Source organism: Niastella populi (assembly GCF_002078015.1).
Taxonomy (GTDB): domain Bacteria; phylum Bacteroidota; class Bacteroidia; order Chitinophagales; family Chitinophagaceae; genus Niastella; species Niastella populi.
The window spans coordinates 57,672-173,014 of sequence record NZ_LWBP01000089.1; the positions used below are offsets into that span (position 1 = coordinate 57,672).

Here is a 115,343-nt window from a genome sequence, read left to right on the forward strand (position 1 = left end):
TACGCACCGCGCCTGCATGTGGAATAATGCCGTTATTTATATAGCGGCGAACATTGCTATAGGCCGCTTCGTCTACGTCGATGGAAAAGGTGGAAAGGGGATGCTGCGTAGCAGCAAGGAACCTGTTCTCGACAATATGATCGTAATCTTCGGTTTTAAAATCCTTTATTTTTTCTTCCAGAGTGTAAGGCTTAGGAGCCTCTTCATGCATTTCTTCGCAGTCTTTTACCATCTTTGGAACAGTGTATTCATTCGTCCATACTGTAGGCGCAGGTGATGGAAATACCAACGAGTTATCAATTGTAAGATCTTCATTTTTGTATTGGGCTGCTGCGCCGCCACTGTCAGCAGCTTGTTTTTCGGTTGTACCGCCATTCTTTCCGGAATCGTTACAGGCAATAAAGATCCATAGCAGCAATGCTGCAAGCAGTTTACATAAAAATTTCATGACTGTGTTTTTAGGTGTGCGTAGTATTTAGATGCAGGCAGAGAAAAATTACATAAATAATTGTCGGGTCCTTTAGATTTGGATCTAAGATTTGTTACGGGTACAAATTACAAATGTCCGGTTTGCAGAATGATCATGGCCGGCGGGAAGTACATTTAAAAACGAAAAAAGGTGCCACAGTTTGAACCGTAACACCGTTAAATTTATAGAAGAAAGCCGCAGCGGAAAATAGTAAGGCTGAGCAGTGTTATTTGCCGTCCCCGGTAAAGCCGGGATCTTCCGTTTGCCCTTTCACGTTTGCCGTTTCACGATTGCCGATTGCCGTTTAACGACTGCCGGCTACAGCCCAGCCAGCTCCATGATCGCCGCCCATTCATCATCGGTAACCGGCTGCACCGATAACTGGCTAATGCGTACCAGGGCCATATTGGCAAGACGTTTATCTTTTTTTATGGCGCTTAATGAAACGGGATTTTTCAGTTTCTTATAAGGCTTAAAGTCAACCGCCACCCATTTATCGTCATCGGTGGAGGGATCCTGGTAAAATTCTTTTACCACCTTGGCTATACCAACGATCTCCAGCCCTTCATTGCTATGATAATATAATACCTCTTCGCCTTTTTTCATTGCTTTCAGGTTGTTCCGCGCCGCGTAATTGCGTACGCCGTCCCAAAAGGTCTGTTTGTCTTTTTCGAATTGTTCCCAGGGATAAACGGAAGGTTCCGATTTTACCAGCCAGTATGCCATTGTTACTTTAATTAAGGGCGAAAGGTAATAAAAAACAGGCATAGAATATTTTTTTCGAAACGCTAAATCCAGCCAAAACCGGCTTCCGTATATGACCTGAACTCATTACCGGTACATGATCGATAAACAGAAAAAACATTTGTTACCTAAGTCAATATTTAAACTACTCATTTATGAAATCGGTAAAAAGTCTGGCCATGCTGGTTGCAGCTGCCTTAATAATGAACACATCATTTGCACAGGAAAAAACAGTGAATGTAGGCGGCGCGCCTATGTTCCCTTCGAAAAACATTGTTGAAAATGCCGTTAATTCCAAAGATCACACCACGCTGGTAGCCGCCATCAAAGCTGCCGGTCTTGTTGAAACACTACAAACACCTGGTCCGTTTACCGTATTCGCACCTACCAATGAAGCATTCGACATGTTGCCCAAAGGCACTGTTGAAACTTTACTGAAACCTGAAAACAAAGGAACGCTTACAAGCATTCTTACCTACCATGTAGTGGCCGGCAAACTCGATGCAAAGGAATTGTCGAAGCTAATTAAAGCCGGCGGTGGCAAAACCGAATTGAAAACCGTTGCGGGTGGTAAACTGTGGGCCTCTATGAAGGGGAATAAGATCATGTTGACAGATGAAAAAGGTGGCATGGCTACCGTTACCATCGGGAACGTTTACCAAAGCAATGGCGTTATTCACGTAATTGATCATGTGGTGTTACCCAGGAGCTAAAAGCTCTATTTAAAAGGGCCCCGATATCTATTGGGGCTCTTCTTTAATGTTATAACGCCCTCGTCTCACTTCTCCCTGCTTTTTTTGCCCTTCTCTACTCTATCCTGCTTTTTTATTTTCCTGCTCATCATTATCAATTTGTTTTATGAAACAGATTGCAAACATTCTTCGTGCTTACGCTGGTAAATAACCGAATAACCGTTTTATAAAAATATTATACTAATAAAAATCCAACAGGTTCACGCCCCCGTAAATAAAATGAATCATTACCACTTTTTTAATTTAAATGTTCAATCATGAAAAAGAAGAAAATGCTGCTCACTGTTCTGGCGGCGGCAGGTATTACAACGGCTGGTCTGGTATATGCTGCAGACCATATTGACGCTCCCGCTGTCACCAACCGGTCAACCGACATTACCGATGTGTATGTATTCAGGGGACAGGATGTAAACAACCTGGTATTTGTTGCCAATACGCAGGGATTGCTTGCCCCTTCAGCTACCGGGGCAGCCCAATGGGATGCCAACACCCTTATTGAATTCAACATCGACAACAACGAAGACAATATAGAAGATCTGGTGATACAGGGTATTTACAACAATGGCATGATGAGAGTTTATGGCCCGGTAAAACCATCAGAAACGGGCAACCGCAGTCAGCTTGAAGGCAAGGTTACCGCCGAAGTGTCCGTTACACCTTATGGCTCTGCTGCCAATATAGGCACCGGTAGCGGAATGAAAGTATTTGCCGGCCCGCGCGACGATCCATTCTTTTTTGACCTGAACCAGTATAAAAAGATCATTGCAGGAACCGCTACCAGTTTCAACAACCCGGGTACCGATGCATTCGCCGGCACCAATGTGTTAAGTTTCGTTGTAGAAGTTCCGAAAACGATGCTTAATGCAAAGAATGGCAAGCTGAACGTTTGGGTGGAAACAAAGAAAAAAGTCTAGTTATTCAGTTATTCAGTTGTTCAGTTCAGTTATGAGTAACTCATTCTTACAAAAAATCAACAAAAAATTTATGAAACTATATAGCTATTTATTGATCGCGGCCGGTTTACTAACTTTCTCCGCCTGCAACAAAGACGATGATAAAGAAAAAACTTATTATCAAACGCAGGACCAGATGGCGCGTCCCGCAATCAATACGGTATTCGTATCTGCCGCCGACAAGGATATGTTCAATACCACGACGCCTTCCATGATGAATGGGGCATTTGCCAGCAAATTCAAATCAACACTGTTGGCGCTGAACCCCGGTTATACCACCAACCTGCTGGGCTTAAACGCCGATCAGTTCACCAATGTGCTGGTAACCGATGTACTGAATGCATCCACCACCGCGCCCACTACGTTTTACGATGGCACCAATGTACTTACGGGCCGCGCACTCGCTGATGACGTAATTGACGTTGAGCTTACGCTGATCTTTGGCGGACCAACCGGCGCCTCCAACCCCGGTTTAACCAGCGATAAGGTAAGTGCAAATGACAAAGCGTTTCTGAGTTCATTCCCTTACCTGGCAACCCCACATTAGCATTACAGGAACATGAAGTAAGAAGTTCGAGACCGGCAATATCCTGGGTTTTCTTACTCTGACTTCTTACTTCATACTTCCTGCATCGCTTCCACCAACACCACATGACATGAAAAAAATATTATATTACACACTGCTGATCGTATTCGCTTCCTGTAAAGACGAACCTGTAACCAATGCCACCGACTATGCCGCCTATCTGCAACCATCGCCCAACACCCGGTTACAGCAAATTGAAGAAGAGCTTACGTTCTGGCAAAACAGGCCGCCGGGCGATATCATTGCGGAATCAAAAATTGCCTCCCTGTACGCAAAACGGTTTGCCTATACCGGCAACATTACAGAAATACACCTGGCCGACAGCCTTTACCGGCAGGTGAACACACTCAACCACACCACCAGTTCGGGCACCTTTCGCTCACTGGCTGCCAATTGCATTACCCAACACCGCTTTTTGCAGGCAAAACAATACATTGATTCGGCGCTTGCTTTAGGCGATGATAAATACCTGACCGTGCTGATGGAATTTGACGTATCGATGGAACTCGGCGACAAAGACCGTGCACGAAGGGCATTAAACAGCCTGGCCGACAAGAACAGTTTCGAATACCTGATCCGTGAAGCAAAATTTAAAGATCATGTGGACGGCGACCTGGATGCGGCGATCGTTCTTATGGAAAAAGCATATGATAAGATAAAAGACAATGCCAACCCGGCGCTTTATTGCTGGATCAAATCGAACCTCGGCGATTTCTACGGCCACGCCAACCGTTACCGCGAATCGTACAAATGCTATCTGGAAGTGCTGGCTACCGACAGGCATTATTACCATGCATTGAAAGGAATTGCCTGGCTGGCTTTTTCGCACGATAAAGATGTGGCGAACGCCCGCAAAATTGTGGCATATTTACAGCAGCGGCATCCCGTTCCTGATTATGAATTATTACTTTCGCAGCTCGCAGCCGGGGAACAGGACAGCGTTGGATATAAACGGCATTTGACCGCATTTTTAGCGGCTGCGGAAAACCCGCTTTACGGAGGGATGTATAACAAATATCTTTTCGGCATCGCGGCCGGGGAACTGAACGATCCCGCGCGGTGTTTGCAGATAGCGCAGGAAGAGGTAGCGCACAGGCCCACACCCGAAGCATACAGCTGGCTGGCCTGGGCGTATTGCCGGAACGCAGAGGTATCAAAAGCGATGGAAATAGTGCGGCGGCATGTTGCAGGCAAATGTTTTGAACCCGACGCCCTGTTCTATACAGGCAAAATATACCAGGCCGGTGGCGAAAAAAAGGAAGCCCGGAAATATTTACAGGCCGCGAAAGAAAGTGCATATGAATTAGGACCGGTGATGAGCGGCAAAATAGACGAATCACTAAAAACCCTGTAACTGATCATGAAAAAGATTTTTATAACTGCTTTCATCTGTTTGCTGGCAACAATGGCCTGGAGCCAAAGCGCTGTACGGGGTTACGTTATTGACAAAAACAGCCGGCAACCGCTGGAGCTGGCGTATGTACGCTGGAGTAATACCACAGCAGGGGTTGTTACCAATAAACAGGGTTTCTTTACATTGAATAAAAACGCCGCAGATAACAATGCCGCGCTTATAATCTCATATATTGGTTTTGCCACCAGGGAAATACAAACGGCCGGAGAATCGTCAATTGTGGTTGAAATGGATAAAGGGCCGGTGAACTTACAGGAAGTGGTGATAATGCCGCAATCGACAGCCGCTTCATTTCACACGATCAGCAAGATCGATCTGAACCTGCAACCCGTTCGGTCTGCACAGGATATCCTGCGCACAGTGCCCGGTTTGTTCATTGGTCAGCACCAGGGCGGCGGAAAGGCCGAACAGATCTTCCTGCGCGGTTTCGATATAGACCATGGAACCGATATCAATGTAACGGTTGACGGGTTACCGGTAAATATGGTGTCTCACGCGCACGGACAGGGGTATGCCGATCTGCATTTTCTTATTCCCGAACTCACCGGCAACGTTGACTATGGCAAGGGGCCCTATTACACCCAATTTGGCAACCTTGGAACCGCCGGCTATGTAAGCATGAACACGGTGAACAGTCTTGATAAAAGCACGGTAAAGCTTGAAGGCGGTCAGTTCAATACCATGCGCGCGGTGGCGATGATCGACCTGTTGAGCGATAAGCAGAAACAAAAAGGAACGAATGCATATGTAGCCGGTGAATTCCTGTACTCCGACGGTCCGTTTCAGTCAGCACAACATTTCAACCGGTTCAATATATTCGGTAAGCTGAACACGCACCTGGGCAATTCAAACAAACTCACGCTCTTTGCCTCCACATTGAACAGTGACTGGGATGCGTCGGGACAAGTGCCCGACCGCGCCGTAAAAAGCGGACTGATCGGCCGGTTTGGTTATATCGACAATACCGAGGGCGGTTATACCAACCGCACCAATGCCAGCGCACAACTTACCAGTTATTTATCGCCCAATACCACCTGGGAGAACCAGGCGTATTATTCCAATTACAATTTCAACCTGCATTCCAATTTTACTTTCTTTTTGAACGATCCGGTAAATGGCGATCAGATCCGCCAGCGGGAAGGAAGAAATATTTATGGGTATCATTCCAAATTGTCGAACGAAACCAATATCGGCACCTGGAAACTCCAATCATTATACGGCGCCGGTTTTCGCCTCGACCAAACCCGCAATACCGAATTATCGCATACCATCAACCGCAATACCGTGCTTGAATATTCCCAGCTGGGAGATATTCGCGAAACGAATGCTTTTGTTTATGCAGATGAAAGCATAGAAAAGAACAGTTGGCGGTTCAATGTAGGCGCACGGCTCGATTATTTTCATTTTCATTATAACGATAAGCTCAATGCCGGTCAATCCCCCGATCAGTCGAAAGTGATCGTAAGCCCCAAGGTGAACATACAATACACTGTCGATACAAAAACGCAGTTGTACCTGAAAACGGGAAAAGGGTTTCATTCGAACGATGCGCGGGTAGTTGTGTTCAACCGGGGTTACGACATTCTGCCTGCCGCCTATGGCGCCGACCTTGGCGTGTTGTTAAAACCAACCCGCAATTTGCTGGTGAATGTGGCCGCATGGTATTTGTACCTGCAGCAGGAGTTTGTATATGTAGGCGATGAAGGTGTGGTAGAGCCCAGCGGAAAAACACGGCGCATCGGTATCGATGTATCGGCGCGGTACCAGTTCAACAACTGGCTGTTTGCCGATGCCAACCTGAACCTTGCAAAACCCCGCAGTGTGGAAGACACGAAAGGAGAAAATTATATTCCGCTGGCGCCAACGCTTACCAGTACCGGCGGATTGAACTGGCAGTTAAAGAATGGATTGAACGGCAGTGTGCGCTACCGGTATATGCACGACCGCGCGGCGAATGAAGACAAGTCGGTTATAGCCAAAGGATATACCATAACGGATCTTTCAATAAATTATACAAAGAAGAAATACGAGGTTGGACTGGCCATAGAAAACCTGTTCAATGTAAAATGGAATGAAACGCAGTTCGATACCGAATCGAGGTTGAAAGACGAACCCGACCCCGTATCAGAGATCCACTTTACACCCGGAACGCCGTTCTTTGCACGGATGAAACTGGCGGTGTTTTTTTAGCACCCAAAACATCCCGGTTCACATTGTGGTTGCGGTAACTGTGTAAGATCTGTTACAAACACATACCCACTCGACAGACCGAAGAAAAGACACACTGCAAAAACGATCAGAGATACGATCAGGATCGTTTTTCCCTTTTTCCTGGTTTGTTCATCGTAAGTATAAACTTTACGGCCATCAGGCAACGTTTTGGTAGATTGTAACAATACCAATCCTATTAAAACGCCAAAGAAGCCACCCATAATAGCAAAAAAACGACCGGCGAAAACCCAGCCAGCCCCTTCATGTTCAGGCCTGGCCAATACTTCTATTCTATTTTTCCAAAGCGCATCCAGTTCATCGTTCGTATACACAATACCACGGCTTTCAAGTATTTTCCGCGCAATCGCAAAATCGAGCCGTCCCCATTCATCCGGCATGCGAAGAATTTCTATCAACTCAAAATCCTCAAAGCTGAAAAGATAATAATCCGGGTCTACTTCCCCGAGGTTGACCTGGATACTTTCGCGCAAGAGCCGGTTAGCTTTTACAAATTGACCCGCGGGTATTCTCACTTCAAACTGGTAACCGGGCCCGCCCCCGGCAATTACCTGGTCAACGACCTGTTTAATTGCAGCAAACTCATGCGGAATTGTATGTTCTTTAAGTACGGCCAAAACCGGCTGCGCCTGATCGGAATTGAAAAACTTTTCGTAGGTAATGAGCTGGGACATAAGGATGCGCTTGAGGGGTAAAGATACGGAGATTATAAACTATCATGGTTGGCAAACACCGGCCACACATTACGATCCTGTTGCATCTATAAAACAAAAAAGCCACCATCCTCCCCAGAGAACCGTGGCTTCAATATGTTATATAACGTTCTTATCCGATACTCAACAACTCCACCTCGAACACCAGTGTGCTGTTAGGGCCTATTTGCGCACTTACCTGTTGCTCGCCATAGCCAAGGTGCGGAGGAATGAAGAAACGCCATTTGCTGCCGGTGGGCATCAGTTGTAAACCTTCCGTCCAGCCTTTGATAACCCGGTTTAACGGGAAGGTAGCGGGCTGGCCGCGGCGCACCGAACTGTCGAACACCGTACCATCGATGAGTGTACCATGGTAATGGCAGGTTACATTGCTGGTAGCGCCCGGTTTGGCGCCGGTGCCTTCGGTAATAATTTCATATTGCAACCCGCTGGCCAGTGCCACCACACCGGGTTTCTGTTTATTGGCTTCCAGAAAGTCGTTTCCGGCTTTCAGGTTAGCTTCTGCTTTTTCTTTCCGTTGTTGAAATAAACGATCGGCAATACCCATATAATAAACTTTTTAATTAATTAAGCTGCGATAGTGTTTTTAAGTAGCCGCTGCAAGCTACACGCTGCAAGCTGCAAGCCGAAAGCAAATACATCTTTCGCAATGAATGAGGTCAGCAATTAATTGCGAGCCCCGAACAAAAGAACTATAAACCAAAAACTATAAACCATAAACTAATTTACCACCCGCTCGCCAGTACATCAGCAATATGCATCGTTTGCAAATCCATCCCTTTTTTACGGATATGCCCGTCGATATGCATCAGACACGACAAGTCGGTTGATATAATACATTCAGCCCCGGTATTCTTTGCATTGATGCTTTTCTGATCGGCCATCCCAATAGAAATAGGGTCGAACTTTACCGCAAAGGTGCCGCCAAAACCGCAGCAGGTCTCTACATCGTTCATTTCTATCAGTTCCAGCCCCCTTACATTGCTCAATAATTTCCGCGGCTCCTGTTTGATCTTGCATTCGCGTAAACCGGCGCACGAATCGTGATAAGTTGCTTTGGTATATAAACTGGCGCCCACGTTCTCTATCTTCAGCACATTTACCAGGAAATCGGTAAACTCGAACGTTCTTTCTTTCAGTTTATTTACCTCCAGGATCTGTTGGGTATTCTCAAATAACGTGGAGTAATAATTTCTTACAAAACCTACACAGGAAGCGCTGGGGGCAACCACATAATCGGTGCCTGTACCGCTGAAATCCTTTATGAATTTGGAGCAAACTTCGCGGGCATCGTCCCAGAACCCGGCATTGAAAGCGGGTTGTCCGCAACAGGTTTGATTGGTATTGTAAGTTACGGTGCACCCTGCTTTTTCCAGCACTTTAACCATATTGAAGGCCGTGTTGGGAAACAACTGGTCTACGAAGCAGGGAATAAATAATTGAACCTTCATGGCAAATCCCCTTTTAAATGAAAACAGGGTGAACGCTGTGCCGGCGGGCAAAGCATTCACCCTGCAAATCTATAAATGATTTTTAAACGACTGTGAAAGTGCGATCATTTTCAACGCAGTGATGGCGGCTTCTTCGCCCTTGTGGCCATGTTTTCCGCCGATGCGCTCCTGCGCCTGCTGATCGTTATCTACCGTTAAAATGCCGAAAATAATAGGCACGGGTAAGGTCAGGTTCAATTGGGTGATGCCGGTTGTTACCCCCTGGCATACATACTCAAAATGCGGGGTATCGCCCCGTAATACGCAGCCGAGGGCGATAAAGGCGTGCGGACGGTCGTCTTTGTATTTATTCGCATCCCAGTAACTTTTTATTCCAAAAGGAATTTCAAAAGCGCCGGGAACGGTAACCACCTTTACATCTTTAACACCTGCGCGTTCAAAGATGGTATGACAGCCTTTTTCAAGTTCATCGATTATAGCAGCATTCCATTCGGTGCGTACTATAACAACACAGGCATTCGTGTTTAGAATGCCTGTATCTATCTGTAATAACTTACTATTGCTTACTTCAGCCATGTTATTCAGTTTCCGGTTGCCGGCATCCAGTTCCCGGGTCCTGGAAACTGGTAACAGGTAACCAATTAATTCAGATCTCCTAACTTTCCTAAGTGCTTATCAACCTCAAAAGCACGCTGACTATTAGGATATTTATCCTTTATCTGGTGCAACAGATCGATGGCTTCCTTGTTCTTGCCCAGTTCCTGGCTCAGCATGGCTGCGCGGAACAGGTATTCAGGAGAATTTGCATCATCCTTATCGAACATGGTACCGGCTTTCTTATAATAATCTATGGCTTCCTGTTTTTTGCCCAACTCTGCATGCGCATCGCCCAGTAAACCGGCTGTGCGTAATTCAAATAGTACCTGATCGGTTGAGAAATCTTTCAACTGTTTGATGGCGTTATTGAAATCGCCCAGTTGCATATAGCAGGCGCCGGCATAGAATTTAGCCAGGTTACCGGCTTTTGTTCCGCCATGAGCCGAGATCACTTTCAGAAAACCGGGGCTCTTTCCATCACCGTTCAAAGCGAGTTTGAAAGAATCCTGTCTGAAATAATCTTCTGCTTTCCAGATGGCTTCGGCCGCTTTTGCTTCAGCCGGGCCTTTAAAGAAATTGTTATAGGCAAAGTAACCGCCGATAACCACAACCAGACCAACCACTGCGTAGGTAATAAGTTTGTTGTTCTTACCCCAGAAATCGCGGGCTGAATCCACCACTCTCTCTTCGGTTGATTTTTCAATCGGTTGTTCAGGCACTTGTTTTACTTCAGTGGCCATGAATGTTATTGTTTTAATTGGACAATGTTGTTTACTAAGGTCAGGTTTGCTTCGCAGTAGTAACTACTGCAAAATGAGGTTTAATCAACGATGAACGGATAATCGGGCGTCATCACGATGTCTTTCAACACCTCGTCATCAGCCGGGAATGGCGACTCTTCTGCGAATTTCACCGCAGCAGCCACTTTATCGTTAACGCGTTTCTCTATCGCTGCAATTTCGTCTTTGGTAGCGTATTTGTTCTTCGTGATGGTGTTCAATACCAGTTGAATGGGGTCACGTTGTTTGTACTCTTCCACTTCTTCCTTGGTACGGTATTTCTGCGGGTCAGAAATTGAGTGACCTTTATAGCGGTAAGTTTTGATCTCGAGTAAGGTTGGTCCACCGCCTTCGCGTGCTCTTTTCACTGCACGGCTCATGGCTTCGTGAACTGCTTCGGCACTCATGCCGTCTACTGAATCGGCGGGCATTTCATATGCATCGGCCAGTTTGAAAATATCGTGTACGTTGCTGGTACGTGTAACAGAGGTACCCATGGCGTAGTTGTTGTTCTCGCAAATGAATATGGCCGGTAATTTCCAGGTCATGGCCATATTGAATGTTTCGTGCAAAATACCCTGGCGGGCAGCGCCGTCGCCAAAGAAAGTCACTGATAAGTTATCGGTTCCTTTATATTTTTCTGCGAAGGCCAAACCGGCTCCGGTGCCTATCTGGGCGCCTACGATACCGTGACCACCGAAAAAGTATTCTTTTTTACCAAAAAAGTGCATGCTGCCACCTTTACCTTTGGCGCAACCCGTTGCTTTACCATACAGCTCGGCCATACAGCTTTCAGGGCTCATCCCTTTTGCGAGGGCCAAACCGTGATCGCGGTAAGCGGTTACAAAAGGATCTTCCTGGCGGGTAGCGGTCATAACTCCGGCGGCAATAGCTTCCTGCCCTACATAGGCGTGGAAAAAGCCACGGATCTTACCTTCCATTTTATATTTTTCTTCGGCTGCCAGTTCAAATTGACGGATTAAGAGCATTAACTCGTACCAGTACAAATACGTTTCTTTGGAGAATTTCGAAGCCACAGTATAAAAATTTGAAGTTTTAACCCTGCCAACGCCCCCAACTTTCATCGGACCAGGCTGGCAAAGGCGGGGGCAAAGATAGGGTAAGAAAGGGAAATATGGAATGCGGAATTGATATTTTAAGCCGGATTGAGGATTTGATTGCCAGTTGTTTGGGACGAAAATGGGCCTGAAAGCTAAATTTCGGGCCGAATTCCAGTAAAAATGACACAATAGCATGGTTACCAGGTACCGGTTGCCGGGTTCCCCGAGCGAGCAGAATGGTAAACAGTGACTATATTGCGCGGCGAATGGCAACTGAACAACTGAACAACTGAACAACTGAACAACTGAATAACTGAATATTGCTAACCCTGAACAACATATCGCTAACCCAATTTAAAAACTATTCAACCCGCAGTTTTCCCTTTACCGAAAGGATCGTAGGCATTTGCGGGCAGAACGGCGTGGGCAAAACCAACCTGCTCGATGCCATTTATTACTGCTGTTTTACCAAAAGTTATTTTACCCGCAGCGACAGTCAGAATATCCTGCACAACACGAACGGTTTTCGTATCGAGGGGAATTTTACCCGGCAGGGTGATCCGCTGAAAGTGGTTTGCATCCTGCGCGAAACCGGCCGCAAGGAATTTACCGCCAACGATGAGCCGTACGAAAAGCTCGCCGCCCATATCGGCCGCCTGCCCTGTGTGATCATTGCCCCCGACGATGTGCAGATCATCACCGGCGCCAGCGAAGAACGCCGCCGGATGCTCGACGCCCTGCTTTGCCAGCTCGACGCCAGCTACCTGCAACACCTGATGGATTATAATAAAGTATTGCAGCAACGCAATGGCTTTCTGAAATCCCTGGCCGATAAACGCATCACCGACCACAAACTGCTCGATGTATACGATGACCAGCTCTGCCGCTATGGCGCCTATGTATATAGTAAAAGATATGAATTTCTCGAAGGGTTCCTGCCCCTGGTAGCCGCATTTTACACCCAGATTGCCGGACAAACAGAACCTCTTGCTTTGAGCTACGAAAGCCAGTTGCACGAATGCTCTTTTGCACAGCTTTTAGAACGCACGCGGCAGAAAGACATTATTGTGCAACGCACCAGCGGTGGTATTCACCGCGATGACATCAATTGCCAGCTGAACAACCAGCCCTTCAAGACGCTGGCCTCGCAGGGACAACGAAAAAGCCTGCTGTTTGCCATGAAGCTGGCCGAATTCGACACCCTTAAACAGGCAAAAAACTTTCCACCCCTGCTCCTGCTCGACGATGTTTTTGAAAAACTCGATGCCGGCCGCATGCATAACCTGCTCGATCATGTGTGTGTGAAGAACCTGGGACAGGTGTTTATTACTGACACGCATGGAGATCGGATTAAGTTGCACTTCGATAATTTGGGAATTAGGTACCAGATCGTTTCACTGGAGAAATGACATAAGAAGCAGGATGTAAGAAGTAAGAAAGCTTCCGTTATTCATTAACAGTTCATACCTTCGTAATAGAAACAATAGACCACCATGGGTGAATATTCGTTAGGCGACGCATTAAAATATTTTCTCAAAAACAGCAAGTTGAAAGGATACATGCAGGCAATGCAAATTGAAGACGTGTGGGAAGATATTATGGGCAAAACCATCGCCAAATACACCGAAAAAATCCAGATCCAGGGTAAAACACTATATATTTCTACCAGCATGGCCCCGCTGAAACAGGAGCTCCTTTACCAGAAAGAAAATATTATCAAAAGGGTGAATGAAAAGCTGGGCGAAGACGTGATCATGGATGTAGTTATCCGGTAATTCGATCACAACCCAACTACCCCACCTCGTTTGTAGCCGACGGTTTACTGCAAAATATATGACCCTGGAATTAGAAGTCAATTAGAACCAGCAGCCGGTTCCGGTAAATCCTCCTGTAATTTCCGTATTTTGTTCTGCAAAAGGTATGCGTAACCTTCGATATACCGAAAATACCAGCCTTCAGAAATAAAACCAACATGCTAAATGAAATGGCCCATCCTGTTAATGCCGGTTTTACTAACCCTTGCCTGTGATTCAAGAAAAAAAGAAGAAGAGCTGCACAAGCGGGAAATTGCTATCAATGAAAAAGAACAACAGCTATTGCTGAAAGAAAAAACATTGCAACTAAAAGAAGAAGAACTGCTGAAAAGAGAAAATCGTGTCGATAGCACAACGGCCAGAGACAGCACACACATTATAGACCCCGGTTTAACCGGCACCTGGTTTGTAAATATGACCTGCACAGAAACCACCTGCGCGGGATCTGCTGTAGGCGATACCAAATCGGAAACATGGCAAATGGCGTATGAAAGCAGCACATTGATCGTCAGGGCAATGTCGAACAATCAGTTGATCAGGGTATATACAGGTAATTATACCGGCAATACCATCGAGCTTACAGAAGAAGAAACTAATGCTGCTGCATCGACAAAAATGGTGGTAAGGCTTACATTTGTCGATAAAACGCATCTCGAAGGGCAACGAGTGATCACCAGGCCCGATTGCAGAATTCTTTATTCACTTCAATTAGAAAAAGAAAGGGTTCAGAATTGATATGTATTTGCTGAATGAAATAAATGTTAGCCTGCCGCTGAGCAATCCGGTGATCATTTTCTCCCTGGTATTATTTATTATTCTTTTTGCGCCTATCTTATTCAATAAAATAAAGGTACCTCACATCATCGGGTTGATCCTTGCCGGCATGATCATCGGTCCGTATGGCCTGAACCTGCTTCTGCGCGACAGCAGTATTGTGCTTTTTGGAACGGTGGGGCTGTTGTATATCATGTTTACCGCGGGGCTGGAAATAGATATGGAGGAGTTTAAAAAGAACCGGATGAAGAGCCTTGTGTTCGGTTTATTTACGTTTTTCATACCCATGGGCCTGGGCAGCGTGGTGGTATATTATACCTTACAATTCTCCTGGCCTACCTCGCTGTTGCTGGCAGGCATGTTTGCATCGCATACCCTGCTGGCCTACCCGATCGCCAGCCGGTATGGAATTTCAAGAATAAGGTCGGTAACCTTAACCATTGGTGGAACTATAATTACAGATATACTCGCGTTGCTTGTGCTGGCCGGGGTTATCGGAATGACAAAAGGCGATATTACCGCCTCGTTCTGGTTCAACCTGGCATTGTATTCCCTTGGGTTCGGGGCAATTGTTTTCTTTGTTTTTCCATTGATCGCCCGCTGGTTCTTTAAAACTTTCGACGATTCGGTAGCCCAGTACATTTTCGTATTGGCCATGGTTTTTCTGGGCGCTTTTCTGGCCGAACTGGCAGGGCTGGAACATATTATCGGCGCTTTCCTGGCCGGTCTCGCCCTGAACAGGTTCATCCCGCATTCATCTCCGCTGATGAACCGTATCGAATTTGTGGGCAACGCTTTTTTCATTCCGTTCTTTTTGATCAGTGTGGGCATGTTGATCGATTTCAGCGTGCTGTTCAAAGGTTTCGGCGCTTTGAAAGTAGCCGCCATTATGACGATCATTGGCATACTTTCAAAGTTCATAGCAGCCTTTCTTACACAGAAAACGTTCCGCCTGTCGTTGCTCGAGCGCAATATGATTTTCGGCCTCAGCACGGCAAGAGTAGGCGCCACCCTGGCCATCGTATTGGTAGGTTATAATATCATAACAGGTGAAACTGCAACAGGCGAACCCATCAGGTTATTGAATGAAGACGTGTTGAACGGAACCATCATCATGATACTGGTAACATGCACCGTTAGTTCATTCATTGTTGAAAAATCATCGCGCAAACTTGCCCTGCAGGAAGAAAATGTATCATCCGGCGATGATCAAACAGAAAGGATCCTGGTTTCCCTGGCCTATCCTGAAACCGTAACCGAGCTTATCGACTTCGGGCTGATGCTGAAACCAAAGAACAGCACAATTCCCGTTTATGCCCTGAATATCGTAAGCGATGATTCTGATGAAAGCAAAACGAGATCGATGGCAAAAAAGATGATGGACAATGCGGTTCACCATGCAGCAGCAACCGAACAATCAATTATTCCCATAACCAGGTACGACATAAACATCAGCAACGGTATAATTTATACCATCAAGGAACAGAACATTACCGACCTGGTGATCGGTTTGCATCAGGATGCCAGCCAAAAGAATTTCCTCGGGCCTGTTGCCGAACGGATCCTGAGCCATACCTCCGAAACGGTATTCATTTACAAACCCGTTCAACCCTTCAATACATTAAAAAGAATATTGGTGGTTATCACTTTAAAGGCAGAACTCGAGCCCGGTTTCCCGCACTGGTTCCGTAAAGTGACCACTATTGCAAAAGAATCGGGACTGGGCATTATTTTTTACGCCGCCAGGGATACCATTAGTGAACTGAAAGACCAGCAGCATGCTCAAAAGACCGAAATAAAGATGTCGTTCCAGGAATTTTCGCAATGGGACGATTTTTTGATCTTTACCCGGGAAGCCCGAAAGAACGACCTGCTGATAATCGTTTCCTCCCGTAAAGGCCAGGTATCATATCAATCGCAGCTCGACAAGCTTTCGTATTATCTCACCAGTTATTTTACCGACAGCAGTTTTATTTTGCTGTATCCGCAACAGGTTGAACGGGGCATTAAAATGGGTGATATACAACGCATAGACAGCAGCCTGGCAGAAACTATCAGTGAAAAAGTAGCCACCATTGGAAAAGCCAATAAACTCTGGAAGCGGGACAGAAAGAACAGGAAGTAGCCGGGCATTTTTGTTCACCGGTTAACAACCCGCAGGTTCAGGCACTGCCCACTTTTAGTGTGCCGCCCCGAAATATGCCCCTTTTTAAATATTGCTTTTCGACCTATACCCGCAGCGTCCCCCGAAACCCTCTGGCCCCATAATATGAATCGGCGCCGTTATGATATATGAATACCTGCCCAAACCGGTAATCGCCAAAGATGGCGCCGCCCAACTCGCGAATTGCCTCAGGTGTTTTTAACCAACTCGAGGTTTTGGAATCGAAGTTGCCCAGCTTTTGCAATGCGCGGTATTGTTCTTCGTCCAATAGTTCTATACCCATCGATGCGGCCATTTCCATGGCGCTGTCTGCCGGTTTATGTTGCTTTCTCGATTCCAGCGCTTCTCTGTCGTAACAAACGCTTCTGCGGCCCTTAGGCGTTTCCGCAGCACAGTCGAAGAAAATGTATTCACCCGTTTTTTTATCAAAGCCAACAACATCCGGTTCACCACCGGTTTCCTCCATAATACGCAGCGACCACAGCTTGTCAGCCTTTTCCTCCAGCCTGCTTTGCACATCGGCCCAGTCGATGCCCTTATGACGGTTCTTGTTTTTCCCGAACCTGTCTTTTAATGTTTCGAGTATTTCATCGCGCTCTGCGGCTGAGAGTTTCTTTTTGGCGGTTGTGGTTTTGCTCATATGGCTGGAATTTGGGTAACGAATATACGCAGTTATTGAATGAAGGTAAACAACTCCCCCAAACCATCCTGCCAACTATCCCCTACTTTTGCATGGTAAAAAATATCATCTATGGAATACAGGGCACTCGGCCATTCAGGGCTGAAAGTTTCGACCATTACGCTTGGTACCATGACGTTCGGCGGCGCGGGAAATTTTGCAAAGGTGGGCAGTTCCGATACCAAACAGGCACGCAGCATCATCGATTGTTGCATTGAACATGGGGTTAACGTTATTGACACGGCCAATATGTACTCGGCCGGTCTTTCTGAAGAGATCATTGGCGAGGTGTTGGATGGCAAACGTCCGGGGAATGTACTGATCTCAACCAAGGCAAGGATGCCGGTTGGCGCCGGCCCCAATGAGGAAGGTTTTTCACGCTACCATTTGATAAAAGAATGTGAGAAAAGCCTGAAACGTTTAGGCACCGATGTGATCGATATCTATTACATGCACGAATGGGACGGCATTACACCGCTGGAAGAAATGCTGGAAGCGCTTGACACACTGGTAAAGCAGGGGAAGATCCGTTATTCAGGCAGTTCGAACTTCAGCGGCTGGCATACCATGAAAGCGCTTAGCACCAGCAGGGAATTCGGTTACCAGCGTTTTGTTACCCAGCAGATACACTATTCACTTGAATCGCGTGAGGCGGAATATGAATTGTTGCCTATAGGTGTTGACCAGGGTTTGGGGGCATTGATCTGGAGCCCGCTGGCCGGCGGCTTATTATCGGGCAAATACAGCCGGGAAATGCAAACACAGGGCGGAACCCGGTTTGCCGAAGGATGGAACGAACCGCCCATCCGCGACTTCGACAGGCTTTGGAATATTGTAGATGTGCTGAAAGAAATAGCAAATCAAAAAAAAGTTTCTGCCGCGCAGGTTGCCATTTCCTGGTTACTCACCCGCGCCGGTGTAAGCTCGATTGTGATCGGTGGCCGTTCGCTTGAACAGATAGAAAATAATATCAAAGCAGGCGAAGTAGTTTTAACGCAGGATGAACTGAAACGGCTGAATGAAGTAAGCAGGCCGCCACTGATCTATCCTTACTGGCACCAGGCAAGGTTTGTAAAGAACCGGATGAGTGAGGGTGATAAGGTGTTGTTGCAGGAGCATATAAAACAATAGGCAATTGGCAAGGGTTGCCGCCATTCGAATTTTTCGATCATTAGCGGGTTTTGAAATACCTGCAGTATACTGGAATGTAAAAAAAACGGGGCTCACTAAAATGGTCAGCCCCGTTTTTTGGGTGCAATTCATTCCTGATAGTTTCAATTTTTTACGATCCTGAAATGCTGCCGCCGCCCGTCCTGTAATGATGCTTCAAGAATAAGTATTCCCTGGTATTGAGGAGGCAACTGTAACTGATAGGAACCAGCCTCCGGAAGATTGCGGGTCAATAGCTGCCGGCCATCGGCGCTATAGAGCTTTATTTCACATGCGCCTTTGGCGCATATAATATTCACGTAACTGCCCGCCGGATTCGGGGATGGATGCCCGATGATAATATCCTGCCCGTCATGTTCCATATTAAATATAATAGTTTTGCTATACCTGACACTGCCATCGACATCCGCTTGTAGTATGCGGTAATAGTTGGTACCCGCAAAAGGATGTTCGTCAGTGAAATTATAGGTTTGGATGGTTTCACTGTTACCCGCCGCTTTTATGGTGCCTAAATTGCGATAGCTGCTGCCGTCGTAGCTGGCCTGTACCGTAAAATGATCACTATGCTGTTCGGTAGCGGTTTGCCATTGCAACCCTACCGTTTTTTCTTTTTTGGCTGCAGTGAACGAATACCAGGTAACCGGAAGCGGCCCGATATCGGCGGGTAACGCAAATGGTGTTACATCGTCTGTAGCCCAGTTTGCAGGATTATTGATGGCTGTTCGCAAAGCCGCAGCCGTACCGGTTAAATTGCCTCTATAAACGGCATTGTCTACCTCCGGTGTAAGCAATAGTACATGCGCAGTACTCAGGTTGGTGGGTAACGCGCCAGCGCTTGTAGACTGGGATGCGCCGGTAAGCCATGCGCCGTCCATATTGATCGCTGCAAGAAAATTGGTGGCGGTATTATCTACAGGCATTGTTCCCTGGTAAGCATATAATACATCGCCCGAGGTGGGAAAAGATAAGTCGGGGCAGCCCCCGGCTACAAATACCGTTCCTGTAGTGGCGGTAGCCATCGATGGGTTGGGACTCACCCCTCCGGGGTTGGCAATAACCACAACAGTCCCCAGCGGCAACGCCGAGGTGGCCGTCCAGTTTAAAAAAGCCTCCGTATTACAGGCGCCATACAGGGTATTGATATAAAAACCGCCCGTGCTTAGCCAAAGGTGATCGGTAAAGGTAATGGTTGTGCCTGCGGAAACGTCTTTCAGCAGCATGAATGCAAACTCATCTGCACTTGACACTTCGCTGTTGTAGCCTACGAAAGCAATATCCCCGCCTGTGAGCACTGTTTGGGAATTAGCAGTTTGCATAGCGGTTACAGCTGCGAGCAGGTATAGGCAACCGATAAAGCGTGTTACCGTTCCTGTTATAGCACTGCTACCCGTCAGACCCTTTTTGAAAATGTTGGAAATTGAGTTTCGGTTCAACTTTTTCATGGTAAAATATTTGGTTAGTGATTGATAACGTTACCAAACTTTACTAATCAGAACCCATGTTAAAAGTTGCCGGATGAGATTTTTTAAGTAAAAGAAGTGTAATATAATTAATAAATTCTATACAGCCAGCGATCATTTCCCGGCTTCGTGGTTACGCATCAGTTGTAACCACATACGTCAATGCATACACAACATTGAGTAATAAAAGCACAAAAGCCGCCCCGGTAATGCGGATAAAGTATTACCGGTAAAACAACCGGTACGATTTGGGTAGCACTTTTTTCCGCTGCTTGGCGAAGATCGATGTGCCAATGCAAAACAATTCGTTTTGCGGCAGAATTTCTTTCGGCGGCCTCGCAATGATTCGGCCCTCACAACAACGCCGCACTATTTATTGAAAAATTTGCCCGGTGGGTTATTTTGCCGCAAATTTGTCCTGAACAAGATCATTTAACCCAGGCTAACTGACCAACCATGCATTCGGGCAGACAATACACCATTTCGGAGTTTATTTATTGGACACGCAGAAAAATTTATGTTCTTATTATTCTGGCGGTGATACCAACAATTTGTTACGCATTTTTCGGCTGCACCTGGATCACCATTCCCTGGCCGCCCATCATGCTTATTGGTACGGCTTCGGCGCTGATTGCGGGTTTTCGTAACAACGCCACCTACGGCCGCAGTTGGGAAGCGCGGCAGATCTGGGGCAGAATAATCAATTCAAGCCGCGCATTTGGCATTATGGTGATGGATTTTATCCGTCATCCGCAGGCAGATGCAATGAAAGATGTTCATCAGCGCATTATTTACCGCCACCTTGCCTGGATAACGAGCCTGCGCTACCAGCTCCGCGAAAAAAGACAATGGGAAAATGCCCGCATCAATCCTCAATACATCGAATACAGTCAGCGATATAAAGTACCTGAATGGGAAACAACCATCGACGAGGAGATCGCCACATTTCTATCGATTGAGGAATGGCAAAGTGTAAAAGGGAAAAAGAATGCCGCCACCCAGATAATGGCACTTCAATCATCGGCTATCAGGGAATTATATGAGCAGGGAATGATCACGGAATTGAAGTATATCGAAATGCAACAGTTGCTGAAAGAGTTTTATGAGCACCAGGGCGGTTGCGAACGCATCAAGAATTTCCCTTACCCCCGTCAGTACTCCAGCATCAGCCGTTTCTTTTTTGCGATCCTTACGATGCTTATTCCGCTGGGCATGCTGAACGAATTCGCCAAACTGGGTCCCGGTTTCATCTGGCTGAATATTCCTTTCAGCATTATCGTTAGCTGGATGTTCGTAACCCTGGAAGATATTGGTGAAAGTACCGAAAACCCGTTCGAGGGCGCTGCCAATGATGTGCCCATCAGCACCATCAGCCGTACCATTGAAATAGACCTGCGGGAAATGCTGGGCGAAGAAAAGATCCCGCCTGCGCGTGTTGCAACCAACTTCATTCAAATGTAAGCATGCTTAACGCCTAACGGGCAACGCTTAAAGCTTGCCTCCGAATACGTTCCGCCCGAATAACAGCGTATAGCCCGAAGCTCGGGAATTAGCGTTCTGCGTTTCGCGTCCGGAGTGCGGCTTATTTGCCCTGTATATCGGTCCTGAACTTCTCAATACATTTTCTGTCCTGCAAAGTCACAAAACACGTTCTGTCGTCTTTACCACCGAACGTGATATTGCTTACATCTTTTCCTTTCAGCTCCACTTCCTGGATCTGACGGCCGCCGTCGTTGAAGATGGCAACCGTGCCTTTGCCATAACGCGTAACATACAGGTTGCCCCTGCTGTCGCATTTCATACCATCCATTCCAAAGTCGGTAAAGGTGGCAAAAGTTTTTTCGCTTTTTATATTGCCGTCGCTGTCCAGTTCATAGGCCATAACACGGCGCTGGATGCTTTCATTTACATACAGGATCTTTTCATCGGGACTTAAACAAATGCCATTGGTGGTGCCGAGGTTCTCTTTTAGCAACACCGCTTTTTTATCCTTGCCGATCTTCCATATTTGCCCGGTTTGCTTTTGCCAGTTGGGGTCAGAGGCATATACGATACCGCTTTTTTTGCTGATGCAAAGGTCATTGGGCTGGTTGAACCGGTCGTCGTGGCAATACACGCTAACTTCCTTTGTTTCGGGATCAACTTCCAGCACATTGTGCTCTACAAAATCGGCTACCAGCATATGGCCCTGTGCATTGAACCGGATGCTGTTGCCCACACTTTTACCGGGCAGGGTCAAAAACACTTCCACATTGCCATCGGGATGAACCAACCCAATGGTGCCGTCTTTCTGGTAGTTCACAACGAACAGGCGGCCATCCTTATCAACCGCAGGGCCTTCGCAGTTACGGGTGAACAGGTTCTCGGCAGTATGGTCAGAGGCCCTGAAAAGGCTTTTTCCAAACTCTTTTTGCGGACTGTGTTTTCTATGACAGGCGATCATGGCAACAAGCATAACCGCCCCTATGGTAATTTTTTTCATAAATAATTCTTACGTCAATATTAGGAAAAAGCTGTAAGTAAAAAGCCTAAAGCAAATACAAATTAGATCCTTCCGTTTGCCTTTCTCATTCTGCTTTAATCTGTATTCCTGTATTCGCGTTCAGCTGTATTCGCTTTTAGCTGTAGGCTGTATTACTGTATTCCTGTATTCGCTTACAGCTTACGGCTTGCAGCTGTATTCGCTTTCCGCTTTAGCCTTTAAGCTGTATTCCTGTATTCGCTTACAGCTTACGGCTTGCAGCTGTATTTGCTTTCCGCGTTAGGCTGTATTACTGTATTCCTGTATTCGCTTACAGCTTACGGCTTGCAGCTTGCAGCTGTATTCGCTTTCCGCTTTAGCCTTTAAGCTGTATTCCTCTCTTCCCTATTCCAGCCGCACTCTCGGATCAACTACCGCATACAACACATCGGCCAGTACATTCACAAGTATAAAAAAGAAGGAGGTGATCAGTACCGAACCCATCACTACCGGAAAATCGAGCTTCTCCAGCGCATCTACCGTCACTTTTCCAATCCCCTTCCAGCCAAAAATGTATTCTACAAAAAACGCACCTGCCAGCAGTTCAGCAAACCAGCCGGTAATAGCGGTTATCACCGGGTTCAGTGCATTGCGCAATGCATGTTTCCAAACCACTACCCTTTTCGATAACCCTTTGGCATATGCGGTTCTGATGTAATCCTGGTTCAGCACATCGAGCATGGCGCTGCGCGTGAGCTGGGTTATGATGGCGAGCGGACGAATACCCAATGTGATCGCAGGCAGCCACAGGTGTTGCAGCGACCAGTACGGTTTTCCGGTTATCTCATCCATGTCGCGCCAGCTGCCGGTCATATGTAAACCGGTATACTGGCTCCATACAAAACCAAACAGGTAGGCGATCACGATGCCCATAAAGAACGAGGGCGCTGAAATGCCAAGCACACTCGTAAAGATGGCGGTGGTATCCATCCACGTATCTTTTTTTACAGCGGCCAGCACGCCCAGGGGAATACCGAGGGCAACGGCTATGCACATGGCCGCCACCGCCAGCAGCAGCGTACCGGGCAGGGCCTCCATCAAAATTTCACCTACATTTTTCTTTGTCTGGTAAGAACGGCGCAGGTAAGGCACTTTTATAGCCAGGTTGATATCGCCGCCTATAAAAAATCCTTTCAGTTGTTTCTTTTCTATTTCGCTTTCAGTATGAATGGCAATGGGCGAAAGGTCGTTTATGAACAGCACAAACTGTTTCCATTTTGGCTGATCGAGGTACAGCTCGCGGCGGATATTCTCCTGTGTGGAGGCATCTGCCCGCTGGCCCATTACCAGCCTCGAGGGATCGGCAAAGCCCTGGAACAATAAAAACACCAGCACAATAACGCCAAACATTACCAGAATGCCGTACAATATCCGTTTTGTGAAATATTTTATCAACTGTATTGACTTTTTTTCAGTACCGGTTACCAGTTGCCGGATACCGGGGTCTTTATTGCGGTTTAAAAATTATAGTTGAACACTCATCTGCTTCGTGCGTTTTCCCCGGCCACAGGGAAACTGTTTCATTATTGTTCATTGCCATTATTGCCATTAGCATTCCCGGGCAGGTTACCAACCACTAATGCAGCCTGCTCAAGATCGGCATAGCTCCATTTATTGATGATGGTTCCTTTTTTAATTAAAAACAACGTTGGGTTGGCGCGCGCTGCGGTTTTGATGGCAACAGGATCGCAACTCAACGGAATGAACGCATAGAAAACATCGGGCGGGTTCTGGCGCAGGTTATCAATAGGCACATTGGTTACCAGATACCCGTTAATATGTTTTTTTACAGCCAGGCGCATTATGGCATCCAGCGGTTTTATCCATTCATCCTTTACTTTATAACCATCTTTTAAAAAGAGATACAACTGGTATTCATCTGTATTCATTAAGGCCAGCGTGGTATCGTTGCCATAGAAGGTTCTCAGCGAAAAATCTTTTATGGCCGGTGTGGCATTGCCTTTACGAACCAGTTTATCGTACCGCTTTACGAACTTGTAGGTTGCATCGTCAAAATCGGCGGGGAAATTATCGGCTGTAAACTCCACCTGTTTTCCGCCTTTATCATATATAAAACTAATGACGGTACTATCGGGAATAGAACCGGGCGGCGCCTGCATTTTTTCCGGGATATTGTTGCCTATCTTATAAGGCAGACAATCTTTTACCGGCAGGTGCACCAGCACGAACCATTGAAAAGCGAATGAGAATATAGTGGCAAAGAAAAGCGTTGCCAGGCTGTAAGTGACATTCAAAGAAGGCTTGATCTTATTCCGCTGCCAGAAGATAATGCCGATAAGCACCAGCAACAGCAGGTCTTTCATGAACGACTGATCGGCGGTGAGCGGGATACAGTCGCCAAAGCAACCGCATTCGCGGATCTTTCCGCTGAACAGGGCGTAACCGGTAAGAAAGGTAAAGAACACGATCAGCAGCAACAGCAGCCAGCTGAACAGGCGCATTTGCCAGCCAACCAGCACGGCTACCCCGGCAATGATCTCGAATGCGATCATAAGCACCGAAAAGGTCAGGGTATAATTATCGAGAAAGCTCCAGCCCCACACCTCAAAAAACTCCTGCATCTTATAACTAAGCCCAAGGGGGTCATTGGCCTTCACAAGTCCGGAAAAAATAAACAGCACGCCTACGATGATACGGGTTATGTTCAGTAAAATCTTCATACAAGATATTAGTATAATTATTGATCAGGGGTACCTGGTGAATGTAGTCAGATGCTGAACGCATAACGCATAACGCGCAATACTTTTAAAGTATGTCATTCGTTGTGCATTGAATACTGAGCGCCCGAAGTTCACCTGCTTTGGGTATAAGAACAGTACGCCCGGCCACTTTCCTGAAATTCCGAATTTTCCGCGTTGAGCGTTCCGCATCGATAATCAAATGTAACAAACAAATGAGTATGTTACATTTGTGAATAAAAATAACGAACAAACCATAAATGTATACGCTGAATTGTAAAGGCCGCTTACTGGTGATAGACAAACCCCTGGTAATGGGCATTATAAACACCACTCCCGACTCATTTTATGAAGGAAGCCGGTTTATGGGCGAAAGCAGGGTGTTAAACCAGGCCGAACAAATGCTGAAGGCCGGCGCCGATATACTGGATATCGGCGGACAAAGCACCCGGCCCAACAGCTCCGCCATTTCAGCGGAAGAGGAACTGCAGCGGGTTACCGGCGCCATTGAATCGTTGCATTACAATTTTCCGGAAGCTGTTATTTCAATAGATACGTATTATGCGCGGGTGGCCGCAGAAGCGGTTGCGGCCGGCGCCTCCATTATAAACGATATCAGCGCTGCACTGGTTGACCCGGCCATTCTTTCCACCGCCGGTGCATTGAAAGTGCCCTATGTGTGCTCGCATATAAAAGGCACGCCGGCTACCATGCAACAACACGCAACCTATGAAAATGTGACCCGCGAAGTACTCGATTTCTTTATTCAAAAAATTGCCGACTGCCATCAGGCAGGCATTACCGATATCATTATCGATCCCGGGTTTGGCTTTGCCAAAACACCCGCGCATAATTTTACGCTGCTTAAAGAACTGGCAACGCTTAAAATGCCCGGTAAACCCATACTCGTTGGGCTTTCCCGCAAATCGACCGTTTATAAAACGCTGGGCATAACCGCCGCCGAAGCCCTGAACGGCACCACAGTGTTAAATACGATAGCCCTGCTAAACGGAGCCAACATAATAAGGGTGCATGATGTGAAAGAAGCGAAAGAGACGATAACGCTTGTTTGTGGTTTGTAGTTATCCTTATTTCAGCAGCCGCTGCTAATGGCCGGCCTCAAATAAGAAAAAGGCATGCTATCATTGAGATAACATGCCTTTTGTATTTTCAGAATTTCTGACTGCTGAATTTAGCAAGGCTTCCCGAAACGCGGTAGCAACAACAAACCACAAACCATAAACCACAAACCCCTGTCGCGGTAGCAACCACAAACAACAAACCATAAACCACAAACCATTAATGGTTATGTCCGTCACCGGCGCCATGCTGCTGTCCTTGTGGCGGTGGGGGCATTGGCATTTGCTGTTGTTTGGGAGCAGAATCGCTTACGCTCACTACTTCAACATCGAATACCAGGTTCTCGAACGGTTTGCCGCCGGGGCCTGGTTGTGCGCCATATGCATTGAAGAATGGAATGTACAGCGTACCCTTGCCACCCTGTTTGAAATATTTCAAACCTTCATCCCAACCGGGGATAACGGCGTGTGTTCCTACAACTACGCCGAAGGGCTCTTTGCCGCCTTCCATATTGCTTTCGAACACTTTCATTGAAGGGAATGATTTACCGGTATAACGGATAGCGCAGTATTTACCGCTGTCAACCTGCGGACCAGTACCTGGCTCTTTCACTTCAACGAAAGTACCGAGGGGCGCTTTCTGTGTAACGATGTTCTTCTCTTTCAGGTAATCTTCAATTTCTTTTACTTTAGGGCCTCTCAGGCTGGCCTGTTTTTCCTGCTGGCGTTGCTGCGCCTTTTGCATTTCTGCCATACGGTCGACCTGTGCAATGCTGTCTGAAGTGAATACTTCAACCACTTTGAACTTCAATACGAGTTTATCTTTTGGTTTGATGAACTCAGGCAGCATCCCCTGTTTTTTAGCCAGGCTGTCGGCCAAACTAATTACAACAGCGCTATCGCCTTTGTGCAACATGGGGAAGATCTCTCTTGGATCGTATAATGGTCCTACGCTGTCGACCTTTGCATAAAAGGGAATTTGCTCTTCGGAGCTGCTCAGCACAGAATCCCTTAAAGTATATGTAAATGAAAGCTTCACTACATCACCCTGTTTAACTTTGGCACCGTTGCCGGTAGAGATGATCTTGTAAAGCAGTCCGCTCTTTGTTTTTTTGAAACCGCTGTTCTTACAGGCGGTACCGAATGCCAGGATTGATAAGGCACTTAGTATTAACGTTGTTTTTTTCATCTGATTCTGAATAGAGTGTTTTATTGTAATTGCAATGCATTCTTGCGCATGGCTTCAATGAAATGCTGAACTGTTACATCGAGCGGATCGCTGCTGCGCCCGCCGGCTGCATTGTAGTGCCCGCCGCCTTCGAAATAGTTGCGTGCAAAGGTATTTACATCGAAATCGCCTTTACTGCGGAAGCTCCATTTGCGCTCTTCGTCCCGGTCAATTACCAGGGCGGCGAGTTTGATACCCTGAATACTCAGGGGATAATTCACCAGGCCTTCCGTATCGCCGGTCTTCACCTCGTAACGCAACAGGTCTTTTTTGGGAATGGAGATCAACGCCGTATTGTACTCATAGAACAGGTCCATCCGGTGCAGCAGGATGTGCCCGATAAAGCGAAGCCTGTTCTCGAGGAAATTATCGTAAATATTCTCGTGTACGATGGTATGCCTTAAACCCCGTTCTTTCAGGTCGCCCACCATCCGGTGCACGGCGGCGCTGGCTGAAGGAAAGCGGAACGACCCGGTATCGGTCATAACCCCCGCATACAGGCAGTCGGCCATAGCGGGCGTAATGCGGTCGCCATAACCCGATCCTATGATAAAATCATACACCATTTCGCAGGTGCTGCTTTTACCGGTATCGCTGATGCCCCAGGTGAAAACCCCGATTTCGGGTTGCTGGTGGTGGTCGATCAGAATGCGGTCGTAAGCTCCCGCACGAAGCGTGTTGGCCATGTGTTTTGTACGTATAAGCACGTTAAAATCGAGGCAAAACACCCATTGCGCCTGTTTTAAGGCGGCTTCGCCCCGGTCGCGCTGCAATTCGTAATCGATCACATTGGCCGCACCAGGCATCCAGTCGAGCCATTTTGCCCAGTTGGTAGGTGATACTACGGTTACCGAATGGCCGAAAGAGGTTAAGAAATGGTACATCGCCAGGGAACTGCCCATGGCATCCGCATCAGGTTTCTGATGCGTGGTAATCACCACATTATGTGGGGTTGTAAGTAATGGGTATATGTCTTGTATAGGTTTCATGAAACGGCAGCAAAGTTGCGGAAATAAAGCACAATGGCCAAAACCAGTTCTGAGTTTTAAGTTTTAAGTTATAAGTTTTAAGTTATAAGTATTCCTTGTTCATAAATCCAGGCTATATTCAAGGCCTTCCAAAGCTCCTACAGGCCAGTTTTTGAGAACCATGATCTTTGAACTTAAAACTTTGAACTTAGAACTAAAAACTTACTTTTGCGGCCAAAATAAGAAGATAGTATGAGTAACCGCACGTTTACAATGATTAAGCCCGACGCCATGAAGAACGGGCACGCCGGCGCTATTTTAGACCGGATCATTAAAGAAGGCTTCCGCGTTGTGTCGTTGAAAATGACCAAATTAAGCAAGGAAAAAGCCGGCGAATTTTATGCTGTGCATAAAGAGCGTCCTTTTTACGGCGAACTGGTTGAGTTTATGAGCAGCGGAGTGATCATTGCCGCCATACTGGAAAAACCAAATGCAGTTGCAGCATTTCGTACCCTCATCGGCGCTACCAATCCCGCCCAGGCCGAAGCCGGCACCATTCGCAAACTGTTCGCTACTTCTCTTGGTGAGAACGCCATCCATGGCAGCGACAGCGATGAGAATGCAGCTATTGAAGGAAACTTTTTCTTTAGTGGCCTGGAACAGTTCTAATCTGAGTTGAAAAGTTAATAAAGTTGACGGAGTTGATAAGGGCTCCTGTTCGGCTTAAAAAATAATGGCCCCGGCGGTACCGCCGGGGCTTGTTTTATATTATAACTTTTCAACTACTAATGGTGCTTCCTGCCTTTATCACCTTTTCAACCTTATCAACTTTCCTATAAACTTTCAGTCTTCTTACTGATATTCTTCATCGGCGTAACTTTATACCCTTTCTTCCGCAATAAATTGATAACCCCCTGCCGGCCCGGTAAATGCCCTGCCCCAACGGCAAACAAAATACATTTTCCCTTCATGATCCCGGGCATTTGCTCAACCCAGTGGCGGTTACGGCCATACAGCAGAATATCCATATACTCATCCATACCGGGATCGCTTTTGTGCATCAGCGAATCCATGCGCTCGAGGTTTTGCTGGCGATACACCTCCACCATTTCCATAGTCACCTGTTTATAACTGTCGATGCTATCGATATAACTTACCAGGTCCTTCGCCTGTTTTTCATACGGAATGCTGTCGAAGATCGATGCCTGGAACTCTGACGTTTCCAGTCCCTTTATCTCTTTTTGATATTGGCGGCTTTCGCGCATGATCAGTTCTTCCATACCGTTCTTTTGCTCGCAGCTCATCATTTGCTCGCCAATAAGACTTGAAATGAAATAGGGTTTGAACCGGTTCATCATGGCCAGCGGCAACGGCACCGAATGTTGTTTGAAGTATGCTTCCACCCGGGCGTACTCTTCTTTGGTAAGCAGTTCCGATAACTTTTTGCCATCGTTCATCCGCAGGAATTTCATGGCGCCCAGCATTTCGCCCATATTGTCCATATCGAGCTCAAAATAGATCTCATCGGCATACCTGATGGCCAGTTTAAGGCTATCGCTAACCGTGGCATCTTCGGCGCACAACACATGCATGGTGCCGTACAAATAGCACGACCGGGCAAGGCCATTTCCGCTTATTTTCCATAACAAAGTGTTATCTAACTGGTTATAAGCCGTTCCCTGCGCAGGGGCGCTGTTCTTTTTCCCCGGTTTGGCAGGCTGCTGCCCAAACCCGGCCATTGCCAGCGCTATATAAAAAATCAACATACTTGCTTTTTTCGATGACATATTTGCTTGCTTTTACCCTGTCTGGTGAATATGGTTCTCTTTTTTTTATTATACTTGCATAAATTAACTAAACCCGTATGAAAAACTGCCAACCCCTGTTATCTGAGCATCTCCTCACCTATTTCTTATGTAAGGTTCCCGGCTACGTTCATTGAAAGGAAAAACCGCGATACGTAGCGTTGAAAAGATACCGGGAGGCAGCATATCCCAAAGTACATCAACAAAGCTAATCCGGCTTGGTTGATATTGAAAAATAAATTTACAAAATCAGGGAAAGGGAATAACGAATCAGACACGTATATTCCTTAATAATATCGAATATCGAATTTTAAATAACGAATATCGAAGTGAGCCCCCCAGGTTAAGCGTTCCTTCTATATTTAAAATTCTACATTCTATATCCGATGTTCATAATTAATTAATTGCTTAATGCACCTGTATTTTAAACGCCTGGTTTGTAGCTGTATTTGCCTGGCTATAACAGAACTGTGTGCGGCGCAAACTACCCTGCCCGCGTTTGGCGAGATCACCGCCGAAGAACAATCCCTTACCGAATGTTCCTTCGATAAGGAAGCCGATGCCGTTGTATTACTCGATGAAGCGTCGGCCGACCATAACGATCAATATAATCTTATTGTCAACCGCCGTAAGAGGCTGAAGGTACTGAAACCGAAAGGGAACCGCCACGGCGATATTTCCATCAGCTACCTCAGCAAGGACGATATCGAATACATCAGCGATATTGAAGCCTACACCTGGAATTTCCGCAGCGGTAGCGGGCCTGAAATAAAAAAAGTTACGCCATCCGCCATCTACCGCCAAAAAGTAAACGACAGGGTATCTGTTGTACGTATTGCCATGCCCGATGTACAGGTGGGCAGCATCATAGAATATAAATACATCACCACCTCAAAAAGTTATGCGTATCTCGATGACTGGTACTTCCAGACCGAGCTGCCCGTAATACACAGCCGCTTTTCGCTGGTGGTAATGCCCAACTACGAGTTTGCCTACCGGGTATACAAAACCGAGCTGTTGCCCATTTCCATAAAACAGGAGAAGAATTCGGGCCGCATTTATTTCGGGATGGACAGCATCGCCGGTTTGCGCGATGAGCCTTTTATGGATGCGGAAAAAGATTACCTGCAGCATGTGGAGTTTCAGCTCTCGGGCTACCAGGGCACATTTGGCGGCACTACAAAATACATGACCACCTGGGCCGAGCTAACGCGCGAACTGATGTCGAACCCCGGCTTTGGTGTACAGTTGAACAAGAACATAGCTGTTGGCGACGAGTGGACGAACCGGTTGAAAGCAATTCCTTCGCCCTATGAAAAAATGTCATATATCTACAACTTCGTTTACAAGAACTATACATGGAACGGCCTCGGCGGCATCGCCTCTTCAAGCGGGGTAAAAGATACCTGGGAAAAAAGAAAAGGCAGCAGCAGCGACATCAACCTGATGCTCATTAACCTGCTGCAGGAAGCCAAACTGGAGGCCTATCCCCTGCTGGTAAGCGAACGCGGTCATGGCAAAGTGAACCCTGAATACCCGTTCGTAGATCAGTTCAATAAAGTACTGGCGTATGTTCTTATCGGTGATCAGAAATACGTACTCGACGCCGCAGGCGCCTGGACTCCGCCATTTATGATCCCGTTCTCCGTGATCAATACAAAAGCATTTATCGTAAACCGTAAGAAAGGCGGCATTATAGCCCTTACCGAAAATGATAAAAAAGACCGGAACTTCGTGAATATTTTCGCCACTGTAGATGAAAGCGGGCAAATGAAAGGTTCGGCAACCATCGAGAGCTACGAGTATGCCCGCCTTAACCGGCTGCGCGCCTGGCAACGCGATAAAGACCGCTTCAAAGAGAACTTTTATACATCTTACCAGGCCGGGTTAACAATAGACAGCCTGCACTGGAAGAACATGGATAACGATTCCCTGCCTGCGGTTCAGGAATTCGGATTTTCCATTCCGCCAACAGCCAGCGGCGATTACAAACTCATCAACCTGAACCTGTTCAGCGGTATTGCGAAAAACCCTTTCATTTCGAATATCAGGTTCACCAACATCGATTACGGGTGTTTGCAGTCATATACCATTGTTGAGAACATTGAACTGCCTGCCTCACTGAAGGTGGAGAACCTGCCCAGGAATGTGCGCATGATCATGCCAGACACCAGCATCACAATGAGCCGGCAATTACAGGTAAATAGCAATATACTTCAGGTAAAATATACTATAACCACCACGCGCAGCGTATTTACTGCCGACGAATATGAATACGTAAAGGACTTCTACAAAAAAATGTCCGAGATCATGAATGAGCAGGTGGTGTTGAAGAAAATGTGATAATGTGATAATTCGATAGTGCTTGCCCGTCCGTAGCCTTGGCGAAGGCGGGAAAGGCGCCGCCATCGGCGGCAATAAAACCAGGGGTTTATTTGGGGATCAAAAGTGAATCAGCGGTGCTTACGCAAAGTAAGGCATTGGAATGTTCATTTACAATGGCAGGTGTGCCGCCATTGGTGAATGCCATTTCACAGCTTTCCCCGATGAAGTCGGGGGTTTGCCGTATCACAACCGCCGGTTCACGAAAAATTAAACCATAATAAACCGATATGTTCAAGTCACTGCTCCTGGTTATTTGCCTCACCACCTCGCTTTCCCTTCTTGCCCAGAAAGACAGCGATGTTCCCGGCTTTGGAAAAATTGACAAAGCCGAACTGGAAATGAAAACCTGCGATTTTGATGAAAAGGCCGAAGCCGTTGTGCTTTTCGATGTAGGCGAACTGTATTTCGATCTCACGTCCATGTCGGGCAGCATGCAGCTCGAGCGCCATATACGCATCAAGATCCTGAAAGATAAAGGAAAGAACCAGGCCGACATTCGCCTGCCCTATGTGAGCTACCGCAACATAGAGCACATAAAAAATCTTACTGCCCAAACCTATAACCTCGACGCTGCTGGTAATATCGTTACCACCAGGGTAGAAAAAAACCTTATTTACGAAAAGCCCATCGATAAATACCGCAAAGAACAGGTGTTCACCTTCCCCGATGTGCAGGCGGGCAGCATTATAGAATACAAATGGTCGCAGGTATGGAGCAGCTTTGCGCTGGAAAACTGGTATTTTCAACGAAGCATACCGGTAAAATACAGCCGCTACCGTACCGATTTCCCCAACGAGATAGAAATATACGCCTCCCCGTTTTGCGTACTTCCGTATGAAAGCAAACAGCATACAAAGGGCACACGCATTATACATCATTATTCCATGAAAAACATTCCGGCCCTGCGCGACGAACCCTATATCAGTTGCGATAAAGACTACCTGCAACGGATCGAGCTCAGGTTACAGGCCATCAAATGGCCAACCTACCGCGAAAACCTGGTGAAATCATGGCCGCAGCAGATCAAAGGCCTCATGGAAGATGAAGACTTTGGCATACAGCTCAAAAGAAATATTCCCCGCACCGCCGACCTCGAAGCGCAGTTAAAGAACCTTACCGATCCATATCGAAAAATGGTTGTCATTCATGAATATGTTCGCCGGAATATGGAATGGAACGGGTTGAGCAACATCTGGGCCCTGAACGGCGTACGGGCTGCCTGGAAAGATAAAAAAGGCACCAGCGGCGAGATCAACCTGATACTGGTGAACCTGCTTAAAGACGCCAACCTGAAAGCGCACGCCATACTGGTAAGCACCCGCGACCACGGAGTTGTAACGAGCTCCCTTGCCGATGTGCGACAGTTCGATAAAGTAATGGCCTATGTTGAGATCGGCGAGCAGGTTTACGTGCTTGACGCCACCGAAAAGAATACCCCTTCGCGTCTGATACCCATGGATGTCATGTTCTCTGAAGGACTGGTGATTGAAAAACCCGAAACCCTCGAATGGGGCTGGCGGCCGTTGTGGAATGAAAATACAATGCTGAAGAACACCATAATTGTACAGGCAAATATCGACGAAAGCGGCGTAATGACTGGCAGGGCTTCGGCTTTCAGCTATGATTACGACCGGGTACAACGCGTTACGGATGCAAAAAAAGACCAATCGAAATTCCTCGAAAAATACTTTCACGACGGGAACCAGAACGTAAAGGTCGACAGCCTTGTTTTGGAAAACCTCGAGGACGATACCCTGCCCCTCATTCAGAAAATACAGTTCAATATGCCGGTGAGCGCCTCGGGCGATTACAAGTACTTTTCAACCAACCTTTTCACCCGGCTCGAGAAAAACCCGTTTGTGGCCGACTCGCGGTTTTCCGACATTTTCTTCGGCGTGAACCAGTCATATAACCTGGTGGCCAACATAACAATTCCTGAAGGATACGCGTTTGAAGCCCTGCCGAAGAACATGCGAATGATTATGCCCGATACCAGTATTGCCATAACCCGGCGGCTGGTGGCAGAAAACAACCAGTTGGCGGTAAGGGTGAACCTGGAATTTAAAAAACCGTTCTTTACCGTTCAGGAATACCCGGATTTTAAGGAATTTTACAAACAACTCTTTGCCGTGTTGAGCGAGCAGATCGCCATTAAAAAACGCTAAACGCCGAAGGCCCACGCCCGAAATTCAGGCTGTTTGAGATTATTCGGGTAGAACGTAGTTCGGAAATCAGCCTTCCGCCTTAAGCGTTCAGCGTTAAACCCTAAAAGTATATTATGAAAAAGTGCTTATTAATAATATTCACCCTATGTACGGCCCTGGGCCTGCAGGCCCAGGTGACCACATTGTACGCACTGTCGTCGATGCCCGACATAGTGAAAAAAGACGCCGATGTGATCAAACGTTATGAGAATATAGCGTTTGAAGTAAAGGATATCGACCGGTCGTCGATCACCGTACACCAGATCGTTACCGTAATGAACGAAAAGGGCAAATCAGCCCTTCAGTTTTCGGAGTATACTACCAAGTTCCGGGTACTGGAAGACGCCGAAGTGAAAGTGTTCGACGCGCTGGGCCGCCAGATCAGCAAATACAAACAAAAGGATATGACCACCCAGGCCAGTTTCAGCAACCTGGTCGACGATATAAAATACACCTATGTTAATTTTCCGGCGGCTGCCTACCCCGTTACATTCGAACTGAAGTACACAATCAGGTTAAAAGGTAACCTCATATTCCCCAGCTACGACATTCAGGAAGGCAACCAGAGCGTGGAATCATCGGTGTTCACCGCAAAGGTGCCCAAAGACCTCGATCTTCGCTTTAAAGAAAAGAATATTACCATAAAGCCCGAAACCACGGAGGAAGGCGGGTATAAAACCTACCGCTGGACGGTCAGGAACCTGCCGGCATTAAAACGGGAAGCCGGTGCGGCTAGTCCATACCCGTATGTTATGCTGGCGCCAAACCAGTTCAAGTACGATAATTTTGAAGGTAACCTCGGCACCTGGAAAGATTATGGTTCATGGGTTGCCAGCCTGTACAAAGGGCTCGACAAATTGCCGCCCGATCGCGTGGCATTCTTTCAGGAGCTTGTAAAGGATATTCCCGACGATTACGGCAAGATCAAAAAACTGTATGAATACCTGCAGAAGAATTTTCGCTATGTAAGTATTCAACTGGGCATCGGCGGCTTCAGGCCTTTTTCAGCCGAGTTCACCGATAAAAAGAAATATGGCGATTGTAAGGCGCTCAGCAACTGTATGAAGGCCATGCTGTCGGCCGTAGGCATCAACAGTTACAATGCCATTATCAATGCAGGAAAGAACGCCCTCGCCATGGATGACGATTTTCCCGCACAGCTTTGCAACCACGTTATCTTATGCGTACCGCTTCAAAAAGATACAGTATGGCTTGAATGTACCAGCAATACCAACGACTTCAATGTACTTGGGCCTTTTACCGAAAACCGGAACGCATTGCTGATAACCGAAAAAGGCGGCGTGCTGGTGGCTACCCCAACAAGCACCAGCGCAGAAAATACCTTCCATGCACATACAGTTATAACGCTGCAGGATGATGGCTCCGGCGCTACCCTTACAACTTTTAAAACCACCGGTGAGTACAAGGAAGAAATGCGGTATATCATTGAAGAAAAACGAGACGATCAAAAAGAATACCTGGTGCATGCCCTGCATTTTAAACAACCCGATGATTTTGCATTTAAGCTGAAAGAAGGCGCCGGCCGTTACACCACCACACTTGAAATGGCGTTCGAAAAGATCCATGAGTTCAATGCCGGAAATAAATTCTTTATCAGCCCGCGCATTTATAAATTATGGACTTCCGTTCTGCCAAAAGCAGAGGAGCGCAAACAGGATTTCTATTTCAGCTTTCCGCTCGAAAAAAGCGATACCACCGTATTTAAACTGCCGGCCGGTTTTGCAGTGGAAGCGTTGCCGAAAGTAAAAGAGCTTTCGAACAACCATGCCGCCTACAGCACCAAATACTGGTATAATGAAACGGAAAAAGCCGTATACACCACTGCCACCCTGGTTTTGAAGAAACACAAGATAGAAGCGGCCGGTTATCCTGAGATCAAAAAATTATTCGATGAAATTTTACTAGACGATACCCAGCGGATCGTATTGAAAAAAGAGTAGCCGGTTACCCGTTCAAATTATGTGCGACAAAATGATACCGGTTGCTACCGCGGCATTCAATGATTCGGCCTCGCCGTACCGCGGAATGGTGATACGGTTACTGCACCGGGCCAGGATGGCATCGCTGATACCCTTCGATTCATTGCCAATAATAATTATACCTTCTTTAACCGGCGACAACTTACGCAGATCTGCTCCGTCGAGTACGGCTGCGTAAGTTGGCAACCCGGGCTCCTTATCGAGCCACTGGCCCAGGGGGCCATACGCTACCTGCACCCGGGCAATACTGCCCATCGTGGCCTGCACCACTTTCGGGTTCCAGGCATCGGCGCAATCGGTACTGCAAAAGAGCTGTTTAATGCCAAACCAGTCGGCACAGCGGATAATAGTACCCAAATTCCCCGGGTCCTGAACGGTGTCGAGCATCAGCGAAATGTTATTTCGTAAAGGCGCGTTCGCCGAAAAATCGGGTTTCTTAAAAATTCCCAACACCTGGTTAGGCGTTTGCAACAGGGATATGCGCTCCAGTTCCGACTGGCTTATTTCCGTTACTTCAGCGTGCAGCGACTTCCCCTGCTCCGCTATCCATTCCTTTACCGCATACAGCTGCTGCAACGGTAAACGGGCACTTAATAATTCGTTAATTAGCTTTGGACCCTCGGCCACAAACACCCCTTCACTATCTCGTAATTTTTTGTGGCTTAAACTTTGAATATATTTGACCTGTGATTTAATCAACATTGCATTCCGTTTAAACAAAATATGTTGTCATTAGCCCGGCAAGTTACAGTATTTAGATTGGTTCAATGGATAGCTTACTGCGCTTTCGTTGCGGCGTCAATAACTTCCTGCACGGTTCCCAGGAAAATGCAACCCGGTAAACCGTTTGTATACAAGACCACGATAGATATAAAAGGAGATGTGCCCGACAAGCTTCAGTTGCAGGAAAGATTGCAAAACCAGCTCGACGATAGTCTGAAAACCCGCGTCATTACCTATGCCGGTGTTGTTAGGGTGTTGTATAAACCGCCGGTTTTCGATTCGGTCAATATCGGCAGGTCGGAAATATTCATGACCAGCCTGCTCCATTCCCTTGGTTACTTTCACCCTGAAATAACCGATACCTTCCACATAACTACCGTTAATAAGAGAAAAGGAAAACAGGAACGCGTTCATATCAATTTTAAGGTAACGCCGGGTAAAGTACTCCGGCTCGACTCTATCGGTTACGCCTTCCGCGACCCCGAACTGCAACGCCTGGCAACCCGGCAGCAGGACAGATCGGCGCTAAAAAAAGCAGAACCTTACTCCCTCCAAAAAATTTCCGATGAGCTCGACAGGTTGCTGGTTGTTTTCCGCAATAACGGGTATTTCAAGCTCAATAAAGAAGATATCTATGCAGAAGTAGATACGGTGGTGGCGGCCCTTATCGACCCTACCCTCGACCCCTTCGAACAGTTCAGGTTGCTCGATTCGCTTCGCAAAAAAAGAGAGAACCCAACCATCAATGTCGTATTTAAGCAACACCCGGTAAAGGACAGCAGCCGGTTAAAAAAATACTATATCGGCAAAGTGCAGGTATACCCCGACGCCAGTTACGAAGAATTCGATTCAACCATTCACGATACCGCCCATATCAAAGGGTATGAGATCATTTACAATTCGCCCCGGTTTAAACTGCCTTTTATTGCCAACAATGTCGCTTTGCGACCGGGTGCGCTGTATAACCAGCGGCGGTATTACCGCACCAGTAATATCTTTACCAGCCTTGGCGCCTGGCAGAACGTAGATATTGAAATGCGTGAACGGAAAGACAGTACCACGCCCATACTGGATGCGCGGATCCGGCTGTACCCCAACCCGAAACAGAACCTGAACATAGCGTTTGAGACCAGCCGCAACGTAAGCGATATCCTTGCTACCGGCCAGTTATTCGGTATCGGTTTGAACGGGCGTTTATTGAACCGGAACGCCTACCGCGAAGCCATTCAAACCGTTACCAGTGCGCGTTTTGGTATTGAACTGGGAACAAACATCATTCAAACCCTGCAGGCCAACGTGGCGCATACTATCAACTTCCCGAAATTCATTTCGCCTATAAGAATAAAGACCGACAGCCTCATTGCGCCCCGCACCCTGCTCAACCTGAACGCATCCTATACCGACAGGCTGCTGTTGTTCAAATCACGCTCCTTCAATACCTCCTGGGGATACGAGTGGGTAAAAGGCCGCCGCCGGCAAGATCAGGACCAGGTTGGACAAAGATGGCGGAAGACCTGGCAGTACATTCCTTTGAACTACGAGTACACCGACGTAATAAAGACCGACAGCCTGCGCAAACTCGAAGACAGGATCAGCTCCTACAAATTTGCCTTCAACAACGGGCTTATCATCAGCCAGGTGCTCAGTTTATCGACCGGGGTTGAAAAGGATAATAAATTAACCCTTTTGCGGGGCCGGGTAGAAGAAAGCGGCGCCCTGTTCGGCTTAATAAAAAGGCTTGACCTGGGGTCACTGGCCCGTTTTGTAAAGATCGACGGCGAGTTTAAACATTATATCGACCATCCGCATTCATCCTGGGCCTTCCGTGCTTTTGCCGGTTACGGTTTGGTATATGGTAAAAAAGATACCGCAGGGCATATCGTAAACGAGAACAACCTGCCCTTCTTCAAGGCATTTTTTGCCGGTGGCCCGTACAGCATGCGCGCCTGGCCCATCAGGCGGTTGGGCCCTGGTTCATCGAACCTGTACGACAAACCCGATACCAGCGGCATCGAACGTTTCGGGAATATGCAAATTGAGCTGAATGCGGAATACCGTTTCAATATCACTACCATTGCGGGTATTAAAGTGAACAGCGCCCTGTTCGTGGATATCGGGAATATCTGGAGCACTGAGTTTGACCCCAAAACAAATCAAAAGGTTCCGGAAGCCTCTTTTAAATTCAGCCGCCTGTATAAAGACCTCGCGATTGGCGCGGGCAGCAGTTTGCGGTTCGATTTCGACTTCTTCCTCATCCGGCTCGACTGGGCCTACCGGCTAAAAGACCCGTTGTACGCCCATGAGAACGATGGGTGGTTCAATGATATAAGAATACTGAACGGGCAGTTTCAGCTGGGGATCGGATATCCTTTCTAGAATGATGAATATTGAATATCGAATATTCAATGATGAAGTTGAATACAGGGGAAATGAGAATTTAAAAATGAAAAAGTAAATACAGCGGAAAGTAAACCCTGCACTTGGTTTTTCACTTCGACATTCTACATTGAACATTCAACATTCGTTATTCTGTATCCCCTTGTTCATTTCTCTGTTTTTCATTCTTCATTTCCACAATCCATTCCTGGGCCTGTTCCATCGACATGGCCTTTTCAACTGTGAACTCACCAATTCTTGTACGGCACAGGCTGCTGAGATAGGCGCCGCAACCGGCTGCCTGCCCAACATCATTGGCAAGACTGCGGATATACGTTCCGGTGGAGCACACCACCCTGAAATGCACTACGGGCAGTTCTATCTTTGTAAACTCAAATTCCTTGATCACTATTTTTCGGGGTTCCAGTTCAATGGTCTGGCCCTTACGCGCCAGCTCATACACCCGTACCCCGTCTTTTTTAATGGCCGAATGCATGGGCGGCACCTGTAACTGTTCGCCGGTAAATTGTTGGGCAATGGCGGCCAGTTGTTCAGGTGTAACGGAACTGTAATCCTTAAAACCGGTGGGTTCGCTTTCCAGGTCGTAGGTAGGTGTGGTTGCGCCAAAGGTAAACGTACCGGTATACTCCTTTTCCTGCGCCATGTATTCATTGATGCGCTTGGTAAATTTCCCGGTGCAGAGGATCAGTAACCCCGTAGCCAGCGGGTCGAGCGTACCGGCATGACCTACTTTTTTTATTTTGATCGAATTGCGGATCTTTCTAACGACATCAAAGGAAGTCCACTCAAGTGGCTTATTGATCAATAAAACCTGTCCTTCTTCAAACATATTTTTTGGCGCCTGTTGCATTTGGGTGCGAAGCTAATAAAAATGATCGGTTCCATCAGTTTGCCCGGTAACAGATCAACCTGTTTTATTAAAACACCCATCTATATCGCCTGCCTTGCCTTCAGCTCCAGGTATTTATTCACGGTATTTACCGTTAAATGCTGCGGTGCGGTGAGAATGGTGAAAATGCCGTGCTGCTGCAATTCTTTTACGATCAGCCGCTTTTCATAAACAAACTTTTCGGCAATGGTTTTGGTGTAAACGGTTTCTATATCGTTCGCCGGCTGATCGGTCAACTGGCGCAGTTCGGTATTCTCGAAAAACACCACCAGCACCAGGTGATTGCGGGCAATATGCCTGATGTATGGCAGCTGCCGTTGCAAACCCGATAAGGATTCGAAATTGGTAAACAATATGATGAGGCTGCGTTGTGCAATGCGGGTACGCACATGCGCATACAGTTTTTCAAAATCGCTTTCGAGGAATTTTGTTTGCTGGTTGTACAGGGTTTCAAGAATGCTGCCCATTTGGGAAGCCTTGCGGTCGGCCGGTAAAAAATTACCGATGTTCTCGGCAAAAGTTACCAGTCCGGCCTTATCCTGTTTTATAAGGGCCACCCGCGATAAGATCAGCGTGGCGTTGATGGCATAATCGAGCAGGGTCATTCCTTCGAAAGGCATTTTCATTACGCGGCCTTTATCGATGATACAATATACCTGCTGGCTGCGTTCATCGGTGTAATTGTTCACCATCAGTTGTCCGCCTTTGCGGGCGGTGGCTTTCCAGTTGATACTGCGAATATCATCGCCGGTCACGTATTCTTTGATCTGTTCAAACTCGAGGCTATGCCCTATTTTCCTGATCTTGCGGCTGCCGGCTTCGGCAAGGTTGTTTGAATAAGCCAGCAGCTCAAACTGGCGCAACGCGAGGTAGGAAGGCAATACTTTTACCATTTGCTCTCCTTCCCGCTTTAAACGGCGCACCACCAGCTGCAACGGGCTTTTTACAAATACGTTGGTATCGTTAAAAATATATTCGCCGCGCGCTGTAGGGCGCAGGTTATACGCTATGTTTTGCGTTTCGCCGCTGTTCAGCGTGGCATCTACAGAAAAATCACGTTGCTGGAACTGCACCGGAATTTCATCGATCACTTTCAGCGTAATGCGAAAATGGAACTGGTTGGTAATGGCCAGTTGCACTTTGTTGATATCGCCATTGCTGAACTTCTCGCTCACGATCCGTTCTATCTTCAGGCCTTCCTTTTTCACGAACAGCAAACCATAATCGAGCACCACCATGGCCAGAAAAAACCACAGGCTTATTTTCGCCACCGGTAAAAGCACCGGCCAGTTGTACGACAATACATACAATAAAATAACCCCTACGAACGCCCAGTAAAAATGGCGGCCAAAGAAGAGTGGTAATATGAATCTTTTGTATAAGGTCATGCTTCAGTGAATAAAGGATGTGCACGGCACTATTAAACGGTTTGTGGTTTATGGTTTGTTGTTTGTGGTTCTTTAATCTCAGGCTGTCCGATAATTTTCGGGCAGCATTAATTGCGGCAGCAACAACAAACCACAAACTACAAACAACAAACATTTACCTTGGAACCTCTATGGTAGAAATGATCTGCTGTATCACATCATCGGTAGAAGCGCCTTCCATTTCTTTGTCGGGCGTCAATACGATACGGTGACGCAATACCGGCGGAATAACATAGATGATATCATCGGGCGTTACAAAATCGCGGCCGCGCATGGAGGCCAGCGCTTTGGCGCCGTTCAGAATACCTATGGATGCCCGGGGCGATGCGCCGAGGTAAATCGATTTGTGATTGCGCGTATTGGCCACAATAGTGGTAATGAAACTGATCAGTTTTTCTTCCACATGTATGGTGCGTACCTGTTTGCGTAACTCCTGGATCTGGGTGGCGGTCAACGCGGCCTGTACCTGGTTTACCATATCGCCGAGGTGCTGCTGGTGATGTTGCAACACCACCCTGAACTCCTGTTCGGCCGTAGGATACGAAACGTTTATTTTGAACAGGAAACGATCGAGCTGCGCTTCGGGTAAATGGTAAGTTCCCTCCTGCTCTATGGGATTTTGCGTAGCCACCACCATAAACGGGGTCGATAACTGGTACGAATGACCGTCAACCGTAATCTGCCGCTCTTCCATCACCTCGAACAGGGCAGCCTGCGTTTTGGCCGGGGCGCGGTTGATCTCATCTATCAACACAATATTGCTGAAGATGGGGCCTTTATTAAATTGAAAAGAAGAATCTTTGGGATTGAAAACCGACGTACCAATTACGTCACTGGGCATCAGGTCGGGGGTGAACTGGATACGTGAAAAACCAACCGAAATGCTTTTGCTCAGCAGTTTGGCAGTAAGAGTTTTGGCTACGCCCGGTACACCTTCAATAAGAACGTGCCCGTCGGCCAGTACAGCCGCCAGCAACAGTTCAACCATCTGTTCCTGCCCAACGATCACTTTGCCTATCTCTGTTTTTAAGGTATGTACCGATTGTTGCAGTGTGCTGAGATCGGTTCTGACATCGAAAAAGTTTTCCATGTATTATACGTGTTTATAAAAATGCTCCAATTTACGATTCAGTTCAAGTAACCCTTCATCGGTTACGGAAGGCTCGTCCTGTAACATGTTCATAAAATATAACAGGTCCTTCAATTGACCGGCATCATACCCGGTTTTCCAGGCCAGTCTTTTTTCGAATTCAGGATCGGTGAATGAAGTACGGATGCCGTACCTGCTGCGCACATAATCCTGAAAATGCGCGGCCATTTTATAGGCCAGGTTCTTATTATCGCGCCGCTGAAAATACAACCGCCCTATTGTCTTTACAAAATCAACCGACGCGTTCTTCAATGGTTGTATAACCGGTATTGCCCGTTGTTTGCGTTTGCTTTCAAACAGGTAAATGATCAGCATCAGCAACAGCAGCAACCACATGGCCTGCGCCAGTGCGGGTTGTTTGCTCAGCCAGCTTCCTGCGCCAAACAATCCTTTTCCATTTTTATTCGAACCATCACTGCTGCCGCCTTTGTGATAGCGAAAGTAATCGTCCCACCGCACCACTTCACTGTTCTTCGGCAGGTAAGAAAATACGTTATCGTAGTACGCTTTGTTATTCTTATGCAGTAAAAAGAAATTGGTAAAAGCCGCCGGCGCCAGGTGTATGTACAGCGAACCGCCGCCTTCATAATTGAACTGCACAAAATTCGGCCGCCCGAATTTATCCTTTCCCAATACGGTGGTAAATGCGGAATCTATCGATACAAAATAATTATCCAGCGCCTTACCGGGGTACGTGTACGACAAGGAATCCCTGGTGCCCGGGTTTATTACACTTACCGTAAGCGAATCTTCGGTATTGAAAGAACTGGAATAATAAGCCGTTTTCAGGTGCAGGCTATCGAGCAGCGTTTCATGAATGCGCAGGCCTGAAATAAACACATGCTGCCCCCTCGATACCATGCCCAATAAAGCGGCGGCTTCATTTTCATCGGGAATAATATCGGTGGCAATAATGATATAGGTGGTTTTGCTGTCTTCCGCGCTTACCTCAACATTATCTTCCTTTAAGTTCTTTACCGTATAGGATTTATACCTGTCGGGCGAGTTTTTATTGATGATCACCGTAGCCTCCGGAAACATATGCGACAGGTTCTCATAGGCAACATAAGTGCCATAGGGAATTTTATCGCTCCGCCACAAGGTTACCCGTTTGTTCAAACGTTTTGAGTTACAACCGGCCAGTAAACCGGTGAGCGCCACCAGCCAGGTCAAAAATCGATATCGTATTATTGGTTTCAAGAATTCACTGCGTTGTAAAAGTGGCTGAAATTTTTTTGTACCAGGTCGAACTGTTCATCGGTTATCGCAAATTCGCCATACCACACATAATCGTACACCCGGGTAAGAAAACTGAATTCGTTGGCCAGCTTGCGGCCGCTCATTTGGGTAACATATTCATGGTTGGTGCCATCGACATGATACCTGATCCATTGTTTATCGTTCAGCTGGTGCAGGGCTTTCAGGTACATATACCGCACCGCAAGGCGGTGCTCTTTAGCTGCAATGGTTTGTTTTATCTTTTCATCGAAATTGATATCGGCTATATCTGTTTCTTCTTCCTCTCCCCGGGCCAGCCTGGCTTTTCTGTATGAACTGAAAAGGTACAGTTTGTTCACTACCACAATCCGGTATACGACAAATGCAAAAAATGCGATCAGCAATCCATAGGTGAACCGCCTGATGGTCGTTACCGAAAAGAAATCATAGAAATACTCCCAGAACCCCTTGCTGTCTGGCTTTGCCTTTATTTCGGGCTGGGGTTCCCGCTCCCACGATCTGGGATCGTTGGCATATCCGAAATCCTTTCGCTTTTGCATACTGCGGATGGCAGAGTCGGGCACTTGTCTGAATTCGGGTTGCTGTTCCTGCAGCGTACCGCTCCTTATTCCATTATCATCATTGAACTCAACCGGCGGCGCAATCACCGTATCTGCTATTACTTCTTCGTCCTGTGCACGAACGGGAGCGATGCAGGAAAGCAACGCGGCCAGGCACAGTACGAACCTGAGGTTTTTTACAGTGGGAAGCGGTAACCGGTATGAAACAAAATAGTTCATCGATCGGGCAAATAGTTTATTCAACGGCTTTTTCGGCTTTTGTTCGGCGTTGTACCTGTACGGGATACCATACAAAATACCAGATGATAAAAATAAACGAAACGGCGAGAATGAGGATGCTTACCCAATATGGCATAGAAGAATAGGAATACCGGGTAACAAACCCTTCCAGAAATGCTGCCACCAGCAATACCGGCACCAGGGCGATCATCAATTTCATACCGTCCTTTGCGCCATTCATGAGGGAATGCAACCGCTTATGCGAGCCGGGGAACAGGATGCTGTTACCTAAGATCAGTCCGGCTGAGCCCGATAAAATGATAGCGGAGATCTCCAGCGTACCATGACACCAGATCACCAGGATCGACTGCCAGCCGAGGTTCTTGGCAAAAAAATAGTATTGAAAAGAACCCACCATTACGCCATTGGTGAATAACATATACACCGTTCCGAGGCCAAGGAAAATTCCCCAAACGAATACCTGGAACGATACGTAAATATTGTTCAGGGCAATGTAGGCAAACATATTCAACGGGTTCGAGTGTTTGTACACGCCGAACGGATCGCCTTTGGAGATATTGTCTTCCGTCATTTCAACATACCCATCGCCCAGCACGCCTCTTACAAATGTTTCATCATGGGCTGCGGAAAATGCCGACATTATCGCAAAACCAACAAAAATGAGAAATGCATAAAGTATTTCGCGGTGATGCCGGCGAATGGTAAGCGGCAGCTCCGTTTTAAAGAAACGCGTAATGCGGGAAGATTCTTCCCGTTTGTTCCTGTAAATAGTGAGGTAAATGCGCGAAGCCAGATCGTTCAGATACTGCGTTACCTTGCTGTGCGGATAAAACGTTTTGGAATAACCAAGGTCATTTACCAGTTCGGTGAACTGTTGCGCCATTTCATCAGGATCGGTAGGTGCTTCATATTGGTACTTCCGCCACTTATCAATATTTTTCTTTATAAATAGTCCTTCTCTCACGCAGACGTATTTTTAAGTTTCAAATCTACCTATTCAGGCCCAAATAAAACGGGTTCATAAATATAATAGTGAAATTTTGCACGTTATAACGTTGTGATACAGATAATTCTTGTTATAGTTTGCAGAATAATACCCCCCGGCCCCCTAAAGGGGAAGAAATTACGATTTTCAACCAGTTACCAGTTTCCTGTTACCGGATCCGGATGGTAATTGCGGGTGTTTTATTTTGGGTTCCCGGAACGTAAATGATGGAATTTGTATATTGTAAGCTGAAGAATACCTATGCTATTAGTCAAATTAGATACCGGTTTTAACATTGAAGTAGAGTTCGCGCTCAGTCCGTTCCATCGCCGCTTTTTTGCCTGGCTCATCGATATTACCATCCAGGGTACCTACCTGTGGCTGGGTAATAAGTTCCTGAACGCCCTTGCGGGCCGCGACTGGGACGAGGAAATATGGCCTGTAGTGCTGTTCCTGCTGCCGTTCATTTTGTACCACCTGGTTTCGGAGATCACCATGAACGGGCAAAGCGTTGGGAAAATGGTGATGCAGATAAAAGTGATGACGCTGCAGGGCGGGCAACCTTCCGTAAGCCAGTTCCTAATTCGCTGGCTTTTCCGCATTGTCGACTTTCCGGTCCTGATGCTTCTCAGCACCATGACGGGGTATACAAACTGGTGGACGGTACTGATACTTTTTGCCGGGTTGATATGCACCATCGCCACGCCAAAATCGCAACGTATTGGCGACCTGCTGGCCGGCACCATTCTCATTGATCTTAAAAAACGCACTTCCTGGGAGGATACGGTGTTTACAGAAGTGGAATCAACCTATCAGCCACGCTACCCGCAGGTGATGCAGTTGAGCGACCGCGACATCAATACCCTGAAGAATATTATTGAAACGGTGAAAAAGCGGAACGACTATGACCTGTCGCTTAAAATTGCCGACCGCATACAGTCGAAACTTAAAATGCGCACCGACCAGGACGCACTGGATTTCCTGCAAACGCTGCTGAAGGATTACAACTATTATTCTACCAACTAAAAAAACAAGCGCCGGATATGTCAGCGCCAAACGGCCCTGCAATTTTCCGGCGCTGATTCTATATAATAATCCGGTTGAACGCTTCGCATGCTATCTTGAAACGGCAAAAACGAGCCCTATCACGAATATCAATGCATACAATGAAATAAGCACCAGCGTTAATATTCCTATATATTTATAACACAATTTCAGCTGACGGAATGAAGCTATCAGGGTCTCCTGGTCGTTGTTGCCCAATGCCTGCAGCATTTTGTTCGAGAATTTGAACATAAACAAACAGGGCATAAAATACAATACTACCATTGCAAGCAAAAGCACAACCTGGAAAATACCGCGATATCCAAACGCTGCGCTTAAAGGTGATGAATAGGCAGAATAAGAAGCCATGCTTCCCGCGAAAATGACTATGAGCAATATAAATCCCAGGGCAACAAAACCTACGATCGACAGGAATTTGGCCCATTTCGCCGTTTCGCGTAAGTGGCTGCTAACCTCATGATCAATTTGTAATTCAAAAAGGTTCGATTCAGTGTTCGATGGGGCGGTCTGAATGTACTGTTCCATATTATTTTATTGGATTTTTGGGGTTAAAAATGATAGCAACGGGGCAAGATATAAAAATAGCGGGGAATCTGAAATACCCGCAAGAAAAAACCCGCTACCGGTTTACGGGTAACGGGTATTATACTATCGTAAATACATTGTCAATACGCCTGTGCGAACAATGCCCGTTGATTGGCGGGTTTGCCCGAGAACACACAAGTGCCTTCTTCCTGCGGGTTATCTAAAGGAATGCAACGGATGGTTGCTTTAGTTTTCTCCTTAATGGCATCTTCCGTTTCGGAAGTACCATCCCAGAACGCAGATACAAAACCACCTTTTTCATTGATGATGTTTACAAATTCATCCCAGGTATTGACGGTAGTTATATGCGAATTGCGGAAAGCCAGCGCTTTATTGTAAATAGATTGCTGAATTTCGGCCAGCAGCAGCACAATGCGCTCAGGGAGGCCGTCCATCGATACGCTTTGTTTTTCTTTGGTATCGCGGCGGGCCAGCTCAACCGTATTGTTCTCGAGGTCTCTTAACCCGATCGCTACCCGAACAGGCACGCCTTTCATTTCATATTCGGCAAACTTCCAGCCCGGGCGTGCATTGTCGTTATCGTCGTATTTAACACGAACGCCGGCGGCCTTCAGCTGTTTTACCAGTTCCTGCACTTTTACGTCGATCTGCGCTTTTTGTTCTTCCCCTTTATAAATAGGAACGATCACCACCTGCAGCGGAGCGATCTTTGGCGGAATGATCAATCCCTGGTCGTCGCTATGCGCCATCACCAGCGCGCCGATAAGGCGGGTGCTTACGCCCCAGCTGGTAGCCCATACGTAATCGAGCTTGTTGTCTTTATCGGAAAACTTCACGTCAAACGCCTTGGCGAAGTTCTGCCCCAGAAAATGCGAAGTACCGGCCTGCAGGGCCTTGCCATCCTGCATAAGGGCCTCGATACAATAGGTATCAACGGCGCCGGCAAAACGTTCGTTCTCGGTTTTCACTCCTTTTATCACCGGCAATGCCATCCAGTTCTCTACAAAATCGGCGTACACGTTCAGCATCTGAATGGTTTCCTCCACCGCTTCTTTGGCCGTGGCGTGGGCGGTATGCCCCTCCTGCCATAAGAACTCGGCAGTACGCAGGAACAGGCGGGTGCGCATTTCCCAGCGAACCACATTGGCCCATTGGTTAATGAGCAGCGGCAGATCGCGGTAACTCTGGATCCAGTTTTTGTAGGTATTCCAGATAATGGCCTCGCTGGTGGGGCGAACCACCAGCTCTTCTTCGAGTTTTGCATCGGGATCAACCATCAGGGCGCCTTTTTTCGAAGGATCGGTCTTTAACCGGTAGTGCGTTACAACCGCGCACTCCTTGGCAAATCCTTCGGCGTTCTTTTCCTCGGCTTCAAACAGACTTTTGGGAACGAACAGCGGGAAATAGGCGTTTACGTGCCCGGTGTCCTTGAACATTTTGTCAAGGGCGTCGCGCATGTTTTCCCACAGGCTGAACCCATAAGGTTTAATTACCATACAACCTCTTACGGCCGAATAATCGGCCAGGCCGCCTTTAATAACCAAATCGTTGTACCATTGCGAATAATCTGTGCTTCGGCTGGTGATCTCTTTGCTCATGTTTTATTTTTTATATAGATCGGAGTCTTTTTAATGATGATTTAATTCCGCTTGGCCTGCCCTTCCAGCCTCATTATCAGGCATTTTGTCGATAAATTTTAACATTCGTCAAGCAATTATTTCCTGGCAGGGGCTGTCTTTTTTGTGTAACTTTAGTTCGGGAAAAACGCAAAAGTAGCATTTAGCTGCTGAATGTGAATTGCTTTCAAATTATTTAGTAGTCTAAAACCATTACTATGAGGTTTCTAAATATACTTCCTGTATTCCTGGCGATGGCAGTCTTAACGAGCTGCTCGGTATACCGTTCGGGCCAAACTCCCGACGATGTATATTATTCTCCAGGTCGCACGCAGGAAGATTCTTACGTTACAGTTGACAATACCAGGAAAGGCCGCAGCTATGGCCGTTACGATAACACCAATCCCGATGACAATTATTTGCGGATGCGGGTGCGCGATCGTTATCGCTGGAGCGCGTTCGACAATTATTCCACATTGAACGACTGGCAATACAATGGCGGTTATTACGGCATGTACAACCCTTATTATGCCGGCGGTTATGGATACAGTGGGTTTGGCTATGGCATGGGTATGGGTTTCGGGCCTTACAGCTATTACAACCCCTGGTCGTTTAATTCTTACTGGAACAGTTATTACCACTGGAACAGCTTTTACAACCCCTATTGCCCCGGTATTATCGTAGGCAGCTACAAAACCAACCCGGTTGTATACAATTCGGTGCGTAATTTCAATATGGCCACCTATAGTAACAACAGTAGCTACAACAACCGCAACAGCGGTGGCGGCGGCAGACCGATCTACCAATCGAACAATGGCCGGTATAATACCCGTAACGACAGCTATTATACGCCGGGTTCAAATAACGGCGGATTACGCCGGGTATATCCCAGCAGCAGTGGCAGCAACGGCGGTTATCAGCCTTCATCCCCCTCTTCAGCGCCGGTTAGAACTTACTCGCCCGCATCATCGGGCGGTTCTTCCCGCGGTAGCAGTGGAGGCAGCAGCGGCGGCGGCAGCAGGCCAAGCCGGGGCGGATAGACGAAGGACTGAAACGACAGACGGCAAACGTGAAAGGAACCCGTTTTTCTAACCTCGCTTCATACCGAAATCTCAAGAAAGTTCAGCAAGGTTGTCCTTTCCGTAAATAATGACAGACCAACTGTTTTTTGAAATTATTAATACCTGTAGTGTACTTTCACACTATAGACAAAAGCTTTTTTTCTATTGTGAGCGTGAAATTGTTAAAAAAACAATCAACCCGGCTTATACCATCATCACACTGCAGCAACGGAGCGAGGCACCGGAATTAAGCCCAACACTCAGTCGAGAGGTATATTTGCCGTTTCACGTTTCACGTTTTACGCTTAATGTTTGCAAATGAAGCACACCCTTACATTGTCTTTTCTTTTATTAGCCGGCAGTGCGGCTATGGCCCAGTTACCCGAAGATGTGATGCGTTTGGGCTATAACACGCATTCAGGAACGGCGCGTAACCAGGCCATTGGCGGGGCTATGGGCTCCCTCGGCGGCGATATCACTGCCAACTTTGTTAACCCGGCCGGTTTAGGCATGTATAAAGTAAGCGAGATCGTGCTTACACCCGGATTTACGCTGGCAAACAGCAAAAGCGTTTACCGCGAATCGAATGCTACCAGCAATAACCAGAACCGGTTCAATATAGGCGCCTCTGGTTTTGTATCGGCCTCCAGCGATCCCGGTCGAGCATTTGGAAATAAAGTGTTCAGTATTGCCGTTAACCGCACCGCCAACTTCAATAATTCAGTTTATTATAAGGGTGGAAATAATTACAGTTCCATTTCAGAACAATATGCCGAAGAATTTTCGAACTCGGGTGTTTCCCTCAATGACGTAAGAAACAGCCCTTATCTTTCGCTTGGCACCAAAATGGCCGTGTATACTTACCTTATAGATACCGCCACCGTCATGGGAGTTTTACAGGTACTTGGCCGGCCCGAATACCTCGATTCGGTTGTACAGGAAAACAGGATCACCACCACAGGCGGCATCTCTGAAATTGCCATTGGTTTTGCCGGCAACAACAATGATAAATTCTATATCGGCGGCAGCATCGGTATTCCCATCGTAAAATATGAGCGCAGGCTCGAGTTTACCGAATCGGACCCATCGAATGATGTCGACAACAATTTTAAATACACCCGGTACGAAGAAAGATTGACCACTACCGGCGTAGGCTTCAATGCCAAATTGGGTGTTATTTTCAAACCCGTGAACCAGTTGCGCGTTGGCGCTGCCATTCATACGCCAACACTCTATGGTTTAAAGGATAGATTGTGGACCAAAATGGTCACAGATGTAGAAGGGTTGTTCAGGCAAACCAACCCCAATGATCCCGGCATTGACAGTATTACCTCCGATTACTATGATGGCGGCCAAACGCCCGAATACAAATTCGATATGACCTCGCCCTGGAAATTCCTGGTGAGCGGTTCCTATATCTTTCATGAAGTGGAAGATGTAACGCGTCAACGCGGTTTTGTTACCGCCGATGTGGAATATGTGACTTATGGCTCAACCCGCTTCAACCCCGGTGAAGAAACAGGCGATGAATCTTATTTCGATAACCTGAACAAGACCGTAAAAGATTATTATAAAGGCGCGCTAAACTTACGATTTGGCGGCGAATTGAAATTCAATACGTTTATGGTGCGTGCGGGTTTCGCACATTATGGCAATCCGTATGCCGAAGATGCATTAAAGGCAAGCCGGCAAATTTACAGCGCCGGCGTGGGGTATCGCGACAAAGGCGTTTTTGTAGATCTTACCTATGCGCACAGCATTTATAAAGATGTACATTTCCCATACCGGTTAGATCCGCGATTCACAGAAAACACATTCGCCAATATAAAAAGCAATATCGGGCAGATTCTGCTGACGTTGGGGTTAAAAATATAAAAGGCAACGAGGCAACGAGGCAACGAGGCAACGAGGCAACGAGGCAACGAGGCATAAAGGCAAGTAGGGCCCGAAGCAGCCCGACGAGAGTGAGGCATGAATTTATATATTAGTCCCGAACCATGAACTGTGAACTATGAACTGTGAACTATGAACTGAACAACTGAACAACTAATTAACCACCTTCTCAACTATATTCTCAACAGCATCAGGTGAAAACCATTGCATATTTGCATCCCGTTTAAACCAAGTCATTTGCCGTTTGGCGTATTGCCGGGTATTGGTCTTTATCTGATCGATGGCCTGCTGCAGTGTTATTTTTCCGTCGAGGTATTCGAACAGCTCGCTGTAACCTACGGTTTGTAGCGCATTCAATTGTTTATAAGGAACCAGTTGTTTTACTTCATTCAACAACCCCTGCTCCATCATCTGATCAACCCGGGTATTGATACGCGCATGTAATTCGGGTTTGGGCAGTTCGAGCCCCAGTTTTATGATCCTGAACGGGCGCGCTGCTTTTTTTCCCTGCTGAAAAGTGCGTATAGACTCGCCAGTTGCCTGTTTTACTTCCAGTGCACGGATCAGCCGCTGGGGGTTCTGCACCTCTCCTGTTGCGTAATAAAGCGGGTCCTGCTCCTGTACCTGTTGTTGTAACCAGGCCAGTCCCGCCCGCTCGTATTGCGCTGTAATGGCCTGCCTGATGTTTATAGAAACAGGCGGCATGTCATCGAGCCCTTCGCAGAACGCTTTTATGTACAAACCGGTGCCGCCGGTTACAACAGCCAAATCGTGCTGCTGAAATATTTCATCAGCCGCCTGTAAAGCATATTGCTCAAAAACGGCAGCGTTTACATCATCGTGTATGGAATGGGAATTGATAAAATAGTGATGCACCTGTTGCAGTTCGCTGTGGGAGGGTTTGGCAACGCCTATTGTCATTTCCTTAAAGCACTGACGGGAGTCGGCTGAAATGACGGCGGTATTGAAATGCCTGGCTACGGCTATGGCTGCGGCGGTTTTGCCTACGGCGGTAGGCCCCGCAATAATTACACAAGTTTTTTCAGTCATATTGTTTGCCTGAGCTTGTAAAGAACTCAAAACAAGATTCAGTTTATGTTTTTTTGTTTATGGTTTATTGTTCTTCCAGCGGGTAGTTCGAAAGAAATTTCGAGTTTCAAAGCGCGGCAGCAACCACAAACTATAAACCATAAACTATAAACTCTTATACTTCGTCATCCTGTCCACCTTCTTCGGCTTCTTCGCCCTCTCCTTCTGTCAGTTCATCATCACCATCGCCTTCGGTGCCGAAACCTTCGGTGCCAGCTTTCAGGTCATATTTCTCTTCCATTTCGGTAAGCTTGTCGCCGGCAATACCTTTGGTGCCGTATTGCGATGGCGCAATACCTTCCGATTTTATGACTGCAGGATAATCGATCTTGCTACTTTCTTCTTTCGATACGCTGATCAGTTCAACCAGGAAACTCCAGTTCTTTACAAAATCGTAAACGAAAATGAATTTCTGGTTGGGATCTTTGATCTCAGAACCGATCGCCGTATTTTCCATCAGCAACGGGGCCACCTTGTACTGTTTATCGTATTGGGCCAGACTGATCTCGCGACCGCGTTGCCAGTTGTCATTACTGCGGTAGAACGTAGCCTGATGTTTACTATCAAACTCGTACGACTTCAGAATTACCTGGTGCAGTTGCAAAAAAGTTTGTGTATGCTTTATGGCAACATCCCGGTAGATACTGTCGTCTTCTTCAAAATATATTCTGAATTTTAAAACAGCCATACTTAAAATTTCAGGTTCTTTATTCTTTTGTTTATTCCCCGTGCTTAATGCCGGGTATATTCGAAAATTAATTCCCTATATTTTTAGTGAGCAAATATTTATCCAAATATTTGCAAAGTGCCAGCCGTTTCTATAGCCGGTTGCACCTACCTTTCAATTGCCTCCGTGTCAAAAATAAGACAATTCCCCAACTATCAAAGTATGCAATTTAAGGTGCATTTGCATAGCAACAAAATGCCCGAACATACACAGTGATACCGTTTTATGCAAATAAAGCAAAAGCTGCGCCGGGAAATTACCGCATATGGGCCAAAATTCGATTTCTGATTTTGAGATTTCAATATGTTCAGCAGATTAATAAATTGCGTAATCGCTAAATCTCAAAATCCCGAAATCAAAAAATCTTAAATTTTATTTACAGGCTGCAGCCCCAGTGCTGCTGCTTTTTTCATCATAAAATCATATGCGGCGTCGTAGGAGTTATCGATCTCCCCATCGAGGATGGCTTCGCGAATGCTGTTTTTGAGGTCGCCCACTATTTTACATGGTGAAAGTCCGAATATATCCATAATTATTTCACCGGTAACGGGCGGCTGCCAGTTACGTATACGGTCTTTTTCTTCTACCTCTTTCAGGCGGTGGCGCACCAGCTCGAAATTTTCGAGATAGCGGATCACTTTTTGTTTGTTCTTTGAGGTGATGTCGGCCTCACACAACAACATCAACGCATCTATATCGTCACCGGCATCGAACAACAATCTGCGTATGGCAGAATCGGTGATATTTTCTTTTGTAAGACTTATTGGCCGTAAGTGCAGTTCTACCAGTTTGCGCACAAAACGCAGTTTTTCATTTTGCGGCAGCTTCAATCTGGCAAACAGTTTCGGCACCATTCTGCCCCCTACCACTTCATGTCCATGGAACGTCCAGCCGTGGCCTTTTTCAAATTTCTTTGTCGGCGGTTTACCAATATCGTGCAGCAAAGCTGCCCAACGCAACCACAGGTCGCTGGTATGGCGGCAGATGTTATCAACCACCTGCAGGGTATGATAAAAATTATCTTTATGGCCCAGCCCGTCGATGTATTCGGCGCCGGCGAGGTCAACCATTTGCGGAAAAATGATATGCAGCAAACCGCTTTGATAAAGCAGGTCGAAACCAATGGATGGCTTTGGGCTCAACAATATTTTATTCAGCTCTTCGGTGATGCGTTCCTGCGATATGATCCTGATGCGTTCTGCATGGTCCTTGATGCCCTGGAACGTAGCCGGCGCAATGGTAAAGTTCAATTGCGCTGCAAACCGGATGGCGCGCATCATGCGCAGCGGATCGTCGCTGAATGTGGTTCCGGGATCGAGCGGTGTTTGAATAATCTTTTTCTCCAGGTCGTGCAGGCCGTTGAAAGGATCTATCAGCCTTCCGTAATCTTCGGTATTCAAAGAAATGGCCATGGCATTGATAGTAAAATCCCTTCTGTCCTGATCGTCTTTTAACGATCCTGGCACCACATCGGGGTTGCGGCTATGATAGCGGTAACTTTCTTTACGCGCGCCAACAAATTCAATTTCGAGCGCGGCCCCCCCCTGCTCCCCCGCGGTGGGGGGGGAATTAAGTTGATCACTATCGCCCCCGGTGATGATGGTAGTTGCAGGAACAGTTTCCTGTTCGCCATTCTCCACACCGGTAATATGTTTATGATCTACCTCGCCCTGTACTTCATCGTAAAAGTGTTTCAGTTTTATCTGGGCGGTGCCGTAGGTTTTGAAGAAGGAAACGGAAGGTCTTGGCTGGAAGCGTTCTGCCACCTTATGCGCCAGTTGAATACCATCGCCCACACAAACGATATCGGCGTCTTTTGTTGTACGGCCCAATAATTTATCGCGCACAAAACCGCCGATCACATATGCGGGCACACCCAGTTCTTCGGCAGCATGAGCGATCTTTTTAAAAACAAACAGTTCCTTTTCGTTGCACTTTATATCCATTATTCTTGTCCTTATTGCAAATGTACTATTTTCGTGGATCGGCAGTCGGCAATCGTAAATCGGCAATCCCCGACCTCATCGGGGGCGGTAAGCAGGAATTCCTTATCAACCTCTATCAACTTATCAACCTTTCAACTATTACTCAGCCTGCCGCACAGAGAAACCTTTATCAACTCTATCAACTTGTCAACTTCTCAAACGCTCAACCAACTGCCCACTCGAAATCCCATACGCACATTTAAAATGGCCTAACGGGCACGCGGGCCTGCCATGTAACCCGCAGGGCCGGCAGGCCAGCGGCTCCTGTATCTCTACAATAAAACGTTTATCCGATAACGGTCCAAACCCGAATGACGGTAAGGTAGAGCAATACACGGCCGTTACCGGCGCATTTACCGATGAGGCAAAATGCATGGGCGCCGAATCATTCACGTAATTCATGACCGCTTCTTTCATCAGCGCAGCCGATTGCAAAAAGCTCAGTTTGCCGCACAGGTTCACCACTGTGGCGGTTATACCGCCGGCGCGAATTTCTTCGGCAAGGGGCACATCATTGGGCGCCCCCAGTAAATAGATGGTATAGTTCGCCGGTATTTCTTTGGCGAATGCGATCCATTTATCTTTCGGGAATTGTTTGGTGAACCACACCGATGCCGGTGAAATGGTGATATACGGATGTTTCTTATAACCCTGTACGGCGGCCGTATCCTGCGCGGAAGGATACAGGTGCGGTTTCATTACCTCGTCGTTCGTAAAAGCGCTGATCAGCTCATTGTTGCGGTCAACCTCGTGTATGGGGTGCTGCACATCGCTGATAACATGTTTTATTTTTTTGCTGAACGCCCAACTGAAGGGATTTTTATCGAACCCGATGGTTTCGCGGGCGCCCGAAAATGCGGTGAGTATACCGGTGGCGGCAAAACGCTGTACGTTTATCACTTTATCGTACCGGCGTTTCCTGATGATCCCTAACATCTTCCACAGGTTTGTTAGTTTGCCGTTCTTTTTGTCCCAGATAAGCACTTCGTTCAGGTACGGGTGATTATGCAGCAACCCTTCATTGCCTTTTCTTACCAGAAAATCAATTTTCGCATCGGGGAAATGGCGGTGCAGTTTTTCCACAATGCCTGTCGCCAGCACCACATCACCGATAAAGGCGGTTTGTATAATGAGAAAGTTCATTCTAATTTGTTTGTGGTTTGTGGTTTGTAGTTTGTGGTTGCTGCCGCACTTGAGGTTCAAAATTAATAGCGAACTTCCTTTAAAAGAACAACAAACCACAAACAATAAACTACAAACTATTTTATTCCCTGATAATAGTTACACTCCCATCCCTATTCCACTTAATAATAGCTGATGCCGCATGCGGCGTCGTGTCTTTTTGCCGGTGTTGAACAATATAGTCGACCCCCTGCCAGATGGCGGGCATAATTTCACCGAAGGTCGCCGGAGAAGGATCGCCCGATAAATTGGCCGAGGTAGATACGATCGGTTTGCGAAACCTTTTGATCAGGTGTTTGCAGAAAGTATCTTTTACGATGCGGATGGCAACCGAACCGTCGGAGCTGATCACATTATCGGCCAGCCCGATGGCGCCGTCATAGATCACCGTAGTAGGCTTTTTAGCTTTGGCGAGGTGATCGAACACCTGCAGGTCGATATTGGCCACATACTGCATCAGCTCTTTTTCATCGGCCAGCAGAATGATCATACTTTTTGAGTCGGGCCGCTGTTTCAGATTATAAATGCGGCTCACGGCAGTGGCATTGGTAGCATCGCAGCCAATGCCCCAGATGGTATCCGTGGGGTAAAGGATCAGTCCCCCACCCTGTAATACCTTTAAACAATGATCTATATCGTGCGAAAAATCCATGGTGCAAATGTAGGGTCAAAAAAAGATCGCTAAAATTTTAAAATTATCAGTTTGCGTTCACCCTTGCTGTAATAGGCATAATAATAATTCCCATTGGTCATAAAAAGGTTTTCCGCTTCGGCAGGTATTTTTATATCTGCGGTCCAGTATTCAATTTTTTCATTGATGGAGTTATTCATTTCGCCTTCAATGTGCTCAAATGTACTGGCATTCAACAGGGTTTTAAACCGGGCCGATTTTAGCCAGGTACTGCGGGTAACACCGCCGGTGGGTACCACAACCATAGGAGTCATTGCCGATCCGCTGGCAAACACCATATCACCGCCGCCGGCAGATAGTTTCGCATAGGACCCTACGATCAGTTCTACCTGGCCACTATTGTTCATGGTGGCAGTGATCACCGCGTCGGCATTCACCATTTTCCGCAGCAATTGTTTGGTTTTACCCAATTCGCGTTTTGTGCCGGAAACATACTGGCCGCCCTCCTGCATGATTGGGGTATTTTTAAAGGAGATCTCGTCTTCCCTGTTCGCTACAAATGATCTGTTGATGGCCCCGGTATACAGGTCAACCACCTGTATGCATAAACTATCCGGTGTTACGATCACGTAAAACAATTTGTTCCGCAATAAAAAAGAATTGTCTGAATAAGCGATGGTTGGGGGAACTACATGCTCATGATGTTTTATGAGCCAGGTATTCACTTTTTTATTTTCAAGATCGAAACTGTATACATGGGTGGAATCGCGGTGGTTATTCATTACCAGGAACAGCGTATCGTTACGTGGGTATAACTTATTGCCTTTAACCGCTGTATTGATGCTGGCTTCGCCTTCGAGGTCAACTTTTTTAACACTCGCAACAGGGCTAAACCCCTGATAAGTGACCAGGTCTTCCCACCTATCGGGGGGAAAAGTATACCGCAACGTATCCCACTGTTGCTCACCGGTAAAATTATAGATGCTGAATTCCGACGTGTTTTTGTTCGAGGTAAAATATAAAAAGCGATCGCCTGCGCTGATATTTTCTACCGCTTTTTCTTTTTTAAGATCGAATGCAATGTAGTGGTCCCTTATTTTACCGGTTGCTATCTCCAGCACATAGCTGTGCAGCTCATCCTTTGCCGGTTTTGTAAACAGGTACACCATGGAGTCTTTTATAAAACCGCCCAGTATTTTTTCACTGGAATTGCGCACAAGGCCAAATTGCCTGATAAGCCGTACCCGGCGGTTAAAAACGAATGCCCTGATGCTATCGCTGTTTACCGCAAACGTGCAGCTTTGCGTTTTGTTTTTGTTGGAAATGGTATGTAATTCCATTTTTTTTCCCCGCCAGCCCATGGGTACTTCAAAATGTCTTTGCTGGGCCGGCACCATAATGGAACAGTGAAAAAACAGGGCAAAGATCAAAAAACGCATAGTTAAGGGTATTAAAAGCGCTAAAAATAGCAAAAGGTTTACAGCGGCCAAAACGGTTGCCATATTATTGCTATTGCCGGCATTTGCCTTATTTACGGGGTACCGGGCAAAAGCGCCATGTTTTTATAAAAGATTTATGATCTGTACTGTATGTTTGCAAAAAATTATAGAAATGCAAGATCTGATACTCGAAGCCTGGAGCAATCGCGAGTTATTAAAAGAAAAAAAATATACCGACGCGGTAAAAGCTGTAATTGAAGAAGTAGATAAAGGCCGTTTGCGCGTGGCCGCACCGGCTCCCGATGGCGATCGGAACAAATGGACGGTGAACGAGTGGGTAAAACAGGCGATTTTGATGTATTTCGGCATCCAGCAAATGCAAACCTGGAACCTGGAGCCGTTTGAGTTCTATGACAAAATGCTGCTTAAAAAGAATTATAAAGAACTGGGCGTACGGGCTGTACCTCACGCCGTAGCACGTTATGGCGCTTATGTTGCCAAAAACGTGGTACTGATGCCCTCTTATGTAAATATCGGCGCTTATGTCGATGAAGGCACTATGGTCGACACCTGGGCTACCGTGGGCAGCTGCGCACAAATTGGTAAAGGCGTGCACCTGAGCGGCGGTGTAGGCATCGGGGGTGTGCTGGAACCTTTACAGGCTACACCTGTTATCGTTGAAGATGGTTGTTTTATCGGCAGCCGTTGTATTGTGGTAGAAGGCGTGGTAGTTGAAAAAGAAGCCGTATTGGGCGCCAACGTGGTATTGACTCAAAGCACCAAAATCATCGACGTAAGTGGTGATACACCGGTTGAATATAAAGGACGTGTACCGGCACGCAGCGTCGTAATTCCCGGTACCTATGCCAAAAAATTCCCTGCAGGCGAATATCATGTAAGCTGCGCGCTCATCATTGGTCAGCGCAAACCAAGCACCGACCTGAAAACGAGTTTGAATGATGCGCTGAGAGATTTTAATGTATCTGTTTAAGAATTAATATTGGAAGGGAAAAAACATAACGTCGCTTTAACGGGATTCCTCATCACTATAATTGGTTCCATTTTGTTTTCAACAAAAGCTATCATTGTAAAGGTGGCTTTTGCGAACACGTCTATGGATGCCATTACCCTGCTTATGTTGCGGATGACTTTTTCCCTTCCGTTTTATTTAGGCGCTATCTGGTTTGCCCGGCAGGAAGGCCTAACACCGCTTACCATTCGCCAGTGGCTGGGCATTGTCGGCCTCGGCATCTTCGGGTATTACCTCAGCAGCCTGTTCGATTTTGTAGGTTTGCAGTATGTTACGGCCGGACTAGAGCGGCTGATCCTGTTTTTATATCCCACCTTCGCGGTATTTATCAACGCCATAGTCTTTAAACAACCTGTCGTTCGAACCCAGCAGATCGCGTTGTTCCTCACCTATGCCGGTATCGGCATCGCTTACCTGGGCGAATTACACTTCGATATCGGCAATCCCAATTTTCTCTGGGGCAGTTTCCTTATCTTTTTGTGCTCCATCACCTATAGCGTTTACATCGTCGGCAGCGGCCGCATGATACCAACGGTAGGCGTTACGCGTTTTACCGCTTATGCCATGCTGGCATCAACCACCGGCGTGTTTGTGCATTTTGCCGTAAGCGGCGGCAACCTGCAGCTTTTACAGGAAGCCGCATCCCACTTTTGGTATGGGTTATTGCTGGCCATCGTAGCCACCGTATTGCCCACCTTCATGCTGGCAAGCGGTATGAAACGCATCGGCTCGAACAATGTGGCCATCATCTCTGCCATTGGTCCCGTTTCCACCATCATTCAGGCGCATTTTATCCTGGGCGAGAAAATATTTCCCGCGCAGATCGCCGGAACCCTCCTGGTTATCATTGGTGTGATCCTTATTGGATGGAAGCGGAATTAATCAATGTGATAATTCGATAACTAGATAATGTGATAATGGAATACAGGTTCAACCATTCCATTATCAACTAACCCGGTCAATTTTATTCCTTTAAAAGAACTTACGTACGCATCACAAAAATAACTTTTAGAACACCCCCTTCTTTCCAATTTGTGACGGTGGCCTCCCAAATATGTGACGACTTCCTCAAACCGGTGGTACGAACAGCTCATTCTCCCCGAAAACTGCTTTGCAGGCGTGACGAACAGAGAAAACTGTTGTGACGAACGTAGTATAACGGTGTGATGAGACATGAACCACTCTTTAACCCCGGGTTCTCCTCTTTGGGTCCTCTTTGCCTCCTCGAAACCACCTCTATGGGTCCTCGGGCGCTGAGGAGGCAATGAGGTGTCATCGAGGTATCATTAATGCTGAACACCGTATAAAAAAAAGCCTTGCAAACCAGGTTTGCAAGGCAATTAGCTGATTTGCTAATGTGCTAATTCGATAATGGAATACAGTATCGGGGATGCTGACGCGGTTATAAATGTTGACGCAAAAACTGCTTACCCGCTGCTTAGCGTACTGTTCCGGAAAATGAGCATGCCGAACCTAAAGAATTATCACATTAGCATATTATCACATTATCACATTGATCTTCCGCATCTCTTCTGATAGTACCCGCAACTTTTCTTCGGCTTTTCTGCCGGTGCTGCTGCCGGGGTTTGTTTCGGTTGCACAATTACCTTTTGCATGGCAGGCGCCGGCTTTTGAGGAGCCCCTGCTTTTTGCGCTACGGGTTTGCTTTTCGTAAAATTCAATGGCATACCTACGGTAATATTCCAGGCCGATGCAGAAGACGATAATTGCGTATTCAGTTCTTTGCCATCGAGCGGCGTGGTCAATGATTCATTATTCAGATTTCCAATACCCCTCAGGTATTGAATACCTACCACATACTTGTTCACATCGCCTTTGGCAAATGCCAGGTTAACACCGGTCATAAAGGCCGAGGTCCAGTTACCGGCGCTGTACTGGTAAACAGTTTCGTTCGATCTCATGATACTTGTGATGGCGGTTTGCGGATCAGGTACAAATGCCATTCCCACAAATGGCTGAATGCGCATATTCATCACTGGTTTTTTGGCGGCTGCTGCCTGCGCCATCATCATTTTACGTGCAGCGCATGGATTGCCGGCTTTTACCGGCGCTGTTTTTGCTTTGGAATGCTTTCCCAAAGCAATGGCTTTGCTGCTAACCTGGTAGCCGGCTTCAAGCCGGAGTTTCCAGTCGCCATTAGAAGAAGAAAATTCTTTGTCACCTGTTTCAGGATTGGTGAATTCATATGTTACAAGGGAACGGTTCGAAGCCAGGCCTACAAACGGCCCATGCCGTTTATTAAAAAGGTAATCTGCCCTGAGGCCAACCTGAGGTGAGAAATTTGCACTCATGGGATTAATGCGGGAAGTGTTGTTGTACTTTACACAGGTGAAAGCTTGTTCAATACCCACTCTGGGTGTAACGGAGAGTTGGGCATTCGTTGCGAACGCACACGCAACGAATACCAGACCGGTTAACGCTGCTTTTCTCATAGCTTAGTTTTTAAAAAGTGTCTTATAAGTTACGACATAAAGCGGGAAAGAAAAATTAGAATACATGAGCGGCGTGGCGGCGGGCGCCGGGTTGATAAGTTGAAAAGTTTAAAAGTTGATAAAGGAAATACTCAAATGTTCAACCTGACAACTATTAATCAATATGATGCACAGAAATCCTCTATCAACAATATCAACTTTATCACCTCTATCAACTTTTTTTACCATCCTTGTCCAAATCAACCAACCCCGTTTGTTATATAAGTATAACATTTATATTCAATAACAAATTAAAATTTGAAAAAAAATGGATGAGTACATGTTGCTATTACGGCATGAAGACGGCAGCAAGATCGCTTCACCCGAACAAATGCAGGTATGGATGAAACAAACCATGGACTGGATCGGCACCATTTCGGCAAAAGGTAAATTCGTGAAGGGCACCGGTTTGTTGTTCGAAGGCAGTAAAGTAGTGCGGTGGCACGGCGTGGTAACCGACGGCCCCTTCGGCGAAATAAAGGAAACGCTGGGCGGACAAATGATCGTAAAAGCCGATTCATTTGAAGAAGCCGTTGAATTCGCTAAAGGCTGCCCGGTGCTGCAGGGCGAAGGCAATAGCGTGGAAGTCAGAAAGATCGCCAAAGACGACGGCGTGCATTAACAAGGGAGCAAAACACTATAACAACAAAACATGAAGGACTACTTACTTGTTTTCCGGGCCGATTTTAGCCTGATGCCCAACCGCACCCCCGAAGAAATGCAGGCGATGTCGAAACGCTGGATGGACTGGATCGGCAGCATTGCAGCGCAAAACAAATTAGCCGGTGTCGGTAACCGCCTCGAAGGAACGGGCAGGGTGCTCAAAGGCGACAGTACCATCACCAATGGCCCTTATGCGGAAATAAAGGAATCGATCGGCGGTTACTCTATCGTAAAAGCAGATTCTTACGAAGCGGCCATCGAACTGGCAAAGGGCTGTCCCATTTTAAAACAGGGTGGCAACGTGGAGGTGAGAGAAATAAGTGAAAATTAATTAGCTAATGTGATAATTCGATAATGTGATAATGGAATACAGTTTGGTGGGTGCTTGCGCGTGAGCTTACGTTGAGCTTACATTTAGTAGGATCTGCTGAACATAAAGCATTAGCACAATAGCTAATCAGCTAATTATCGAATTATCACATTATCACATTTGCCTTTATGGAATTAATACCGCATTTATTCAGAACCGAATACAGGAAGATCATAGCCGTATTATGTAAACGTTTTGGCTTTGATGAAATTGAAACAGCCGAAGACATTGCCAGCGATACCTTTATGAGCGCCACGCAAACCTGGGGTTTGCAGGGCATTCCCGAACATCCTGTGGCGTGGCTGTACACCGTGGCCAAAAACAAAGCGCGGAATTTTCTGCACCGGCAGGCCACCTTCAACAACAAGGTGATTCCCGAAACGGCCCTGCGCGAAAATGCATCCACACTTCCGGAATACGAGATCGATCTTTCGCCGCAGAACATTATCGACAGCCAGTTGCAAATGATGTTTGCCATCTGCCACCCGTCAATTGCGCCAGAAGCCCAAATAGGTTTATCGCTGCGCATCCTTTGCGGTTTTGGTATTGAAGAAATTGCCGACGCCTTTCTAACCAAGAAAGAAACCATCAACAAACGCCTGTACCGCGCCAAAGAAAAATTAAGAGAAGAAAATATTCCCATAGCACTTCCCGGTATGGCCGAAATAGACGACCGCCTCGCCATTGTGCTGGCAACGCTTTACCTGTTGTTCAGCGAAGGATATTATTCCATCAGCAATAACAGAACCGTTAGAAAAGAACTGTGCTTCGAGGCCATGCGGCTTTGTTATATGCTGGTAGAAAATAAACATACCAACAAACCGCCGGTAAACGCATTGCTTTCACTCATGTGTTTTCATGCCTCGCGTTTTGAAGCCCGGTTGAACCGGAATGGCGAAATGATCTTATACGAAGAACAGGACACCACCCTGTGGGATGCCGACCTCATAAGCAAAGGCGGTTACTTCCTGAACCAGTCTGCCACCGGTACCCAACTCTCGCGTTATCACCTCGAAGCTGCCATCGCTTACTGGAATACGCAAAAGGACGATACCAAAGAAAAATGGGAAAACATTTTACAACTCTATAACCAGTTGCTGCAAATCGAATACGCTCCCATTGCTGCGCTTAACCGCACTTTCGCCCTCTCCAAAGCCAATGGCAAAGAGGAAGCCATTATTGAAGCGGAAAAACTAAACCTGACCAACAACCATTTTTATTATACGTTACTGGGTGAACTATATACGGGGATCGACAATACGAAAGCAAAGCAGCATTTTGAAAAGGCGCTATCGCTGGCGAAAACACTAACGGATAAACAAACCATTGAAAAGAAGATCGATAAGATCTGATAGTTACCCCGCTCCGCGGGTTACAGGCAATTACAATACATGCTCACCTGTAACCAACAACCAGCAACCGTAACCGGCAACCGGTGCCCAGTAACCGCCAACTGGCAACCTGGCAACCAGCAACCGGCAACCGGTCACTTCCCCCTCCATCTTCCGGTATTCGCATACATAAACCTGCCATTGGCATTCATTTAAATGCAGCCATTCTACCAATAAGGTAATTTTGTATTGCCGTGAATAAGTTGACAAATCGACAAATAAGTAACCAGAAAGAAGAACGTAGACAGAGAAGCGTAGTTGAAACACCGATAAAAATGATCAAAATCAACTTATATCCCTAAAAATTGAACCCGGCCTTCAAACAAGGCGCGCAAAATTGTTCTTGCGGTATCTTGCGTTACCAGATTGGTTAATCACTCTTTTGCCTAACCGGGAATAACCCATGTTGGCAACAGACCGATCCGCCTGATCGGGCCGGGGCCTGTTATTGTTCTTATCACATTAACCATTAAAATGTACACGATGTCTTACAATTACACCAACCTCGTATTTGAAGGTGGCGGGGTAAAAGGAATTGCCTATGCGGGCGCCCTGCAGGTATTGACCGATTGCGGAATTCTTCCCCACATAAAACAGGTAGCGGGCACTTCGGCCGGCGCCATTACCGCCACGCTGGTAGCATTGGGTTATACCGCGCCCGAAATAAGATCTATCATTATGGGAATGGATTTTAAACAGTTCGAAGACGGCTGGGATCCGCTTCGCCTGGCAACAGATTACGGTTTGTATAAAGGCAATACCTTTCTTGCGTGGATCCAGAAAATGATCGCTGCCCGTACACCCAAGGGTGCCGCCGCCACTTTTGCCGACCTCTACAATCAAAACGGCATCGGGTTGTTCGTATTTGCAACCGACCTCAATATGTATAACGTAAAACAGTTCTCGCATCTCGATACGCCCGATGTGCCTGTTGCGGAAGCGGTGCGCGCATCGATGTCGATCCCCATGTTCTTCAAAGCCTGGAAGTTCAGCAATAACCTGCCCGATGATCATATTTATGTAGATGGCGGTGTGGTGCTGAATTATCCGCTCACGATCTTCGATACGCCGCAAAACCCCGAGAACCCCCAGACGCTGGGCTTTTTCCTGTATGATAAGAACGGGAATAAAAAACCGAATACATTAACGTACGATCAGCCTATTGCATACTGTAAAGCATTGTTCGAAACCCTGCTCGATTCGCAGGTGATCGATTTTGCCAACGACCCGGCCATGGAGCAACGATCGGTGAAGATCGATGACTTCGGCATTGCCGCCACGGATTTCGATATTACACAGCAACAAAAAGAACAGTTATATAAATCGGGAATGGTTTATACAGAAGCATATTTAAAAATTCCCGTATTAAGTTGATCGTAACGAATTGATGGGTTCTCACTAAGCCATCTGCCAAAAGGCAGATGGCTTTATTCTTTTTATTGCCAGCCAGTGCCACTTATATGTAGAACAGGGCATCAATATGATCAACGTCAGTAATCCGGCGCCAGGCAACTGTTATGTAACGGTATATAAACAGCAAAAGCGGTTAGGCACACAAAAGCTGATAAAAATGTAGAATCAACTTTTATAGTTTGATCAAAATCAAAAGATACTAACGTCAACATTATTTCATATGCTATTTTATTGTTGTATTAAATTTTGTTGTAACTTACAAGTAACCTCTTATATCGTCAGCAATAGATCCTTATAGAAAAGAAATTATTGAAAAACCAGGATAGATCCACGATCCTAAGAAAGCTGGCAACTCTGTTATGAATATCTCATCCGGTTGAGATTTGGTTTGCAGTAGGGAAAATAGCAACTCAGCTATCCGGATCGCCTCATGTTCACACCTTTGAAAGATTTAACTTTCTGTCCCTAATCCCATTTCACCAAAATGTCCCGTTTTTAATTACACCGTTTTCCTGATTTGTATGATCCGTACCCTTATTTTTTTATACCTGCGGCATCCCCTGCCCTGTGATCGGCATTGACACAATTGAAAGACCGCAGGTTGAAACCGCTGCGCTTACCCAAACAGGCGAGCGCCCACTCCCCCATGCGATCTCAAACGCCACCTTTAGCCCGCTCACATGCTGGTTATTGATTATCCGTCAATGATTTTACGGCTTTCGTAAACGGATTTCCCGATCGCTACCCCCATTTACCATGAATGCCAATACTTTCGCGCCGATTTACAGTAACCAAAGTCTGAGCATTCATTATGAACAAAATTGTAGCTTTTTTACTCCTGTGCATTTGTATGGCGCTTACCGCAACGGCACAGGAAAACACAGGTTCCATTAAAGGTGTGGTATTGAACGCCGATGGCAAACCTGCACCGGCAGCTTCCGTTCTGCTTGCTGCCAAACAAATAACCGTTACTACCGATGAACATGGCATTTTCCGCATTGCCAACCTGCAACCCGGATCATACGAACTGGTGATCACTCTTATCGGGCATGAACCGGTAACGCATACCGTAAAAGTGAACGCCGGCAAAACCACCCAGCCCGCTGTTTCGCTGAAAGCCGCCAATAAACAACTGACCAATGTTACGGTTACCGGAAGATCAGACCTGCGTGCGGTAAAGCAACAAGCCTATACGGTAACTGCTATCGACGCTACCCGGCTCCATAATACGCCCAAAGACATCAACCAGGTACTGAACCATACAACCGGTATCAAGATCAGGGAAGAAGGCGGACTGGGTTCCAACTACTCTTTCTCCCTGAACGGTTTTACCGGCAAACAGGTACGCTTTTTTTTAGATGGCATGCCGATGGACAATTTCGGTTCTGCCCTGTCGCTGAACAACCTGCCCATCAATATGGCCGAAAGAATTGAAGTATACAAAGGCGTAGTACCAATTTCTTTAGGTACCGATGCCCTGGGCGGGGCCGTTAACGTAATCACCAACCAGAAAATAAAACAATACCTCGACGCTTCCTATAGCATCGGTTCGTTCAATACCCACCGCGCCTCTTTAAATTCACGCTATACTTTCAATAACGGTTTTACAGTTAACGTGAATGGTTTCTATAATTATTCCGACAACGACTATAAAATAAATGTACAAATACCCGATGCCCAAACCGGCATTTATGGCGAACCGGTAAAAATAAAAAGGTTTCACGATGCCTACCGCTCTCACATGGGCCAGGTAGAAGCCGGCTTTGTAAACAGGCAGTTTGCCGACAAGCTGTTGTTTGGCCTGATCGTGGCCGAAAACAGAAAAGAAGTGCAAACCGGTATGAACATGGACCTGGTGGCCGGCCATGTTTTCAACAGCAGCGAATCACTTATTCCTACCTTCAAGTATAAAAAAGAGAACCTGTTTATAAAAGGGCTAACGGTACTGGCCAATGCCAATATGAGCTTTGTGAAAACAGGCATTACCGATACCAGCTCCCGCAAGTACGACTGGCACGGCAATTACATCGTAAAAACATTCGGCAGCAACTCGGGCGAGATCTCTTACTACAAAACGGAATTCAGGTTCAACGACCGCAACGCGCTCGCTAACGCTAACCTTTCCTATGAAATAAATAAACAGCATAGCTTTAGCCTGAACCATAATTATTCGTATGCCCGCCGGAAAGGGGAAGATCCTATTGCCGTTGATCCGATCCCCTTCAGCGAGCCCAACACCTTATCGAAGCATGTAACCGGTTTGGCCTATAGATATGCCACCCTGAACAACCGGTTTTCCGCAACAGTGTTCACCAAACTCTTCAGCATGCGGGCCAGCACGGTTGAAGCTGAATGGGGAACGCATGAAAGTATGAGCAGCAGTTATAACAAATCGGGCTATGGCGTTGCCGCCACCTGGTTCATCTTCCCGTTTGCACAGGTAAAAGCTTCCTATGAAAGCACCTGGCGTTTGCCCGAAGGCGAAGAAATGTTCGGTAACGGATTGCTGTTACAGAACAACCCTTACCTGAAACCTGAGCACAGTCATAACGTAAACGTTGGTTTGTCACTGGCAAAAACTTTTGGCAAACACAAATTCGAAGGCGAGGTGAATTACCTGTACCGCAAATCAGGCGATTTCATCAGGCTTGAATCGGACGGACAAACAAGCCGGTATTCGAACCTCGACAGCGTAAGAACATCCGGTATTGAATGGGGCGTACGCTATACGTACAACGATGCCTTAACGCTCGAAGTGAACAGCACTTACCAGAATACCCTCAACATAAAAACATATGAGCAGGGCCTTCCTAACTATATTTACTGGGACCGCTTACCGAACATGCCATATTTATTCGGCAGCTTCGATGCAGCATACCGGTTTAAAAAAGCGTTCTATGACCATGATGCGCTTACCATTGGCATAGGCGGAAATTTCACAGAGAAGTTTTATCTCTTCTGGCCAAGCCAGGGCAGCACAGAAAGCAAATTCATCATTCCGCAACAATTCACGCAGGATGCAACAGTAACCTGGTCTCTCCAAAATGGCAGGTACAATATTGCCGTACAATGCGCCAACATAGGCAATGTAAAAGTATATGACAATTTCAGGTTGCAGAAACCCGGCCGCGCATTCAATGTAAAGCTGAGATACTTTTTACATAACTAATTTTTTTCATAGCAAAGCCTTTCACCATGTTCAGTCAAAACTCAAAATATACGCGCTCATTTTTGTTCCTCTTAACCGCAGCCCTGGTGCTGAGCGGTTGTTATAAAGAAAAAAAGAAGTTCCTGCAGGAAGGCGGTAACTACGTTCTTGCCTTACGCACCCAGGGAAGCGGAAACAGCACTACCGACTACCTGCTTACTGCCAATAGCATCAGCACGGGTTATCAAACCATATCGTCAACCGGTAACGGCATCGAACAACTGGCCTGGTGTTATTTTGGCACCACCGGTAATACGGTTATGAGCTTTAGTTATGGCACAAACAACGTAGGCATTGGTTACTCACTGGCCGAAGGCGGCCGCCTGTACGAAAAAGGCAGGATCTCCTTTGAACGTATGGACTGCTTCGGGAAGGGCGACGACAGCACCCTTATTGCTATAGGCGCGCCCTGGGGTGGCGGCAGCTACGATTGCCAGATCCAACTGATAGATACCCGTAACATCAGGATAAAGAAAAAGAAACTGACGCCCTTATACATGCGCGATCCCTCGGATGTGCTGAACAAATGGCCAACCTCCATTGTGGTAAATGATAACAAAATGTATGTTTCTTTCTATCCGCTCGACGGCGTAAGCTGGAGTACCGACCTTACCGATACCGCTTATGTAGCCATATATTCTTATCCCGGACTGGATTCCATTGCTATCATAAAAGATACCCGCACCGGTCCGATCGGTTATTACGGAAACCAGGTGAATATGATTAAAACGGAAAACGGTGATATTTATACGTTCTCACCCAGTTCGCTGTCGTCGGGTTATACGCAGGCAACAAAAAAATCGGGCATCCTGCGCATCAACAGCGGGCAAACAGCCTTCGACCCTTCCTGGTTCTTTGATGTAGAAACCGCCTCCAACGGCGCCAAACTATTGTCAGCAACCTATGCCGGCAGCGGTTTGCTGGTGGCCAGGATGCAAAAAGCGGGCACAGATACAGCGGTTGGCTGGGGTACCTTTGACGTAGAAAATCCTATTTGCCAGGTAGCCATTATTGACCTGAACAATAAAACGGTTAAAATAGTGACCGACATTCCCGATCATGGCGGGCAGTATGGATCGCAGGGATTGTTAGAGGATGGGAAAGTATATGTATCCGTTACTTCCACTATCGCCGGTGAATCGCGCATCTATGCCGTTGATCCGTTAACGGCCACTGCTTCCAAAGCTGCAAAGATCGAAGGACTGGAAGTGCCTGCTATTTACAAGCTAACGAACTAATGAATGAGGGGGTGGCGCTTCGTGAATCGGCAATCGTGAAACGTGAAACGCTGAAGTTTGCCGTTTCACGTCTGCCGTTTGCCGACGTACGCCGCGCCGAGGTTTGCCGCCTGCCTACAAAAGCCCTGGTTACTGCAAATGATATTTAGCCACACATTATTGCAATACAAATATTCAATGCCATGTAACTGCTATCAGTAGCTGTAATGGTCCGTTACTTTTCCACAAAGAAAGTTATCGTGATATTAAAGGGTAATTTTACCCAAATATCCGTTTAACTAACATTTCTTTATGAAAACGACGAAACCTTTTCTACTCAAAGCAGTATGTACAGGCCGCCGGCTGGCACTTGTACTACTTTCCTTTCTCTTTACCGGCAATACATGGAGCCAGCCGGTAGTACCCTTTACATTCAACAACAATTCGGCTTTCAGCGATGCCAACGTGTATGTGGCAGTTGTTGGTATCATCAACGATAATCACGTGTGGATCGATACCAAAACAGGCGCGGTGCGGCCGATGAGCGCTTCAGACAACACAGTTGCAGGACCGGTAATTGGCGGCAACCAGGGACCCGGCGGCAATGGCCGTTATGCCAACTGTTTTGCAAAACTGAGCGAGATCCCCAACAAAACCATCAATATGCCCGGCATCGCAGGCTGCCGCATATTGATCTCGTTCAATTCACAATTATACCTGTACTTCTTTGGCGCATCGGGTGCGCCCAGTGGTTATGCGGCGCCCAACCTCGCCAATCCTACCGATCCCAACCAGGGCATCCGGTTCGAAATGATTGAGCTCACCAACGCGGCCAATGGCTTATGGGCCAATACAACAAGGGTCGATTCGTACCAATACCCCATGGGGCTTGAAGTATGGGGCAATAACGGGTTCTACAAAAAAGTAGGTGAAATAAAAACACACGCGCAGATCCTGGCGCAATGGCAGGCACAGGCGCCGGCCGCCTTTGCCGGTTGTTACGACGCCACCAATGGCATTATTAAATTCCCGTCGAAAACAAGCGCTTTCCAAAGCGGAGCACAGGCCAATTACTTTGGTTCGTACATCGATGCCATCTGGGCCAAATACAGGAATGAGAACCTGGTATTCAACGCCGGCGATGCAGGCATCTGGAGCGGCCGCGTTTCAGGTAACGTATTTACGTTCACCCGTACCTCAGACGGCGCGGTTGGTGTAATAGCCAACAAACCCACCAATACCGAAGCCATGGAAGGCAGTGGTGTATTGGCCAGCGGCGGCCAGTGGGACAAAGTAGTGCAGGCGCAGGTTTGCGCAGCGATCAACCGCCATGCCATCGATCTCAACCTTGGCAACGGCGCTATGCAGGACCTGGCCAACGAATCGAAATACTATGTAACGGCACCATACAACTGGTACTGCAAATTCTGGCATCAGCCCGATATCAGTCTGAACAGCCTTACCTACTCGTTCTGTTACGACGATGTGTTCGATAAATCATCGACCATCAACGCTTCATCGCCCATCCGCGCAACCATCACTGTGGGTGGTTATCCCGGCGGAACATCAGGCGGCGTGGCAACCGTTTATAAAGATTGCAACTATGGCGGTTCGGCAGTGGGCCTGAATGCAGGCTCATATACCCTAAGCCAGCTGAATGCACTGGGTATTTTGAATGACGACATTTCCTCGATAAAAGTAAACAGTGGATATAAGGTTACGCTTTACAAACACGACAATTTTGGCGGAGGCGCAATAGTTAAGACCGGGGAAGACGCCTGCCTGGTCGACGATAACTTCAATGATTCTACCTCATCACTGAAAGTGGAAACGAATTCTTCCGCTTTCTCAACGGTTATACAGGCGGAAGATTATACTTATATGGCGGGTGTGCAAACAGAAGCCACCACCGATGCGGGCGGCGGTTTGAATGTTGGTTATATAGAAGCCGGTGACTGGATGTCGTACAACGTAACCATCCCCGTTGCTGGCACCTATCGCGTTATCTACCGTGTAGCGAGCCCCAACAGCGGCATGACCCTGCGTTTGGAAAAAGACGCCGGAACAACGCAACTGGGTTCGGTAACCATTCCCAATACCGGCGCCTGGCAAAACTGGACCACCGTAGCGCATAATGTAAACCTGCCTGCAGGTACTTACCCTATCGGCATTGCTACGGCAACCGGCGGGTTCAACATAAATTACTTAACCATCACCAGTAATTTATCGGCGCGCCTGGCTACACAGAACATAGAACAGCAGCTGGCAGCGGCGGAAAACAGCGCCCTGAGCATTGCGCCCAATCCGGTACGCAACCAGCTGTACCTTAAAGGGTATGAAAAAGTACAAACACTGACCGTGTATGACCTTGGCGGCCGCGAATTGATGAAAGTGACCAAACCGGGCAGCACCATAAACATTCAATCACTGAATGCCGGTGTATATATTATTAAATTAAATCGTACCGATAACAGTGTTAAAACTGTAAAGATCGTAAAGCAATAGGCAAAAAGTGCCACACTTTGAAAGTGTGGCACTTTTTTGTTTTCACCAAATAAGACAAATGTTTTACAGAAGGTATCACCCCGAAACAGCAGTTTCTCTATTTTTGCAATATGAAACAAATCATCCTCACGGCACTTGTTGCCTTTAGCTTTATAAAAGCATCAGCACAACCACCGGCCGGTGATGCAAAACCCGGCGACTGGTATGGCGAGAAAATACATACCGAAAATGCGATCGACATTGCGCAAATTCCGGCGAAGCTCAATGAGAAGGAGTCGTTCAACACCAAAGTAAAAGCGAAAGTGCTGGATGTTTGTCCGAAAAAAGGCTGCTGGTTAAAGCTGGCCGTTAACGACAGCACCACGGCATTTGTAAAAATGAAAGACTACGGGTTCTTTCTGCCTGTGGCGGTAAAGGGAAAGACCATCGTGATGGATGGCGAAGTAAAGATGCTCACCACATCGGTTGATGAGTTGCAGCACTACGCCAAAGACGCCAAAAAATCACAGGCGGAAATTAACGCCATTACCCAGCCTAAGAAAGAGATCAGGTTTACAGCAACCGGTATCACTGTAGTTGAATAATTACAGGTAACTGGGTAGTATACGGTTTATTGCAACCGGCGTTACCATTGCAAAGAAATTTTCGCCGGCAGTTTGCATAAACACATAACGATACTATTGTATTTTTCTTTTTTCGTAAATGAATTTCCCGGTATGGGTAATATGGTCCTTCGAAAAGGGACCATTTTTGCATTATAGCAATTCCCGATGCCCAAACCGATCAGACAACTCGTTCTATTTATTTTATTGTACCATGTTTCACCTGACCTCTGTGCCCAAACCATGCAGTTGCAAGGCAGGGTTATGGATACAGCCGGAAAGGCGCTCCCCTTCTCCACCATTCGCATTCCCGGGCTCGATGTGCAAACCAGCAGTGCAACCAACGGCACCTTTACCATTTCCGTTACCGGTAATAATAAAAGCTGGCAGGTAGTAATAAGCCATGTAGGAAAAGAGACCGTAACGCGCACCATCAGCGCCAACTCACCAGTTACCATTATACTGCGCGACAAAAGCCTTACGCTGGCCGAGGTGGAAGTATCGGTAACCCGTAAGGGCGGTATTACGCCTTCCTCCATTCTCTTCAATCGCGAAACGATAGAACAGATCCAGGCATTTAGTTTAGCCGATGTATTGAATTACCTGCCGGGGAAAACGACGGTGCCGACCGATTTACAAAGACCCAACACCCTGACCCTGCGAACAAGTGCAGAAGGCAACCATGCCATGGCCAACTCACTGGGAACTGCCATTATTATGGATGGGGTTCGCATATCGAACGATGCAAATATGCAGAACAGAAGCCTGTCGCGATTTGGCATGGGTAGTTCATCCATAAAAGGCTATCAACTCGATGCATTTGATGTACCTTTTACGGGCATCGACCTTCGCGACATTCCGGTTGATAATATTGAAAGCATTGAAGTGATACAGGGCGTGGCGCCCGCACGATACGGCGAATTGACCAGCGGGGCGGTGATCATTACCCGGCAGGCGGGAAAAACAAGATGGCAATTGAATTCCCGCATCAATGGCGGTTCCACCGAGTTCTCACTTTCTAAAGGCTTTGCCTTAGGAAAAAAATGGGGCGCGGTCAATACCAGCCTCACCTACCTCAACAGCAACGCAGACCCGCGCGACCGGGTAAAAAAATACAACCGCATTTCGGGCGGTTTAATGTGGACTACCTGGTTCGGCAAAACGAAAAACACATTTTCTGTTGACTACAATACAAAACTCGATAATGTAAAAGAAGATCCTGATGATGGCGCCAGGCACCGGACCTATTCAAAAAGCCGCAACCTCGGCATCACCAACCGAACCAGCATCTCTTTACCGAATATGTTGTTCAATCAGGCCGACATTACCTTTTCTTATTCCGGCGGTTACCAGGACAGTTACAACCAATGGTTATTAAATGGTCCGCCCAAAGGACTGGCTAATAAAGACACTACCGGCATATACGAGGGTTATTTTCTTCCCGGCGCTTACCTGGCCGAGGAGCGCGTGATAGGGAAACCGGTAAACATTTCGGGCAACATACATAGCAACGCATCATTTAAAACCGGCAAACTAAGTCATCAGCTATCGATTGGTATGGACGTTTCATATGCCGACAATAAAGGAGCAGGAATAGTGGTAAACCCCGACCGGCCGCGTTGGATCGGTCAAAACAATCAAAACGAACGGCCCTATGATTATGAAAAAATGGTGCCCGACATATTGAACGCAGGTTTTTATATCCAGAATAATATCAGCCTGCCCATTCATTCATCACGCATGAAAATTGCAACAGGTATACGGTACAGCCTACAGAACGGATTTGGCGCCTGGCAGCCGCGTATCAACGTTTCATACCCACTTAACAAAGCCCTGGAATTGACGGCCGGGTATGGCATTGCTACAAAATCGCCCACACTCGCCCATCGATACCCCGCCCCCACCTGGCTGGATATCCCGTTATTAAGTTTGTACACAGGACAACCAAACGAAAACCTGTACTTAGTATATACAGAAAAAATCGACACCGACAATAGTAACTTAAAACCGGCCCTTTCCTCGCAATTTGAGGCCGGCCTGCAATATTCATCCCGGTACATCAGCTCTTCCTTTTTTGTATATGCAAAGCTTGACCGCAATGGATTTAACAGTTATGACAAATTTTATCCTTTAGAGCTTCCCGAATATGGTTACACCTATGTTGTTGGCCAGCCGATCAGCTATCATCCTACCGGAAGATCCTTTTTATATGCAACAACCGGAATGCATGTGATCACCAATGGCCTGCAATCGGAGAACTATGGAGGGGAATGGATGATCAAGATCCCAAAGATAAAAGCTATTCAAACCGCCTTCACCGTAAGTAATGCCTATAGCTACAGTTGGTATAAACAAAGCTCCGACCTCCAACTGATCGCTGTAAGTGAGTCATGGATCAATTCGGGCAGCAAAGCGATATACGGAGTATACCAACCCACGGAATACCGCAACTGGTCGGTCATGTCAAAGATCAACAGCGACACCCACATTCCGGCACTTGGATTTGTTGTAAGCTTTTCGGCAGACATATTTTGGGCAAACCGTAAACACTATAAGGAAGACACTGAATTACCGGTAGGATATATCGATCGTAACCTGCAGTATGTAGCTATCGAAAAATATGATGCCGGCAACACAGATTATAATTATTTGTCGCTGGGAAACAGAAAAGAAGTGGATAATATTTATAACCGGGTATACGCAAATATGAGCATGAGGCTGTCAAAAGAAATACAGCAGCGGTTACGGTTCACCCTCAGCGTTTACAATTTCATGAACGCCCAAACGGCGTACTACAACCCCGCAACCCAAACATCGACACAATTAAGAAAACCAATAAGCCTCACGGCAGGCATCAACTTAAAATTATAATTAACTGTAAGATGAAAAGAAGTTTGTATTTGATGATGACAATAGTGACAGGGTTCTGTGCCTGTCAGAAGAAAGACCTTGGCAGCACGGCTACTCCGGTTAATTTAAGCGTTGCTATTGAATATAACAGCGAAGTGAGCTCCATTGGATTACGAAAAGACAGCGCCCTGGTTCGCATTACCAATAATACCAGCGGCACCACAAAGGAAACGTATACCAATATCAATGGCGTTGCCAGTTTTGAAAGTATAACGCCGGGGCACTATACTATTACAGCCTCCATTTCCATACCCAGAAGCACCTATCAGCAATTAAGCGGCACGGTAGTGGAGCAGGACGTTGCATTCAATGGTAACATCACCAATGAATCAATTACACAGCAACAGACGAAAATCAAGGTGCCATTGGTTACAGGTCGTATTGGCAACTGGGTGTTTAAGCAGATCTATTATGCCGGGTCTAATACTTCCAGCGGGGCCGTTTTTCGCGATCAGTTCTTTGAGATCTATAATAACTCAACCGATACCCTTTATGCCGATAGCCTTTGCTTTGCTCAATTGATCGGTGTAAATAATACTTCGGCAAATTATCCAACGCACGGCTATTTGCCCAATAATCAATTCGACTGGACAAAATCAGTGGGCATGAACGATGCAAACGCCAACACCAATTATGTATATGCGCGTGCCGTTTTCATGATCCCGGGTACAGGCAAACAATTACCCGTATTGCCTGGCAAAAGCATGGTGATAGCGCAAACCGCCCTTGATCATACGGCGCCTTACTACCTGAATGATGGCACGATGCAACAAATTACCAATCCCGCGTTAACTATCGATCTTTCAGGCGCTGATTTCGAAGCTTACCTGGTTGATTATAAAAGAGCGGAATCCGGCAACTCACCCACTTTCAATCCATACAAATGGGATGTTGACAATCCGGCCGTACCTAATTTGAAAGTATTTTATTCAACCATAAACGATATGATACTTGAGAACACCGGCCGCGACGCCTTCGTATTATATAAAACAGGAGGCGCAGACCCTAAAACCGGGTTCCCGTTCTTTGCAGCGCCCAATATTACCACCGTATTACCAACTACCAACCTGTATCAACAGATCCCGGTACAACTTGTTATTGACGCAGTGGAACTACAAAGAGTTACAGAAAGTTCACGGGTACCAAAACGACTGCCTAACTCGCTCGATGCCGGTCCAACCAATGTGTCGGGTGGAGAATACACTTCTCAATCACTCGTACGCAAAACAGCCAGATCAGTGAACGGCCGCCGGATCCTGCAGGATACCAATAACTCAGCCAATGATTTTGTTACCAGGGCAAAAGCCGACCCTTCTAAAACCGACGCTTCTTTCACCTATTAACATGCGAACTTTTATTTTATATCTTCTCTTTGGTTTGCCGGGCACTCAACTGATGGCCCGGCAAATCATTTCTTCCGATAGCATTTATTTATTCAAACAAACCAGCCGTCAGTTGGCATGGTCACATGATGGTGCAACCCATTTGATCTTTAATGATTTTACCAACATTGCCCGGTCGCAGCTGTACACAGGCCATGAACAAGGCAGTTTCCATAAATCGCAGGAAGCTTACCGGCAAACAGTGGCAGGTTTTCATACAGATGGTGTAAAAAAAACCGGCCGCTTTTATCTGGCCGGTCAGTTTGATTTTGAAAAACGCTGGGATGACAGCCTTGCCTGGAGAAATGCGGGTGAATACAACGAAGCCCAGCCCTATTACTTCTTCGCAGGCAAAGCAGGAAAATTTGAAAAGCAACTGTTTAATTTGTCAGCCACAGCCACATATAATCTTTGGAAGAAAAAATTATACCTGGGCATGGCTGGCAATTACCGCTATCATTGGACCACCCGTTCAGTAGATCCACGGGCAGACAGTAAAGAATTCTCCACCCGGTTAAGCCCGGAAATAACGGGACGTTTTGGAAAAAATGTACTGGGCGCCGGTTTGATATGGGGCCGGGGAAGTGATATTACCAGTATAACCTATAAAAACAAAGATTTTAATGGCAATCAAACATACATTGAACGAAATAATTTCATGAGCCTTGGCTTTGGTCATATTGGTAAAATGGACAGATACCTGAACCGCTACCATGAAACAAATGGCTTCCTGGCCAGTTACGCCACCCGGTTCACAAACTGGGAATTACAAGCCAGTGGCAGGTACGAACTTCGGCAGGAAGATATTTCTTTAGATACCACATCAACCAGAAATAACCATTTTTTGTACGCCTTCCTGCAACAGGAAAAAACATTGGGCAATTTATTGCTTACTCACAATGGCAGCAGGAACCGCCAACAATGGGAATTGACTTTCGAAACGGAAAGTATGCTGAACCAGGCAAGCGAATTCAATGGCACTAGCTACCAGTACACCGCAAGCGAAATAAACCTTTCATACCGCCAACTATGGCAAAAGCGCACAGGCATCAGTGTAGAAGCCGGCGCCGGCTGTGATTATAAGGAGCGGTTCAAAGAAGACATTGTAGCAGCACATAAACATCAATTGCAGGTTATAACACCACATGTATACGCTGCCCTTTACCGCCGCGAACCTGGAAAAAGCGCGCTATCGCTTAGTGTAATGCCTTCATTCAGGCATACCCTCACCAACGAACTATCGGTACCCAAAACCCAGGAAAATTATTTTACCAGGGGTGTTGTGTACACCGATTATGTATACTGGCAAAAGAACAGCTGGGGCATCGCTTCACAATTTAATTTTATAGAGAAAGAAAATTCAAAAAAGCATCGGCTGGGCTGTACAGTGAATATTAAATATCAACAGGCAACTAACGGAAGTCAAACCGACTTACCGGCTTTATATCTACCTTCGGGCAGTCGCTGGAGCGCCGGCGCATCCCTGAATTTGTATTTGTAAGCGATAAAGAACCGGTCTCAACTGAACTATGAAAAAAGCATTTATTCTATTCCTCATTACGGCTGTTACAGGTATTTGTATCTCATTTACCCGCAACACAATTGACCCCGCTTATCCCTCCTGGGTGAAAACCTATGAAGACACACTCCTGTATTGGTATTCCCAACCCGCCAAAAACTGGCCAAAGCCAACCATCGACAGTGGCGTGGTATGGACCGAACTGGGCATTGTGCCCGAAAGCCCTTTGAAACCTCAATTTGATGTACTGAAAGATAAAATTGAGTTAGGCAAACTGTTGTTCTTCGATCCGCGCCTGAGCGGGAGCGGACAAATCAGTTGCGCCAGTTGTCATGTACCTGATCTGTCCTGGACGGATGGCCGCGAAAAATCGGCCGGTCACGACCAGCAAATGAACAAGCGCAATGCACCCACCATTCTGAACAGCTGGTTTTACAAAAACCTTTTCTGGGATGGCCGCAGCAATGGCCTCGCCGATCAGGCATTTGGCCCCATCAACAGCGAATCGGAAATGCACAGCAGTATGAGCGCAACCGTTTCCACCCTTGAAAAAATAGCTGCCTACAAACCCCTGTTCCAAAAAGCATTTGGTTCGCCTGAGATAAATCCCGAAACAGTAACGGAAGCGATCGCCACATTTGAAAAAACGGTGGTGAGCCGCAAAGCCGCTTTCGATAAATTCGTGGCCGTGCGTGATACCATTGAATTCAGCAAAGCTGCATTGCGTGGCCTTCACCTGTTTCGTACAAAAGCGCGTTGTATGAACTGTCACAACGGTCCCCTGTTAACCGATAATTCATTTCACAATATCGGCCTCACCTATTTTGGCCGCGAGTATGAAGATTTAGGAAGATATAAAGTCACTCACAAACCCGAAGATGTAGGCAAATTCAAAACGCCATCGCTGCGCGATGTGATTCGCACCCGGCCCTGGATGCACAACGGGTTGTTCGATAATATCGAAGGTGTGTTGAATATTTACAATTCGGGTATGCCTATCAGGCCAAAACCCGCACAGGAAAACGATCCGTTGTTTCCCAAAACAGACCCGCTGATAAAAAAGCTGAATCTTACCAAAGCAGAAAAGGCCGATCTCATTGCTTTTCTGGAATCGATAACCGCGGTGCCGACGAAAGTGCGGCAACCGGTATTACCCGGACGATGAGGAGGGCTGTTTAAGTAGTAAGTTGTAAGTTGTAAGTTATAAGTAGTTTACGCGCGAAGCGCGATGTTGTATTCACTTAAAACTTATAACTTAAAACATTTAACTTTTTTGCTTTCACCTGTATTCGCTTTAAGCTTTCGGCTTTCAGCTTTTAGCTGTATTCCTGTATTTTTGCCCCAATGCATTCCACCGACATAATCGTTCTGTTATTCATCTGCGCCATGGTAGCCGCCAGCATCGTTTTCCGCAAATTAACGGTAGCTGGTGCACTTACAGGCGGCTGCCTGGCGGCATTGCTGTATAAAGGCGCAGGTATTACCGGTATCATCATGCTGGGTGCATTTTTTGTCGCCGGTACGGCCGCCACTGCTTTTGGCCGCCGGCGAAAAGAACAGCTGGGTATTGCAGAACATAATAAAGGCCGGCGAAACGCCGGGCAGGTGCTGGCCAATGGCGGTGTGGCCGCATTAGCCGGCCTACTGGCCTGGATGTATCCGCAACAGGCATCTTTATGGCAACTGGCCGCAGCCGCGTCGCTCGCCTCTGCCAGCGCCGACACGCTGTCTTCTGAAATGGGAAGCGTGTATGGAAGATCGTTCTACAATATTCTTACCTTAAAAAAAGACCAGTGCGGGCTCGACGGGGTAATAAGTTTGGAAGGCACCTTGTGGGGCATTGCCGGCAGCGCCCTGATCGCGGGGGTCTTTGCGATCGCTTATGGATATAGCGTATTGGCCCTTTGGATCGTGGTGGCCGGTTTTATTGGCAATATGGCCGATTCCCTGCTCGGCGCCTCACTCGAACGCAAAGCCTGGTTAAAGAACGACCAGGTAAATTTTCTGAATACGCTTATTGCCGCATTAGCCGGCATAGCTGGTACCAGGCTTTTATAATGACGGAAACCAGCGAGGCATGAAAATAATGGGCATCTCCTAAATAAAAGAACCACAAACCACAAACAACAAACAACAAACAACAAACAACAAACCGTCTTATTCCAACTGCCCGATGATCTTTTTCAACAGCACGATCTGCCCGAGGTGATAATGATTATGCTCAACGATGCCTTGTATATTGCGGTAATAGTTACCGTATTTCTCACTTACAAAGATCTCCCCGAATTTGCTTTCAGGCAGTTTCTCTACTTCGCTGGCAAAAGCCTCTGCATCGGCAAATACTTTTTTCTGCAGGTTATCCCAGTCTTCCTGGTTCTTTACAGGCGGGTGATCAAATGCATTATTATCATGTGCATCGAACGGCTGTCCTTTGAATACCGGCAGTACCCGGCTCACATAATAATTCATATGAAACAACAAGGTAGCGATCGTATTGCAGGAATAGATCTGCGTAGTGGCCAGCTCCCAGTCTACACCGGCCAGACTGTCTTTCAGGTTCACATCGGTCCAGTTATCTCCCAAATACACCTCTCTGAAATGTTTGGCCACTTGTTGAGGAAGGTTCATTGTTTTTAATTTTTGTTACTGAGGTAATATTTCGAAAATTTACGAAAAAAAGCCCGCTACAATCTAATTCAACTGATTAAATTGCTAACATAAATTACATTACGCAAAAAGATTAAATGAAAACTAACCTAAGCATCGATAAGCTGCAAAACATCTGGCAAAAAGTAACCATTTTACACAGCGGACAAACCTATGGCGGTTCGCAAAAGGATGAAAGAATTGAATATATCAACCATATTGCCAGCGTGGTATTTGAAATACAAAACGCCATGCAGCACACAGCCGATTTCGATGGAGAACTGGCGGTAAGCTGCGCCCTGCTGCACGATACCATTGAAGACACGTCTCTTACCATCGATGAATTGAAACAGCTTTTCGGCGAACAAATTACAGCCGGTGTTCTTGCACTAACAAAAGATAAACACAAACCAAAAGACCAGCAGATGGCCGACAGCCTTGCCCGCATCAAAGCGCAACCCAAAGAGATTTGGGCCGTTAAAATGGCCGACAGGATCTGCAACCTGTATGCCCCACCCTATTATTGGAACAACCAGAAAAAACTGGGTTACATAGAAGAAGCCAGAATCATCCCATACCCAACTGAAAGATGGAAATGAATTCCTGGCAAACAGGCTCATGCAGAAAATTGAAGAGTATAAGAAGTTTATTATATAACTAAGCTATTGCTGGTTTCTTTCTCCCAGGTCTTCCCCCTTCCTCTTCTTTCCAATTGCAAATATTAAAAATGCAACTATCCCTATCAGGAATACTATTGAAATTAGCCAGACAAACATAAAACAAAAGTTAAATGAATGAACATTGTTACGGCAGCTTTAGTTTGTAGATAGCATAGGGCGCGGTACGTTTATTCACACCATTGTTGTATTCAGGTTGTTTTTGAATTTGTGAACAGCTTATGTATAAATAACCGTCTTCTGAAATCGAATAGCTGTCGGGCCAAATGAGGCGGTCATCCGTTATCAGGTTTTGCATTTTAAGGTCGGGGCTTATCTTTTTGATCGAATAGGTGCGCATATCCCCAAGGTATAAATTGCCTTTACGATCGAAGATCATTCCATCGGTTGGAACAAAATGACCGAGGTCTTCAACCTTTGCGCCCAGCGCTTCACTGCTCATACCATCATTACGCAGGTGTTCGGTGCGAATTCGGTACAATTTATCATCGGTAAGCGGTTTGTAATACAACCAGTCACCATCTGGCGTAAGCGCAATACCATCAGAATGTATTTTTACAGGCTGGCCGTTCTTTGTAAGTTCCTGCCCGTCAATAATGAATGTAAATGCCGGGTCCGATTTGGTGGAATGATGATCCTGCAATACCTGCCGGGCTGTTCCCGAAGCCAGGTTCACCACTACAATACCGCCTTCATTCGAATTGGTGAGGTAAGCGTATTGCCGTTTGTTATCGATCCGCACATCGTTTAGATAGCTATTAGGCCCCGCTACCCCGTCGAAGAAATAAGTATGTTCAGTGGTATTGGTGGCCAGATCAATTTTCACCAGCTTATGACTGTTCTGATACACGCCTTCCATTTTTGGCGATGCGGGGTCTACCACCCACAATTTGTTCTTATCATCGGTATAAACCGCCTGCACGCAAACCCATTTGTCTTTCCCGTTCTCACCGGCCTGCCAGCTGTTCATATACAAATTGGGATACGGCTGTTTGTACATCCAGTGATTTTCCTGTTTGGGTCCATTGCTTTCCCCGCCCACTTCCACCACTGCATATTTATAGATGTCAGACCATAAAGGGTAATTGGTGAACAGGCGCCCCTGTGATGAAATGGCCACGCCGGTAAGCTGAAAGGTATCATCTTTAAAAACCGTGGCCAGCCGGTCAAATTCAGGCTCACAATGCAACTTATCGCAGGAAGATAGATATACACTGAGGCAGCAAATGACAATTGAAATAAAACGGATCATACAGCGTCGTTTATTTAAAAAAAGTTATACTGGTCTATTTTAATAACCCAAGGGTCAATGCCTTCCATTGCAGGTTAGCGAGGCCCAGTTGAGCGCCTAAGTACACGAACCAGTTCCTGATCCTGGCGATAAGATTTGAACTCTGTGGATTGCTGTGTTCATTTCTTCCGAAAACGATAGCCACAATGGTCAATTGTTTTCTATACACCACGAATGTGGAGGTTGCCGGCTGGTCGAAAAAATGGGTTGTTGTTGTATCCTTCACCAGGGGGTTCGATGCTGCCCTTACGGTAATAAAAACCAGCTGGCGTTCTTCAGCCAGCTTCTCGCCCACCTGTTGCACCTGTACCCAGTCGGCCCCATCCCCATCGGGATTATCGGGCCCGGGGATATTTATCCGCAGGTAATCGGCTTTTTGAACCGGTCTGTTCACGGTGTTGCCTGTTTCATCGAACAATTGAAAAGTAGCGGTAGATTTTCCGGCGTATTCATTCCAGCGGTTTACGTTACGCAACCTGGCCGAGGCAATGGTAAAACATTCGTTTGCATGGTTACTGTTGCGGCAATTAAGGCCGCTATAGGTAAATGAGGACTGCCCCGTTCTTTGATCAGGTACAATATCTTTCAACCATTGATCTTTCAGCACAGATTTCTCACTCATGTTCTTGATGCCGTTTAATTATAAGACTATGCCATAGCCATGCCACAGGCCATGATCCCTACCAAAAAAACAATCCATTAAATAGTGTAATAAAAATTTCTGCCAGAGTTTTCAGCAGAGAGAGCAAAGTGTATGATCAATCGGTTGTGAAAATTACCGTTGTGGCACTAATTTAATACAATGAATTTAATAAAAAAAATATTGTAGCGATCACTGCACATAATTCAGGAAGCGGCCAAAAAAGTAATGCAGGCATAATTTTTTCAGCGGTGATCAGAAAAGTTCCTCTATATAAATTAAACGGCAGGCGTCAGGCATATCAAATGCCGGCCATAAGGTAAATGCCGGCACCTGAAGATCTACGTACTGTTTTATTTCAACTGACTCAACGCACTCAACCATCCCGGTTTTGCTGCGGCCCAGTTACTGGTAAATGCTTCCGGCTTTAAACCGTTTTCCAAACTTTTAAGTAAACCTGCCGCATCGGACATGGTCTTTATCCTGCCACTCACATTCATAAGCGATTTGGCAGTGCTGCCCTGTTTGAACATCTCTGGTTTTATGAACCCGATGAGCGAGCTAACGGTATTGGCTATGTCTACCGCAGTGGCGGCTTTCCGGGCATTGCCCAATATACCCTCTTTGGCGCCGGCCCAGGTACTGAGAAAGGAGGTGGGTTTTAATGCGCTGGTGAACTGGGTCAGTAACCGGCCGGGAGAAGCAGCGGCATTTTTATTTATCCCGGGAAGCTGGGCAGCAACGGAGGTGCAGAACAATACAAGCAGCGTAGCGCCGGCAAGCATCTTTTTCATGATCGGAGTGTCCACAACAGAATTGCCTGCCGCCTGTACGGCTTCATCGTTCTTCTGATTGGGAATTGCAGGGTTGCTGATAATAGCATCCCCGGCCTGCTGCTTTACGAGGTTAAATAGATTGTCCAGCATATACACTCTTTTATTGGTTATAAAACAAATAGTGCTATGGGCCGGACTGTAATAAGGGGGTTCGCAGGGGGAAGTATAACCGAAAATCAAAGAGTCGCAAACAACGTACGCGCAGGGCATACGGAAACGATCACCTCAAAAATATCACACGGCTGCAAAGGCGGTGTAAGTTGTTTACTGCGAGGCTAAGGTATGTTATTTATTAAATTTATACATTATTTTATGAATGCATAAATTTTTCTAAACAACCACTGGCTCATCGTTCCAAATTTCGATCTGAATGTAATAACCGATGTCGAAGTACCTGACGATCTTTTTGGCGAAGTTTTGAATGGGATCGCTTTCCGGTGCAATGGGCTGCACTTCAAAATAGTGCTCATCGGTTTTAACAACCTGGAAAAGTGTGTCGGTGTTGAATTCGCGGGGAGAGTTGTTGAAGCGGATCTTATCTCCCTGAAATACACGTTGGGTGTTGGCAAGTGATTTCCACATGGTATCGGATTTTAGATTAAAGCAGAAATTTAACTATTAGGTATAACAAATGCAATGGTTCAGCTTATATTTATTTAAACCACATAGGACAAAACCCTGATTTAAACGGCCCTCATTTGCCAACCCGTGCATTTAATACACGAAGCCAGGGAAATTTGTGCCTATGTGGAATATTACAGGGATTTAACCCGGGCTGGTAAACGTATAATTACCCGGTCATCACTGCCGAATTAGTTAAAGTCCTTGATTTTTACGAAGCGATTATTGGGATCTACATAATAGTAGCCCAACTTTACTGCTGAATCAACCTTGTATGGTTTTTCTTCAGGGATGGCCAGCTCGTTCTTTTTGATGGTGAGGAAGACCCATTTGTCAATAAACTGGGTCAGGAAATGATGTTGCTGGGTGTCGGAACCCCGGTACAATACGCAATTAGTGTTGGCTTTTGCTGTGTCTTTGTTGTACCACTGTTGTACTTCCTGTACAGTCCAGACAGTTCTTTGTGCCTGGTATGAAGCTGTGCAGGATGCAAAGACAGCCATTATGCCAATAACAATAGGGACATTCATTTTCATTGGTAATGGATTAGAATTTATACTTCTCGCAAAGTATGGCATCTTTCAAGCAAAAACAATACCAGATATTGAAAAAATTTCGATGCATTATAGTTTGTTTTATAGTGTAGTACTGTTACTTCGAATAATCACGACAGATAGCTCCAAAATTTTCGATTTATGATTTATGATTTCGGGATTTATCAAAAGGCTGAAATTTAAATGAAATCTCAAAATCTCTAAATCTCCAAATCCCAAAATCAGCAATCAGCAATAAAAAGGTGGAATCCTTATGAGATCCCACCTTACATATTGATCAGGACCTTAACTCTTATATAAAGTTTCGGGCCTGGTATTAAATCTAAAAATCAGCAATCAGACATCAACAATCAGCAATCAATTACCAGCCGGGGTTTTGCATACCGGCTTTTTCTTCAGCCGACAATGGTCTTCCCGATGTCTTTATCTGATCGAGGAACGACTGAGGAATGGGCCTCAGGTAATCCTTGGCGGCCGGTTTTGCTTCGGCATTGAACGCCTGGCAGCGGGCCACCAGTGTTTTGGTGCGCGTCAGGTCTTCCCACCGCGTCAACTCACCTATGAGTTCGCGTGAGCGCTCATTCAAAATAAACTGCAGGAATTTACTGGCATCGCTGCCGGCATTCAGCAAACTGTAGAATTCACGTGTTGAGCTGAAGATCTCGCCTACATTATTGATGTGCATATCGCTTAAAGTACTTGCCGTGGTGGGCACTGCGATATCGTTCGATTCGTAATACGTGTTCCGGTCGCTGTAGGAAACAAATGCTGCGGTATTAGCGGCTGCATTGGTTTTGTAAGCCACGCCGCCGTCAACGTAAAAATCACGGTCCTCGCCATTCTTATAAGCCGCGCGGTCGCGCAGCGCGTTGATAAAAGGCAATGCATCGACATACTGTCCTTTACGGCCATACGCTTCGGCTACCATTAAATAGGTATCGGCGAGGCGCGCCAGTATTCCGTCGCGGCGGCCGAACTGCGATGCTACCGTTTCCCGTGATCCATCGGCAAATTTCGACAAACCTACATAACGGGAGGCGCTGTAATTTCCATGGTTTCCCAACATATTTCCGGCCTGGCCATTGAAATAACGCACAAACATATGCGGTGCTCGAAAGTTTATATTATCCGACGTATAGCGGTTGTCGCCGGCATTGTTTACTATATATAGAATAGACTCCTGTCCGCCGGTAAATTTTGCTACACCCACCTGTGCGGGCGTGGGGGCATAGGTAGCATTCCATTTGGGTGCGCCATTGGGGTTGTTGCAGAGATACCGGGTCTTGAAGCTCTTCCAGAAACGCGAATCATTTACGCGGTCAAATACATCCAGGGCGTAATCGGTTGAACGCAGGCGTTGGAACTCGCGGCCGCCGGGCAGATCGCGCACCATACCGGCCAGGTTCTGGTAAACCGACGGATAATGTAAATGCAGCTGATTGCCATAACGACCCTGGGTAGAAGTATTACTGCTGAACTGGGCAGAAAGGATGATCTCTGCATTTGTTTCATTGGCGGCGTCGGGACCGGTATAATTCCAGAGATCGACGAAATTGGTTGCCAGTTTATGACCGCTGGTATTGATCACCTCGTTGCCGTATTTGATAACCTCATCGAGGTCGGCGGCCTTAGTGGCACTGTTCCAGCCATTATATGCTTCGCTGGCCCTGAACAAATGCACCTTTGCGAGGAAATGTGCGGCCGCCCATTTGGTAATACGGCCTCTTTGCGCCGCTGTGGGCGGCAGCAGATCATAAGCCTGCTTCAGATCGCCCAGGATCTGTTCAAACACTTCCTGCTCGCTATTGCGGGTAAATTCAAATTCAACCGATGTCGATGGAAGCAGTTTCAACGGTACGCCGCCATACTGGTTCAGCAGTTTGAAATAATTGAAGCCACGCATAAAGTACCCCTCTCCCAGCCTGGTGTTCTTGTTAGGGCCTTCATAATAAGTAGGCACGTTCTGGATAATGATGTTGGCAGAGTTGATGGCCCCGTACATGTTATCCCAAACGGTACGTACATCACCGGTAAGTGAATTCAGGTTGGCATCATAAGAGTTCCACATCTGCATGGTGGGGTCGCCGCCAACGGTAAACTCGTCAACACCATAGTTTGTGGTGGCATAAGCCCACTCGTAGTTGAAATGAAAACGAAGGCTTTGATACATACCGGTAGCCAGCCCGTCGAGCCCCGCCGTTGTTTCATAATCTGCCGTGCTTCTTGCAGTGATCAGTTCTTCGTTCAAAAATGACTTACTACAGCCACCTCCAATAGCGAGCGCCAGTGCCAATGCGCCTACGGGAGTAAATATTTTGAAGTATTTCATATGTAAGTATTAATCGTTATTAATTAAAAACCGGCATTTACACCAAATACAAAACCTCTGTTCCAGGTAGAACCGCCCAGGTCCGGATCGATCCAGTCAATTTTGCTATAGATCAATCCCGGGTTCATGGCCTGTGCATAAATGCGGCAATTCTTCATTTTCAGTTTGTCGAGAAGATTATGCGGCATCTGGTACGACAGTGTGATATTCCTGATCTTTATGAATGAACCGTTCTGGTAGTTCATAGCTGCACGGTAGGTATCGCCGGCTGCATTATTATAGTTCGGTGAAGGATAATCGTTGGTTGGGTTGGCGGGCGTCCAGTAATTCAGCACGCGCTGGGCAAAACGGCCCTGCAGCGCTTCTGCACCGGTTCGTACATAAAAGTTCCACCGGGCAAACATGAACACGTTCACACTCCAGTTCTTATAGGTGAATTCATTTAAAAGGCCGCCGTTCCAGCTGGGTTGAAGGTTCCCAACCACTTTCCGGTCGTTATTGGCGTCGATCTTGTAATCGCCGTTCTGGTCAACTACTTTGATCATGCCGGGCCTGAACTGGCTGTTAGCTGCAAGGTTGGCATTGAACTTATCCATTTCATCCTTATCGCCTTCCTGCCAGATGCCCGCTTTTTCATAGTCGTAAATAACGTTGATGCGGTTATTGGGGAACCAGTTCATCGTAAGGTCGGCCACCGCCCCGTTGGCCGTTTCAACAACCTTGTCGCGGTTGACGGCAAAGCTGATGCCTGAGGTCCAGGTGAAATCCCTTTGCTGAATATTCTTTGTATTTAACGTGATCTCGATGCCTTTGTTGGTAGTGATACCCACGTTGTCGATGGTTGTGGTGTAACCTAACAATGCAGGTATGGGCCGCTGGCTGATGAGGCCGGTTGACCGGGAAGCGTACAGGTCTATTGAACCGCTTATTCTTGAATTGAACAAACCATATTCAATACCGAGGTTGGTTGAGCGGGTGCGTTCCCAGGTCAGGTTTTTATTGGCCATTACGGTGGGGTTGGCAGAAGAAGGATCGGAAGAAACATACCCTGCTTCAACCATCGGGCCCCAGGTGTAATACAATGTTTGCAGGCCACCCTTTGTCTGATACAGATTCACCGCCGAATTGCCCACGGAACCTACACCGAGGCGGAGCTTCAGGTTGTTTACAAAGGTTACATCTTCCATGAATGCCTCCTGGCTAATACGCCAGGCAATCGATGCTGCAGGGAATGCCGCCCACTTGTTGCCATCGGCCAGCTGCGAAGCGCCGTCCCACCGGGTATAGGCATCGATGAAATATTTTCCTTTGTAAGAATAGAATACCCGGCCCATATACGAAAGCAGTGAATTCTCCGAAAGGCCGGTGCTGAATGCGTCGAGTGCGCTTACCGAGTTCAGGGCATACCATTTCTGGCTCGACCACGGCAATTTGGAGGCCGTCATGGAAGAGTTTTCCTGGCGCACCTTTGTTGCGCTGTACAGGAAGGTGGCGCCGAAATCGTGTACGCCGCCAAGGGTTTTATTATAGGTCAGCAAATGGTCGAGCGTCCATGAAAAACCGTTGGTCTGGTTCAGCTGGGCATAATTGCTTGAGCCCGACTGGCCGGCGCCGCGGTTGATCGACATGGAATCCATCCAGCGGCCGTTGTAATAATTATTATAATCCGGACCGAACGTTAAACGGTAGCGCAACCCGTTGATGGGCATTAACTCGAGGTGGAAGGCGCCCATGGCGCGCAGCGTTTTACGCAGGTTGATATTGTATTTTTCTTCGCCTATAGGGTTCTGTATGTTTACATCGCCGCCCGGTAAGTTGATGCGTTTTCCGTTCTCATCGTACGGTATGGCATAGGGCAGCATTCCCGATGCGGCCGCATACAATGAGCCGGGCCCGGTAGCGTTGGTGGTGGCAAACCCGTAATTCTGCAGGCCATAGGAAGCAGTAATGGAGCTTCCCATGCTGAACCACTTAACGGGATTGATCTCTATATTGAATTTGGAAGAATACCGGGTGAAGTCCTGTCCCAGTTGTGTTCCATCCTGTTTCAGGTATCCAAACGATGCATAGGCTCTCACTTTTTGCGAACCGCCGCTAACGCTAACGATATGGTCGTGCGTTACACCGGTTTGCTTTACCATTTTGCGCCAGTCGGTGGTTGGCACCAGGCTGCCGTCCCAGGAACCATTGGCCCAGCCTTTCTGCACGTTGGCCCAGGCGTATGCATCCTGGCCGAAGATCCGCTGGTCGTCGGCCATGGTTGGATTATCGGGATAGGTTGAATTGGCCGGCGCCGCAGGGTTCAGGTACTTCACCCGGCGGTAAGCATCGCGGCGGAAATCGATATATTGCGCCGAGTTCATCAGTTCCATGCGGTCCTGGATGTCTTCAACGGTAAGGGTACCTACATAGTCAAGTTTCAGTGAACCGTTCTTACCTTTTTTCGTGGTGATAAGTATTACGCCATTGGCGCCTCTCGATCCGTAAATAGCGGTAGCAGAGGCGTCCTTGAGGATGTCGATAGTTTCAATATCATTGGGGTTCACCGCCGCTATGCTTCCGAAGTTGAGGGGAATTCCATCAACCACATAAAGGGGGTCATTGATCCGTTCATTGATGTTGCTGGCCAGTGACCGTTCGCCCCTGATGCGGATACTGCCTATTTCACCGGGACGTTCGTTCGAAGTGATATCCACGCCCGCAGCCTTACCCTGTATGGCCTGCATGGCGTTCTGCACGGGCCGTGAGCGGATCTCATCGGCATTAACGCTCACGATCGAGCTGGTTACCTCACTCCTTTTACGGGTGCCGTAACCTACCACCACTACCTGCTCGAGCGAGCTCTCGATCTCCTGCAGGGTAACCACCAGCGAAAGAGAAGCTCCTTCCCTGAGGGTGTAGCCGTTCATATTATGCGCTTTGTGGTTCACTACCGAAAATGAAAAGTTGTACGGCCCGCCGGCAGGTACATTATTGAATGTAAACACGCCGGCAGTATCGGTATTGGTACCGGCCGAATAGTTGGTCGCCGCGTTCCGTGCTACCACGGTAACGTTTGGTATCGGCTCATTCTTTTCATTGGTAACAACGCCGGTGACCGTGCCGGTCCTTTGCTGTGCGTTGGCTTGCGATAGAAGTAATAGTTGACTGAGGAGGATTAGGGGCAATATAATAGCCCTGGATCTAACAATCGTTAATCTCATATAGCTTACAATTTTAGATAATACGGCCCTGTTGCCCGGGTTGAAGCAGTCTCCTGCCCGGGGCACCGTTTTTAAAAAATATGGTCTAATTACTGGTTAAACTGGTAAAAGGTATGGTTACTGATGGATGATATAGGTATTTCCTTCCCTTGTGAATTTTAATTTATTGGCTTTGGTTATCAAATTCAATATCGTTGCTATGGAATCGGTTGTTTTGAATTGCCCCACGAAATATTTCTTCTGCACATCTTTCTCCTCGTACATGATCGTCACTTTATACATGCCCGACAAATGATCGAACACCTGCGACAGGCTCTGGTTGTTATACATGTGCCATGAGCCTTTGGCATTGACCGGTAAAGAAGGATTATCCTTAGCTGTATTATGGCTACCTGCTGTTACCGGTTGATCGTTGCTCCTGAACGTTCTTACCAGTGTTTTGTCGGGCCCGTATACGAACTCCTGTCCGGGTGTCAAAAACACATTGTTTTTCATTAAACTATTGGCCTTGTCAGTTGGTTTTATAACCACCTTCCCGTTATACAGCCTTACCGTCAATTGTTCTTTTCCTGCGTAAGCCGTAACTGTAAATTCAGTACCCAGCGCCGTGGTGGCAATAGCTCCGCTTTCAACAGTGAACGGTCTTGCCGCATCTTTCGCCACCCTGAATAACGCTTTCCCGGTTAGTTGTATCTGCCGCCTGGCGAAGTCTTTTTCATATGTGATCTCACTGTTATTGAACAGGACGATCATGGAACCATCGGCCAGTGTTATGTTCTTTTCCCTGTCCGTCGTATTCACTTCCCGCTGTACTACGGGTTTCACTGCTTCATCAGCGGTTCCGGTTTTCGTTACCACCTCTGGTTGTGCATTTCCCGTAAATAAGTAATTCCAGCCTAAACCAATAAACAGCGCAACGGCAACGGCCGCGGCAACCAGCCACATCCTGCGGTAAATATTACGTTTGAACCCGCTGCTCTCCTCTTCTGCCAATGCATAATCGTGCATTGGCTGCTCATCGATAGCAATAACCTTTGCATCCCTTGCGGCAATCGTTTCTTTAAACGTTTGCCATTCGGTTTCCCCGCTCACCTGCTCTGTTAACTTAACAGCGGTCAGGTGCCAGGTATCTTTTATATTATTGAAGTAATGCCGGTTTTCCTCGTTTGAATTGATCCATTCAACCAACAGCGAACACTCTTCTTCACTCAGTTCATTGATCAGGTATTTGACTATCAGCTCCTTCATTTGATTATTTCGTTCCATGCACTATTTATTGATACGACCCTGAAAGGATTTACCCTTACAGCGCATTTAAAAATTTTTTATTTATTTTAACAGTATGGTGAGAATCAAGATGATAATGATTGTAGAAAGATAGGCTGACAGCTTTTCACGCAGCTTCGTCAATGCCCTGCTCATTTGCGTCTCCACGGTTTTTACGGAAATATTCAGCTGTTCGGCGATCTGGGTATATTTCAGCCCCTCAAAACGGCTCATTTCAAAAATGCGGCGCATTTGTTCGGGCAGTTCTGCAATGGCGGCATTTATATCTGCCTGCAGCTTTTTTACATCTACCCGGTCGAAATCTTCAGCTTCCATCCCTTCCTTTGCCGATTGCAACACGAATTGAACATATTGCTGCCGCACCCGCTGGTGCTTCAACAGATCGAGCACATTGTTGGTAATGATCTTATACAGGTATGATTTGGGCGAAACGCCGGCGGCGAGATTTTTGCGGGCATCCCATAATTTGATAAACCCCGTGTGCACTACTTCTTTGGCCATTTGAAGATCGAGGCCGTACTTGAACTGGCAATACGCACACAATGGCAGGAAATGCTTTTTAAAGAACACCTCAAAGGAAGCATCGTCAAACAGCAATTCGTCAAATGATCCACCTTCCCTTTCGTTCTCCGGTGAGTTTACGTTCATTCTCTGGCACTTTAGGCTGAAATTGGGTTTAGCGTACCGTTAAAGACAAATTCCGCAACAAAATGCCGGGGCATTATTGCTAAATTTTGTGCAGTTTCGTCCTGGTTGCAGCACCAAATTAACTATAATGGCCATTCCTGACAAAAAATACACCTATAAGCTGTAAGCTGCAAGCTGTAAGCTGCAGGCGAATACAGGGCTTCACGTGAATACAGCAGAAGGCTGAAGGCTGAAGCGAATACAGCCCGAACTGAATAACTGGATAACTAAAACCCGGAACCGGAAACTATGAACTATGAACTATGAACTATGAACTGAGAACTGAGAACTGAGAACTGAGAACTGAGAACTGAGAACTAAATGAACGCAGCACTCAATAACTTACTAACTGAATAACTCAATAACTGGCCACCCCGGTTTCGGGAATACGGCAGTTCATATCTCCCTTCTTAGTGATGGTGGCGGGATTTACCATTAACCCGTTCGCTTCTCTTATCAGCTGGAAAATATGATCGGGTCTTACCACTATATAATTTGAATTGAGCGAACTGGCCACATTTTTAAAATTGGTTGGTTTTACATCCGTCCAGGGCTGCGCCTGTATGATCACGAACCGGGGCTGCGTACCGTTCCAGCCATTGGAAGCGGAAGCGATATGGTCCTTCATTGCCTGTTCATTGGTGCAATAGTTACAGGAAAGCGCCATACCCGGTAAACTGTTATTGTAGATCGTCAGCCCCCCGCCCGTGTTTTGAGCGGTTAACCCAAGCAGGGTCGGCGCATGGGTGGCAAAGGCCTGTCCAACATTCTGGTTGATGCCTCCGGTAATGGTGTTCCAGATGGTGACCACTTTAAAACCGGCGCGTTTGTTATAATCTTCGGTTTTGGCAACAAACTGGTTCAACAGGCTTTGATTGGGAAAACTGTTGGGGTAGGCATACCCATATCCCGAGGGCCCCGAGATCAGGTTATCGTTGTTGGTGGCTGTTTGCGAATAAAAGTTCAACGCACCCGGCATGGCGTCGAGCATGGCGGGCGATAAGGTCCAACCGATGGGTACCGAACCGCGGTCGGGATTGTTCCAGAGCTTGCGCATCAGGTGCTCGATATACTGCAGGTTGTCGCCATCGCTCAGAATAAAGGCTACATAGATCTTGTTTTGAAGCGCGGGTTTTGGCGGAACCGGTTTCAGGTTCACGGTTCTGGAAGTACCGCTGTGCACGGTAAGGTTCGAGCACCAGTCGCTGGCGATAGTGGCAATACCGTATTGCGAGGCACGCTGCACGCCGGGCGCTTCCTCGGGCCACCAGCCTATTACATTCGAACCGGCCGGCATAGACGACAGGAAACTGTTCAGTAAGGTGCTTTCGGCCGGAATATTGGGATCGAGCCAGATAACGGCTGCCCCCAACGCGGTGGCATACTCGCGTAAAGCCGCTTTATGCACCTCGGGGTTCAGGCCAACCAGCACCCGGTGATCGATCGTTGGCCAGTAAGTGTTGTATAAGGTTTGGTATACCTGCAGCTTGCTGGTGAATTGCCCGCGCAGATCGAGCAATACGGGTAAGTTGTAAGGCGCTGCTGTCAACCGCGCCGATAAGGCCGGCGAAGCGATCAATGCGTTCCTGCTTTTAGCCAGCATGGTGGCCAGGTTCACCGTATGGATCTGGTTGGGATCGTAAATGATGATGCCGCTTAGTTCGCTGCGGTATTTTCCGATGAGCGTCCATTTATCGGCATGTTCCGTCCAGCTCAGTCCCAACGACTGCAACCAGGTATAGGGCCCTTCTGCAAATGCATCGCCTTCATAGGAGAAAATGCGAGGCTTCGTTTTGTTTACAATGCCCTTCAGCGAGGCAAACAAATACATTTCTGCCGAAGAGTTGTTTTGTTGCACCGCCACCCAGTCGACCTTGGTATAGGAAGTGCCGCGCCAGTACACCCGTAACTCGAGCGACTGGTTATTGGCAGGCATGGTAAAGGGCAGGGTGAAATTGGTGTAGTTGGAAGCAACGGGAAACTGTTGCCGGGTAATGGTGCGCGAAGCAAGGATCTGGCCGGTAGTGGCGTTCCTTACATCCAGATCTACTATGGGGTCGTTGTTGGCGGTATTGTTATCTACCTTCATCCTGAACTCCGCCACATTGGGCCCGGCAGGTATGGTGGCATCATAGGGCCCATAGATCATATGATCATTGGCCGCATCGATGCCCGTCTGGCAAAGCCAGCCATCGGTTTCAAGCCGCCCGGTTTTGTGACCGAGGTTCGGCCCCTCGGCTTCCCAGCGCGTTGATGATTCGCGCAGTATGATGAGGTCCTGCGTTTGAGCCGGCGCAGGAAATGACGGCAGTAACTGACCTGCAGGCCAGTTCAATTGTGCTATGGTTGGTGTTGAAATAAATGGCAGGAATAGCAGTATCCATACGGCTACCTTTGGTAGTACAGCAATCGGTTTGGTCATAGAAAAAGTTTAATGTTAAGAGTAGTGTACTACGAATTTCGGCATTTAGCAAAAGCGTTTTGGAGCGAAGATGGGTTTGGCGGTAATTTGAAACGCGGTGAATAAGTTGAAACGGATTGAATAAGTTGAAAAGTTGACAGAGTTGATACAGTTGACAGAGGATCCTAATCTCAGGACTTCCGATTAAACGCTAAACTCGCTAACGTTATTAACTTTATCAACTGTATTACCTTTATCACCTGTATCAACTGTATCACCCTATCAACCCGCCTTCAACTCCGCCAACAATCTCCTCTCCTCCAAAACCTCACTATCGGAAAAGGTCATAATCAATTCCTCCGCAGCATTAATCAATTCACTAAACCGATCGCCATCCTGCAACCGCAATGCAACATCAGCCCGTAAGATCAGCACTTTAAGCAGGTTAAATTTGTCATTGACATCTGGCGCTGCCAGCGCTTTGTCGAGCGCACGGGCCGCTGTTTCAAAATCGCCATGTGAATCGGCGAGGCGGCTGCCCAGTTCATATGCTTTAGCCAGCGGCGTGCCTATTACCGGCGCTGTGTTATTTTCAGCAAAGACCAGGCTGTCCTTTTTTTGAATAGGCTGCCCTATCCTGATATAGTTGCCGCTGGGATCAACGATTATAAACTGGCGCACTCCATATGCGGGCATATCTTTTAGCGGGTTGATCCGGGGAGTTCCTTTCAATGGCACTTTGTTATACAGCGTTTTTAATCCCGCACGGCAGGTTTCATAAAACCGGTCGATCTCCGTAACCATCAGGTAACAGGTACTGTAATTGCCGGCAGGCGCCAGTTGTTTCAGCGCAAAAAAATGAACTTCAAGATCATTCAACCGGAATGCGATGTAATTATTGGGGATCTTTTGCTTATACGTTACAACGGCGCCTAATGCTTTGTAAAATTTTTCCGTTTCATTGATCGATGTGCAGGGAAGCAATGGAATGGCATAGGAACGGTCGTTTGTTTCAGGCATATGCAGAACTTTAATGTTGAAGCAAAGTTCCTGATTACCGCCTGCCTGAAATTGTACCGAAACGACGTTGTTTGGGACATTGACAAGTTACCCGTCAACTAGTTAACTCGTCAACCCGTTAACTTGTTAACCTTTCCCCCACTTCCTGCAGCTGCAGAAAACCCGAAGGCGATAGACCCGTAAATTCTTTAAAATGGCGGTTCAGGTGCGACTGGTCGTAATAACCAAGATCGAGCGCTATACCGGTGAGGTTTTGCGGTACTTTACCTGCAGGGCAGCAAAGCGTTTCCATCAGGCTTTCAAAACGCGCTATCTTGAAATAGGTTTTTGCCGAAAAACCGGTGAGGTATTTAAAATGCCTTTCAAACTGCCGCTGCGAAAGGTTCACCTCGCCGGCCAGTTCACTCACCGACGTATGCTGTGCCAACCGGTGCAGGGATGTTACAAACGCTTCAAAGCGGGTTAACGTGGCAAACCTTTGCTGTATTTGTGATTGAAGGAAGTCAGATATAGTGGTCACTCTTTTTTCAAATGAACCTGCTGCAAATATTTCACCGGCTAGTTCATGCCCCCTGCCATTTAACAACGATGAAATATCAACATATTGATTGGTAAGCTCCGTTGCCGGTATATTGAACAGAAGCGGTATGGCGTGTGCATATAACCGAACACCAAAGATACCATTGAAGGTATCGGTAGAAGTATATCGCCTGCAGGTACTTGCCTGTCCGTAAAAACAGGCGGCGGGCACCTGAACGGCATCTCCTTTTTCATTGTTGGTTAAATAATTGCCCGCATAACAAAAAAGCAGCTCCACCTTACTGGTGGCAGTGGCATGATACGTATGTGCCTGGTTGCTGCCTATGGCCAGTTCCCCTTCCCAGAAGAGAGCAACATAATTGCGGAGGTTTGGTGCCGGAAGCGCTGTCTTATACATGCAGCGCTAAGGTAAGAATTTTGAGAATTGCTGGTTCTGTATACCCTTAAACAGGTCATCGCTCCCACGGTATTTTTCCGCGCAGCGCTTTTATGATCAGGTAAACGCCCACGAGATTACAAAAGAAGGCGCACCCGAAAATCCCGAAACACTGGGCCTGCTGATGGAAATGCCCGAGCAAATTCAATACAATGCACAGCAACCCGGCATCTATCCGTTTGCCATCTACAGCATGAATGATTACCTGAAAGCATTATACCATACGCTGATCGATAAAGCCAACCCCGAAGTAACGCATCCCAACTGTTTGCGCAGAACCATTGCCATCAACAACCTGAACCTTTCGGGCAGGGGGCGCAAGCTGCCAAAGAAAACCATTGCCGCCTGGTTGAAAACGGAAAAGAGGGCGCAAGAAAATTCTTCGCCCCCCTTCCCGGTTAACTTATCATTTGGCAGCAACTAACTTATACACTTTTCCTGTATTGCCCTGCGGTCCTGCATTCGATGAAACAGCGAGGTATAACTCACCATCCTCATCCTGGCCAAATCCGCGCAGGTAATAACCGAGGTGGTCTGAGCGGCTGGCCAATTCAATTTTTTCATATTCCCAGAAACCTGTAAAATCCTCGCCGAATTGAGGGGTGGCCATAAACAGTTCGCCATTGGCGGTTGTGGGTGTTTGAGAGAAGGTGCCGAAAATATATTTACCGAACCATTTTTTGATATTACTGCCGCGATACACATGCCCGCCAATGACTGTAGTGGCCATTCCGCCCAGCGGGTTCTGATAATTTCTGAGTTCCAGTACCGGATCGAGCAAACGTTTACCCCTGTCGTCTGTTGCTGGACAATCTGCCAGTTCATTCTTATTATCGGCCGCATTGAAACAATGCGCGCCTTCCTTTACATTCCAGCCATAGTTGGCGCCCTTTCTTGCCACATTGATCTCTTCCCATAAAGCCTGGCCGGCATCACCCACGATCAGTTGTTTCGATTCGCCCATATCGAACGACATCCGGTAGGGGTTCCGAAATCCAAACGCCCATATTTCATCGAGCCCGGGTTTATTCACAAACGGATTGGTAACCGGTACACTATATGGCGAACCGGCATCGATATCTATACATAATATCTTGCCCAGGAAATTCGCTTCCAGGTTCTGGGAATTACCGCCATCGTTAACCGTATACCAGTCATCGAAATGTCCGGGCCCTACATCATTGGCGCCGCCGCCATCGCCAACAGAAATATACAAATAATGATCGTGACCAAAAGCCAGCGTACCACCGTTATGGTTACCCTGCGGGTCGTCCCACTCGAGGATCACTTTTTCCGAATTAGGGTCGGCCCTGAAAACATCGGCCATCACATTGAATTCTGAAACCCGGCTGAGGTTATTCCAGGTAGCGCCGGGAACCGGACCGCCCGCACGGGGTGGTAACTGATAGTACACGAAGAAACGCCCATTGGTCTTGAAATTCTCATGAAACGCAAGCCCCAGTAAACCCCGCTCATCATAGTCGGGGTTAAGCGAAATCAATTTACTGGTGAGATCCAAAAAAGGAGTTGGCCGTTTATAACCACTGTGGTCAATAACCCAGATCTTCCCGATCTGGTCAACTACATACAACCTTTGGCTGTTGTGTGTAGATACAACCTGTATAGGCGACACGAAATCTTCTGCAAACAATTCCATATCTACGGAATTGAGGTCGGGGTCATCATTCTTCTGACAACCATGAATAAACGACAGGCTTACAATTAAGATAAGAGCGGGTTGAAAGAACACATTGATCAATTGGCTGGCAATAACGGGTAGATTAACTTTCATAATAAATCAATTTGATTTTACAAACAATTGCAACAAACAAGCGCACACAGGATCATGAAAGCATCTTTTAAAAAAGTTTCAGCTTTCAGCACGTTGTTTTTCCCTGGATAAAATGGACGTGTGTCAGATTTAGGAAATGAATTAACTGGTAGTATTTAATGTACGGTCTTTATTAGTGCGCCCAAATCAAGAGTAAGAAAAGCAAGTTGATTATCAGAAGATGTTGGATACGAGAGAATGTTTTATCTGGCATAAAGATAAAATGTTTTTTGAAATGATAACATTAAAAATTATTGGCGTTGGGCCAATAAACCCCGGTATTTCACAATGCAAACTTCCCTGTCAAAATACACACAAGCCGCAAAACCTCTTCCGTTTCCGGTATCTGTGCCTTCTGCCTGAAACGCGGGAATTAAAACCGCAGGCTTGCGCGCTTTACCGTTATGCACGCGCTTTAACAACATTTTCATACCTGGATAACTGCGTCGATTTGGCCCATAACTGTGCAGTTTTGGCCCATAAGCGTGCAAAAAGCAGGATTTGCCGGTAATACCCGTTTTATCCACCTTTTTTTTCTCTGAAAAAAGGTCTTATTTTACTCCGGAATTATGCGCCTTATCCATGTTTAACCCGGTATATCCTTTTTCGCTACCCTAAACCACTAACCTCCTTGACGATGAAGGCAAGAGCAGTAAGCTGCATTTTTATTGTTCTATGTTTATTTAATAAAGCGTATAGCCAATCTTCCTGTCCGCCTAATCTTGATTTTGAATCAGGTACCTTCGAACATTGGGAATGTTTTGTTGGAACTACCGATACCATCGGCGGAAAAAACAGGATGTTGCTCTCTCCTTCGGAACCCGCTCCGGGACGACACGAAATTATCACCGCAGCATCACTGCCCGAATTGGATAATTATGGCAGATTTCCGAGGCTTTGTCCGTACGGCGGAAACTACTCCGTTAAACTGGGTAATGAACAAACCGGCGCGCAGGCCGAAGGCATTTCTTATACATTCGTAGTACCAACAACTGTCGATACATTCACTTTCACTTATTTCTATGCGGTAGTTTTTGAAGATCCGCAACACGATCTGCCTGAACAGCCGCGGTTCTTTGTAACGGCCTACGATGTGGAAACCGGAAATTTGATCAACTGTGCATCCTTCGACTATGTTTCCACCGCAAACCTTCCCGGTTTCAAAAATTCATCCGTAGGTTCTTCGGTGCTGTATAAAGACTGGACGCCCACATCGCTGCAGTTTGCGGGCCTCGGCGGCCATAAGGTGCGACTGGAATTTCGTACTGCTGATTGTACCCGTACCGGTCACTTTGGATATGCCTATCTGGATATTGCCAGCGCCTGCTCGAACATTCTTGCAACCGCACCCTATTGTATAGAAACGAATTCGCTCATTCTCGATGCGCCTTTTGGTTTTCAATCCTATACCTGGTACAATTCCGATTTTACAACGATCATAGGCACAGGGCAATCGATGAATATCAGTCCGCCCCCTGCCACCCAGGGAGTATTTTATGTCGATGTAGTGCCCTACCCCGGTTTTGGCTGCCGCGATACGTTACAGGCATTTGTAAAACCAATGCCGGTGCCCGATACGCCCGACTTTAAATCACCGGTAAAACTTTGCCAGTTCGATGCCGCAAATCCATTAACGGCAAAGCCGTTGCCAAGCCATACATTGTTATGGTATACTACAGCTACCGGCGGTACGGGAACATTTGATGGGCCTGTGCCCTCCACCGCCCAGGCTGGCTCAACGAAGTACTGGGTTTCGCAGAAAGCATTATTTGGTTGCGAAGGATTCAGGCGGGAGCTTACGGTAACTGTAATTCCCACTCCCCTGGCTTCTTTTAATATCAATAAAATAAGACAATGCCAGGTAGGTAACAGTTTTACTTTTTCAAGCACTTCAACCAATTTGCTCAACCCCACATACACCTGGGAATATGGTAACGGACAAAACTTTAACTCGGCTAATCCAATAAATACATACAGTTTCCCGGGCGGCGGTACTTTTTATGTAAAGCTGAAAGCAACAAATGATAATTCCTGTTCGGCAACACAAACACAAACCGTAACGGTGATACCCAAACCGGTGGCGAAGTTTGACTACCCCATACCGGTTTGTGAAAACAAAACCACCATTTCACTCACCGACCGTTCCTCCGTTCCTATGGGTATTGCCGGCATCAACAAATGGTGGTGGAATGTCAATGGAAATATTTATACAAGCCAAACCGCGCCCTCATCCATAGCACCGGCGGCCGGACAATACCCCGTAAAACTGGTCGTTTCAACAATAGAGGGCTGCCAGTCAGATACGAACACCACCATTTTACAGGTTCGCCACAACCCCGCTGTCGCATTTGGGATCGGCGACCTCCTGTGCAATAACGAGCTTATCCGTTTTACCGACCAGTCGTTCTTTCCACCCGCCGCAACCGGCGAAATAGTAACAAAATGGTACTGGTCGTTCGACAACGGCATGATGAATTCCATTGAAAAAAATCCGCGCAGCATGTTCACCGCCGGCGTTCACCATGCAAAGCTGATTACTGAAAGCGCCTACGGCTGCAAAAGCGAACCACTCGAAAAAAGCTTCGATATCTGGCCCAAGCCAATCGTACAGCTCGGGATCAGCGATTCCTGTATCCATCTTCCCGTTACCTACACTGCAACCGATCAGTTGGGTAATGTGGTCAGTTACAACTGGTATTTTATCGATATGATCAGGAAAGGGCCTACTTATTCCTCCATTACAAAAACACATAACCGTGAAGGAAAACGGCCGTTTACTTTGATCACATATACCGACAAAGGGTGCAAAGACACTATTTATCGTCCGTTCGCTATTTATGAGAACAAATCATTTGCAGGTTACGATACGCTGGCTGCATTCAATCAACCGGTTCAGCTCGATGCAAGAGGGGAACCCGGTATGCAGTACAACTGGACTCCTTCCGTTGGGTTGAACCGTACAGATATTGAAAAGCCGGTTGCCACCTACGACCGCGACCAGCTTTATCATTTGTATACGGTGTCGCCGCAGGGCTGTGAAAAACATACGCAGATCTTTATCAAACGATGGGCAGGTCCCGAACTTTTTGTACCCAGTGCGTTCACACCCGATAATGACGGCGTAAATGATAAATTGAAGGTAAAACCTACCGGGTATATGTCGTTCGGTTTCTTTGCGGTGTATAATCGCTGGGGACAACTGGTATTCCGTACCACCAATTTCAATGAAGGTTGGGATGGAAAGCTCAACGGCAAAGATGCGGAGCCAGGCACCTATGTATACGTTGTACAGGCAGTGGATTACCACGGGCAACCGTTACACAGAAAGGGAACGGTGATCCTGTTGAGATAAAGACAGTTACAGGTTTCAGCGCTTGCCCCGCTCCTAACCCCTCAACCCCGACTTCACCGGGGCAGGTTAAGTCAACTCCTCAACCAGTCAACTCCTCAACCAGTCAACTCGTCAACCAGTTAACTCGTCAACCCGTTAACTCGTCAACTAGTTAACTTTTCCTATATTCGTTACAATTTGAAGCAAGTTAATATGAAAGTAATTGCATTATTTATTTCGGTATTCATTACCGTCGCCGGCTACGCGCAAAACAGCCTCAACAATTATAAGTATGTGCTGGTGCCCGAAAAGTTCGAGATCTTTAAAACGGAGAACCAGTATGGGTTGAATACGTTGACGAAGATGTTGCTTGAAGACAAAGGATTTACCGTGTTTATGGCCAATGAGGAACTGCCCCCGCAACTGGCTGCCAACAAGTGCAACGCGCTTAAAGCCGATCTGGTTGACAAAAAAGGATTTTTCGTTACCACGGTTACGCTTGTGTTGAAAGACTGCCAGGGCAATATCGTCTTTAAAGGCAAAGATGGCAAAAGCCGCGAGAAGGAATGGCAGGCGGCCTATGATGAAGCGTTGAGAGACTCATACACCGCATTGAAAAGCGCGCCATATAGTTACGACAGTACGGCACTACAACAACAGGTGGCTGTGGCGCAACAGCAGCCAACGCAGCAGGTTCAAACAACAGCGCCCGCTCCTGCCGCCCAGCCCCAGGCTACATTGGCCGACATCACCGGCATGTTGTATGCACAGGCCACAGCCAATGGTTACCAGCTCATAGATACCGCTCCCAAAAAAGTACTCACACTGCTCAAAACATCATTACCCGATCAGTACATCGCTGAAGGCGGCCCGGCCGGCGGTATTGTGTTTAAGAAAAATGAAGAGTGGATCTTCGAGTATTATAAAGACAACAAACTGGTTTCGCAGAAACTTAACATCAAGTTTTAATTTTGATAGTAAATATGAAAACTGCAAGTATTTGCATGGCGCTGGCCTTACTGGCAGCGTGTAACTCACAACCTGCAGAAACGAAAGAACAGGCAGGCAGGCCGCAGGCAACAGATCCCAAAACGAACCCGGCCACAGCCTGTTATCGGTATGCAAACCAGGGCGACACCGTAACGCTTAACCTGATCCACGTCAATGATGATGTAACCACCGGCACATTGATGTACCGGTTGAAAGAGAAAGATGCCAACACAGGCACCCTGCAGGGTTCCGTGAAAGGCGATCTGTTTGTAGGCAATTACACGTTTACATCAGAAGGCACATTATCGACCCGGCAGGTAGCGTTTAAAAAAACCGGCAATGCGTTTATTGAAGGTTATGGCGAAAGCATTGAAGAGAACGGCGCCATGAAATTTAAAAACATTGATTCACTGAATTTTGGTTCGTCAATAATACTGGAAAAAGTGGCGTGTAATTGATGTAACACCATTCATAATCGAAAACATCCCGGTGCGCACCGGGATGTTTTGTTTTTAACCATGATTAACAACAAAATTTACAGGCAGTGGCATCTGTGGCGGGAACATATGCCCCGGCCTGGCAGGTATTTATATTTATTATTACCGTTAAATAACGGTAAATTACAACAGTTAAGTTTTGTATTTTTAGAAGAATACGGTTAAGAATTTTTGATTAGCAGCATTCTAAAACTGCCGGTAACGGATACCGGAGCCTAAACTCCTGTTTTTAGTATGCATGTAACCGATCAAATTGACATTCTTATTGTAGAAGATAATCCTGCCGACGTTTTCGTTCTCAAGAAAATGCTCAACGCTTCTGCACTGCTTTACCTCGAACATGCCAAAACCCATATTGAAGTAAGGGATGAAATGATTGCCAAAAGCCTCGCCGTAATAACACTCGCGGTTGAAGAGATCAGGAAATTATCGCGCCAGCTGATCGTCAGCGATGTTATGGATATCGGGTTGAAAAAAGCCATCAGGGAAATGATCGCTAACATCCAGCTGGTAAAAAAGATCGATATCTCTTTGAGCATGGAAAACTTTCCTGAAAAGAAGCTCGACGAAAATATAAAGATCGCCGTTTACAGGATCATACAGGAACAATTGACGAATATCTTAAAACACGCCGCCGCCAGCTCGGTGCTGTTATTACTTCACAAAGAGGGCAAACTGGTTACCCTGGAAAGTACCGACAATGGAATAGGTTTTGACCCAACGCAGCACAGAAAAGGCGTTGGTATTACCAATATTACCAGCAGGGCCAGTCTTTTTGATGGTGAAGTTACCATTGATTCGGCGCCCGGTAAAGGCTGCAAACTGAAAGTGACCCTGCAAACAAAAAACTAATACCCATGTGGTCATCCATACTTCAATATGCCAACGATGCCATTTTTGCCATCGATCTTTCGGGCAGGATCATGAAATGCAATGCGAGCACCGAAAAATTTTACGACTATCAGCCGGAAGAACTGCTGGGTAATCAATATGAAATGCTACTGCCCGATATAAGGCAGAAAGAGTTTGAAAGCATCAGGGACAACCTGCTGTTTGGCGAACAATCGATGCCCTTCGAAACTGAAAGGCTCACAAAAAAAAGAACATCATAAAAATATCGGCCTCCTACTCTGCCATTAAGGACGATGCGGGAAGGATCATTGGCATTTCAGTTATCGAACGAAAAATAATGACCCGCAGGTCGATGGAAAGCAAAGCCCAGGCTTTATTGGAAACCGCTCCTGACGCCATGGTCATCGTGAACAGTTTTGGCCAGATCATTCTCATCAATGCACAAACGGAGAAACTTTTCGGCTATGAGAAAAACGAACTGCTGGGACAGAATGTGGAAATATTGATCCCCGACCGCTTCGCCAGCAAACACAACGCCCACCGGAAGAACTTTTTTTCCAATGCCAAAACCAGAACGATGGGTGAAGGCCAGGAACTTTTCGGAAAACATAAATCAGGGCTTGAATTCCCGGTTGAGATCAGTTTGAGCCCGCTCGAAACCGAGGAAGGCGTGCTGGTATCTGCAGCGATAAGGGATATCTCAAAAAGAAAAAAAGCGGAAGAAAAGTTCAGGAACCTGCTCGAATCGGCCCCGGATGCCATCATCATTGTAAATGAAACCGGTACTATTCAACTGGTAAATGCACAAACCGAAAAAATGTTCGGGTATAACCGCACGGAAATGATCGGTAATAAAATAGAACTGCTTATGCCGGGCCGTTACGATTCAATTCACCAGGCACACCGCATCAATTATTTTAAAACGCCGAAAGTGCGTCAAATGGGCGAAGGTTTCGACCTGCTGGGAAAAGATAAGAACGGCAAAGAATTCCCCGTAGAAATAAGCCTGAGCCCGCTCGAAACCGAGGATGGACTGCTGGTATCCGCCGCCATCAGGGATATCTCTGAAAAAAAGAAACTCGAAAACCAGATCAGGGAAATAAACATCAACCTCGAAAGAAAAGTTAAACAAAGGACCGCAGAACTGGAAACAAAAAATAAAGAACTGGAGCAGTTCGCCTATGTGGCCTCGCACGACCTGCAGGAGCCGCTGAGGACCACCTCCAGCTTTGTAGGCTTTCTGCAGGAAGAATACTATGGAAAACTTGACGAGAACGCCAATAGCTACCTGAACTATATTACCCAGGCAACCGAGCGAATGCAAACGCTGATCAAAGACCTGCTCGATTATTCGCGCATCGGCCGTAAAACCATCTTGCAGGAGGTAGATTGTAACGAGGTCCTGTCGAATGTAATGGCCGACCTGAGCAGCGCCATAGAGGCAACGAACGCGAAGATCTCGGTGAAAGAACCATTGCCTGTAGTAAAAGGGTATGCCACCGAGTTAAAGCAGCTCTTTCAAAACCTCATCAGCAATTCCATTAAATTCCACAAGGAAAACCTGGCGCCGGAAATAACCATCAGCAGCAAAAAGCTCCCCGACGCCTGGGAATTTTCCGTCCACGACAACGGCATAGGCATCGACAAACAGCACCACGAACGGATCTTTATCATATTTCAAAGGCTGCACAACAGAATGGAGTATGAAGGGTCGGGCATCGGGTTATCGCATTGCAAAAAGATCGTTGAACTTCATGGCGGAAAATTATGGGTCGATTCACAACCCGGCCAGGGAAGCAATTTTCAATTTACCCTCAATAAAATGGAAATGGAATGAAAAAAATAAAAAACGTTTTACTGATCGATGATGATGAACCAACGAACTTTATCAATAAAAAGATCATTGAGTCTTCAGAACTGGTCGAATACATTCACATTGCGCAAAGCGGCCAGGAAGCATTGAACTTCCTCAGCCGACGGAGCGAACAAAACGGACCGCACCCGTTGCCCGATCTTATTTTTCTCGACATAAACATGCCGGCCATGGACGGCTGGGAGTTTCTCGATCGCTATAAAGATCTTACAAACGGGAAAAAGGACAGCATCATAATCGTAATGCTCACTACCTCTCTCAACCACGACGATGTAGTGAAAGCCAGGGAATTGAAGGAGGTAAATGCATTCAGGAATAAACCCCTTACCAGGCAATTGATAGGCGAAATAGCTGCGGAATATTTTTAGGGCTCCTTCGGTCTGAAAAATGCATACTGTTTACTTCAACGCCTTTTTAGATACCCCCTCAAAAGTTATTTTCACCGGTTTGATGAACCCCTTTTCATCAAACTCCATTTTATCTATACAGGTTACCCGGTGATTGCCATCGGTTTCGCCCAAAGGCCGGCGGTGGTATACAATATACCATTCGTTGCCGCCGGGAAACTGCAGCACCGAGTGGTGACCGGCGCCTGTAGCCACGGCCGCATCCTGCTGCAGAACGGTGCCTATCCGTTCAAACGGGCCAAACGGCGAATCGCCAATGGCATAGGCCACGCGATAATCAGGCCCCGTCCAGCCGCCCTCGCTCCACATAAAGTAATATTTGTTGTTGCGGATAAACATAATAGGACCTTCCACATAACCTTTCGGCGTAATCTCGCGGAAGGTGTTGCCGTCTTCAAAAGGAATGAAACCCGTAAAATCATTTTTCAGCCTGGTGATATTGCAACGGCCCCAGCCGCCATAGATCATGTAATACTGCCCGTCTTTATCGAGGAACACAAACTGATCGATGGGTTGCGCCTTGTTCACTATTTTATCGAGCAATGGTTTACCAAGGTAATCTTTAAACGGTCCCTCCGGTTTATCGGCAACCGCCACACCAATACCGCCCGGCTGTTGTTCGTTTTGAATATCATTGGCAGCGAAGAACAAAAAGTACTTTCCGTCTTTATGTACGATGGCCGGGGCCCACATGGCCCGCTTCGCCCATTTGATGGCCGCGGTGTCTATTATGCGTGCATGTTTGTTCCAGTTTACCAGGTCTTTTGAGGAAAATGCATCCATAAACACCTGTTGGTTATACGGGGCCGAATAAGTTGGAAAGATCCAGTACCGGTTATCGAAAATAGCGCCCTCCGGATCGGCATACCAGCCGGGAAAAACCGGGTTGCCCGATGTTTGTTTACCTGCGGTTTGCTGCCCCGCTTTTGGCGAACAGCCGCCTATAACCGCCGTTAAAAACAAGGAAGTATATAATAGCTTTTTCATAACCATCATTTTTTTATAATATTAACAGGCCGGTAAAGATAAAGCTATACCTGTTCAGCAAACCGCCCCGTACATTTTTTGCACCGGATGGCGGTTTCGGCCATCGTATGCAGAAAAGTAACTGTTTTGCCTTCTAATACAAATGCAATAATTTGCGAAACTGTTTCCTGCCAAAGAAGCGCTGACAAAAACAGGATGCTGACAATTACATGAGATTAAAACTGAGTGATGAAAAAACCGGCGGCGACCTGCTGCTCTTCAAGGAAGAAGAAAGTTTCGATCGTTTATTTTTCGGCCGCGACCGGTTCAATAAGTATTTTACAATAGCATGGAACCCCGGCCAGCCGCAAACGGTAACCATCGACGGAACCGGGCATGAGTTCCCGGCGAATTCCATCCTTACCCTGCTCTTCAACCAGTCGTTTACTTTTGAGAATTCGGTGGAAATCGTTTCCTGGCAATTCAACCGGGAGTTTTACTGCATTATGGACCACGACAGTGAGGTAAGCTGCGTTGGATTTCTTTTCGGGAGCATCGATCATATGTTCATTTCGCTCAACGAAGACGCGCAGGAAAAAATAAAGATGCTGTCGGCCATGTTCGTAGATGAGTTTAAAATAAACGATACCATTCAAAATGAAATGTTAAGAGTGCTGCTGAAACGGCTTATCAGTTATATAACCCGGTTAGCCCGGTCGGAGTATGTACCCGAAAAAAAGATCCAGGATGACAAATTCAAACTGATAAGAAAATTCAACCTGCTGGTAGAAAACCATTTCAGGGAAGAACATTCGGTAAGCTATTATGCCCAGGCATTGTTCAAATCGCCCAAAACCCTGTCGAACCTTTTTGCGCTCTATAACCACAAAACACCTTCGCAGGTTATACAGGAAAGAATTCTTATAGAAGCAAAAAGACTGCTCACTTTTACCGAGAAGCCGGTAAAACAAATAACCTTTGAACTGGGTTTCGACGATGTAGCCTACTTTTCAAATTTCTTTAAAAAACATACCTCCCGGTCGCCTGTAGAATTTCGAAATTCCGGCTCTGTGATCAAAGAAGGGAAATAATTACAACTTTACGGGAATTCAGCACAAAAACCACCGCCCTTTTCCATTGCATCTTTGTACTGTTGAAACAAACAATAAACAACAATCAAAATGGAAAAGAGATCATTGAAAAACACGTTGAAAAATGGACTGGCAGCCGCTGCCATTGCCTTATCTGCCACTACAGCCACAGTAACAGCAACCACAGCACAAACGGTAAAAAACGTAGTATTGGTGCACGGGGCCTTTGCCGACGGTTCAGGTTATAAAGGCCTTTATAATGAACTTACGAAAAAAGGATATAACGTAACCATCGTTCAAAACCCGTTGACGTCGCTGGAAGACGATGTAAAGGCAACGAACCTGGTGCTCGACAAACAGGACGGGCCAACGATCCTTGCGGGCCATTCATGGGGCGGAACGGTGATTACGGAAGCAGGTAATCACCCGAAAGTAGCTGCCCTGGTGTACATTGCGGCCCTGCAACCTGATAAGGGCGAAACCACCATCCAATGGCTGCAAACCCTGCCCCCCGATGCCGATAATGGCGTTTTACCTGTAGACGATAAAGGGATCGTTTATTATTCCAGAGAAAAGTATCATGCGGGTTTTGCCGCCGACCTGAATAAAGCCGATGCCGAATTTATGTATGCCTCGCAAGGCGCATTTCATGCAAAAGGTTTTGTTACGCCTCTTACCCATGCGGCCTGGAGAAACAAACCAGCGTTTGGTATAGTGGCCACAGAAGATAAAAGTATTGTGCCCGATATCCAACGCAATATGTATAAACGCTCGAATACGAAGATCACTGAAATAAAAGGCAGCCATGTTGTGTTCATTTCACAACCGGCCAAAGTAGCCGCGGTGATCATCGATGCGGCTAAATCAGTATCGGGAAAATAGTTTTTCAGGTATAACAATCGAAGGGCCTCGCCGTTGGCGGGGCCTTTTTGTTTAAGTCATAACGCCCACCGGTCATTGATGTTCAATATGCGTTTACAAAATTTCGACATATCCTTCAGTGCCATGTACCCTGATCCGCTGCCCGTCTTTGATCAGTCTGGTGGCGTTCTCCACACCCACAACCGCCGGCAGGCCATATTCACGGGCGATCACGGCGCCATGGGTCATTAGTCCGCCCACTTCGGTCACCAGTCCTTTTATCGAAACGAACAGAGGCGTCCAGCTGGGATCGGTAAATGGGGTAACCAGGATATCACCTTCTTCGAGGTCGGCGTCTTCCATATTCAGGATAACGCGGGCGCGGCCCTCTATTAAACCGGAAGAAACCGCCAGGCCTACAATGGCATTGGCCGGAAGATTGTCGCGGTTGTATTTACCTGTAATGATCTCGCCATCGGAGGTAATAACCCGCGGCGGGGTTAATTTTTCAAAAATTTTGTATTCTTCTTTTCGTTTGCCGATAAGCCCGGGATCGGCTTTATTGGTGCGGATGGCTTCCTGCAATTCTTCAAAACTGAGATAGCAAATATCTTCTTTATCATTCAACACATGGGCCTGAGCGAGCCGTTCCGCCTCTTTTAGTAAAGCCTGTTTATAAACGAAGTAGCGACTAACAATGTCATATTTCGGATACTCGCGGTAACCGATGAAATTTCTTACCAGGTCGATCATTTGTTTTGTTTCCGTGGCCTTTTGATCCCCATCGGGCAACTGTTTCAACCGGGACAATAGTTCCTGTTCTTTTTTCAATGCTTCCAGTTGCCCCTGCTCAAATTTTCGTTTGCTGGCCCCAGGCTCCATGTTTTTGATGTTACTCAGGATCACGGGTGCAAGGGTGACCGGTTTCTCGCTCCACCGGGTTCTTGTTATATCTATCTCCCCGGCACATCGCATTCCATATTTATCGAGAAAAGCGGTAACAGCGTCACGCACCTGCTGCCCGCCATTGAATTGAACCAGTTTATTCAAAAACCCGTCATCCTTTGCCTGTTGCAGGTATTCAATTATTTCGGGATAAGGGCGGATCACATCAGCCACATCCAGCAGCGCCATACCCATTTCAGAAGTAACGTTGTTGGCAACGGACAGGGAAATGGTGTCTGCCACGTTCTTTTCACCCAACCATTCATTCATTTTTTCATTGATCCATGCTGAAGCATGAATGGCGGCCATGATCACACTCAAATTTTTTTTATCAGCCGCCAGCTGCCGCCGTTGCTGCAGATCTGCCAGGATGCATTCAGTTACATCGACGCCTGATTTCGTTCCGATGTTTTGTTTCAACGCTGATAACGATTCCTCACTACTCTTAATTAGTTCCGCAACAATCGCGGGATCGTCACCTGCCTCTGCAAGAATATCTGCGGCCGACAAACCCACATGGCTTTTGATTTGCGCCAGGTCGCTTTTTTCGTTTGGGTCCGTTTTTATGAAATCACCGCGCTCTATGATGGTAATAAGCGCGTCTTTAATGAGCGGATCGGAATGTCCTAAAACCTCCAGTAAATTTTGCCTGCCCGCAGGGGTGGCCAATCCCATCGTGATATCAACAAACAGCCTTCCCCCACCCGTTTTAAATATTGGCCGGCCGCCTGTCAACATCCACACGGAGATGCCCAGTGGTTTAATGGCATCGGTCATCATTTGCTGATGACCAACAGAGACGTACACGTGATTTTCGCGGTCATTCGCTTCGGGAACGGGAAATAAAGTGGTGACCGGCCGGCTTTGAACAATATAAAATGTACCATCGACCAAACACCATTCAATATCCTGCGGCTGGCCGAAATGCGCTTCTATCTTTCTGCCGATGCGTTCCAGCTGCAGGATCTGTTCATCGGTAAGCGCCTGCCGGTGCTGCACCGTCCACTCAACTTCCCGTTCTTCGGTACCGCCCTCTTTTAATGCATAAATAGCCAGCTTCTTGGAAGATATTTTCTTATGTGTGATCTGGCCGTTGCGAACTTTATAATTATCGGCATTCACCAGTCCGGCCACCAGGGCTTCGCCAAGCCCAAAGCTGGCATCGATAGATACCACTTTCCTGTTGCCGCTAACCGGGTCGGCGGTAAACAAAATACCGGCCGCCTGTGGGAATACCATCTTTTGCACTACCACAGCCAGGCGCACCTTGCGATGATCGAAACCGTTTTGAATGCGATAGGTTACCGCCCTTTCGGTAAACAGCGATGCCCTGCATTTAGTGATGTGTTTGATGATAGCTTCTATGCCAATAACATTCAAATAGGTATCCTGCTGACCGGCAAACGAAGCGGCAGGCAGGTCTTCTGCGGTTGCGCTGGACCGTACCGCCCAGGCATCGTCTTTACCGAACCTGGATAAATAGCGGATGATCTCTTCTGTAATAGCTGAAGGAATGTTTATTCCTTCAATGGCGTTGCGGATCGCACAGCTAAGACTTTTGATCTTATCGCAGTCATTTATTGTAAGCAGGGATAATTGATCAAGTAATGCACCGATAGCCGGTGAATCCTGAATAATTGTTTCAAACGCTTCTGTGGAGATACAAAAACCATCAGGCACAAGGACGCCTTCAATCCTCGAAAGTTCGCCGAGGTTAGCGCCCTTCCCTCCTGCCAAAGCAATCATTGACTTATCAATTTCCTGGAAACCCAGGATGCAGGAATTATTCGTCGTTGAGTTTGTTTGTGGTGTCATTCATTATTTCAATTGCTTTTAAGAAATAGGTTTCAATGACTTTGAGCTCCTTATCGGAAAATGAACCGATCAGTTTTTCCGACTTGCTGCGGAACTCTTTATACAGGGGCTGCAGCAGCGCCATAATATTTTTTGTATTGGGAACGATGATCACCTTCCGCCGGTCGTCTTCGGCATACTGTCGTTTCACCAGTTTTTTCTTTTCGAAGCGGTCAATTAAACCAGTAACGGCGCCGGTGGTCAGGCCGGTTAAAGCAGCCAGCTCGCCGGCTGTCATTTGGCCTTTTTGCATTATGAAACCCAGGTATTTATGGTCGGTACCGGGAAGGCCGGCCTCGCGGGCAACGGTTTCATGCATTCGAATGGAAGCGTAGGCATATTGCTGGCTGAGCCTTCTGATCCTGGTTACGTCGTTCTGCATTTAATATCTTATTTGGTAATTATCTTAGTGACAAAGATAATTCAACTTTAT

The 115,343-nt window shown here is 46.8% G+C and carries 97 protein-coding genes (1 of these 97 only partly in view); 46 read left to right on the forward strand and 51 right to left on the reverse strand.

All coding sequences use genetic code 11. From position 1 onward, the window contains the following. Both A4R26_RS09390 and A4R26_RS09395 read right to left on the reverse strand, forming a co-directional pair. Positions 1-448 carry the 5' portion of a YfbK domain-containing protein gene (locus A4R26_RS09390; protein WP_081163526.1) on the reverse strand. Its footprint begins 236 nt before the window's first position, so the window shows 448 of its 684 coding nt (coding positions 1-448); its start codon is at positions 446-448; its stop codon lies off the left edge, out of view. A gap of 339 nt (positions 449-787) precedes the next feature. Then, positions 788-1,237, reverse strand: coding sequence for an EVE domain-containing protein (locus tag A4R26_RS09395; protein ID WP_242674870.1), 450 nt, complete (start codon positions 1,235-1,237; stop codon positions 788-790). A 131-nt stretch (positions 1,238-1,368) separates the two neighbouring features. Here A4R26_RS09395 and A4R26_RS09400 point away from each other — a divergent pair, with 131 nt between their 5' ends. The 5 genes from A4R26_RS09400 (at position 1,369) to A4R26_RS09420 (ending at position 7,108) form a co-directional block, all read left to right on the forward strand. Beyond that, positions 1,369-1,926, forward strand: coding sequence for a fasciclin domain-containing protein (locus A4R26_RS09400; RefSeq protein ID WP_081163527.1), 558 nt, complete (start codon positions 1,369-1,371; stop codon positions 1,924-1,926). 296 nt (positions 1,927-2,222) lie between these two features. After that, complete coding sequence (locus A4R26_RS35810) at positions 2,223-2,879, forward strand: DUF4331 family protein (RefSeq protein WP_081163528.1); 657 nt, start codon at positions 2,223-2,225, stop codon at positions 2,877-2,879. Positions 2,880-2,949: 70 nt separating this feature from the next. Continuing rightward, positions 2,950-3,465, forward strand: a complete 516-nt coding sequence (locus A4R26_RS35815; RefSeq protein WP_081163529.1) for a DUF4331 family protein — start codon at positions 2,950-2,952, stop codon at positions 3,463-3,465. 109 nt (positions 3,466-3,574) lie between these two features. Beyond that, positions 3,575-4,858 (forward strand): tetratricopeptide repeat protein, encoded by a 1,284-nt coding sequence (locus A4R26_RS09415; RefSeq protein ID WP_081163530.1) that lies wholly within the window; start codon positions 3,575-3,577, stop codon positions 4,856-4,858. 6 nt (positions 4,859-4,864) lie between these two features. After that, a complete protein-coding gene (locus tag A4R26_RS09420; protein ID WP_081163531.1) occupies positions 4,865-7,108 on the forward strand; it encodes a TonB-dependent receptor in 2,244 nt (747 codons plus the stop codon). Here A4R26_RS09420 and A4R26_RS09425 read toward each other — a convergent pair. From A4R26_RS09425 to pdhA, 6 genes are all read right to left on the reverse strand, one after another. Next, complete coding sequence (locus A4R26_RS09425) at positions 7,105-7,821, reverse strand: putative signal transducing protein (RefSeq protein ID WP_081163532.1); 717 nt, start codon at positions 7,819-7,821, stop codon at positions 7,105-7,107. The genes A4R26_RS09420 and A4R26_RS09425 overlap by 4 nt on opposite strands. A gap of 151 nt (positions 7,822-7,972) precedes the next feature. Then, positions 7,973-8,407, reverse strand: coding sequence for a BamJ family beta-barrel-assembly machinery protein (bamJ, locus tag A4R26_RS09430; protein WP_081163533.1), 435 nt, complete (start codon positions 8,405-8,407; stop codon positions 7,973-7,975). A gap of 178 nt (positions 8,408-8,585) precedes the next feature. Then, positions 8,586-9,311, reverse strand: coding sequence for a (Fe-S)-binding protein (locus tag A4R26_RS09435; protein WP_081163534.1), 726 nt, complete (start codon positions 9,309-9,311; stop codon positions 8,586-8,588). Positions 9,312-9,380: 69 nt separating this feature from the next. Further along, positions 9,381-9,887, reverse strand: a complete 507-nt coding sequence (gene ribH / locus A4R26_RS09440; protein WP_081163535.1) for a 6,7-dimethyl-8-ribityllumazine synthase — start codon at positions 9,885-9,887, stop codon at positions 9,381-9,383. A 65-nt stretch (positions 9,888-9,952) separates the two neighbouring features. Further along, on the reverse strand, positions 9,953-10,648 hold the full coding sequence (locus A4R26_RS09445) for a tetratricopeptide repeat protein (RefSeq protein WP_081163536.1): 696 nt from the start codon (positions 10,646-10,648) through the stop codon (positions 9,953-9,955). Between the two features lie 80 nt (positions 10,649-10,728). Then, a complete protein-coding gene (gene pdhA / locus A4R26_RS09450) occupies positions 10,729-11,724 on the reverse strand; it encodes a pyruvate dehydrogenase (acetyl-transferring) E1 component subunit alpha (protein WP_081163636.1) in 996 nt (331 codons plus the stop codon). A 344-nt stretch (positions 11,725-12,068) separates the two neighbouring features. On the opposite strand from pdhA, the gene recF reads away from it, so the two are divergent. From recF to A4R26_RS09470, 4 genes are all read left to right on the forward strand, one after another. Further along, positions 12,069-13,157 (forward strand): DNA replication/repair protein RecF, encoded by a 1,089-nt coding sequence (recF, locus tag A4R26_RS09455; RefSeq protein WP_081163537.1) that lies wholly within the window; start codon positions 12,069-12,071, stop codon positions 13,155-13,157. An 84-nt stretch (positions 13,158-13,241) separates the two neighbouring features. Continuing rightward, complete coding sequence (locus tag A4R26_RS09460; protein WP_081163538.1) at positions 13,242-13,523, forward strand: DciA family protein; 282 nt, start codon at positions 13,242-13,244, stop codon at positions 13,521-13,523. Positions 13,524-13,727: 204 nt separating this feature from the next. Beyond that, positions 13,728-14,297, forward strand: a complete 570-nt coding sequence (locus A4R26_RS09465; protein ID WP_081163539.1) for a hypothetical protein — start codon at positions 13,728-13,730, stop codon at positions 14,295-14,297. Position 14,298: 1 nt separating this feature from the next. Beyond that, positions 14,299-16,461 (forward strand): cation:proton antiporter, encoded by a 2,163-nt coding sequence (locus A4R26_RS09470; protein ID WP_081163540.1) that lies wholly within the window; start codon positions 14,299-14,301, stop codon positions 16,459-16,461. Between the two features lie 103 nt (positions 16,462-16,564). Here A4R26_RS09470 and A4R26_RS09475 read toward each other — a convergent pair whose 3' ends face one another. Beyond that, positions 16,565-17,140: a DUF4256 domain-containing protein gene (locus tag A4R26_RS09475; RefSeq protein WP_081163541.1), complete on the reverse strand. Its 576-nt coding sequence runs from the start codon at positions 17,138-17,140 to the stop codon at positions 16,565-16,567. Between the two features lie 111 nt (positions 17,141-17,251). Between A4R26_RS09475 and A4R26_RS09480 the strand changes: the two genes are divergently transcribed. After that, entirely contained in the window at positions 17,252-18,310 is a 1,059-nt protein-coding gene (locus A4R26_RS09480) for an aldo/keto reductase (RefSeq protein WP_081163542.1), read from the forward strand. Positions 18,311-18,453: 143 nt separating this feature from the next. Here the strand turns inward: A4R26_RS09480 and A4R26_RS09485 are convergent, their stop codons facing one another. After that, complete coding sequence (locus A4R26_RS09485) at positions 18,454-19,791, reverse strand: hypothetical protein (RefSeq protein WP_081163543.1); 1,338 nt, start codon at positions 19,789-19,791, stop codon at positions 18,454-18,456. Between the two features lie 474 nt (positions 19,792-20,265). Between A4R26_RS09485 and A4R26_RS09490 the strand changes: the two genes are divergently transcribed. Next, a complete protein-coding gene (locus tag A4R26_RS09490) occupies positions 20,266-21,270 on the forward strand; it encodes a bestrophin family protein (protein ID WP_081163544.1) in 1,005 nt (334 codons plus the stop codon). Between the two features lie 121 nt (positions 21,271-21,391). Here the strand turns inward: A4R26_RS09490 and A4R26_RS09495 are convergent, their stop codons facing one another. From A4R26_RS09495 to A4R26_RS09505, 3 genes are all read right to left on the reverse strand, one after another. Beyond that, positions 21,392-22,291 (reverse strand): SMP-30/gluconolactonase/LRE family protein, encoded by a 900-nt coding sequence (locus A4R26_RS09495; protein ID WP_081163545.1) that lies wholly within the window; start codon positions 22,289-22,291, stop codon positions 21,392-21,394. 384 nt (positions 22,292-22,675) lie between these two features. Further along, positions 22,676-23,725, reverse strand: coding sequence for an ABC transporter permease (locus tag A4R26_RS09500; RefSeq protein WP_081163546.1), 1,050 nt, complete (start codon positions 23,723-23,725; stop codon positions 22,676-22,678). 128 nt (positions 23,726-23,853) lie between these two features. Next, positions 23,854-25,011 carry a BT_3928 family protein gene (locus A4R26_RS09505; RefSeq protein WP_081163547.1) on the reverse strand — a complete coding sequence of 386 codons (1,158 nt, stop codon included), beginning with the start codon at positions 25,009-25,011 and terminating at the stop codon, positions 23,854-23,856. A 278-nt stretch (positions 25,012-25,289) separates the two neighbouring features. On the opposite strand from A4R26_RS09505, the gene folP reads away from it, so the two are divergent. Next, positions 25,290-26,111, forward strand: coding sequence for a dihydropteroate synthase (folP, locus tag A4R26_RS09510; protein ID WP_081163548.1), 822 nt, complete (start codon positions 25,290-25,292; stop codon positions 26,109-26,111). 217 nt (positions 26,112-26,328) lie between these two features. Here folP and A4R26_RS09515 read toward each other — a convergent pair whose 3' ends face one another. Beyond that, positions 26,329-27,297: an FKBP-type peptidyl-prolyl cis-trans isomerase gene (locus tag A4R26_RS09515; RefSeq protein WP_081163549.1), complete on the reverse strand. Its 969-nt coding sequence runs from the start codon at positions 27,295-27,297 to the stop codon at positions 26,329-26,331. A 20-nt stretch (positions 27,298-27,317) separates the two neighbouring features. After that, a complete protein-coding gene (locus tag A4R26_RS09520) occupies positions 27,318-28,325 on the reverse strand; it encodes a DHH family phosphoesterase (RefSeq protein WP_081163550.1) in 1,008 nt (335 codons plus the stop codon). Positions 28,326-28,556: 231 nt separating this feature from the next. Here A4R26_RS09520 and A4R26_RS09525 point away from each other — a divergent pair, with 231 nt between their 5' ends. After that, positions 28,557-28,973: a nucleoside-diphosphate kinase gene (locus A4R26_RS09525; protein WP_081163551.1), complete on the forward strand. Its 417-nt coding sequence runs from the start codon at positions 28,557-28,559 to the stop codon at positions 28,971-28,973. Positions 28,974-29,137: 164 nt separating this feature from the next. On the opposite strand, the gene A4R26_RS09530 is transcribed toward A4R26_RS09525, so the two are convergent. Further along, positions 29,138-30,070, reverse strand: coding sequence for a TraB/GumN family protein (locus tag A4R26_RS09530; protein WP_165760210.1), 933 nt, complete (start codon positions 30,068-30,070; stop codon positions 29,138-29,140). Positions 30,071-30,520: 450 nt separating this feature from the next. On the opposite strand from A4R26_RS09530, the gene A4R26_RS09535 reads away from it, so the two are divergent. Beyond that, a complete protein-coding gene (locus tag A4R26_RS09535) occupies positions 30,521-32,452 on the forward strand; it encodes a DUF3857 domain-containing protein (protein ID WP_081163553.1) in 1,932 nt (643 codons plus the stop codon). Positions 32,453-32,540: 88 nt separating this feature from the next. Here the strand turns inward: A4R26_RS09535 and A4R26_RS34850 are convergent, their stop codons facing one another. Then, complete coding sequence (locus A4R26_RS34850) at positions 32,541-32,681, reverse strand: hypothetical protein (protein ID WP_165760211.1); 141 nt, start codon at positions 32,679-32,681, stop codon at positions 32,541-32,543. A 40-nt stretch (positions 32,682-32,721) separates the two neighbouring features. On the opposite strand from A4R26_RS34850, the gene A4R26_RS09545 reads away from it, so the two are divergent. Continuing rightward, positions 32,722-34,659, forward strand: coding sequence for a DUF3857 domain-containing protein (locus A4R26_RS09545; protein WP_081163555.1), 1,938 nt, complete (start codon positions 32,722-32,724; stop codon positions 34,657-34,659). A gap of 113 nt (positions 34,660-34,772) precedes the next feature. Continuing rightward, a complete protein-coding gene (locus tag A4R26_RS09550) occupies positions 34,773-36,659 on the forward strand; it encodes a transglutaminase family protein (protein ID WP_081163556.1) in 1,887 nt (628 codons plus the stop codon). Between the two features lie 12 nt (positions 36,660-36,671). Here the strand turns inward: A4R26_RS09550 and A4R26_RS09555 are convergent, their stop codons facing one another. Then, positions 36,672-37,400 carry a TrmH family RNA methyltransferase gene (locus A4R26_RS09555; protein WP_081163557.1) on the reverse strand — a complete coding sequence of 243 codons (729 nt, stop codon included), beginning with the start codon at positions 37,398-37,400 and terminating at the stop codon, positions 36,672-36,674. Between the two features lie 57 nt (positions 37,401-37,457). On the opposite strand from A4R26_RS09555, the gene tamL reads away from it, so the two are divergent. After that, positions 37,458-39,797, forward strand: a complete 2,340-nt coding sequence (tamL, locus tag A4R26_RS09560) for a translocation and assembly module lipoprotein TamL (RefSeq protein ID WP_165760212.1) — start codon at positions 37,458-37,460, stop codon at positions 39,795-39,797. Positions 39,798-39,945: 148 nt separating this feature from the next. On the opposite strand, the gene truB is transcribed toward tamL, so the two are convergent. From truB to A4R26_RS09590, 6 genes are all read right to left on the reverse strand, one after another. Next, on the reverse strand, positions 39,946-40,647 hold the full coding sequence (gene truB / locus A4R26_RS09565; protein WP_242674871.1) for a tRNA pseudouridine(55) synthase TruB: 702 nt from the start codon (positions 40,645-40,647) through the stop codon (positions 39,946-39,948). A gap of 101 nt (positions 40,648-40,748) precedes the next feature. Further along, positions 40,749-42,095, reverse strand: coding sequence for a DUF58 domain-containing protein (locus A4R26_RS09570; protein ID WP_081163560.1), 1,347 nt, complete (start codon positions 42,093-42,095; stop codon positions 40,749-40,751). A gap of 154 nt (positions 42,096-42,249) precedes the next feature. Then, positions 42,250-43,224, reverse strand: coding sequence for an AAA family ATPase (locus A4R26_RS09575; protein ID WP_081163561.1), 975 nt, complete (start codon positions 43,222-43,224; stop codon positions 42,250-42,252). A gap of 3 nt (positions 43,225-43,227) precedes the next feature. Then, positions 43,228-44,484 carry a DUF4350 domain-containing protein gene (locus tag A4R26_RS09580; RefSeq protein WP_081163562.1) on the reverse strand — a complete coding sequence of 419 codons (1,257 nt, stop codon included), beginning with the start codon at positions 44,482-44,484 and terminating at the stop codon, positions 43,228-43,230. Beyond that, positions 44,481-45,302, reverse strand: a complete 822-nt coding sequence (locus A4R26_RS09585; RefSeq protein WP_081163563.1) for a DUF4129 domain-containing protein — start codon at positions 45,300-45,302, stop codon at positions 44,481-44,483. The genes A4R26_RS09580 and A4R26_RS09585 overlap by 4 nt, the downstream gene beginning before the upstream one ends. A 16-nt stretch (positions 45,303-45,318) precedes the next feature. Next, on the reverse strand, positions 45,319-46,287 hold the full coding sequence (locus A4R26_RS09590; RefSeq protein WP_081163564.1) for a stage II sporulation protein M: 969 nt from the start codon (positions 46,285-46,287) through the stop codon (positions 45,319-45,321). 282 nt (positions 46,288-46,569) lie between these two features. Between A4R26_RS09590 and A4R26_RS09595 the strand changes: the two genes are divergently transcribed. Then, positions 46,570-47,334 carry an RDD family protein gene (locus tag A4R26_RS09595; protein WP_081163565.1) on the forward strand — a complete coding sequence of 255 codons (765 nt, stop codon included), beginning with the start codon at positions 46,570-46,572 and terminating at the stop codon, positions 47,332-47,334. A gap of 90 nt (positions 47,335-47,424) precedes the next feature. On the opposite strand, the gene A4R26_RS09600 is transcribed toward A4R26_RS09595, so the two are convergent. Together A4R26_RS09600 and proS are read right to left on the reverse strand one after the other, a co-directional pair. Further along, positions 47,425-47,898, reverse strand: a complete 474-nt coding sequence (locus tag A4R26_RS09600; protein WP_081163566.1) for a hypothetical protein — start codon at positions 47,896-47,898, stop codon at positions 47,425-47,427. A 140-nt stretch (positions 47,899-48,038) separates the two neighbouring features. Next, positions 48,039-49,517, reverse strand: a complete 1,479-nt coding sequence (proS, locus tag A4R26_RS09605; RefSeq protein ID WP_081163567.1) for a proline--tRNA ligase — start codon at positions 49,515-49,517, stop codon at positions 48,039-48,041. Between the two features lie 236 nt (positions 49,518-49,753). Between proS and A4R26_RS09610 the strand changes: the two genes are divergently transcribed. Together A4R26_RS09610 and A4R26_RS09615 are read left to right on the forward strand one after the other, a co-directional pair. Next, the gene (locus tag A4R26_RS09610; protein ID WP_081163568.1) at positions 49,754-50,575 is read left to right on the forward strand and encodes a hypothetical protein; all 822 of its coding nucleotides are present in this window, start codon (positions 49,754-49,756) and stop codon (positions 50,573-50,575) included. Between the two features lie 339 nt (positions 50,576-50,914). Next, the gene (locus A4R26_RS09615) at positions 50,915-52,471 is read left to right on the forward strand and encodes an OmpP1/FadL family transporter (RefSeq protein WP_133054607.1); all 1,557 of its coding nucleotides are present in this window, start codon (positions 50,915-50,917) and stop codon (positions 52,469-52,471) included. Between the two features lie 171 nt (positions 52,472-52,642). Here the strand turns inward: A4R26_RS09615 and miaA are convergent, their stop codons facing one another. The 6 genes from miaA to A4R26_RS09645 form a co-directional block, all read right to left on the reverse strand. Continuing rightward, complete coding sequence (miaA, locus tag A4R26_RS09620) at positions 52,643-53,539, reverse strand: tRNA (adenosine(37)-N6)-dimethylallyltransferase MiaA (protein ID WP_081163570.1); 897 nt, start codon at positions 53,537-53,539, stop codon at positions 52,643-52,645. Positions 53,540-53,693: 154 nt separating this feature from the next. Then, on the reverse strand, positions 53,694-54,266 hold the full coding sequence (locus A4R26_RS09625) for an IS1096 element passenger TnpR family protein (protein ID WP_081163571.1): 573 nt from the start codon (positions 54,264-54,266) through the stop codon (positions 53,694-53,696). 404 nt (positions 54,267-54,670) lie between these two features. After that, on the reverse strand, positions 54,671-56,251 hold the full coding sequence (locus tag A4R26_RS09630) for a CCA tRNA nucleotidyltransferase (protein WP_081163572.1): 1,581 nt from the start codon (positions 56,249-56,251) through the stop codon (positions 54,671-54,673). Between the two features lie 186 nt (positions 56,252-56,437). Beyond that, positions 56,438-57,433, reverse strand: coding sequence for a glycosyltransferase family 9 protein (locus A4R26_RS09635; RefSeq protein ID WP_081163573.1), 996 nt, complete (start codon positions 57,431-57,433; stop codon positions 56,438-56,440). A gap of 121 nt (positions 57,434-57,554) precedes the next feature. After that, positions 57,555-58,124 (reverse strand): L-threonylcarbamoyladenylate synthase, encoded by a 570-nt coding sequence (locus A4R26_RS09640; protein ID WP_081163574.1) that lies wholly within the window; start codon positions 58,122-58,124, stop codon positions 57,555-57,557. Positions 58,125-58,153: 29 nt separating this feature from the next. Beyond that, the gene (locus tag A4R26_RS09645) at positions 58,154-59,542 is read right to left on the reverse strand and encodes a hypothetical protein (RefSeq protein WP_133054608.1); all 1,389 of its coding nucleotides are present in this window, start codon (positions 59,540-59,542) and stop codon (positions 58,154-58,156) included. Between the two features lie 172 nt (positions 59,543-59,714). On the opposite strand from A4R26_RS09645, the gene A4R26_RS09650 reads away from it, so the two are divergent. Both A4R26_RS09650 and A4R26_RS09655 read left to right on the forward strand, forming a co-directional pair. After that, on the forward strand, positions 59,715-60,533 hold the full coding sequence (locus tag A4R26_RS09650) for a 2,3,4,5-tetrahydropyridine-2,6-dicarboxylate N-succinyltransferase (protein ID WP_242674872.1): 819 nt from the start codon (positions 59,715-59,717) through the stop codon (positions 60,531-60,533). Between the two features lie 9 nt (positions 60,534-60,542). Then, positions 60,543-61,454 carry a DMT family transporter gene (locus A4R26_RS09655; protein WP_081163576.1) on the forward strand — a complete coding sequence of 304 codons (912 nt, stop codon included), beginning with the start codon at positions 60,543-60,545 and terminating at the stop codon, positions 61,452-61,454. A 626-nt stretch (positions 61,455-62,080) separates the two neighbouring features. Here the strand turns inward: A4R26_RS09655 and A4R26_RS09660 are convergent. Then, positions 62,081-63,025 (reverse strand): hypothetical protein, encoded by a 945-nt coding sequence (locus A4R26_RS09660; RefSeq protein WP_081163577.1) that lies wholly within the window; start codon positions 63,023-63,025, stop codon positions 62,081-62,083. 307 nt (positions 63,026-63,332) lie between these two features. Between A4R26_RS09660 and A4R26_RS09665 the strand changes: the two genes are divergently transcribed. The 3 genes from A4R26_RS09665 to A4R26_RS09675 all read left to right on the forward strand — a co-directional run bounded on the left by A4R26_RS09665 (position 63,333) and on the right by A4R26_RS09675 (position 65,449). Then, positions 63,333-63,686, forward strand: a complete 354-nt coding sequence (locus tag A4R26_RS09665; protein WP_081163578.1) for a YciI family protein — start codon at positions 63,333-63,335, stop codon at positions 63,684-63,686. 30 nt (positions 63,687-63,716) lie between these two features. Further along, on the forward strand, positions 63,717-64,058 hold the full coding sequence (locus A4R26_RS09670) for a YciI family protein (RefSeq protein WP_081163579.1): 342 nt from the start codon (positions 63,717-63,719) through the stop codon (positions 64,056-64,058). Positions 64,059-64,225: 167 nt separating this feature from the next. Next, positions 64,226-65,449: an RNA polymerase sigma factor gene (locus tag A4R26_RS09675; RefSeq protein WP_081163580.1), complete on the forward strand. Its 1,224-nt coding sequence runs from the start codon at positions 64,226-64,228 to the stop codon at positions 65,447-65,449. A 30-nt stretch (positions 65,450-65,479) separates the two neighbouring features. Here A4R26_RS09675 and A4R26_RS09680 read toward each other — a convergent pair whose 3' ends face one another. Beyond that, positions 65,480-65,698, reverse strand: a complete 219-nt coding sequence (locus A4R26_RS09680) for a hypothetical protein (RefSeq protein WP_133054609.1) — start codon at positions 65,696-65,698, stop codon at positions 65,480-65,482. A gap of 273 nt (positions 65,699-65,971) precedes the next feature. Here A4R26_RS09680 and A4R26_RS09685 point away from each other — a divergent pair, with 273 nt between their 5' ends. The 10 genes from A4R26_RS09685 to A4R26_RS09730 all read left to right on the forward strand — a co-directional run bounded on the left by A4R26_RS09685 (position 65,972) and on the right by A4R26_RS09730 (position 82,302). Next, positions 65,972-66,862 (forward strand): patatin-like phospholipase family protein, encoded by an 891-nt coding sequence (locus tag A4R26_RS09685; protein ID WP_165760213.1) that lies wholly within the window; start codon positions 65,972-65,974, stop codon positions 66,860-66,862. Between the two features lie 850 nt (positions 66,863-67,712). Beyond that, on the forward strand, positions 67,713-70,070 hold the full coding sequence (locus A4R26_RS09690; RefSeq protein WP_081163583.1) for a TonB-dependent receptor plug domain-containing protein: 2,358 nt from the start codon (positions 67,713-67,715) through the stop codon (positions 70,068-70,070). A 26-nt stretch (positions 70,071-70,096) separates the two neighbouring features. After that, the gene (locus A4R26_RS09695; protein ID WP_081163584.1) at positions 70,097-71,347 is read left to right on the forward strand and encodes a DUF4374 domain-containing protein; all 1,251 of its coding nucleotides are present in this window, start codon (positions 70,097-70,099) and stop codon (positions 71,345-71,347) included. Between the two features lie 291 nt (positions 71,348-71,638). Further along, entirely contained in the window at positions 71,639-73,831 is a 2,193-nt protein-coding gene (locus A4R26_RS09700; protein WP_081163585.1) for a beta-1,3-glucanase family protein, read from the forward strand. A 110-nt stretch (positions 73,832-73,941) separates the two neighbouring features. Further along, positions 73,942-74,415 (forward strand): DUF4920 domain-containing protein, encoded by a 474-nt coding sequence (locus A4R26_RS09705; protein WP_081163586.1) that lies wholly within the window; start codon positions 73,942-73,944, stop codon positions 74,413-74,415. Positions 74,416-74,676: 261 nt separating this feature from the next. Further along, positions 74,677-77,304: a TonB-dependent receptor gene (locus A4R26_RS09710; protein WP_278248413.1), complete on the forward strand. Its 2,628-nt coding sequence runs from the start codon at positions 74,677-74,679 to the stop codon at positions 77,302-77,304. 11 nt (positions 77,305-77,315) lie between these two features. Then, positions 77,316-78,686, forward strand: coding sequence for a DUF4876 domain-containing protein (locus A4R26_RS09715; protein ID WP_081163588.1), 1,371 nt, complete (start codon positions 77,316-77,318; stop codon positions 78,684-78,686). Position 78,687: 1 nt separating this feature from the next. Beyond that, positions 78,688-80,226 carry a DUF6850 family outer membrane beta-barrel protein gene (locus A4R26_RS09720; protein ID WP_081163589.1) on the forward strand — a complete coding sequence of 513 codons (1,539 nt, stop codon included), beginning with the start codon at positions 78,688-78,690 and terminating at the stop codon, positions 80,224-80,226. Positions 80,227-80,254: 28 nt separating this feature from the next. Then, positions 80,255-81,409 (forward strand): cytochrome-c peroxidase, encoded by a 1,155-nt coding sequence (locus tag A4R26_RS09725; protein ID WP_081163590.1) that lies wholly within the window; start codon positions 80,255-80,257, stop codon positions 81,407-81,409. A gap of 179 nt (positions 81,410-81,588) precedes the next feature. Beyond that, a complete protein-coding gene (locus tag A4R26_RS09730; protein ID WP_081163591.1) occupies positions 81,589-82,302 on the forward strand; it encodes a DUF92 domain-containing protein in 714 nt (237 codons plus the stop codon). 99 nt (positions 82,303-82,401) lie between these two features. Here the strand turns inward: A4R26_RS09730 and A4R26_RS09735 are convergent, their stop codons facing one another. Further along, positions 82,402-82,872: a DinB family protein gene (locus tag A4R26_RS09735; RefSeq protein ID WP_081163592.1), complete on the reverse strand. Its 471-nt coding sequence runs from the start codon at positions 82,870-82,872 to the stop codon at positions 82,402-82,404. 116 nt (positions 82,873-82,988) lie between these two features. Between A4R26_RS09735 and A4R26_RS09740 the strand changes: the two genes are divergently transcribed. Next, positions 82,989-83,489, forward strand: coding sequence for an HD domain-containing protein (locus A4R26_RS09740; RefSeq protein WP_207625721.1), 501 nt, complete (start codon positions 82,989-82,991; stop codon positions 83,487-83,489). A gap of 205 nt (positions 83,490-83,694) precedes the next feature. On the opposite strand, the gene A4R26_RS09745 is transcribed toward A4R26_RS09740, so the two are convergent. The 12 genes from A4R26_RS09745 to A4R26_RS09800 form a co-directional block, all read right to left on the reverse strand. Further along, complete coding sequence (locus A4R26_RS09745) at positions 83,695-84,819, reverse strand: L-dopachrome tautomerase-related protein (RefSeq protein ID WP_165760215.1); 1,125 nt, start codon at positions 84,817-84,819, stop codon at positions 83,695-83,697. A gap of 34 nt (positions 84,820-84,853) precedes the next feature. Beyond that, complete coding sequence (locus tag A4R26_RS09750) at positions 84,854-85,480, reverse strand: hypothetical protein (protein ID WP_081163593.1); 627 nt, start codon at positions 85,478-85,480, stop codon at positions 84,854-84,856. 371 nt (positions 85,481-85,851) lie between these two features. Next, on the reverse strand, positions 85,852-86,424 hold the full coding sequence (locus tag A4R26_RS09755) for a hypothetical protein (RefSeq protein ID WP_081163594.1): 573 nt from the start codon (positions 86,422-86,424) through the stop codon (positions 85,852-85,854). Positions 86,425-86,664: 240 nt separating this feature from the next. Beyond that, positions 86,665-86,916 (reverse strand): hypothetical protein, encoded by a 252-nt coding sequence (locus tag A4R26_RS09760; RefSeq protein WP_081163595.1) that lies wholly within the window; start codon positions 86,914-86,916, stop codon positions 86,665-86,667. Between the two features lie 230 nt (positions 86,917-87,146). Continuing rightward, entirely contained in the window at positions 87,147-87,491 is a 345-nt protein-coding gene (locus tag A4R26_RS09765) for a hypothetical protein (protein ID WP_081163596.1), read from the reverse strand. Between the two features lie 379 nt (positions 87,492-87,870). After that, a complete protein-coding gene (locus A4R26_RS09770) occupies positions 87,871-89,838 on the reverse strand; it encodes a RagB/SusD family nutrient uptake outer membrane protein (protein ID WP_081163597.1) in 1,968 nt (655 codons plus the stop codon). Between the two features lie 23 nt (positions 89,839-89,861). Then, positions 89,862-93,041, reverse strand: a complete 3,180-nt coding sequence (locus tag A4R26_RS09775; protein ID WP_081163598.1) for a SusC/RagA family TonB-linked outer membrane protein — start codon at positions 93,039-93,041, stop codon at positions 89,862-89,864. A gap of 117 nt (positions 93,042-93,158) precedes the next feature. Next, a complete protein-coding gene (locus A4R26_RS09780) occupies positions 93,159-94,307 on the reverse strand; it encodes a FecR family protein (protein WP_081163599.1) in 1,149 nt (382 codons plus the stop codon). Positions 94,308-94,370: 63 nt separating this feature from the next. Then, positions 94,371-94,976 (reverse strand): RNA polymerase sigma-70 factor, encoded by a 606-nt coding sequence (locus tag A4R26_RS09785; RefSeq protein WP_081163600.1) that lies wholly within the window; start codon positions 94,974-94,976, stop codon positions 94,371-94,373. A 397-nt stretch (positions 94,977-95,373) separates the two neighbouring features. After that, entirely contained in the window at positions 95,374-97,437 is a 2,064-nt protein-coding gene (locus A4R26_RS09790; protein WP_081163601.1) for a GxGYxYP domain-containing protein, read from the reverse strand. A 261-nt stretch (positions 97,438-97,698) separates the two neighbouring features. Next, positions 97,699-98,436, reverse strand: coding sequence for a bleomycin resistance protein (locus tag A4R26_RS09795; RefSeq protein WP_081163602.1), 738 nt, complete (start codon positions 98,434-98,436; stop codon positions 97,699-97,701). A 118-nt stretch (positions 98,437-98,554) separates the two neighbouring features. Further along, positions 98,555-99,373 (reverse strand): helix-turn-helix domain-containing protein, encoded by an 819-nt coding sequence (locus A4R26_RS09800; RefSeq protein WP_081163603.1) that lies wholly within the window; start codon positions 99,371-99,373, stop codon positions 98,555-98,557. A 163-nt stretch (positions 99,374-99,536) separates the two neighbouring features. Here A4R26_RS09800 and A4R26_RS09805 point away from each other — a divergent pair, with 163 nt between their 5' ends. After that, positions 99,537-99,836: a hypothetical protein gene (locus A4R26_RS09805; RefSeq protein ID WP_081163604.1), complete on the forward strand. Its 300-nt coding sequence runs from the start codon at positions 99,537-99,539 to the stop codon at positions 99,834-99,836. Here A4R26_RS09805 and A4R26_RS09810 read toward each other — a convergent pair. Next, on the reverse strand, positions 99,819-101,204 hold the full coding sequence (locus tag A4R26_RS09810; RefSeq protein WP_081163605.1) for a PQQ-dependent sugar dehydrogenase: 1,386 nt from the start codon (positions 101,202-101,204) through the stop codon (positions 99,819-99,821). The two genes, A4R26_RS09805 and A4R26_RS09810, sit on opposite strands and share 18 nt — an antisense overlap. Positions 101,205-101,880: 676 nt before the next feature. Here A4R26_RS09810 and A4R26_RS09820 point away from each other — a divergent pair. The 7 genes from A4R26_RS09820 to A4R26_RS09850 all read left to right on the forward strand — a co-directional run bounded on the left by A4R26_RS09820 (position 101,881) and on the right by A4R26_RS09850 (position 109,154). Beyond that, the gene (locus A4R26_RS09820) at positions 101,881-104,595 is read left to right on the forward strand and encodes a PKD domain-containing protein (RefSeq protein WP_081163607.1); all 2,715 of its coding nucleotides are present in this window, start codon (positions 101,881-101,883) and stop codon (positions 104,593-104,595) included. Positions 104,596-104,787: 192 nt separating this feature from the next. Further along, positions 104,788-105,543 (forward strand): hypothetical protein, encoded by a 756-nt coding sequence (locus A4R26_RS09825; protein WP_081163608.1) that lies wholly within the window; start codon positions 104,788-104,790, stop codon positions 105,541-105,543. A 14-nt stretch (positions 105,544-105,557) separates the two neighbouring features. Further along, positions 105,558-106,022, forward strand: coding sequence for a hypothetical protein (locus A4R26_RS09830; protein WP_133054610.1), 465 nt, complete (start codon positions 105,558-105,560; stop codon positions 106,020-106,022). A gap of 273 nt (positions 106,023-106,295) precedes the next feature. Then, the gene (locus tag A4R26_RS09835) at positions 106,296-106,913 is read left to right on the forward strand and encodes a sensor histidine kinase (RefSeq protein WP_081163610.1); all 618 of its coding nucleotides are present in this window, start codon (positions 106,296-106,298) and stop codon (positions 106,911-106,913) included. A 5-nt stretch (positions 106,914-106,918) separates the two neighbouring features. Continuing rightward, entirely contained in the window at positions 106,919-107,173 is a 255-nt protein-coding gene (locus tag A4R26_RS09840; protein ID WP_081163611.1) for a PAS domain-containing protein, read from the forward strand. 77 nt (positions 107,174-107,250) lie between these two features. Next, positions 107,251-108,750 (forward strand): sensor histidine kinase, encoded by a 1,500-nt coding sequence (locus A4R26_RS09845; protein ID WP_081163612.1) that lies wholly within the window; start codon positions 107,251-107,253, stop codon positions 108,748-108,750. Next, positions 108,747-109,154 carry a response regulator gene (locus tag A4R26_RS09850; RefSeq protein WP_081163613.1) on the forward strand — a complete coding sequence of 136 codons (408 nt, stop codon included), beginning with the start codon at positions 108,747-108,749 and terminating at the stop codon, positions 109,152-109,154. The genes A4R26_RS09845 and A4R26_RS09850 overlap by 4 nt, the downstream gene beginning before the upstream one ends. 30 nt (positions 109,155-109,184) lie before the next feature. On the opposite strand, the gene A4R26_RS09855 is transcribed toward A4R26_RS09850, so the two are convergent. Beyond that, positions 109,185-110,180, reverse strand: a complete 996-nt coding sequence (locus tag A4R26_RS09855; RefSeq protein WP_081163639.1) for a glycoside hydrolase family 43 protein — start codon at positions 110,178-110,180, stop codon at positions 109,185-109,187. 209 nt (positions 110,181-110,389) lie between these two features. On the opposite strand from A4R26_RS09855, the gene A4R26_RS09860 reads away from it, so the two are divergent. Both A4R26_RS09860 and A4R26_RS09865 read left to right on the forward strand, forming a co-directional pair. Beyond that, complete coding sequence (locus A4R26_RS09860; RefSeq protein WP_081163614.1) at positions 110,390-111,250, forward strand: helix-turn-helix domain-containing protein; 861 nt, start codon at positions 110,390-110,392, stop codon at positions 111,248-111,250. A 90-nt stretch (positions 111,251-111,340) separates the two neighbouring features. Beyond that, positions 111,341-112,132, forward strand: a complete 792-nt coding sequence (locus tag A4R26_RS09865; protein WP_081163615.1) for an alpha/beta hydrolase — start codon at positions 111,341-111,343, stop codon at positions 112,130-112,132. A 93-nt stretch (positions 112,133-112,225) separates the two neighbouring features. Here A4R26_RS09865 and ppsA read toward each other — a convergent pair whose 3' ends face one another. Together ppsA and A4R26_RS09875 are read right to left on the reverse strand one after the other, a co-directional pair. Further along, on the reverse strand, positions 112,226-114,871 hold the full coding sequence (gene ppsA / locus A4R26_RS09870; RefSeq protein ID WP_081163616.1) for a phosphoenolpyruvate synthase: 2,646 nt from the start codon (positions 114,869-114,871) through the stop codon (positions 112,226-112,228). Next, a complete protein-coding gene (locus A4R26_RS09875; protein WP_081163617.1) occupies positions 114,840-115,292 on the reverse strand; it encodes a MarR family winged helix-turn-helix transcriptional regulator in 453 nt (150 codons plus the stop codon). Before A4R26_RS09875 ends, ppsA begins: the two co-directional genes overlap by 32 nt. Positions 115,293-115,343: the final 51 nt, after the last annotated feature.

What these genes read in the sequence shown, in the direction of transcription:
- A4R26_RS09400 (WP_081163527.1), top strand. Translation starts at nt 1,369, where the DNA reads ATGAAATCGGTAAAAAGTCTGGCCATGCTGGTTGCAGCTGCCTTAATA.
- A4R26_RS09550 (WP_081163556.1), top strand. Translation starts at nt 34,773, where the DNA reads ATGAAAAAGTGCTTATTAATAATATTCACCCTATGTACGGCCCTGGGC.
- A4R26_RS09670 (WP_081163579.1), top strand. Translation starts at nt 63,717, where the DNA reads ATGAAGGACTACTTACTTGTTTTCCGGGCCGATTTTAGCCTGATGCCC.
- A4R26_RS09845 (WP_081163612.1), top strand. Translation starts at nt 107,251, where the DNA reads ATGACCCGCAGGTCGATGGAAAGCAAAGCCCAGGCTTTATTGGAAACC.
- A4R26_RS09660 (WP_081163577.1), bottom strand. Translation starts at nt 63,025, where the DNA reads ATGAGAAAAGCAGCGTTAACCGGTCTGGTATTCGTTGCGTGTGCGTTC.
- A4R26_RS09710 (WP_278248413.1), top strand. Translation starts at nt 74,677, where the DNA reads ATGCAGTTGCAAGGCAGGGTTATGGATACAGCCGGAAAGGCGCTCCCC.
- A4R26_RS09545 (WP_081163555.1), top strand. Translation starts at nt 32,722, where the DNA reads ATGTTCAAGTCACTGCTCCTGGTTATTTGCCTCACCACCTCGCTTTCC.
- A4R26_RS09830 (WP_133054610.1), top strand. Translation starts at nt 105,558, where the DNA reads ATGAAAACTGCAAGTATTTGCATGGCGCTGGCCTTACTGGCAGCGTGT.
- A4R26_RS09735 (WP_081163592.1), bottom strand. Translation starts at nt 82,872, where the DNA reads ATGAACCTTCCTCAACAAGTGGCCAAACATTTCAGAGAGGTGTATTTG.
- A4R26_RS09595 (WP_081163565.1), top strand. Translation starts at nt 46,570, where the DNA reads ATGCTATTAGTCAAATTAGATACCGGTTTTAACATTGAAGTAGAGTTC.
- A4R26_RS09495 (WP_081163545.1), bottom strand. Translation starts at nt 22,291, where the DNA reads ATGAAAAAAATTACCATAGGGGCGGTTATGCTTGTTGCCATGATCGCC.
- A4R26_RS09585 (WP_081163563.1), bottom strand. Translation starts at nt 45,302, where the DNA reads ATGAACTATTTTGTTTCATACCGGTTACCGCTTCCCACTGTAAAAAAC.
- A4R26_RS09630 (WP_081163572.1), bottom strand. Translation starts at nt 56,251, where the DNA reads ATGGATATAAAGTGCAACGAAAAGGAACTGTTTGTTTTTAAAAAGATC.
- A4R26_RS09745 (WP_165760215.1), bottom strand. Translation starts at nt 84,819, where the DNA reads ATGATCCGTTTTATTTCAATTGTCATTTGCTGCCTCAGTGTATATCTA.
- A4R26_RS09480 (WP_081163542.1), top strand. Translation starts at nt 17,252, where the DNA reads ATGGAATACAGGGCACTCGGCCATTCAGGGCTGAAAGTTTCGACCATT.
- A4R26_RS09610 (WP_081163568.1), top strand. Translation starts at nt 49,754, where the DNA reads ATGAGGTTTCTAAATATACTTCCTGTATTCCTGGCGATGGCAGTCTTA.
- A4R26_RS09805 (WP_081163604.1), top strand. Translation starts at nt 99,537, where the DNA reads ATGGAAATGCCCGAGCAAATTCAATACAATGCACAGCAACCCGGCATC.
- A4R26_RS09415 (WP_081163530.1), top strand. Translation starts at nt 3,575, where the DNA reads ATGAAAAAAATATTATATTACACACTGCTGATCGTATTCGCTTCCTGT.
- A4R26_RS09505 (WP_081163547.1), bottom strand. Translation starts at nt 25,011, where the DNA reads ATGAAGATTTTACTGAACATAACCCGTATCATCGTAGGCGTGCTGTTT.
- A4R26_RS09635 (WP_081163573.1), bottom strand. Translation starts at nt 57,433, where the DNA reads ATGAACTTTCTCATTATACAAACCGCCTTTATCGGTGATGTGGTGCTG.
- ribH (WP_081163535.1), bottom strand. Translation starts at nt 9,887, where the DNA reads ATGGCTGAAGTAAGCAATAGTAAGTTATTACAGATAGATACAGGCATT.
- A4R26_RS09700 (WP_081163585.1), top strand. Translation starts at nt 71,639, where the DNA reads ATGAAAACGACGAAACCTTTTCTACTCAAAGCAGTATGTACAGGCCGC.
- A4R26_RS09425 (WP_081163532.1), bottom strand. Translation starts at nt 7,821, where the DNA reads ATGTCCCAGCTCATTACCTACGAAAAGTTTTTCAATTCCGATCAGGCG.
- A4R26_RS09775 (WP_081163598.1), bottom strand. Translation starts at nt 93,041, where the DNA reads ATGAGATTAACGATTGTTAGATCCAGGGCTATTATATTGCCCCTAATC.
- A4R26_RS09685 (WP_165760213.1), top strand. Translation starts at nt 65,972, where the DNA reads ATGTCTTACAATTACACCAACCTCGTATTTGAAGGTGGCGGGGTAAAA.
- A4R26_RS09515 (WP_081163549.1), bottom strand. Translation starts at nt 27,297, where the DNA reads ATGAAAAAAACAACGTTAATACTAAGTGCCTTATCAATCCTGGCATTC.
- miaA (WP_081163570.1), bottom strand. Translation starts at nt 53,539, where the DNA reads ATGACTGAAAAAACTTGTGTAATTATTGCGGGGCCTACCGCCGTAGGC.
- A4R26_RS09720 (WP_081163589.1), top strand. Translation starts at nt 78,688, where the DNA reads ATGCGAACTTTTATTTTATATCTTCTCTTTGGTTTGCCGGGCACTCAA.
- bamJ (WP_081163533.1), bottom strand. Translation starts at nt 8,407, where the DNA reads ATGGGTATTGCCGATCGTTTATTTCAACAACGGAAAGAAAAAGCAGAA.
- A4R26_RS09800 (WP_081163603.1), bottom strand. Translation starts at nt 99,373, where the DNA reads ATGTATAAGACAGCGCTTCCGGCACCAAACCTCCGCAATTATGTTGCT.
- A4R26_RS09640 (WP_081163574.1), bottom strand. Translation starts at nt 58,124, where the DNA reads ATGGATTTTTCGCACGATATAGATCATTGTTTAAAGGTATTACAGGGT.
- A4R26_RS09555 (WP_081163557.1), bottom strand. Translation starts at nt 37,400, where the DNA reads ATGTTGATTAAATCACAGGTCAAATATATTCAAAGTTTAAGCCACAAA.
- A4R26_RS35815 (WP_081163529.1), top strand. Translation starts at nt 2,950, where the DNA reads ATGAAACTATATAGCTATTTATTGATCGCGGCCGGTTTACTAACTTTC.
- A4R26_RS09750 (WP_081163593.1), bottom strand. Translation starts at nt 85,480, where the DNA reads ATGAGTGAGAAATCTGTGCTGAAAGATCAATGGTTGAAAGATATTGTA.
- A4R26_RS09570 (WP_081163560.1), bottom strand. Translation starts at nt 42,095, where the DNA reads ATGACCTTATACAAAAGATTCATATTACCACTCTTCTTTGGCCGCCAT.
- A4R26_RS09850 (WP_081163613.1), top strand. Translation starts at nt 108,747, where the DNA reads ATGAAAAAAATAAAAAACGTTTTACTGATCGATGATGATGAACCAACG.
- A4R26_RS09535 (WP_081163553.1), top strand. Translation starts at nt 30,521, where the DNA reads ATGCACCTGTATTTTAAACGCCTGGTTTGTAGCTGTATTTGCCTGGCT.
- A4R26_RS09790 (WP_081163601.1), bottom strand. Translation starts at nt 97,437, where the DNA reads ATGACCAAACCGATTGCTGTACTACCAAAGGTAGCCGTATGGATACTG.
- A4R26_RS09840 (WP_081163611.1), top strand. Translation starts at nt 106,919, where the DNA reads ATGTGGTCATCCATACTTCAATATGCCAACGATGCCATTTTTGCCATC.
- A4R26_RS09435 (WP_081163534.1), bottom strand. Translation starts at nt 9,311, where the DNA reads ATGAAGGTTCAATTATTTATTCCCTGCTTCGTAGACCAGTTGTTTCCC.
- A4R26_RS09820 (WP_081163607.1), top strand. Translation starts at nt 101,881, where the DNA reads ATGAAGGCAAGAGCAGTAAGCTGCATTTTTATTGTTCTATGTTTATTT.
- A4R26_RS09465 (WP_081163539.1), top strand. Translation starts at nt 13,728, where the DNA reads ATGAAATGGCCCATCCTGTTAATGCCGGTTTTACTAACCCTTGCCTGT.
- A4R26_RS09715 (WP_081163588.1), top strand. Translation starts at nt 77,316, where the DNA reads ATGAAAAGAAGTTTGTATTTGATGATGACAATAGTGACAGGGTTCTGT.
- A4R26_RS09530 (WP_165760210.1), bottom strand. Translation starts at nt 30,070, where the DNA reads ATGTTGATTTTTTATATAGCGCTGGCAATGGCCGGGTTTGGGCAGCAG.
- A4R26_RS09780 (WP_081163599.1), bottom strand. Translation starts at nt 94,307, where the DNA reads ATGGAACGAAATAATCAAATGAAGGAGCTGATAGTCAAATACCTGATC.
- A4R26_RS09395 (WP_242674870.1), bottom strand. Translation starts at nt 1,237, where the DNA reads ATGCCTGTTTTTTATTACCTTTCGCCCTTAATTAAAGTAACAATGGCA.
- A4R26_RS09730 (WP_081163591.1), top strand. Translation starts at nt 81,589, where the DNA reads ATGCATTCCACCGACATAATCGTTCTGTTATTCATCTGCGCCATGGTA.
- A4R26_RS09690 (WP_081163583.1), top strand. Translation starts at nt 67,713, where the DNA reads ATGAACAAAATTGTAGCTTTTTTACTCCTGTGCATTTGTATGGCGCTT.
- A4R26_RS09615 (WP_133054607.1), top strand. Translation starts at nt 50,915, where the DNA reads ATGAAGCACACCCTTACATTGTCTTTTCTTTTATTAGCCGGCAGTGCG.
- A4R26_RS09755 (WP_081163594.1), bottom strand. Translation starts at nt 86,424, where the DNA reads ATGCTGGACAATCTATTTAACCTCGTAAAGCAGCAGGCCGGGGATGCT.
- A4R26_RS09600 (WP_081163566.1), bottom strand. Translation starts at nt 47,898, where the DNA reads ATGGAACAGTACATTCAGACCGCCCCATCGAACACTGAATCGAACCTT.
- A4R26_RS09485 (WP_081163543.1), bottom strand. Translation starts at nt 19,791, where the DNA reads ATGAAAAAGTTGAACCGAAACTCAATTTCCAACATTTTCAAAAAGGGT.
- A4R26_RS09740 (WP_207625721.1), top strand. Translation starts at nt 82,989, where the DNA reads ATGAAAACTAACCTAAGCATCGATAAGCTGCAAAACATCTGGCAAAAA.
- A4R26_RS09765 (WP_081163596.1), bottom strand. Translation starts at nt 87,491, where the DNA reads ATGAAAATGAATGTCCCTATTGTTATTGGCATAATGGCTGTCTTTGCA.
- ppsA (WP_081163616.1), bottom strand. Translation starts at nt 114,871, where the DNA reads ATGACACCACAAACAAACTCAACGACGAATAATTCCTGCATCCTGGGT.
- A4R26_RS09875 (WP_081163617.1), bottom strand. Translation starts at nt 115,292, where the DNA reads ATGCAGAACGACGTAACCAGGATCAGAAGGCTCAGCCAGCAATATGCC.
- A4R26_RS09665 (WP_081163578.1), top strand. Translation starts at nt 63,333, where the DNA reads ATGGATGAGTACATGTTGCTATTACGGCATGAAGACGGCAGCAAGATC.
- A4R26_RS09470 (WP_081163540.1), top strand. Translation starts at nt 14,299, where the DNA reads ATGTATTTGCTGAATGAAATAAATGTTAGCCTGCCGCTGAGCAATCCG.
- A4R26_RS09795 (WP_081163602.1), bottom strand. Translation starts at nt 98,436, where the DNA reads ATGCCTGAAACAAACGACCGTTCCTATGCCATTCCATTGCTTCCCTGC.
- A4R26_RS09525 (WP_081163551.1), top strand. Translation starts at nt 28,557, where the DNA reads ATGAGTAACCGCACGTTTACAATGATTAAGCCCGACGCCATGAAGAAC.
- A4R26_RS09825 (WP_081163608.1), top strand. Translation starts at nt 104,788, where the DNA reads ATGAAAGTAATTGCATTATTTATTTCGGTATTCATTACCGTCGCCGGC.
- A4R26_RS35810 (WP_081163528.1), top strand. Translation starts at nt 2,223, where the DNA reads ATGAAAAAGAAGAAAATGCTGCTCACTGTTCTGGCGGCGGCAGGTATT.
- A4R26_RS09855 (WP_081163639.1), bottom strand. Translation starts at nt 110,180, where the DNA reads ATGAAAAAGCTATTATATACTTCCTTGTTTTTAACGGCGGTTATAGGC.
- A4R26_RS09865 (WP_081163615.1), top strand. Translation starts at nt 111,341, where the DNA reads ATGGAAAAGAGATCATTGAAAAACACGTTGAAAAATGGACTGGCAGCC.
- truB (WP_242674871.1), bottom strand. Translation starts at nt 40,647, where the DNA reads ATGTTTGAAGAAGGACAGGTTTTATTGATCAATAAGCCACTTGAGTGG.
- A4R26_RS09645 (WP_133054608.1), bottom strand. Translation starts at nt 59,542, where the DNA reads ATGCGTTTTTTGATCTTTGCCCTGTTTTTTCACTGTTCCATTATGGTG.
- A4R26_RS09675 (WP_081163580.1), top strand. Translation starts at nt 64,226, where the DNA reads ATGGAATTAATACCGCATTTATTCAGAACCGAATACAGGAAGATCATA.
- folP (WP_081163548.1), top strand. Translation starts at nt 25,290, where the DNA reads ATGTATACGCTGAATTGTAAAGGCCGCTTACTGGTGATAGACAAACCC.
- A4R26_RS09770 (WP_081163597.1), bottom strand. Translation starts at nt 89,838, where the DNA reads ATGAAATACTTCAAAATATTTACTCCCGTAGGCGCATTGGCACTGGCG.
- A4R26_RS09475 (WP_081163541.1), bottom strand. Translation starts at nt 17,140, where the DNA reads ATGAGCAAAACCACAACCGCCAAAAAGAAACTCTCAGCCGCAGAGCGC.
- A4R26_RS09785 (WP_081163600.1), bottom strand. Translation starts at nt 94,976, where the DNA reads ATGAACGTAAACTCACCGGAGAACGAAAGGGAAGGTGGATCATTTGAC.
- A4R26_RS09810 (WP_081163605.1), bottom strand. Translation starts at nt 101,204, where the DNA reads ATGAAAGTTAATCTACCCGTTATTGCCAGCCAATTGATCAATGTGTTC.
- A4R26_RS09835 (WP_081163610.1), top strand. Translation starts at nt 106,296, where the DNA reads ATGCATGTAACCGATCAAATTGACATTCTTATTGTAGAAGATAATCCT.
- A4R26_RS09725 (WP_081163590.1), top strand. Translation starts at nt 80,255, where the DNA reads ATGAAAAAAGCATTTATTCTATTCCTCATTACGGCTGTTACAGGTATT.
- A4R26_RS09860 (WP_081163614.1), top strand. Translation starts at nt 110,390, where the DNA reads ATGAGATTAAAACTGAGTGATGAAAAAACCGGCGGCGACCTGCTGCTC.
- A4R26_RS09650 (WP_242674872.1), top strand. Translation starts at nt 59,715, where the DNA reads ATGCAAGATCTGATACTCGAAGCCTGGAGCAATCGCGAGTTATTAAAA.
- A4R26_RS09460 (WP_081163538.1), top strand. Translation starts at nt 13,242, where the DNA reads ATGGGTGAATATTCGTTAGGCGACGCATTAAAATATTTTCTCAAAAAC.
- proS (WP_081163567.1), bottom strand. Translation starts at nt 49,517, where the DNA reads ATGAGCAAAGAGATCACCAGCCGAAGCACAGATTATTCGCAATGGTAC.
- A4R26_RS09445 (WP_081163536.1), bottom strand. Translation starts at nt 10,648, where the DNA reads ATGGCCACTGAAGTAAAACAAGTGCCTGAACAACCGATTGAAAAATCA.
- A4R26_RS09695 (WP_081163584.1), top strand. Translation starts at nt 70,097, where the DNA reads ATGTTCAGTCAAAACTCAAAATATACGCGCTCATTTTTGTTCCTCTTA.
- A4R26_RS09760 (WP_081163595.1), bottom strand. Translation starts at nt 86,916, where the DNA reads ATGTGGAAATCACTTGCCAACACCCAACGTGTATTTCAGGGAGATAAG.
- A4R26_RS09490 (WP_081163544.1), top strand. Translation starts at nt 20,266, where the DNA reads ATGCATTCGGGCAGACAATACACCATTTCGGAGTTTATTTATTGGACA.
- A4R26_RS09520 (WP_081163550.1), bottom strand. Translation starts at nt 28,325, where the DNA reads ATGAAACCTATACAAGACATATACCCATTACTTACAACCCCACATAAT.
- A4R26_RS09575 (WP_081163561.1), bottom strand. Translation starts at nt 43,224, where the DNA reads ATGGAAAACTTTTTCGATGTCAGAACCGATCTCAGCACACTGCAACAA.
- A4R26_RS09705 (WP_081163586.1), top strand. Translation starts at nt 73,942, where the DNA reads ATGAAACAAATCATCCTCACGGCACTTGTTGCCTTTAGCTTTATAAAA.
- A4R26_RS09625 (WP_081163571.1), bottom strand. Translation starts at nt 54,266, where the DNA reads ATGGCTGTTTTAAAATTCAGAATATATTTTGAAGAAGACGACAGTATC.
- A4R26_RS09420 (WP_081163531.1), top strand. Translation starts at nt 4,865, where the DNA reads ATGAAAAAGATTTTTATAACTGCTTTCATCTGTTTGCTGGCAACAATG.